Source organism: Bremerella sp. JC817, assembly GCF_040718835.1.
Lineage (GTDB): Bacteria > Planctomycetota > Planctomycetia > Pirellulales > Pirellulaceae > Bremerella.
Genome location: NZ_JBFEFG010000268.1, coordinates 173014 through 288356, shown reverse-complemented (window position 1 = coordinate 288356; position 115343 = coordinate 173014). Strand labels below are relative to the sequence as shown.

The 115343-nt window shown below is 55.8% G+C and carries 92 protein-coding genes and 6 tRNA genes (2 of these 98 only partly in view); 53 read left to right on the top strand and 45 right to left on the bottom strand.

All coding sequences use genetic code 11. The features are described 5' to 3' along the window. The 4 genes in view from astD to AB1L30_RS12615 are tightly spaced (at most 48 nt apart) and all read right to left on the bottom strand, a layout consistent with a single transcriptional unit that may run on beyond the window. Positions 1-1185, bottom strand: the 5' portion of a protein-coding gene (gene astD / locus AB1L30_RS12630; RefSeq protein WP_367013781.1) for a succinylglutamate-semialdehyde dehydrogenase. It extends 228 nt beyond the left edge of the window; 1185 of the gene's 1413 nt are visible here — the first part of the coding sequence; the start codon lies at positions 1183-1185; the stop codon falls past the left edge of the window. A 13-nt stretch (positions 1186-1198) separates the two neighbouring features. Further along, the gene (locus AB1L30_RS12625) at positions 1199-2233 is read right to left on the bottom strand and encodes an arginine N-succinyltransferase (protein ID WP_367013780.1); all 1035 of its coding nucleotides are present in this window, start codon (positions 2231-2233) and stop codon (positions 1199-1201) included. Positions 2234-2259: 26 nt separating this feature from the next. Beyond that, a complete protein-coding gene (locus tag AB1L30_RS12620) occupies positions 2260-3666 on the bottom strand; it encodes an aminotransferase class III-fold pyridoxal phosphate-dependent enzyme (protein ID WP_367013779.1) in 1407 nt (468 codons plus the stop codon). 48 nt (positions 3667-3714) lie between these two features. After that, the gene (locus AB1L30_RS12615; RefSeq protein ID WP_367013778.1) at positions 3715-4944 is read right to left on the bottom strand and encodes a hydrolase; all 1230 of its coding nucleotides are present in this window, start codon (positions 4942-4944) and stop codon (positions 3715-3717) included. Between the two features lie 132 nt (positions 4945-5076). Between AB1L30_RS12615 and AB1L30_RS12610 the strand changes: the two genes are divergently transcribed. Then, a complete protein-coding gene (locus tag AB1L30_RS12610) occupies positions 5077-6720 on the top strand; it encodes a Glu/Leu/Phe/Val dehydrogenase dimerization domain-containing protein (RefSeq protein ID WP_367013777.1) in 1644 nt (547 codons plus the stop codon). An 11-nt stretch (positions 6721-6731) separates the two neighbouring features. Here AB1L30_RS12610 and AB1L30_RS12605 read toward each other — a convergent pair whose 3' ends face one another. The 7 genes from AB1L30_RS12605 to AB1L30_RS12575 form a co-directional block, all read right to left on the bottom strand. Further along, positions 6732-7535 (bottom strand): DUF1338 domain-containing protein, encoded by an 804-nt coding sequence (locus AB1L30_RS12605; protein WP_367013775.1) that lies wholly within the window; start codon positions 7533-7535, stop codon positions 6732-6734. A gap of 327 nt (positions 7536-7862) precedes the next feature. Continuing rightward, positions 7863-8828, bottom strand: coding sequence for a CsgG/HfaB family protein (locus AB1L30_RS12600; protein ID WP_367013774.1), 966 nt, complete (start codon positions 8826-8828; stop codon positions 7863-7865). 6 nt (positions 8829-8834) lie between these two features. Then, complete coding sequence (locus tag AB1L30_RS12595) at positions 8835-9875, bottom strand: hypothetical protein (protein ID WP_367013773.1); 1041 nt, start codon at positions 9873-9875, stop codon at positions 8835-8837. 6 nt (positions 9876-9881) lie between these two features. After that, positions 9882-13697: a hypothetical protein gene (locus AB1L30_RS12590; RefSeq protein ID WP_367013772.1), complete on the bottom strand. Its 3816-nt coding sequence runs from the start codon at positions 13695-13697 to the stop codon at positions 9882-9884. 273 nt (positions 13698-13970) lie between these two features. Then, positions 13971-14948, bottom strand: coding sequence for a DUF1559 domain-containing protein (locus AB1L30_RS12585; RefSeq protein WP_367013771.1), 978 nt, complete (start codon positions 14946-14948; stop codon positions 13971-13973). A 289-nt stretch (positions 14949-15237) separates the two neighbouring features. After that, positions 15238-15651: a carboxypeptidase-like regulatory domain-containing protein gene (locus AB1L30_RS12580; protein ID WP_367013770.1), complete on the bottom strand. Its 414-nt coding sequence runs from the start codon at positions 15649-15651 to the stop codon at positions 15238-15240. A 256-nt stretch (positions 15652-15907) separates the two neighbouring features. Further along, positions 15908-17104: a XylR family transcriptional regulator gene (locus AB1L30_RS12575; RefSeq protein ID WP_367013769.1), complete on the bottom strand. Its 1197-nt coding sequence runs from the start codon at positions 17102-17104 to the stop codon at positions 15908-15910. Positions 17105-17452: 348 nt separating this feature from the next. On the opposite strand from AB1L30_RS12575, the gene AB1L30_RS12570 reads away from it, so the two are divergent. From AB1L30_RS12570 to AB1L30_RS12555, 4 genes are all read left to right on the top strand, one after another. Beyond that, the gene (locus tag AB1L30_RS12570) at positions 17453-18754 is read left to right on the top strand and encodes a carcinine hydrolase/isopenicillin-N N-acyltransferase family protein (RefSeq protein ID WP_367013767.1); all 1302 of its coding nucleotides are present in this window, start codon (positions 17453-17455) and stop codon (positions 18752-18754) included. Positions 18755-18812: 58 nt separating this feature from the next. Further along, a complete protein-coding gene (locus tag AB1L30_RS12565) occupies positions 18813-19625 on the top strand; it encodes a BPL-N domain-containing protein (RefSeq protein WP_367013766.1) in 813 nt (270 codons plus the stop codon). A gap of 71 nt (positions 19626-19696) precedes the next feature. Further along, positions 19697-20401: a hypothetical protein gene (locus AB1L30_RS12560; RefSeq protein ID WP_367013765.1), complete on the top strand. Its 705-nt coding sequence runs from the start codon at positions 19697-19699 to the stop codon at positions 20399-20401. 237 nt (positions 20402-20638) lie between these two features. Continuing rightward, on the top strand, positions 20639-21718 hold the full coding sequence (locus AB1L30_RS12555; RefSeq protein ID WP_367013764.1) for a sialate O-acetylesterase: 1080 nt from the start codon (positions 20639-20641) through the stop codon (positions 21716-21718). A 256-nt stretch (positions 21719-21974) separates the two neighbouring features. Here the strand turns inward: AB1L30_RS12555 and AB1L30_RS12550 are convergent. After that, positions 21975-22048: transfer RNA gene (locus AB1L30_RS12550), tRNA-Arg, on the bottom strand. 191 nt (positions 22049-22239) lie between these two features. Between AB1L30_RS12550 and AB1L30_RS12545 the strand changes: the two genes are divergently transcribed. From AB1L30_RS12545 to AB1L30_RS12515, 7 genes are all read left to right on the top strand, one after another. Continuing rightward, positions 22240-22716, top strand: coding sequence for a 6-carboxytetrahydropterin synthase (locus AB1L30_RS12545; RefSeq protein ID WP_367013763.1), 477 nt, complete (start codon positions 22240-22242; stop codon positions 22714-22716). 137 nt (positions 22717-22853) lie between these two features. Further along, positions 22854-23399 carry a GNAT family N-acetyltransferase gene (locus tag AB1L30_RS12540; RefSeq protein WP_367013762.1) on the top strand — a complete coding sequence of 182 codons (546 nt, stop codon included), beginning with the start codon at positions 22854-22856 and terminating at the stop codon, positions 23397-23399. A 173-nt stretch (positions 23400-23572) separates the two neighbouring features. Then, positions 23573-24769: a pitrilysin family protein gene (locus tag AB1L30_RS12535; RefSeq protein ID WP_367013761.1), complete on the top strand. Its 1197-nt coding sequence runs from the start codon at positions 23573-23575 to the stop codon at positions 24767-24769. Further along, a complete protein-coding gene (locus AB1L30_RS12530; RefSeq protein WP_367013760.1) occupies positions 24744-25979 on the top strand; it encodes a pitrilysin family protein in 1236 nt (411 codons plus the stop codon). Before AB1L30_RS12535 ends, AB1L30_RS12530 begins: the two co-directional genes overlap by 26 nt. Positions 25980-26106: 127 nt before the next feature. Then, positions 26107-26433, top strand: a complete 327-nt coding sequence (locus AB1L30_RS12525) for a hypothetical protein (RefSeq protein WP_367013759.1) — start codon at positions 26107-26109, stop codon at positions 26431-26433. Positions 26434-26512: 79 nt separating this feature from the next. Then, positions 26513-26971 carry a nucleoside-diphosphate kinase gene (ndk, locus tag AB1L30_RS12520; RefSeq protein WP_345085209.1) on the top strand — a complete coding sequence of 153 codons (459 nt, stop codon included), beginning with the start codon at positions 26513-26515 and terminating at the stop codon, positions 26969-26971. 266 nt (positions 26972-27237) lie between these two features. Next, positions 27238-27471, top strand: a complete 234-nt coding sequence (locus AB1L30_RS12515; RefSeq protein WP_367013758.1) for a hypothetical protein — start codon at positions 27238-27240, stop codon at positions 27469-27471. Between the two features lie 15 nt (positions 27472-27486). Here AB1L30_RS12515 and AB1L30_RS12510 read toward each other — a convergent pair whose 3' ends face one another. The 3 genes from AB1L30_RS12510 to AB1L30_RS12500 all read right to left on the bottom strand — a co-directional run bounded on the left by AB1L30_RS12510 (position 27487) and on the right by AB1L30_RS12500 (position 32259). After that, a complete protein-coding gene (locus AB1L30_RS12510; RefSeq protein ID WP_367013757.1) occupies positions 27487-28881 on the bottom strand; it encodes a DUF1501 domain-containing protein in 1395 nt (464 codons plus the stop codon). Between the two features lie 18 nt (positions 28882-28899). Next, the gene (locus AB1L30_RS12505; protein ID WP_367013756.1) at positions 28900-31896 is read right to left on the bottom strand and encodes a DUF1553 domain-containing protein; all 2997 of its coding nucleotides are present in this window, start codon (positions 31894-31896) and stop codon (positions 28900-28902) included. Between the two features lie 174 nt (positions 31897-32070). After that, positions 32071-32259 carry a hypothetical protein gene (locus AB1L30_RS12500; protein ID WP_345085221.1) on the bottom strand — a complete coding sequence of 63 codons (189 nt, stop codon included), beginning with the start codon at positions 32257-32259 and terminating at the stop codon, positions 32071-32073. Between the two features lie 213 nt (positions 32260-32472). On the opposite strand from AB1L30_RS12500, the gene AB1L30_RS12495 reads away from it, so the two are divergent. After that, positions 32473-33555 (top strand): peptidase, encoded by a 1083-nt coding sequence (locus AB1L30_RS12495; RefSeq protein ID WP_367013755.1) that lies wholly within the window; start codon positions 32473-32475, stop codon positions 33553-33555. 48 nt (positions 33556-33603) lie between these two features. On the opposite strand, the gene AB1L30_RS12490 is transcribed toward AB1L30_RS12495, so the two are convergent. From AB1L30_RS12490 to AB1L30_RS12475, 4 genes are all read right to left on the bottom strand, one after another. Continuing rightward, positions 33604-35742 (bottom strand): hypothetical protein, encoded by a 2139-nt coding sequence (locus tag AB1L30_RS12490; protein WP_367013754.1) that lies wholly within the window; start codon positions 35740-35742, stop codon positions 33604-33606. A gap of 102 nt (positions 35743-35844) precedes the next feature. Continuing rightward, a complete protein-coding gene (locus tag AB1L30_RS12485; RefSeq protein ID WP_367013753.1) occupies positions 35845-36213 on the bottom strand; it encodes a DUF2304 domain-containing protein in 369 nt (122 codons plus the stop codon). Beyond that, complete coding sequence (locus AB1L30_RS12480; RefSeq protein WP_367013752.1) at positions 36210-36923, bottom strand: glycosyltransferase family 2 protein; 714 nt, start codon at positions 36921-36923, stop codon at positions 36210-36212. Before AB1L30_RS12480 ends, AB1L30_RS12485 begins: the two co-directional genes overlap by 4 nt. 237 nt (positions 36924-37160) lie before the next feature. Continuing rightward, a complete protein-coding gene (locus AB1L30_RS12475) occupies positions 37161-38693 on the bottom strand; it encodes a PQQ-binding-like beta-propeller repeat protein (protein ID WP_367013751.1) in 1533 nt (510 codons plus the stop codon). Positions 38694-38905: 212 nt separating this feature from the next. Here AB1L30_RS12475 and AB1L30_RS12470 point away from each other — a divergent pair, with 212 nt between their 5' ends. The 4 genes from AB1L30_RS12470 to AB1L30_RS12455 are packed head-to-tail and all read left to right on the top strand — an operon-like array spanning position 38906 to position 42672. Beyond that, the gene (locus AB1L30_RS12470) at positions 38906-39814 is read left to right on the top strand and encodes a zinc ABC transporter substrate-binding protein (RefSeq protein WP_367013750.1); all 909 of its coding nucleotides are present in this window, start codon (positions 38906-38908) and stop codon (positions 39812-39814) included. 33 nt (positions 39815-39847) lie between these two features. Then, positions 39848-40324: a hypothetical protein gene (locus tag AB1L30_RS12465; protein ID WP_367013748.1), complete on the top strand. Its 477-nt coding sequence runs from the start codon at positions 39848-39850 to the stop codon at positions 40322-40324. A 3-nt stretch (positions 40325-40327) separates the two neighbouring features. After that, entirely contained in the window at positions 40328-41128 is an 801-nt protein-coding gene (locus tag AB1L30_RS12460) for a metal ABC transporter ATP-binding protein (protein ID WP_367013747.1), read from the top strand. Further along, positions 41128-42672, top strand: a complete 1545-nt coding sequence (locus AB1L30_RS12455; protein ID WP_367013746.1) for an iron chelate uptake ABC transporter family permease subunit — start codon at positions 41128-41130, stop codon at positions 42670-42672. The genes AB1L30_RS12460 and AB1L30_RS12455 overlap by 1 nt, the downstream gene beginning before the upstream one ends. Here the strand turns inward: AB1L30_RS12455 and AB1L30_RS12450 are convergent. The 3 genes from AB1L30_RS12450 to AB1L30_RS12440 all read right to left on the bottom strand — a co-directional run bounded on the left by AB1L30_RS12450 (position 42667) and on the right by AB1L30_RS12440 (position 46569). Further along, on the bottom strand, positions 42667-43359 hold the full coding sequence (locus AB1L30_RS12450) for an ankyrin repeat domain-containing protein (protein WP_367013745.1): 693 nt from the start codon (positions 43357-43359) through the stop codon (positions 42667-42669). The genes AB1L30_RS12455 and AB1L30_RS12450 overlap by 6 nt on opposite strands. 302 nt (positions 43360-43661) lie before the next feature. Further along, positions 43662-44969 carry a sulfatase gene (locus AB1L30_RS12445; RefSeq protein WP_367013744.1) on the bottom strand — a complete coding sequence of 436 codons (1308 nt, stop codon included), beginning with the start codon at positions 44967-44969 and terminating at the stop codon, positions 43662-43664. A gap of 43 nt (positions 44970-45012) precedes the next feature. Continuing rightward, the gene (locus AB1L30_RS12440; protein WP_367013743.1) at positions 45013-46569 is read right to left on the bottom strand and encodes a sulfatase; all 1557 of its coding nucleotides are present in this window, start codon (positions 46567-46569) and stop codon (positions 45013-45015) included. Positions 46570-46920: 351 nt separating this feature from the next. On the opposite strand from AB1L30_RS12440, the gene AB1L30_RS12435 reads away from it, so the two are divergent. Continuing rightward, positions 46921-47295, top strand: coding sequence for a hypothetical protein (locus tag AB1L30_RS12435; RefSeq protein WP_367013742.1), 375 nt, complete (start codon positions 46921-46923; stop codon positions 47293-47295). A gap of 176 nt (positions 47296-47471) precedes the next feature. Next, the gene (locus AB1L30_RS12430) at positions 47472-47933 is read left to right on the top strand and encodes a hypothetical protein (RefSeq protein WP_367013741.1); all 462 of its coding nucleotides are present in this window, start codon (positions 47472-47474) and stop codon (positions 47931-47933) included. 1 nt (position 47934) lies between these two features. Here AB1L30_RS12430 and AB1L30_RS12425 read toward each other — a convergent pair whose 3' ends face one another. Then, the gene (locus AB1L30_RS12425) at positions 47935-49239 is read right to left on the bottom strand and encodes an APC family permease (RefSeq protein ID WP_367013740.1); all 1305 of its coding nucleotides are present in this window, start codon (positions 49237-49239) and stop codon (positions 47935-47937) included. Positions 49240-49263: 24 nt separating this feature from the next. After that, complete coding sequence (locus tag AB1L30_RS12420; protein ID WP_367013739.1) at positions 49264-50031, bottom strand: AraC family transcriptional regulator; 768 nt, start codon at positions 50029-50031, stop codon at positions 49264-49266. 192 nt (positions 50032-50223) lie between these two features. Between AB1L30_RS12420 and AB1L30_RS12415 the strand changes: the two genes are divergently transcribed. From AB1L30_RS12415 to modB, 5 genes are all read left to right on the top strand, one after another. Beyond that, positions 50224-51600, top strand: a complete 1377-nt coding sequence (locus AB1L30_RS12415; RefSeq protein ID WP_367013738.1) for a DUF1501 domain-containing protein — start codon at positions 50224-50226, stop codon at positions 51598-51600. A gap of 21 nt (positions 51601-51621) precedes the next feature. Next, positions 51622-54135 carry a DUF1553 domain-containing protein gene (locus tag AB1L30_RS12410; protein WP_367013737.1) on the top strand — a complete coding sequence of 838 codons (2514 nt, stop codon included), beginning with the start codon at positions 51622-51624 and terminating at the stop codon, positions 54133-54135. Positions 54136-54140: 5 nt separating this feature from the next. After that, a complete protein-coding gene (locus AB1L30_RS12405; protein WP_367013736.1) occupies positions 54141-56945 on the top strand; it encodes a c-type cytochrome domain-containing protein in 2805 nt (934 codons plus the stop codon). A gap of 75 nt (positions 56946-57020) precedes the next feature. Continuing rightward, complete coding sequence (gene modA, locus AB1L30_RS12400) at positions 57021-57827, top strand: molybdate ABC transporter substrate-binding protein (protein WP_367013735.1); 807 nt, start codon at positions 57021-57023, stop codon at positions 57825-57827. 3 nt (positions 57828-57830) lie between these two features. Further along, positions 57831-58526 carry a molybdate ABC transporter permease subunit gene (modB, locus tag AB1L30_RS12395; RefSeq protein WP_367013734.1) on the top strand — a complete coding sequence of 232 codons (696 nt, stop codon included), beginning with the start codon at positions 57831-57833 and terminating at the stop codon, positions 58524-58526. 65 nt (positions 58527-58591) lie between these two features. On the opposite strand, the gene AB1L30_RS12390 is transcribed toward modB, so the two are convergent. After that, entirely contained in the window at positions 58592-60898 is a 2307-nt protein-coding gene (locus tag AB1L30_RS12390) for a sugar-binding domain-containing protein (RefSeq protein WP_367013733.1), read from the bottom strand. Between the two features lie 458 nt (positions 60899-61356). On the opposite strand from AB1L30_RS12390, the gene AB1L30_RS12385 reads away from it, so the two are divergent. The 6 genes from AB1L30_RS12385 (at position 61357) to AB1L30_RS12360 (ending at position 62574) form a co-directional block, all read left to right on the top strand. Continuing rightward, positions 61357-61428, top strand: a tRNA-Phe gene (locus AB1L30_RS12385). Between the two features lie 46 nt (positions 61429-61474). Next, positions 61475-61547 (top strand) — tRNA-Glu (locus tag AB1L30_RS12380). 9 nt (positions 61548-61556) lie between these two features. Further along, positions 61557-61642: transfer RNA gene (locus AB1L30_RS12375), tRNA-Ser, on the top strand. Between the two features lie 10 nt (positions 61643-61652). Next, positions 61653-61726, top strand: a tRNA-Leu gene (locus AB1L30_RS12370). Between the two features lie 134 nt (positions 61727-61860). Next, positions 61861-62427 (top strand): DUF5565 family protein, encoded by a 567-nt coding sequence (locus tag AB1L30_RS12365; RefSeq protein ID WP_367013732.1) that lies wholly within the window; start codon positions 61861-61863, stop codon positions 62425-62427. A 60-nt stretch (positions 62428-62487) separates the two neighbouring features. Further along, positions 62488-62574 (top strand) — tRNA-Ser (locus AB1L30_RS12360). Between the two features lie 246 nt (positions 62575-62820). Here the strand turns inward: AB1L30_RS12360 and AB1L30_RS12355 are convergent. Together AB1L30_RS12355 and AB1L30_RS12350 are read right to left on the bottom strand one after the other, a co-directional pair. Then, complete coding sequence (locus AB1L30_RS12355; protein ID WP_367013731.1) at positions 62821-64332, bottom strand: copper oxidase; 1512 nt, start codon at positions 64330-64332, stop codon at positions 62821-62823. Between the two features lie 28 nt (positions 64333-64360). Then, the gene (locus tag AB1L30_RS12350; protein ID WP_367013730.1) at positions 64361-65782 is read right to left on the bottom strand and encodes a TolC family protein; all 1422 of its coding nucleotides are present in this window, start codon (positions 65780-65782) and stop codon (positions 64361-64363) included. A gap of 434 nt (positions 65783-66216) precedes the next feature. On the opposite strand from AB1L30_RS12350, the gene AB1L30_RS12345 reads away from it, so the two are divergent. The 4 genes from AB1L30_RS12345 (at position 66217) to AB1L30_RS12330 (ending at position 70968) form a co-directional block, all read left to right on the top strand. Beyond that, complete coding sequence (locus AB1L30_RS12345) at positions 66217-67260, top strand: M57 family metalloprotease (protein WP_367013729.1); 1044 nt, start codon at positions 66217-66219, stop codon at positions 67258-67260. A 253-nt stretch (positions 67261-67513) separates the two neighbouring features. Further along, positions 67514-69007 (top strand): sulfatase, encoded by a 1494-nt coding sequence (locus AB1L30_RS12340; RefSeq protein WP_367013728.1) that lies wholly within the window; start codon positions 67514-67516, stop codon positions 69005-69007. Between the two features lie 55 nt (positions 69008-69062). After that, positions 69063-69713: a hypothetical protein gene (locus AB1L30_RS12335; RefSeq protein WP_367013727.1), complete on the top strand. Its 651-nt coding sequence runs from the start codon at positions 69063-69065 to the stop codon at positions 69711-69713. Between the two features lie 115 nt (positions 69714-69828). Then, entirely contained in the window at positions 69829-70968 is a 1140-nt protein-coding gene (locus AB1L30_RS12330; protein WP_367013726.1) for a pyruvate kinase, read from the top strand. On the opposite strand, the gene pstB is transcribed toward AB1L30_RS12330, so the two are convergent. From pstB to pstS, 4 genes are all read right to left on the bottom strand, one after another. After that, positions 70965-71759 (bottom strand): phosphate ABC transporter ATP-binding protein PstB, encoded by a 795-nt coding sequence (gene pstB, locus AB1L30_RS12325; protein WP_367013725.1) that lies wholly within the window; start codon positions 71757-71759, stop codon positions 70965-70967. The two genes, AB1L30_RS12330 and pstB, sit on opposite strands and share 4 nt — an antisense overlap. A gap of 29 nt (positions 71760-71788) precedes the next feature. After that, positions 71789-72721 (bottom strand): phosphate ABC transporter permease PstA, encoded by a 933-nt coding sequence (gene pstA / locus AB1L30_RS12320; RefSeq protein WP_367013724.1) that lies wholly within the window; start codon positions 72719-72721, stop codon positions 71789-71791. Then, positions 72721-73752 carry a phosphate ABC transporter permease subunit PstC gene (pstC, locus tag AB1L30_RS12315; RefSeq protein WP_367013723.1) on the bottom strand — a complete coding sequence of 344 codons (1032 nt, stop codon included), beginning with the start codon at positions 73750-73752 and terminating at the stop codon, positions 72721-72723. Before pstC ends, pstA begins: the two co-directional genes overlap by 1 nt. Positions 73753-73826: 74 nt before the next feature. Continuing rightward, entirely contained in the window at positions 73827-74882 is a 1056-nt protein-coding gene (gene pstS / locus AB1L30_RS12310) for a phosphate ABC transporter substrate-binding protein PstS (RefSeq protein WP_367013722.1), read from the bottom strand. 514 nt (positions 74883-75396) lie between these two features. Here pstS and AB1L30_RS12305 point away from each other — a divergent pair. The 3 genes from AB1L30_RS12305 to AB1L30_RS12295 are packed head-to-tail and all read left to right on the top strand — an operon-like array spanning position 75397 to position 77527. Then, positions 75397-76491 (top strand): NAD(P)-dependent oxidoreductase, encoded by a 1095-nt coding sequence (locus AB1L30_RS12305; RefSeq protein ID WP_367013721.1) that lies wholly within the window; start codon positions 75397-75399, stop codon positions 76489-76491. A gap of 4 nt (positions 76492-76495) precedes the next feature. Further along, the gene (locus AB1L30_RS12300) at positions 76496-77149 is read left to right on the top strand and encodes a vitamin K epoxide reductase family protein (protein ID WP_367013720.1); all 654 of its coding nucleotides are present in this window, start codon (positions 76496-76498) and stop codon (positions 77147-77149) included. A 3-nt stretch (positions 77150-77152) separates the two neighbouring features. After that, entirely contained in the window at positions 77153-77527 is a 375-nt protein-coding gene (locus tag AB1L30_RS12295) for a hypothetical protein (protein ID WP_367013719.1), read from the top strand. 105 nt (positions 77528-77632) lie between these two features. Here the strand turns inward: AB1L30_RS12295 and AB1L30_RS12290 are convergent, their stop codons facing one another. Continuing rightward, the gene (locus AB1L30_RS12290) at positions 77633-77839 is read right to left on the bottom strand and encodes a hypothetical protein (protein ID WP_367013718.1); all 207 of its coding nucleotides are present in this window, start codon (positions 77837-77839) and stop codon (positions 77633-77635) included. A gap of 181 nt (positions 77840-78020) precedes the next feature. On the opposite strand from AB1L30_RS12290, the gene AB1L30_RS12285 reads away from it, so the two are divergent. Next, entirely contained in the window at positions 78021-78533 is a 513-nt protein-coding gene (locus tag AB1L30_RS12285; RefSeq protein WP_367013717.1) for a general stress protein, read from the top strand. Between the two features lie 87 nt (positions 78534-78620). Here the strand turns inward: AB1L30_RS12285 and odhB are convergent, their stop codons facing one another. Next, entirely contained in the window at positions 78621-79847 is a 1227-nt protein-coding gene (gene odhB / locus AB1L30_RS12280) for a 2-oxoglutarate dehydrogenase complex dihydrolipoyllysine-residue succinyltransferase (RefSeq protein WP_367013716.1), read from the bottom strand. An 18-nt stretch (positions 79848-79865) separates the two neighbouring features. Further along, on the bottom strand, positions 79866-82721 hold the full coding sequence (locus tag AB1L30_RS12275; protein ID WP_367013715.1) for a 2-oxoglutarate dehydrogenase E1 component: 2856 nt from the start codon (positions 82719-82721) through the stop codon (positions 79866-79868). Positions 82722-83627: 906 nt separating this feature from the next. Here AB1L30_RS12275 and AB1L30_RS12270 point away from each other — a divergent pair. After that, positions 83628-84638 (top strand): LacI family DNA-binding transcriptional regulator, encoded by a 1011-nt coding sequence (locus AB1L30_RS12270; RefSeq protein WP_367013714.1) that lies wholly within the window; start codon positions 83628-83630, stop codon positions 84636-84638. Between the two features lie 55 nt (positions 84639-84693). Here the strand turns inward: AB1L30_RS12270 and AB1L30_RS12265 are convergent, their stop codons facing one another. The 8 genes from AB1L30_RS12265 to AB1L30_RS12230 all read right to left on the bottom strand — a co-directional run bounded on the left by AB1L30_RS12265 (position 84694) and on the right by AB1L30_RS12230 (position 92700). Beyond that, positions 84694-85122 carry a GNAT family N-acetyltransferase gene (locus AB1L30_RS12265; RefSeq protein WP_367013713.1) on the bottom strand — a complete coding sequence of 143 codons (429 nt, stop codon included), beginning with the start codon at positions 85120-85122 and terminating at the stop codon, positions 84694-84696. A 134-nt stretch (positions 85123-85256) separates the two neighbouring features. Further along, positions 85257-86891 carry an FAD-dependent oxidoreductase gene (locus AB1L30_RS12260; RefSeq protein WP_367013712.1) on the bottom strand — a complete coding sequence of 545 codons (1635 nt, stop codon included), beginning with the start codon at positions 86889-86891 and terminating at the stop codon, positions 85257-85259. A gap of 84 nt (positions 86892-86975) precedes the next feature. After that, positions 86976-88046, bottom strand: coding sequence for a DsrE family protein (locus AB1L30_RS12255; protein WP_367013711.1), 1071 nt, complete (start codon positions 88044-88046; stop codon positions 86976-86978). Next, positions 88016-89200, bottom strand: a complete 1185-nt coding sequence (locus tag AB1L30_RS12250) for an FAD/NAD(P)-binding oxidoreductase (RefSeq protein ID WP_367013710.1) — start codon at positions 89198-89200, stop codon at positions 88016-88018. Before AB1L30_RS12250 ends, AB1L30_RS12255 begins: the two co-directional genes overlap by 31 nt. 9 nt (positions 89201-89209) lie before the next feature. Beyond that, a complete protein-coding gene (locus tag AB1L30_RS12245) occupies positions 89210-89968 on the bottom strand; it encodes a DUF1641 domain-containing protein (protein ID WP_367013709.1) in 759 nt (252 codons plus the stop codon). Positions 89969-90013: 45 nt separating this feature from the next. Beyond that, positions 90014-91432, bottom strand: a complete 1419-nt coding sequence (locus AB1L30_RS12240) for a rhodanese-like domain-containing protein (protein WP_367013708.1) — start codon at positions 91430-91432, stop codon at positions 90014-90016. Positions 91433-91449: 17 nt separating this feature from the next. Next, positions 91450-92265, bottom strand: coding sequence for a sulfite exporter TauE/SafE family protein (locus tag AB1L30_RS12235; RefSeq protein WP_367013707.1), 816 nt, complete (start codon positions 92263-92265; stop codon positions 91450-91452). A 102-nt stretch (positions 92266-92367) separates the two neighbouring features. After that, positions 92368-92700 (bottom strand): metalloregulator ArsR/SmtB family transcription factor, encoded by a 333-nt coding sequence (locus AB1L30_RS12230; protein WP_367013706.1) that lies wholly within the window; start codon positions 92698-92700, stop codon positions 92368-92370. 500 nt (positions 92701-93200) lie between these two features. Here AB1L30_RS12230 and AB1L30_RS12225 point away from each other — a divergent pair, with 500 nt between their 5' ends. From AB1L30_RS12225 to AB1L30_RS12210, 4 genes are all read left to right on the top strand, one after another. Beyond that, complete coding sequence (locus AB1L30_RS12225; protein ID WP_367013705.1) at positions 93201-93977, top strand: metallophosphoesterase; 777 nt, start codon at positions 93201-93203, stop codon at positions 93975-93977. Between the two features lie 303 nt (positions 93978-94280). After that, positions 94281-94778 carry a response regulator gene (locus tag AB1L30_RS12220; protein ID WP_367013704.1) on the top strand — a complete coding sequence of 166 codons (498 nt, stop codon included), beginning with the start codon at positions 94281-94283 and terminating at the stop codon, positions 94776-94778. A 144-nt stretch (positions 94779-94922) separates the two neighbouring features. After that, complete coding sequence (locus AB1L30_RS12215) at positions 94923-96386, top strand: hypothetical protein (RefSeq protein ID WP_367013703.1); 1464 nt, start codon at positions 94923-94925, stop codon at positions 96384-96386. 604 nt (positions 96387-96990) lie between these two features. Next, the gene (locus tag AB1L30_RS12210; RefSeq protein ID WP_367013702.1) at positions 96991-97125 is read left to right on the top strand and encodes a hypothetical protein; all 135 of its coding nucleotides are present in this window, start codon (positions 96991-96993) and stop codon (positions 97123-97125) included. Between the two features lie 164 nt (positions 97126-97289). On the opposite strand, the gene AB1L30_RS12205 is transcribed toward AB1L30_RS12210, so the two are convergent. Beyond that, complete coding sequence (locus tag AB1L30_RS12205) at positions 97290-100805, bottom strand: response regulator (RefSeq protein WP_367013701.1); 3516 nt, start codon at positions 100803-100805, stop codon at positions 97290-97292. 226 nt (positions 100806-101031) lie between these two features. Between AB1L30_RS12205 and AB1L30_RS12200 the strand changes: the two genes are divergently transcribed. The 3 genes from AB1L30_RS12200 (at position 101032) to AB1L30_RS12190 (ending at position 104360) form a co-directional block, all read left to right on the top strand. After that, the gene (locus tag AB1L30_RS12200; protein WP_367013700.1) at positions 101032-102471 is read left to right on the top strand and encodes a sigma-54 dependent transcriptional regulator; all 1440 of its coding nucleotides are present in this window, start codon (positions 101032-101034) and stop codon (positions 102469-102471) included. A gap of 420 nt (positions 102472-102891) precedes the next feature. Further along, positions 102892-103845 (top strand): DUF1559 domain-containing protein, encoded by a 954-nt coding sequence (locus AB1L30_RS12195; RefSeq protein ID WP_367013699.1) that lies wholly within the window; start codon positions 102892-102894, stop codon positions 103843-103845. Between the two features lie 47 nt (positions 103846-103892). Then, positions 103893-104360: a carboxypeptidase-like regulatory domain-containing protein gene (locus AB1L30_RS12190; RefSeq protein ID WP_367013698.1), complete on the top strand. Its 468-nt coding sequence runs from the start codon at positions 103893-103895 to the stop codon at positions 104358-104360. Position 104361: 1 nt separating this feature from the next. On the opposite strand, the gene AB1L30_RS12185 is transcribed toward AB1L30_RS12190, so the two are convergent. Both AB1L30_RS12185 and AB1L30_RS12180 read right to left on the bottom strand, forming a co-directional pair. Beyond that, entirely contained in the window at positions 104362-105138 is a 777-nt protein-coding gene (locus AB1L30_RS12185) for a cyanophycinase (protein WP_367013697.1), read from the bottom strand. Positions 105139-105177: 39 nt separating this feature from the next. Then, on the bottom strand, positions 105178-106170 hold the full coding sequence (locus AB1L30_RS12180) for an aldo/keto reductase (protein WP_367013696.1): 993 nt from the start codon (positions 106168-106170) through the stop codon (positions 105178-105180). 327 nt (positions 106171-106497) lie between these two features. Here AB1L30_RS12180 and AB1L30_RS12175 point away from each other — a divergent pair, with 327 nt between their 5' ends. The 7 genes from AB1L30_RS12175 to AB1L30_RS12145 form a co-directional block, all read left to right on the top strand. After that, complete coding sequence (locus tag AB1L30_RS12175; RefSeq protein ID WP_367013695.1) at positions 106498-107952, top strand: HAMP domain-containing sensor histidine kinase; 1455 nt, start codon at positions 106498-106500, stop codon at positions 107950-107952. Then, positions 107953-109332 carry a sigma-54 dependent transcriptional regulator gene (locus AB1L30_RS12170; RefSeq protein WP_367013694.1) on the top strand — a complete coding sequence of 460 codons (1380 nt, stop codon included), beginning with the start codon at positions 107953-107955 and terminating at the stop codon, positions 109330-109332. 444 nt (positions 109333-109776) lie between these two features. Then, positions 109777-110691, top strand: a complete 915-nt coding sequence (locus AB1L30_RS12165) for a MoxR family ATPase (protein WP_367014096.1) — start codon at positions 109777-109779, stop codon at positions 110689-110691. 104 nt (positions 110692-110795) lie between these two features. Next, on the top strand, positions 110796-111671 hold the full coding sequence (locus tag AB1L30_RS12160) for a DUF58 domain-containing protein (RefSeq protein ID WP_367013693.1): 876 nt from the start codon (positions 110796-110798) through the stop codon (positions 111669-111671). Then, on the top strand, positions 111668-112669 hold the full coding sequence (locus AB1L30_RS12155) for a hypothetical protein (protein ID WP_367013692.1): 1002 nt from the start codon (positions 111668-111670) through the stop codon (positions 112667-112669). The genes AB1L30_RS12160 and AB1L30_RS12155 overlap by 4 nt, the downstream gene beginning before the upstream one ends. Continuing rightward, positions 112669-113748 carry a VWA domain-containing protein gene (locus AB1L30_RS12150; protein WP_367013691.1) on the top strand — a complete coding sequence of 360 codons (1080 nt, stop codon included), beginning with the start codon at positions 112669-112671 and terminating at the stop codon, positions 113746-113748. The genes AB1L30_RS12155 and AB1L30_RS12150 overlap by 1 nt, the downstream gene beginning before the upstream one ends. Positions 113749-113756: 8 nt before the next feature. Further along, a protein-coding gene (locus tag AB1L30_RS12145) for a VWA domain-containing protein (protein ID WP_367013690.1) crosses the window boundary here: on the top strand, positions 113757-115343 show its 5' portion. It continues 441 nt past the right edge of the window; the window shows 1587 of its 2028 coding nt (coding positions 1-1587); it begins with the start codon at positions 113757-113759; its stop codon lies off the right edge, out of view.

The window sequence follows — 115343 nt, the reverse complement described above, 5'->3', positions numbered from 1 at the left end:
ATCGTTCGCTTCGGCGATTGCCTCTTCCAGATCAGCCACGCGAATGACCTGCAAGAGCGGACCGAAGATCTCGTCGTCGGTTCGTTGCGAGCAGTTTGTCACGTCGATGATTCCAGGACTGACATAAGCACGTCCCAAGGAGAGCTGTTCGGCGGAGAGCAGCGATATTGCTCCGGCCGCAACCAATCGCGATTGTTCTTCCAGAAGATGATCGACCGCTTCGGCATGAATCAGCGGCCCCATGAACGGCTCGGGATCGTCGGACGGTCGACCGACGACGACCTTGCGTGTTTCCTGAACAAGCCGTTCCAAAAACGTATTGCTCGCGCCGGTTACGATGAGTCGCCGCACACAGGTACAGCGTTGGCCCGAAGTAAGATACGCCGACTTGATTACCTGTTCAATTGCCAGATCGACGTTGCTTGGTTGATGAACGACCAACGGATTATTGCCGCCGAGTTCCAAGGCGAGCAGGACTTCCAACCGTTGGGCCAAGGCCTCGCGCAGCTTGCCGCCGGTCGGGCGACTTCCCGTGAAGAACAATCCGCGAAGCTCTGGCCGTCGCAAGATCGCTTGACCGGTCGAGACGCCTCCTTGGACAAGATTCAGCACGCCTGGCGGCAGCCCGGCAGACTCCCACAGCTTAACGGTTTCCTCAGCAACCAGCGGTGTCAATTCGCTCGGTTTGAAGACAACGGTGTTGCCTGCGAGTAGTGCAGGCATGATCTGTCCGTTTGCGATATGAGCGGGGAAGTTGAAAGGGCCGAAGACCGAAACGACTCCCAATGGTCGATAGGCGACTTTGCCACGGAGCGCAGCCGTGGAAACATCGGACTGGTCGCGGCGGTGGGCTAAGGCGTCGATCGTCAGTTCGCACTTCGCAGCAACCGCTTTGGCTTCGGTCAATGCATCCCAGCGAGGTTTACCGACTTCGTCCGAGATGACTCTGGCTAACGTTTCGCTTTGTTCGGTCACCAGCTTGGCGAATCGACGGAGATATTCTGCGCGCTGTTCGACAGCAAGTGCGGCCCATGCTTGGGAAGCGTTGGTTGCCGATTCAAAAGCGGCCCTAACATCTTCTTCGCTTGCCGTTGCCGCTTCCCACAGGTTGGCGCCGGTTGCTGGATTGAAGCTTTTGAGCTTAGGGCCGGTGCCGTCGATCCACTGTCCGTTGATGTACAACATGGAACCGTTCCTCCTACGTTGGTGCCGTCGATGCAGACTTCAAAGGTGCAAACCGAACTTGGGCACCAACTTCGATGTTCAAGTCTTTGGCGATCGATTTGACAATGCAAATTCCTTCGTCCAGTTCGGCAACCAGTCCGCCACTGACCTGAAACGGTACAGTCGTCGTTGCCACCAGCATCGGGATACCACTGGGTGGTGAATTCTCGATGGCGGTCACCGGCAACACTTTGCTTTCCCGCACGATGCGGATTTGATCGCGGACGCAGTGCAGTACCGGCCCTGCCTCGAAGATGTCGACCTGATCTTCGTAATGAAACCCTTCGCTTTCCAGCAGACGCCGTGCAGGCACTGTGTTGGTATGCACTTCGGCAACGGCGGCCTGGGCTTCCGGGGACAACAAGTCGAGATAGACCGGATGGCGTGGAATCAGTTCCTCGATGAAATCTTTGTTGATCAAGCTGAGCATGTCGGCATTCGGAAAATCGATACCAAAGAAATGGGCGCCAAGAGCTTCCCAGAAGGGACTGTTCCCCTCTTGATCAACGACGCCACGCATCTCGGCGATGACTTCATGCTCGAACAATTTCGGATACTGGGCCAGAAAGAGGAATCGCGACAATGATAAGACTCGTCCATTACCACCACCCCGAAACTCAGGATGCAGAAACAAGCTGCCAATTTCCGTTGGACCGTCGTGATTCTTGAGCAGATGCAGCACGCGATGTTCATGACGGCTGCCAAGTGTTTTTGACTCTTGAATCTCGGTCGCCAGACGAAACGCGTAGAACGGTTTGAATCCGCCCACCTTCGAGACGATACCACAGGTCCCAACTACTTTCGCCAGCGAGACATCTTCCATGACGAACAGATAGAGCTGTCCTTGCGGGTCGGCGTCATTTAAGTCGGCGAAGGCTTTGCTGCTTTGGCGGACCCGTTTGGCGAGCAACGCACGATCCTTCGGCAGGGTCGTCAGGCCATACAACGTATGCTGTGCCAGCTCGTATAGCTGGTCGACATCGCGTTCTTCAACCGGTCGAATGAGCATGGTTCCTCCATCACAAACGCAGGCCGTTAGCTTGTTTCGCTTTCCAAAGGTAGCGAAACCATCACTTCTTCCACAATGTCACAAACCGCATCGATCTCTGCGTTGGTTAACGACAGAAACGGTGGCAGGAATCGGATGCGCGACGGGCCCGCCCCCGCAACGAAGGCGATCACGCCAGCCTCATACAGTGCGTGCAAGACACGCTTGGCAGCTTCGGCGGATCCGTCCATCGGCGTGAACGCGATCATCCCCCCGATCCCGAAGGGGCCGGACAGTTTGCCGGGAGCCTTCTGTTCGATCCCTTCGAAGCGAGCAACGAATCGGCCATGAATCTCCGCGATTCGTCCTTCGTCGCCATAGAAGTTTCCGTTGGCCAGTTGCTGAACCACCCAGCGGCCAGCCGCGATTGCCGTTGTTGACGATGTGAATGTCTGGCTTAACAAACCGGGTTTCGGGTTCAGCTCCGCGCGAAACAGCGTCGCGCAGATCTGCGACATTTTGCCAATGGTCACCACGTCGGCATAGGCATCGAGCTGTAGCATCTGGAAAGCAAACGGAGCGTAAGTTCGCCCAAACGTTTGAATCTCGTCAAAGAAGATCGGCACGCCGTGAGCCTTCAGCAGATCGCACAGTGCGACAAAGTATTCACGCGGCGCGCTGTAGTATCCCCCTTCTCCCTGCACGAGTTCCATAATGAAACCACAGTGAGCATCCGGATAGCGCTGCAGATAAGTCTCGACCCGCTTCAGCGTTGCCTTGGTGCTATGTTCCGGATGGGCTGCGTCGAAGAACGGCACATAGTCAACGGACACCGTGTCAGGCTGTCCGACGCGGTTTTTCGGTCGGTCGGTGACCTGACCGAGAAGATGAGAACGTCCGGCGAACGCGTTATCAAACGCCAAGATTCGTGTCGAACCCGTTCGGTGCTGAAATAACACCTTGAACGCATTCTCGTTCGCCATGGCACCGCTGCTCGATAAGAAGCAGTGATCGAGGGACGCACCCTGACGATTGGCAAGCGTGACCAGGTCGCGTGTCAACTGCAGCGACTCTTCATTCTGCTGCAAGTTGCCCTGCATCACGGTATCGGCGAGCATCGCCGGGACGAGCTGCGCCATCAATTGGGGATGGGCATGCCCCATCGCATGCACACCGATCCCGGTAATCATGTCGTACTTCACGCTCCCATCGGTCAGCTCAACTAAGGCACCCCGCCCTGCTCCCGTTGCGAGATAGGGAAAGAATAGCCCATTGCCGCGGAGCGCTGCGAATTCATCCAGCGACTTTTGAAACGAGTCGGCGAGTTCCGGCAGCGGCCCGCGCGGAGCGAGTTCCGCCGAATGCTCTTCGAGCGCGGCTTGCAGCAATCGGGTTGCTTCCGCGACACGGGGATCCGAGAGAAGCCTTTGCGCTATCAACGGTTGAGAATCCATCGGGGCCTCCTTCGTGCATGATGAGGGTCTACTTCTATTCTACGCCGCCTACTGCAGATCGGCTTGTCGAAACCTTTCAGCCATGGTGACCAGCGTCAAAAACGTAAGCTGCGAACGCTCGACCAGACTGTCTCGCAGCATGTACTCTTGGGGTGAATGAATGTTGCCACCCCGAACCCCCATCGTATCGACATTGGGCACACCCAGGGCCGCCAGACGGTTGCCATCGCAGACCCCTCCGGTCGACTCCCAGGCCAAGTTCAAGCCAAGTGTCTTGCCACAAGCTTGAACAGTCCGCAAGAATTCTTCCTGCTCCGTTGTCATTGGTTTGGGTGGGGCGAAGAACCCGCCATGCAATGCCAGCGTGATTCCCTCGTCTGGGGAGCGGATCAGCCGGTCGAGCTCCTCGGCAAATTGCCGTTCCACTTCCACCGTCGGGTAACGAATGTTGAAGCGAACAACCGCCGTGTCTGGGACGACGTTGCTGGGGCCACCTCCGTCGATCTTCGCCACATTGATCGTCGTTTCAGGCCAATGTCCGTTAAGGTCGTGCAGCGTTTGTGCCAGCCTGGCTGCGGCAATAATCGCGTTGCGGCCTTTCGAGAACTCGCGGCCTGCGTGGGCAGACTGACCACGCACGACGATCTCGAAATTGCCGGAACCTTTACGTACTCCAACCAGATGTCCATTGGGCAGCGAAGGTTCGAACAACAATCCAAAATCAGCGCCGACTGCATACTGCCGGAACAGCTCCGCCGATCCTGGCGAGCCGATTTCCTCGTCACAGTTCAGCACCACGCGCCAGCCCAAATGGTTGTTGCCGCTGGTAGCCACATACCGCTCGAACGCTCTCAACGCGGTTAGCAAAACGATGACACCTCCCTTGGCGTCGGCAACGCCTGGGCCGTGTATCTGGTCAGCTTCCACAGTGACCCTTTGAAAAAACGAATCGGCCGGATAGACGGTATCCAGATGAATCGCAAGGATCGCCTGGTGTGGCGAAGTTGCGCGGCAGATGCCGATCAACCCTGGCGCAAGAAGCTGTTCTTGCAGGTCGCCATGGGCATCGACCATGGTCCGGGGCGAAACGTTCTGGGTATGAACCTCTTCACAAATTTCGGCTAATTCTTCAAGAACGACTTCGATTATCTGAGATAGCCCGTTCAGGTTATGGGTGCCAGAATTGATAGCAGCCCATGTGACCAGTTTCGACTCCATGGCTGGCTGCTGATTTTGCAGCCAGGACAAAATGGGTTGAACTTCCGATTCCAGTGCCATGGCGATCCTGCCGAAAAGACTTTGATAGAGATTAGTCGCGCCGCAAGACATTGTATGCCATAGAATGCTTTCGGACGTATTTCGATTTCAACCTGTCGCCCGACACCTCATCCATTCGGACCGGAGCCAGCAATGTCGGAAATTCGCGTTCTCGTTGTCGAAGACAATCCGATGCAGGCCAAGCTTATTGAAGAGCTTTTGGCCAGCGCCGGCGAGACCAAATTCCATACCCATACCGTTGATCGGCTCGAGACCGGTCTGAACTTTCTCGATGCCAATAAGGTCGAAGTCGTTCTGCTCGACCTCACGCTGCCTGACAGTGAAGGTTTAGCAACCTTTCTGCGGATGAATCACGCCGCCAATGGTATTCCTGTCGTCGTTCTGACTGGAAACGACGACGTTTCTATGGCCGCAAAAGCCGTGGAAGCAGGAGCCCAGGACTACCTGATCAAAGGCAAGATCGACGGCAATCGGCTGGCCCGTTCCCTCCGTCTGGCAGTGAAACGAACCCATGCCGAGCAGCAAGAGTGGAACTCGCCGATGCTGCATCTGGCCCAGCAGCAGTTTTTGAAGGCGGCTCAGATCATGAGCCTCGACGAAAACCTACGCGAACGGTTGCTCTTCCCGCAACGAACTCTGGTGGTCACGCTTCCTTTTCGGAAAGACAACTACACCCATGTCGAAACCGTTTTCGGCTATCGGGTGCAGCACCTGTTGACCATGGGGCCGACTAAGGGTGGTATTCGGTATCACGAAGATGTCGGACTCGGCGAAGTGTCCGCGCTTGCGATGTGGATGAGCTGGAAATGTGCCTTGATGCGTCTTCCTTTTGGCGGCGCGAAAGGGGGCGTGCGAATCGACCCGACCGATTTGACCGGGCACGAACTGCAACGACTGACACGCCGATATACGATGGAAATCATCGAAATGATCGGCCCGGAAAAGGACATTCCGGCTCCCGATATGGGAACCAACGAACAGGTCATGGCCTGGTTGATGGACACTTACAGCCAGCAGATGGGTTATTCCGTTCCAACGATTGTGACCGGCAAGCCGGTGGCGCTGGGGGGATCGCTCGGTCGTCGTGAAGCGACTGGCCGTGGGCTCGTCTACGTCGTCGAAGAAGCCGCCAAGGTCATGGGCTTATCGATGCAAGGGGCGACTGCGGTCGTCCAAGGGTTTGGTAACGTCGGTAGTAACACGGCTCGGCTGCTAGAAGAGCTGGGAGTGAAGGTGGTCGGCGTCAGTGATGTCTCGACCGGGCTTTACAACCCGAAGGGACTTTCGGTCACGGATCTTCTGAAATACGCGGAAGAGAACCGCGTGCTGAAAGGCTACCCACACGCCGATGAAGTCACCAACCACGAGCTGTTAGAGCTGAAGTGCGATATCCTCGCGCCATGTGCTCTGCAGAATCAGATCACCGAGCATAATGCCGAGCGGCTGCAGTGCAAGATGGTGGCGGAAGGTGCGAACGGGCCTACGACGCTCGAAGCGGACGAAATCCTGAAAGAACGTGGCATCTTCGTGGTGCCGGACGTTCTGGGGAACGCCGGTGGTGTGACCGTTTCGTACTTCGAATGGGTCCAAGGAACCCAAAACTACATGTGGACCTTGGACGAGATTAACTCGCGGCTGAAGAAGATTCTGGTCGATGCCTTCCAGCGGACACTTTCCCGCAGCGAAGGCCAGAACGTCGACTTCCGTACCGCGGCGTTGATCGAAGGGATCGAACGAGTCGCCGAAGCGAAGCTCAAGCGTGGTCTGTTCCCATAAACGGAACAGGCCTATTGCTGAAGCTTCTTGTCGGTGCTCTCGAAGATCTTGTCAGCACTCTTGGTGACGAAGCCTTCAAATAATTCTCCGCTCGGCATGGGATAACGCCGGGCGAACTCGTAATAGCAGCCAGGCACCTGGTGCGTGCCATCTTGGAACGGTACGTCCACTTTGGACGCCACCGTCGATGACTGCTCGAGGTAAACCTCTGGCGAACCTTTGATCGCCCCACCTGCTGTGTTCAATGCGAAGCCTTCGGCGACAAGCAGGTCGTTAAGCTGTTCTAGCGAGTCAATCGTCTTCAGTTTGTTCACAAAGATCGTGAAGTGATTCGCACAGAAACCGTGCGCGGCCATCCACGACGCGTACTCGCTCTTATCACTGAGGGCCTGGTAGTCAGCGTAGCTAACTTCCCACAGTCGACCTGCGGTGCACAGCGGACTGGGAAGATTAGCAGGGATCTGATCGAGCAGCTTGTCAATCGTCTCGCGAACGTCGGTCGGAAACTCGTCCAGCAGCAATTCACTGATAAAGATCTTCGGCAGGCCGGGGTCGGCGTGCTGATAGTGCTTGGCGAAGAGCTTCTTTTCCTCGAAGTGATACTCGCCACCTTCCTGGTAGCCCGCTTCCAGAAAAGGAACAGCTAGTTGGTCGACGCCAATTCGTGGGTCCTGGAACGTACGGAAGGCGACGTGATCGTTCTCGATCGACTCGCCACGGGCCGTCAGAAGCTGATGAATTCGATCGGCCTGGGGATTGATTTCGCGATACTGATCCCAAAGCTGACCGAGGAGCGATTCAATTTGCATGAACATGGGGAATCTCGACTTACGGTGCCAATAATCTGAATTCTACGGCGAGCCCTACGACAAGCCAACGCACGTCAGGCCAAATCAGATTTCATCATCCTTGTTGGCGGTGTGTTCAAGATACCACTTCCCGTAGGATCCGTTCGAGCAATTTCCTAAACAGGCCAATCGGTGTCTCTGGCAGTCAAAACTGGGAGAAGCAACAATCGCGTGACGTAATCCTCCCAAAAAACAGCGGGGAAAAATCCTAGCGCATAAAAACAGGCACCACCCTAGAAGGGAGGCACCTGCATGCAAGGTGATTTGAACACCAGCGTATCAAAAACGGCCTTCTTACTTTTCGGCGGCTTCGTTCTTTGCTTTGATCGCCTTCGGAATCAGACGCTGGGCGATCGCATCGGTCGCCGCCTGCAGGGCCGCTTTGCCTGCGATTTGTTCGTTTAAGTCGATGGCAACCGTCGTCTGGCGATCGATGGCCAATACCTTACCGGTTTTGGCATCCAAGGCCTTGATCTCAACACGGGCCTTCACTGGTGCCAGATTGCCCACGCGGGAGGTGAATTCGCTGAAGCCTTCTCCCACGAACACGATTTCGGCCGTCTTCGCCTCGGACGATTTGGCCTCGACCACTTCGCAGCCAATACCCTTCAGCAGGAACGAAAGCTCCGTTTCACAGGCGGGATCGACCGAAGGACGACCGACGTGATGTTCGGTGATGGTCACCTTGGCAATGGGCAGCGTGGCTTCGCCCAGTTCCTTCTTGATCGAAGCGATACGATCGGTAGGTTCGACCGGGGGTGGAACCAGGTCTGCGGCGTTCTTTTCGATTTCCTTCACGATACTCGCGGCGAGTTCCTCTGCGATTGCATCAATTTCGCCATCGACGTCACCTTTGGCACTGCAACCAGCAACACGACTCGTTTCACTGCTGATGATCTTCGCCACCAGCACCAGCTTGTTGCCAGCCTGAATGACACTGCCACTAATAATCAGCTTGGCACCAGTCAGCTGACCGACCTGAACAGCTTCCGCTGGATTGACCACTCCGGAAACGGTTAGCTCTTGTTCCTGCAAAAGCTTATGCATGTCTTCGCGATCGACCAGGTACATGGTTGGGTCGGTCACCAGCGAGGCGAAGACCAGATCTGAGACCTGAGTCCCAAGCCCTTCGACATCCGCGCCTCGTTCATGAAACGGGAAGATGGCTGCCGGGTAAACGGCGTCTTCGGCCTGGATGGTGGTCGCCGAAATTGAAAGTCCGAGGACCAACGTGAGGCCCAATACTAAATTGCGGATCATCAGCTATTACTCCGAGGAATTAGGGAGATGTTCGGGGGAAAGTTCTTCCAGAATGCTTGCGAACAGGAATCGCGCCGTAGGGGCCGACTCCCAGGTAGTTTCTAAATCGATACAGCAGATCGTGCAGCTCCCGCCACTTTCAAAACTCGCTTGCCACCAACACCAATCGCTGGCATCTTCGACAACTTCGAGCTTTAACGCTCCTCGAACCGAGGTCAGCTCGAGTCCGCCCGGCTGATTCTCGTTGGCATCTACGCGATCGAACTCAGGGTCGAAGCGTTTATCGAGCTGCGATATCACCTGACGGTTTTGAAACGTGATTTTGCTTAATCGAGTGACGTCTTGAGGGGTCGGGTAATCGAGGGTCCCATCACTGGGGGCCAGCACCACGATTTGAACGCCTCGCGCGGCCAACGTTAGCATGCTGCCGACGAGGGCTCGTTGTTTCTTCAGTGAGACGCCATGGCCAACGATCAGGATGCCGCTTTCCAGGTTATCAAGGGTATTCGCATTGGTGATTCGGTTGAAAGGAATCTCGTCCGATTCGAACCGCTTGGCCGTCTTTCCTTCGGGATCGAACAGTTGAATGTCGAGCGACTTGAGCCACTCACGCCGGGCAACGTACGGATCTTTTGGAAACAGGTAAACGGCCTGCTTGGAACTCGTCAGTTCGTTACCGGCAGCATCAACAATCACCGCCGTAATTTCGGATTCCAGAATGGTGCGATTGCGAACCTGAGGCAGACTGACAGTCAACTCGATGGTCGAGGTCTCCCCTGCGTTCAGTTCCAGAGCCTCTTCGATTCGTGTCACCGTCCGCGAGCCAATCGCGTACTGCCAAAGAACCCGTCCGGCAAATGCCTTGGTTGCGTGGAATTGAAAACGAAGCGGGGCCGTTGTTTCGGCAAAGTGAGATTGAACGCCAACCGGTTTGACGGAAACAGAGCCTGGAGCATCGTCCGCCGCGAGCAGCGAGGAGTTCGGAATCGTTGCTAGAACGATCGCCGCGATCACGTAAGGATGTCCGAGCAATTTGTACCAATTCATGCTCTTTTACTCCTTGGGTTCCGGAGTTGTCTTGGAGGCTTTCAAAACAGACCTCAATGAAACCAGTTCGATAGAACGTTGTTCGGGCATGATGGCTATTTCCTGTCCATCAGGCCGGAAGAGGAATCGGGTTGAAGGGGTGTAGTTCCCAAGATCGGCAGCCTTCTTACCATTTGCCAAATCCCAAAGTTCGACCTTGTTGGCCTGCTGAAATTCGCCCCCCACGTGAGAACTCACGATATATTTCAACGACCAACGACCATCGGGCGAGACCGCTAAGGATCGACCAATGACCGTCTCTTGCAGCACCTTCGTCGGCCCCCATTGGAAGCTCCAGGTGATCAAAGAGTTGGCGTCGTTGGGAACCATTCCGACGAGTTCGCCGCCAGGCAACACTCCAGCAACGGAGTAAAGCGACTCGATACTGCTTTCCTGAGTTCCATTCTCGACCGAGTAAAGCCGTGGTTCATCGTTCCGTGTGCTGGTTAGTACATACTTTCCGTCGGGTGTGAATTCGACACGATCGAGACCCATATTGGAAGTTTGGAACTTTGCTCGCTCTGTACCGTCGGCGACATTCCAAATGAGGCCAACGCGATCGCGATTGATCGCCGCTACCCGGTCCCCTTGCCACGAAAATGCGATTCCGATGACTTCGTTCGACAGTCCGTCTAGCTCGGCAATCGGCTTCAAGTCATTTGTCTGCCACAAGACGATACGACCGTCGCGATTTCCAGCAGCAAAATATTCGCCGTCGCGACTGAACGCTACTTGCACCATTCCCTGTGGGTCGTCAAATACATTGGCCTCAAGCTGCTTGGTCTGAGCATTCCACAGCTGGACGGAATTCGTTCCCCTGTCTCGCGCAGTGAGTATCCATTTACTGTCGGGAGAATAGGCCAGCGATCGAATTCCGAATCGATCCTCCGTAAGCTTCTTATAGGAGTCGACGGGAAGCTGGGGATAGTTCGGCGACTTCGACGGTGTCGAAGCTTCGACGGTGCCACGCAGCGCATTCGTCAACGAGACCCCAGAGCCATCGAAAAGCACTTGAAGCGTCCCTGACGGGCCCTCGATTTCGTTTGCCTGAACAACAGGACCATACCGGTTGGTCATCAACAGGTTATTCAGTTGTAGCGAGCCCCGAACGAAGCGAACGGGAGGAGACTTGGGTGATATCCCCCAATGGTTTTGATAAAGCCATGGTACTTCGCCGAACGATTCCAGCGATTCATCCTCAAGGTTTCCACGCTGCCACTCCATGCCGATCACATGCACGTCACCGGTGCGGGGTTCTATGAGCACCTCTCCCTCTTTCACATCGGCGATTACCGTAGAGACGTCGAAATCTGGATAGCCAATTCGTTGCAGTCCGAGTTGCCGGTACGTTGGCGGAAGAGGTCGCACGGCAAAGGTAGCACCCTGGTACATATCTTTGGTGGTTCGATTGCCGCCGACACCGTTGGTGTAGCGTGGTCCTGTACTGACGGTCAGCTTTTCAGGATCGACCACCAGGGGATACAAGTTCACCTCATAGACCTGGCAATTCCTGGTAATCAGGACGGCCCCTTTGCCATCTTCGGAATGCAGCCAGCGAGAACCAGCGACACCGAAGGCGATATCGGTATCCGTAGGCGAGACATCCATTGTCTTGTTGTTGACGATACGCTTGGCTTCGTGAAAAACATTGACATGATGCTTTCCGTTTGGATCGAAATGAACATCGGCGATCCAGCTTCGGCCCGCGTATCCGGCAACGATGGCTTTGCCAGGGGCATATGGAGCCAGCGTAATCTCGGGCTGGATATAGAGATTGCTTGCTGCGATCTCGTCTCGAGCTATCAACGGAAGGCCAGTTTCGTCCGTAATCGGAGAAGCCTCTGCCGTAAGCGGATCGATCACCCAGATTTGGCATTTCTGATTGTGCACACTGAAGCCGACCCAGATATAGCGACCATCGTATCGCATCGACTGCAGGTAAGGATTTGGAGGGCAAGTGATGACTTCCTGCAATGGCTTGCCGGGCATTGCCAACAAGAAACTGCCTCCTGTGAAAAGAATGTCGCCACCGTCGGGAAGTGGGCATGCCTCTGAGATGTTTCTCAATTCTCGTTGGGTACCATTCAGCGTGACGTACGTCTCTTCAAGTTTCCGGAATGAGAGCTTCGATTCGGCGTTGGTATCGGTATGCGTCTTGTGCTCTCGCTTATCGCCCGGCCCAGAAATCGCAACCAGCATCGAGTTCGCCTGAAGCTTTAAGTGTGCATTCGCTTTGGGAGCCTCCTTCAACCGCGTGAGAATATTCCGGCCTTCCCAGCTCTTCAGGATATCTTTCGTGTATCCCCGATGTAGAACCGCTTCCATCAGCGCCCGAAGGTCTGGTTCGTCTTGATGTTCCAGGATGAACTTGGCGCGTTCGATGTACTGGTGCGTCGGAGGCATTCCGGCGATGGCGAAATTCAGCATCCAGGAACATCCGCGCCACTGTTTTGCGGCCGCATATCTCTGGACAAGTTGGCGTGCCAGCAGACGCCTTCGATTCTCGAACGCGAACTGTTCCCCGACGAATTGTTCTAATTCTGGCGTTCCATCATGCAGGAAGGCATACGCTGAAAAGGGCCTTCTTGACCGAAAGTAGTCCCACAGCGGAGCAAGGTCTTGAAGCTCCGCACGGTTGGCGAAGGTTTCGATGTGATCCCAATGACGCTGTAAAACTGGAGAAGCCGCTTTTTGGGCCGACAGGCTTCTCGGGTCCAAATCTAGCGCCAAGGCGCCTGCAATTTGCGGAAGGATTTCAATCAGTTTCAAGTGTACGTGTTGCTGGTCGGGATCTATTAGCAAACTCGCCTCGAAGAGACTCGATGCTTCCGGAAGGTTCCCTAGTCGAAGAAACTGCTCCGCTTGCTGGTTCAACAGTGCGACCTCTTCCGCGGTGTCGACCTTGATCGCGGCAATCCCTTGTGACTCTGCCAGGCGGGTGGCGATGCCGCGCAGAAACGACGGCACTTCGGATGGTGGCAGCGTTTGCTCAATCGCTTCGAGTTGCTTGGAACCTTGTTCGACACGGACCGAGACCTGGACGGTGCGGTCGCTCCCCTTCCCTTCGTTCCGAAACGTTCCCAGCAAATAGATCGGCAGGCGTCGGCGAATTGAGTTTTGATCGGCCGATACCTTCAGCTCGTTAGAGATCGCCTGGGCTTCTTCCAGTTCGACGACCACGGCGTTGGGCGAATCGAGAACGATCTGTTCCAGCAACTTGGCATACGTTGCCTTTAAATGGTCGTGCTCGTAGGTCAGATCATCGCTGACAAACGGTGGGATGGCGAATATGAGTTGTAGATCTTGCCGCGACTTGTCGATTCCCTGGGTAGCCAGCATGGTGAGTAACTCGGCATCGGCCGTTGGATCGGTACCGATCGGCATCTGGCTTGACACGAGCCGAAGGCCAAATTTGGTTTCTGAAACGACCAGATCGAAGAATTGCTGGTTTCCTTCGGTATGCGTCTTCAGGATGATCAGGACATCAGCGTTCAGCGACTGCCCCACCGAGACTCGCTGCTCGGCGGCAGTGGCCGAAAAGATCGATTGCAGTTCACGTTCGGCAACGACTTTTTGAATTTCATTTCGTTCTACCCAGCGACTATCCGGGAGCGAGAGCAAGTTGGCCTCGACAAGACCTCCGGCGGGAGTCTCGCCTACTTCAATCAAAGCGCAACGTGGCGGTTCCGATGGAAGTGTCGGCTCCTGAGCGTCCAGAGACGCTGAGACCAGGGCGAACCATAGCATTCCAGCAAGTGAGAAGGTGAATCGCAAACGTCGCATAGTGCATTTTCTGGGCTAACACAATCAAGCCCTTTGATTTTTTGAGATCGCTTTCATCGATCCGAACAGGGATAGCAGTCCCATGGCCACCACGAAGACCCTCATCGGGGGTGTTCTGCGATGTTACCACAGGACGGGGAAAAGGTGTGCGATTTATTGGCCCAAATCCACAGAAACTTCACGGGTCGAATCCAAGAAATAAAAAAAGCGAGGTCCATGAATCGTTCACGGACCTCGCTAAGGGCAAAGGTACTTCCTTTTTAGTCAGGCGACTTAGAGTTCGCCGATGACCTGGCCGTCGTCTTTCGAGGCGATTCGATTGACCGACACGCCATCCATGTTTTCGGTGAAGAAGCGAACGCTGGCGTCGCTCAGGACGAACTGAGCACCGCCAGGATGGTGCGAGCCGAAACCGTACTGATTCGTACCATTGATCTTGTATTCGGCGCTCTGTGCTCCGCTGCTTGTGACACCACGCAATGTCTGGTGCGTCGCGACATTGCTGGAAGCACCGCCGGTTGTGACGCCAATCCAGACGGCGCCCAAGTACTTGATCAAGTCGTCTGATGAGTTACGGGTCCCATTCTGACCGAATGGCACTTCACCGATCATGACGGTGTTGGTCGTGCCGTCGGTGACGTCCCGGAACTTGGTGGCACTATTCGGCGAGAACATCCCGTTGCCGCCGTTGATGCAGCTTCCGGAGTAGTAGCCACAGTCATCATCAGGATAGTTGTACTGCGTGTTCAAGTCGCCGAAGACACCTTTATACGTCGACAGTCCGTGCGATGGTTCCGAGTCGGAATTCTTGAACTCTGGGTTCACGTCGCCGCCAGGTGTGCTGGGGCAACGATAGGTCGAGATCAGTCCCTGCGAGTATTCCAGAATCGCAGGGTCGTCAGACGCGAACTGATTCATAACGTTCAGTGCCTCGTAGCGATTGTTCTGCTCGATCTGTGGCAGAATCATCGCCCCCCATCCCCAGCCCGGCCCCGAGAACGTCGAGTAGCTGTAACTTCGACGGTAGAAGCCCGCCGGAAAACAACCGTAGGTGTCGTGATAGTTGTGCATCGCCAACCCCATCTGCTTGAGGTTGTTCTGACACTGCGATCGACGTGCTGCTTCGCGTGCCTGCTGCACGGCTGGCAAAAGCAGCGCGATCAAGATGCCGATGATGGCGATCACCACCAGCAGTTCGACTAACGTGAAACCGGCTCGTTTCGCCTTCGAGGCGAGTTGTCGTTTACCCATTACGTGTCCCTTATTGGCCGCCGCGATGTCATGGATGAAAACAGGTTTTGGGGGCATGATGTGGGAAGGGGATTCGCGATTCGGCTTCTTTAAACGTTAAGAAAAATAGCAGTTCCGATATAAGGGAAGTTTGCGCAAATGAATTACCTCTTTTGCGAGCTCTTCCCGTTACGCCTGGTCTTCTAAATAAAAATACGCGACCATGGCCACACGATTGCGAGGGGGGCGCCTCACGATCCAGGCCAAGGTCGCGTAGGGTGGTTCAGCTGGCGAATGAGCGTTTTGTTGACTACGGTTCAGCTAGTGAGTTATCGTCGAGGTAGTCGCCACGCTTCGGCTTGCTTTTCAGATTGAACTCGAAATGGTTTTCCGCCCCTTCGCTCACTGTCACGACGGCCACGCCGTTCTCAGCGTACAGTGGCGAGATGCTTACCGCCTTGCCGGAGGAAGTCTTGGTGTCACTGGTCGAGACAATCTTCACCAGGAAGTCACCAGTCGCAACACCGGCACCTTGGTCTCCAGTATTCAACTCGAACTCGCCGTTGGCATTGGTGGTACCGAAAGCTCGCGGGCCGGTTTCCGAGTGAAAAACAACATTCGCGTTCTCGATCGGATTGCCATCGAGTTGCACGACCCCTTTCGCAGGTCGCATGTCGTACGAAGGTGTTTCAGAGCAGCCAGTGAGACTACCCACGATCAGCATCAAAAGAATTCCGGATACAGTTACAACTGCGAAGTGGTGCTTTGCCATGGGTCAACCGAAGAAGGAACAATTTGCTGGCGTCTGATTGCGATATCGTTTTGTGAACGACGGCACTGACAACCATAGAACCGATGGCAGAGTCGCCCTAGGGACCTTCGCGCAAAATGATTAACGGATTTTGCAACAACGCGTGTAGGACAGCTCCACGCCCCGCAAAGCTTGACACAAGAAGGCTCTGCAGGCTGGTTCGCACACCCTAACTAGCGTTATCCAGCAGGTCTTGCGGATGGTTACGGCGGAACTCGCCCGGGGTCATCCCGGTCATCCGTTTAAAGAACCGCAACATCGCGTTTTCGCAACTGAAACCAGCCTGTTGGCTGATTTCGGCTAAGGTTTGTCCGGTCTGTCGAAGATGAGCTTTCAACACATTCAACCGGGTCATCCGAATCTCTTCCGCAGGCGATCGCTTAAGCACTTTACGGAAGCGTTCTTCGAGCGAACGACGTGAAACATCGAGATGCCGTGTCAGATCGGAAACGGTAATCGCAATGTCACTGTTGCGTTGAATGAATTGAACCGCCTGACGAACGAGGGCGTCGCTGGCGAAGACGGTATTGGTTGAGGCCTTTTCAACGATCCCTTCCGGTGCGATCAATATCGGCTCGTCGCTGGGATCGCCTCCGCCGATGATGCGCTGCAGTTCTTTGGCCGCTTCGTAGCCGACCTGTTCGACGCGTTGTTCGATGTACGAAATCGGAATTGGCGAAAGCTTGGAAACGAGTGGATCGTCTTCCACCGCGAGAATTGCGACGTCGTTTGGAACGTTAATTCCCTCGGCACCGCAGGTCAGAATGATCTCGCGGGCCTGGATCGTATTCCATGCCACGATGCCAACGGGCTTCGGCAGCGAACGGACCCATTCGACCAGGCGTGGCCGCTGGAAGTCGAAGTCAGGCTGAGGTGCAGCTGGATCGGGCGCGAACTGATAGGTTCGGCAGCCAGCGTCTTCCGCCGCTTTGACCACTTCCGGCAAGACCTGATCCTGATAGCTGTAGCACAGAGGTGGACCGATATAGCCAATGTTCTCGAAGCCACGCTGCACGAAGAACTCGCCCGCGATCTTTCCACCGCCGGAAGGATCTGCAATCACTTTTGGAAAGCGACGGCTGTGCACGCCATGCCACGAAACATTGATCGTCGGCAACTGATGCTGAGCGATCGATTGGCGAAGCGATTCATTCGAGATTCGCGAAATGACTCCATGACCTCGCCAGTCATCTGGCAGCGCTGGGGGAGCCCCGATGCCACGGGGATGCATCCAAAAATCCCAGTTTCCATGCTCCAAGGCAAAGCGAGCAATGCCATCGAGAATGGATCGACTCCAGTGACTCTCGTTGAGAATCAATAGAGCAATGCGGAGTCGGTCGGGATAAGCCGGAATGCGCTGGATCATCAATGAGCCGCCTTCAAGCTGTGGGGAGGTGGGGTTCGTCTTCTTAGCAAAACTAATTGCTCGTTCTGTCTGAGTCGAACATGAAATGCAATTCGCGGGCCAACTTTAGTTCTCGAGGATACCACGCGCTGCCATAAAAGAGTGAATCGGTCAATTCGGTGTGTTTCTTCGGGCAAGCCGCAAAAATCGAATATTGGTATGCGCAGAAGAACATTGTTCCACCTCCGGATCTTGGGCATATTTCCTGATACGAAAGCAGACTGTGCCCATAAATCAGGCACAAGTTGATTCTTTTTTGTCAGAGAACTGAACCATTTACGCGGTTCTACGCCAAAACAAGGAGTGTCAATGAAGCCCCAATTTCTGCGAAAAGCCTACCCCTCGATGTGGCTTCTATTCGCGGTGGCTTTGCTCGCCGCCGATGCGAAGGCCTGCACGACCGCAGTGATCAGCGGCAAGGTGACTGCCGACGGTCGACCTCTGCTATGGAAGAATCGCGACACGAGCACTGGTCTTCATAATGAAGTCGCAGTGATCACCGGTGGCAAGTACAAAGCGGTCGCCGTGGTGAACGCCGGACAACGATCGACCGTTTGGATGGGTGTCAACGAAGCAGGCTTCTGCATCGAGAACTCGCTCAGCCGCGACCTCGCCATCAAAGAAGACACCTCTGGCCCAGGCAACGGCTCGCTGATGCGAATGGCCCTGCAAACGTGTGCCACCGTCGATGACTTCCGACGCTTGTTGGAAGAGACCAACGTCTCGGGACGATCCACAATTGCGAACTTCGGCGTGATCGATGCCCATGGCGGTGCCGTTCTCTTCGAGACTGGTCCAAAGACGTACAAGTTGTTCAATGCGAACGATCCCGTGGTGACTCCGGATGGCTATGTTGTCCGATCGAATTTCTCGACCACTGCTCAGCAATTGGAAGCGAATCCGACTCGGAAAGAACTCGACAAGATCTACTCAGCCGAGCGTTACCTGAGGGCTCGCGACATCCTGGATTTGTGTGCATCCGACAAGATCGATCTGCAAGAAGTGGTTCGCCAATGCTGTCGTGATATGAGTGACGATTCAGGCAAAGCGTATGCAGGCACCATCAATGGTCCCACTGGCGAAATGCCGGAATCGATCGCCACAACAAGTACTATCAGTCGCACGACCACCGTTTCGGCTGTGGTATTTCACGGAGTCAAGCCGGGCGAAAGTCCCAAGCTGACGACCATGTGGACCATGCTGGGTGACCCGAAGTTTTCGATCGCCGTTCCTGTCTTCCCAATTGGTCACGTCGCCGATCCATTGGAAGACGAAAAGGGTGGCGAAATCGGCGAGATCGCGATTTCACTTCGCGACTGGCGTTTGACGCCTGATCGAGATGGTGTCTTCACGAGTGGCCTGGCTGGCATGTGGAGAGACATGTGGAGCACCGAAGACCATCTGATTTCGGTCACGCTCGAAGCAAAAGAACGTTGGGCCAAAGAAGGGATCAAAGTGGCCGATGTGAAAGTGCTGCAAACCAAAGCAGCCGAGCATGCCATGAAGGCGATGCAGCAGGAACTGATCGACGAGAAGAACGCAGCCTTGCAGCTCACCGCGCCTGCTCCTCCAGAATTCGGCACGCCACTAGCAACTTCGGCGACAAACTAAGCTGTCGGCTGTCGGTAGTCACACCTCCAATCCACGTTCGTAACCTCCGAGAATCGATATGAAGGCTTTACAACCTCTCACTCCAACTCGTTCGTTCGTCCAACGCCTTGTCGGCGGTCTCCTGCTGACGCTGCTTGCCGCATTGCCGGCATTGGCCGAGACCAACTCCGGCGGTGCCTCCCCTTCCCTGGTTCGTGTTGCGATCTACGATCATAGTGGCGGGTCGGCTACGGGGCCGAAGAACTTGCAGGCGTTCCTCGTTCCCAAGAATGGTTTTGAATCGAAGGTCGTCACGCCGCAGCAGATTCGCGATGGCATACTGGATGATTTCGACGTGCTCATCATGCCGGGCGGATCGGGCAGCGCACAGTCAAAGAACCTGGAAGACAAAGGACGCGAGATCGTTCGCCAGTATGTCGACAACGGCGGCGGTTACGTCGGCATTTGTGCTGGCTCTTACCTCGCTTCTTCCCACTACAGTTGGTCACTCGGTCTAATCAACGCCAAGGTTTGGGACCGTTCGCACTGGGATCGAGGGACTGGCACCGTTTCGCTGGAACTATCGCCGACCGGAAGCGAATTACTGAAGGCGGACAAGGAGTCGCTGCCATGCTATTACGGCCAAGGGCCTTTGCTGGTGCCGAATGACGACCCATCGCTGCCAGGCTACGAAGTGCTGGCCACGTACGGTTCGGAGATCGCGGAGAAAGGTGCTCCTGAAGGAGCTATGACCGGAACGCACGCGATTGTCCGGTCGATGTTTGGTGCTGGCCGAGTGATCTGCTACAGCCCTCACCCCGAAAAGACCGGTGGTCCCAACTCGATCATGGCCGAAGGGGTTCGCTGGGCAGGCAGCGGCAAAGCCAAATAGTCTTCGGCATTGATAGATCGCGAACGGTAAACAGACCTAGGACGACGGTTCCGGTAGATAGGATTTCGAGCTTGATTTTTCCCCAATCAGAAGCGCTACGTCTGCTCGATCGGATCGCCGACCTGATCTTGCCATGTCCTCCTGCGGAAGCGGTGGAACATCTCTATCCTTGGGATGCTGAGATCTTGTTTCCATCCGCTGGGACGCAGATCACCTTAGTTGGCTACGGTAGCCTGATGAATCGCAAGTCAGCGTTGCGAACGTTCTCGACCGAGACGGTTCGCGATGCCCGACCTGCCGTCGTGCTGGGCGCCCGTCGAATCTACGAATACGTGATGAGTCCTCAAGGGCGTCGCGTTTACGGCCCCAGCAAATGCCAGTACAGCTTCGGCGTCCTGAACGCTCGCCCGAGCGAACATATCGAAGACTGGTTCAATGGAATGGCCTTTTCACTTCGCATGGAAGACATGCAAAAGCTGGTGAGCCGCGAGTACGCGTACGACCTGGTTCCCGCCTGGTCGATTCCCTGGGATGAACTGGACGCGGCGCCTCGGTTGACCTACTTTCTCTCTTGCCGGCAGGCAAGCTTCGACGGCCGCAAGACCATCGACCCAGAAATGTTGCCGCATCCAACATACCACGCCCTCTGCGAAGAAGGCTGCCGAGAAATCTCTCCTGGATTCCTCGAAGCATTCCGCTCGAGCACCTGGGTCCGCAACGCCCGCTACAGCGAATCTCGTGAGCTGATGGAGAGCAACGGACAGGCCCGCAACTAGTCGACTGGAGCGAATAATCGCTCGAAGCTTTTGCATGCGTCCATTCTTTGGGCCGCAGTTGCCTTCCAGGCTCCGCTCACTCAGGGGGCACTCCCTCGGAAAGCGCGTGATTCTACGTTTTTTTCGTCGAGTTTAGCGATCTGCTTCGGTATGTTGAGAGCAGGCAGCTTGGACCTGTTCGCGGTTCGGCCTGCCTCCCTCTTGCCTCTTCTCAACCAACCCACCTGGAGCCGTCGTATGATCCCTTTCATCCGAACTCGTCTCGCTTACTGCATTGCGCCTCTGTTCTTCGTGGTGCTGTGTGCATCCTCGCCTGCCCAGGAGGGGCAGCGTTCGCCATCGGAAACTAGTGCCCAAGGTGTGGATGAGACGAGGCCGGTTCAGGTTTACATCTTGCTCGGTCAATCGAATATGGTCGGAGCCGGGAAAATTGGACCGGCTGAGACGGACGGCACGCTGGAACACGCGGTGAAGCAAAAGGGAAAATACCCCTATCTTATCGACGAGAAAGGGAACTGGAGCGAGCGGAATGACGTTCGCAATGTGCGAGTCATGGGGAGTGGCACTAAGCCCATGAAGCAATTAAATAACGAATGGATGACGGTGAAAGGACGTACCATTGGTCCGGAACTTGGCATCGGCCATATCCTGGGCGATGCGACGGATGCCCCGGTTTTGATTCTGAAGAGCTGCATCGGCAACCGTTCGCTCGGTTGGGACTTGTTGCCACCAGGCAGCGAATGCTACGAGTTCGAGGACAAGGGAAAGACCTGGACCTACGCAGGCTACAAGCAATCGCCCATGCGCTGGGAGAAAGGTACCCAGCCGCAGCCAATCACCTGGTACGCAGGCATGCAGTACGACGGTGACATCGCCAACGCCAAGCAAGTCTTATCTGAACTCGAAAAGTACTACCCTGGCGCAACCAGCTACGAAATCGCGGGGTTCTTTTTTTGGCAAGGAGACAAAGATCGCTATGACGCAGGTCTCGCCAGTCATTACGAAGCGAATCTCGTGCGATTCATTCAGCAGCTTCGCCAAGATTTCAAAGCACCTAACGCCAAGTTCGTCTGTGCGACACTCGGCCAAACCGCACAAGGAGCCACCGGAAACGAGGGTCTGATCCTGAATGCTCAACTCGCAGTCGACGGACGAAGCAGCAAATACCCTGAGTTCCAGGGGAACGTGGCTACTGTCTACACGCACCCCATCAGCCACGGCGGCGCATCGAACGGCCACTACGGAGGCAACGCGGAGACGTACATGGACGTCGGCGAAGCCATGGGTAAAGCAATGGTGGAACTGAATCGCCGGTGAGGTGGGCATTTGGCAGAACGGAAGAAGGCCTAGGTGGACGAATCGTCCGGATTCACCTCTGCCTCACGAAGAACATCGCTCTGAGATCAGTTTCCGGGCAATTCAAATTCGTGAACGTCCCCTGATGGAAATGGAACTCTCAGGGGCCGAAACCTGCGGACCATTCTTATCCCGCAACTAACTTGATGGCTCACAGAAACCAGACGAAATAGCTAGGCCCCTGATAAATTGACCTAAGTCATTACAGCAAAAAAAGTATCCCCGGCGGGGTTCGAACCTGCAACCTTCGGCTTCGGAGGCCGACACTCTATCCAATTGAGCTACGGGGACTTGGGTTTGTTCAATATTAGGGGGCAGGTCTGGCGGTTGTCAACGAGCGGGGGGATGGAAGTTAAAAACTGGTAAGGAGTACGGTCAAATCTTCCGGTTCGGTACGAATTCGTGGGAGATCGCTTGTACTTTTGCGGCGAAGCCGAAACAATCGTGCGTGCCAGGGTTTAACGATGGAGTTGGAGTTCGCGATGATTATTCGCAAAGAGTACAAGTTTTACGCCGCTCACCGGAATGAAGAGCTGCAGGACAAATGCCGTAACCTGCACGGGCATCGCTACGGAATTGTCTGCCATTTCGAGGTGCAGCGGACTGGTTCGTACTCGACGCTGTTCTCGGACTTCGACGACAAGATCGGCCCGTTTCTCAAAGAGCACTACGACCACGGGATGCTGATCAACGTCCACGATCCGCTGTATGCCACCCTGAAGCAGCATATGGAAGTTCACGGCGAGGAGTTCAAACTGCGTGAATTCCAAGGGCCAACCTCGGTCGAGAACCTGGCTTACCAGCTGTTTACGGATATCACCGAGATGGGTTTTGAACTGGTCCGGCTGGATGTCCAGGAAACCGATACCTCGGTGATTACCTACGATCGCGAAGATTGGGCCCGGGATCAAAAAGCCCAGGTATTTTCGAGCGTTCCGACCGCTGATACCGCCCACTAGGACTGCTGGCACGCGAAAATGTTCGTCGCTTTTTGCTCAAAAAAGAGCTAAGATAGAACTTCGAGAGCGTACTTTTTCGCGCGTGACTTCTCCTGGAAATAGAGCCAGTGGCGCTTACTTACTTCAAAAGATTCCGCATGGAGATCTCACTGCAAGATCTCCCCGAAGAACCGCCGTTACCGGTCGGATATCGGCTGGTGCCATGGTCGGCCGAGATTCTCAAGCGGCACGCAGAGGTGAAGTTCCAGAGCTTTCGATTCGAGGTCGATGCCAACGTCTTTCCCTGTCTGGGGGATGCGGAAGGCTGCTTCCGCCTGATGCGCGAGATTTCGATGCGGGATGGCTTTCTGCCAGCGGCAACCTGGATGGTAGAGTTTGACGATCCGCAAATGGGTGACTGGCGACCCGTCGCCACCATTCAAGGTGTCCGAGATCGTGAAGGAAATGGTTCGATTCAGAATCTGGGGGTGATCCCTGGATTTCGTGGGATGGGAATCGGTGCGGTGCTGCTACTACGTGCACTCCACGGTTTCCGCGACCACGAGATGCCCAAGGCTTCCCTGGAAGTCACTTCGCAGAACCTGGGTGCAATTCGGCTCTATCAGCGGCTTGGTTTTCGGATCGCCTCCACTGTCTATAAAGCGGTGGAAATGGGCGCCGTCCAAACCACCACCCAGGCCTAACCAGTCAGACTGGGTCTTGTAGGGAAATGTTCCGGCCGTTTTAATCGGGGATTGGCCCATCGAGGTAACTCCTTCCGAACACCCTTGCAACAGCGGGAAGCGACGGCAAAAACGTGCGTTCGACCATCTACTCCGAGAGCTTCGACAACGGATTGACCCTCCTCGCGGAGTCCATGCCCTGGCTGCAATCGGCAGCATTTTCGATTGCTATTCCGGCAGGCGTACAGCGAGAAGAAGAGTCAAATCGAGGCGTTGCCAATCTGCTGTGCGACTGGATGCAGCGCGGCTGCGGACAATTTGATAGCCGGCAGTTCGTCGAAGCGCTCGATAACCTGGGCGTTGCTCGCGGCGGCGGCGTTTCCAGCAGTCACTTGAACTTCAGTGGGGCCCTTCTCGCTGGCAATTTGAGGCCAACGCTGGGTCTCTATGCCGACTTAATCTTGCGGCCTCATTTTCTGGCGGACGAATTTGAAGACGCCAAACAGGTGTGCTTCCAAGAGCTGCGAGCCTTGGAAGATGACCTGCACCAACAAGCAATGCTCAGCTTGCGTCGGCAGATGTATGCCGACCCTTGGGGTTGGCACCCGACCGGAACGTTGGCCTCGGTCGAGTCGCTGACAGAATCAGGCGCGAAGTCCTACTTCGATACCTGGATCCGCCCAAACGAGACCATCATTTCCGTCGCCGGTAACTTCGACTGGAACCAGCTTCGCGACGAGATCGCCGCCCTGTTTGGCAACTGGAAGTCGAGCCCTGGCCAGAAGAACTTCTTGGGGTCGAAGCTCCCTGAATATGTCCATATTCCGTTTGAATCGAGCCAGACGCATGTCGGCCTGGGCTTTGAAGGGATTCCCGTTTCGAGCCCGGACTTTTACCAGGCACGTGCCGCGATTGGCATCATGAGCGACGGGATGAGCTCGCGGTTGTTCAGCGAAGTTCGCGAGAAGCGTGGGCTGTGCTATACGGTTTATGCCTCATGCAATTCACTCAAGACGCAAGGTGCCGTTCTGGCGTACGCCGGGACCAGCACCGAACGGGCTCAAGAGACGCTCGACGTGATGATCGAGCAATTCAACGATCTGCCGAAGGGCGTTCGTCAGGATGAACTGACGCGACTGAAGGCACGATTCAAGAGCGGGATCGTCATGCAGCAGGAATCGAGTTCCTCGCGGGCATCGTCGCTGGCGGCCGATTGGTACCATCTCGGACGAATCCGCAAGATGGACGAATTGGAAGCGATCGTCGACGGCATTACGGTCGAAACGATCAATGCCTATGTCGCGGCAAACCCGCCGAAGAATTATCGGGTAACGACCATCGGTGCAAAGAGATTGGAGGTTCCGAGTGGAATTTCGTCAAGCGACGCTTGATAACGGCTTGGAGATTGTCGCCGAAGTCAATCCGAATGCCTATTCGCTGGCCACGGCGTTTTTCGTGAAGACCGGTTCGCGCGATGAATCGGACGAAGTCGCTGGCGTGAGCCACTTCCTCGAACACATGGTGTTCAAAGGAACCGCGCGTCGATCGGCGGAAGACGTCAACCGCGAACTCGACGAGTTGGGCGCTCAATCGAACGCGTTCACTAGCGAAGAGCAAACGGTCTATTACGCCGTCGTCCTTCCCGAATTGCAAAACCAGATCGTCGATTTGCTGGCCGACATCATGCGGCCCACTCTGCGGCAAGAGGATTTCGACACCGAGAAGAAGGTGATCCTCGAAGAGATCATGAAGTACGACGATCAACCGCCCTACGGTGGTCATGAAAAGAGCATGGCTGCCTGGTTTGGTTCGCATCCACTCGGCAACAGCGTGCTCGGAACGCAAGAGTCGGTCGGCGCGCTCAGCCAGCAGCAGATGATGTCGTACTTCGAGCAGCGTTACAGCCCAACCAACATGACGCTGGTCGCTACCGGAAACGTCGACTTCGATGCCCTGATCGAACAAGCCAATCAGCTTTGCGGCGACTGGAAGAGGTACGACGTCAGCCGGAACACGGTCCGACCTGTCGGTCAGTCGAACTTCCAGTTCGTCACCAAAGAGACCTCGATCCAGCAGTACATTATCCAGTTGGCCGAATCGCCTGGCTCGGAAGATCCCAATCGCTACGCGGCTCGTCTGCTGGCGACGATCATGGGAGATGACGTCGGCAGCCGATTCTTCTGGGAACTGGTCGACCCAGGCCTGGCTGAATTCGCCGCGATGGAATCGTACGAGTTCCAGGGCTGTGGCGTGATGATGAACTACGTCTGCTGTGCTCCTCAGGATGCGCAGCGGGTTCTCGACGTCGTGCAGCATGAAGTTGAAAAGCTGATGACCGGTGGCGTCACTCAGAAAGAACTCGATCAGGCCAAGAACAAGGTCTGTTCGCACGTGGTTCTCCGGAGCGAACGGCCATCCAGCCGGTTGTTTTCCGTTGGCTCCAGCTGGACCCAGCGGAAGAGCCTGAAAACGGTCAAAGAGACCGTCGAGGCTTATCAGAACGTGCAGCTGGACGACATCGGTCAGTTGCTCGAAATGTACGACCTGCGAAAGACATCGACGACCGCTGTCGGTCCACTTTCGTCGCTACAGCTTCCCTAGCCGCACCAGCCGATCGAACGGATCGGCTGAAATCGGCTCCTCAACGTGATTTGCGTGCTGGCACTGCCAGCAGTCGGTCGAATAAGACCGTTAGTACGAAGCAAATCTCGGAACGGAGTACGGTATCGTGTCGCGTGCAATCAACTTGACGGTCGCCTTTCTGCTGGTGGGTTCGATCCTGGTCCCAGCCCCAGCCCAGGCTGGTTGGAATGGCGTGATGCGATTTTTCGGTGAGTTTTGGAGCGACGGCTACCACTCGAAGGGTGATGCCTGGAATCGCCCGACCCACCACGAACAGCGGCTTTCGACCTACCAGCCTTACTATCCGGTTCAGGTCGTGCCCAACGAAGTGATCGAGATCCCAACGCCCACCCCGGCACTGCCCAAACAGGCATTTTACGGCGTTGGTTCGCCGACCTTGGCTCGGCCAATCTCTGGTGAAGTTCCCCGGTAGTTGCGGCACTCCTGGTTGAGGACGTTGCGCGAATTCGCTAGAATCCGCCTTCTCACTACTGTCCCTGGAGTTTGAAGCAATGCAACGTACGCTGGTTCTGTTGAAGCCTGACTGTGTCGAACGACGTCTGATTGGTCGCATCATCGGCCGTTTCGAGGACAAGGGCCTCAACATTGTGGCGATGAAGCTGATCCGCATTACCCCGGATCTCGCCAAGCAGCACTACGCCGAACACGTCAGCAAGCCATTCTATCCTGGCCTGGAAGCCTTCATCACCGCCGCCCCAGTGGTCGCCATGGTGCTGGAAGGTCTCGAAGCCATTCAGGTTGTTCGCGACATGCTGGGTGCCACCAGTGGTTTGAAGGCTGCCGCCGGTACGATCCGTGGCGACTTCAGCAGCAGCCGCCAGATGAACCTGGTTCACGCTTCGGACGGCCCCGACGCCGCCTCGCGTGAAATCGATCTCTACTTCCAGGCTGAAGAAGTCCTGGACTACGCTCCTGTTCTGACCCCTTGGATGCGAGCCGACGACGAGTAATCGCGATCGCCAGCAGTACCGTTTTTCGGTCTGCTCGAAGCCAATATCAAAGGAACCGCTCATCCAGCGGTTCCTTTTTCATGCGCCGATACAATCGCTATAGACGGCGCGATCGGTGTCGCTTTACGGCAAAATGACCGTACCACGAATGCTTCTGCCAGCGACGCGTGCCGGCTCGTTGAACGTTTTCTATATAGAGGCAGCCGAAATGGAACTTCGGTAGAAACCCTGGTCCAGGGCAAGGGCTGCCGTAAAGGGTTCAGAAGATGAGAGACAACCGACACCTAGCCCCGACCGAATCGAAGCGATACTACGCACCTGTGTTGTCGATGCTGCTTTTCATTCCGATGCTGCTGCTGACCATGGTCGTGAATCCGTTTGCGTCGAGCAACAAAGCGTATGAAGGCATTTTCTTCATTGCTGTCCTTGCCGTCTACTTCTTGACCTTTGGCGTGGCTTATTTGCTCGAAGTCTGGGTTGGCAATCGTAACAACGTCTAAAGACTAGTCGCCAGGCTAAGTCAGAATCGGTTTCACGACATGACCATGAACATCGGTCAGCCGGAAGGCGCGTCCCTGATGCCGGAAGGTTAGCCTCTCGTGATCGATCCCCATTACATGCATGATCGTCGCTTGAAGGTCGTGGATGTGAACCGGATTCTCGGTGATGTTAAACCCATAGTCGTCGGTAGCGCCTAGCGTCATGCCTCCCTTGATGCCACCGCCAGCCATCCAGACGGTGAAGCAGCGTCCATGATGATCGCGGCCGAAGTTGTTCGCCCCGAGCTTGCCTTGGCAGTAGTTCGTGCGGCCGAACTCGCCCCCCCAGATCACGAGCGTCTCATCCAGCATACCCCGCTGTTTCAAGTCTTGAATGAGCGCCGCGGCAGGTTGATCTGTTTCTTTACACTGTTTGCGAATCGCCCCTGGCAAGCCGCCATGGTGATCCCACTCTTGGTGATAAAGCTGAATGAATCGCACGTTCTGCTCGGCCAGACGCCGGGCTAGTAGGCAGTTCGCCGCGAAGGTGCCCGGGTTACTCGCATCGGGACCGTACATGTCTAAAACATGCTGCGGTTCCGATGTCAGATTGGTGACCTCGGGAATCGAGGCCTGCATCCGGAATGCCAGTTCGTACTGACGGATTCGTGTGTCAACGATCGAATCGGAGGGCTGCAGCCGATGAAGTTGGTCGAGACTCGCCAGCGCCTTCTCACGACTCGTTCGGTCGATTCCGTTGGGACTGTTCAAGTAGAGAACCGGATCGCCGCCGCTCCGAAACTGAACTCCCTGATGGTGAGACGGCAGGAAGCCATTGCCCCAGAGCCTCGCTGCGAGTGGCTGTCCCCCCTTCTCTTTCGTCACCAACACGACGAAGCCCGGCAGATTCTCGTTCTCGCTTCCCAGCCCATAGCTGAGCCAAGAGCCAATACAGGGCCGGCCAGGAATCTGCGAACCGGTTTGTATGTAGGTAACGCCCGGCCCGTGATTGATCGCTTCGGTATGGACCGAGCGAATAATACTGATATCGTCGACCACCTTAGCCGTATGCGGCATCAATTCACTGATGCTCGCGCCCGATTGGCCATGCTGAGCAAATTTGAACGGTGAACCTGCCAACGGAATGCTCGACTGGTTGCCGCTCATCCCGGTCAAGCGCTGTTCGCCGCGAATCGAATCAGGCAACTGCTCGCCATGCTTCTGGTTCAGCAGCGGCTTGTGATCGAACAGATCGAGCTGCGATGGCCCACCGGCTTGAAACAGAAAGATGACCCGTTTCGCCTTGGGCGTGTGGTGGAGCTGCGACAGGATACCTTCCGAGGCAGCCGCGTCCTGGGACAGCATTTGGCCCAGAGCGAGTCCACCGAAGCCCCACGCACTCGATTGCAGCAGTTGTCGACGTGTAATCATTGCGATTCGAGGTCCTTCCTAGCGACGCGTCACGCAGCCATCGAAGTTCATCACCATGTTGGCCACCACCGTGAGGGCCGCTAACGTCGTTGGATCGAGCTTCTCAGGCACCTTCGCTTCTCCCGCCCCCAATAGCTGACCGATCTGATCGGGATGGGCGGCGAAGTGTTCTTGTTGTTCTTGGAATAATTGCGTCAGGATCGCCATCTCTTCAGTAGTCGCGTTCCGGCTGGTCAGCAGGCGAAAGACCTTTTGAATCTGAACTTCACTCGCTTCTGATTCACTCGATTGCAGCACTGAAGCCGCCAACATCTTGGCTGCCTCGACATATTGCGGTCCATTGAGCAGTACCAAGGCTTGAAGCGGCGACGACGTTCGTTCTCGCTTCAACTGACAGACGTCTCGCTTGGAGGCGTCGAAGGTCATCATCGCTGGCGCCGGACTGGTCCGCTGCCAAAAGGTATAGAGCGAACGACGATAGAGCCCGTTACCATGATCGTGCCCGACCGGCTTGAACGAGCTTGATACTTCATACGGCTTGGCTGGGGCTCCACCGATTTGTTCGACCAGCAGGCCACTCGTCGCCAGCGCGTTGTCCCGAACCATTTCAGCCGACATGCGGAACTTGCTTCCGCGAGCCAGCAAACGATTCTCGGGATCTCGCTGGAGCTTGTCAGCCGAAGCCGTCGACGCCTGTTGATAGGTTGCGCTCGTCACGATCTGCCGCAGCAGTCGTTTGACATCCCAACCATGCTCGATGAAATCGGCGGCCAGCCAATCGAGCAGTTGCGGATATGTCGGCGGGCTGCCTTGGCTGCCGAAGTCTTCCGGCGTCCGCACCAGACCATCCCCCATCAGCAATTGCCAGTAGCGATTCACCGCAACTCGCGCCGTGAGTGGGTTCTCTCGATCCACAATCCATTGAGCCAGGCCCAATCGATTCGTTGGCCATTGCTCGTTGAAAGGTGGCAAAGCGGATGGCGTCATCGGACTCACCGGATCGGCCGGGGCATCGTACGATCCGCGAGCCAATAAGAACGTTGGCCGAGGCTCGTCGAGCTCGCGCATGACCATGATTTCTTTGGCTTGATCGTATGCCTTGTTCCGGGCCTGACGAGCATCAGCCAGTTGCTGCTGCAGACCAAGCGAGACTTCGTCAAGCTTCCAGGCAACATACTCGGAAACGGCTTCCGGACTGGGACGATCGTCTTGAAGCACGGACACTTCCGCAGGCGTTAAGCACTTGTCGTACAGGGCGAACTCATCGACTTCTCCCTGTTTGAAGCCCCGGTCGCGGAACCGTTCGCCAATCGCGATATGATCGTGGCCGCCGCCGGTGATCTGCTTGGTCAACTGATCGCGGACGACATCGACTTCAACGGGAACACCTTCGACGTAAATCTTCAGGCCGCTCGCCTTGCTCGAGCCATCGTACGTGACGACGACTTGCTGCCAGGTATTCAGCGGAAACTCTTGCTTGGCCTGAATACTGATCGCGTTGCCAGGCCAGAAGTGAATGAGGGACCATTTCAGCTTCGCATCTTCCAGCAGCAGTTCGTACCCGCGACTGGCGGCATCGGTCCATGCCCGCGAACGATGAAAGATCACGGCCCGGTCTTTCCGATCCGGCGTCTTCATCCAGAGTGAAACCGAGAATGGCTGGTGGCGTTGAAAATTTCCCTGCGACAGATTCACTGCGTCGTCACCGGTCAGACGAATACCTTGGCCTTGCTTGCCGATGATGGCCGAGTTGTTTCCCACGTTCCCTTCGTCGAACGTCAGCGTTTCGATGGCGTGCGGCCTCGCAACATCGAAATTCGTTCGCATCGGTGCGGACTTAAGATGATCGGCAAGCGCCGTTTCGAGATCGCGCACCTGCTGATCGAGATGTTCGAGATTCGCTGTCTGCTTCTCGTCGGTCAGCAGCATGGTTGGCGTTGGAATCGCAGGCGTGAAGTACGAATACAGCCCTGCTTCGTCGATGCTATTGAAGAACGCGAACATCTGATAGTACTCGCGCTGGCTGAGCGGGTCGTACTTATGGTCGTGACAACGGCAGCATTCCATGGTCAGCCCAAGGAAGGCAGTCGCCACCGTCTGACTACGATCCGCGACGTATTCAACGCGGAATTCTTCCGGGATACTTCCCCCTTCGACCTTTTGGGGATGAAGCCGACAGAAGGTCGTCGCGAGAATCGTCTCTTTCGTCGCGTCCGGAAGGAGGTCGCCTGCGATTTGCTGGGTGATGAATTGATCGTAAGGCATGTTCGCGTTCAACGATCGAATCACCCAGTCGCGCCACGGCCAAACGAAGCGTTCGCGATCGACCTGGTAGCCGTACGTATCGCTATAGCGAGCCGCGTCGAGCCACTCGGCCGCCAGCCGTTCTCCAAAGCGAGGCGAAGCGAGCAGCCGATCAACCGTGGCGCCGTAGTTCGCTTCGCTGGGGTCGGCCTCGAACTGATCAAGTTCTTCTAGCGTGGGAGGCAAGCCATTCAGATCGAACGTCAACCGTCGCAACTGTCGCCAAGGCTCGGCCGCCGGATTCGGCTGTAGGCCTTCCTTCTTTAACCGGGCCAGGACGAACTTGTCGATTTCGTTGCGGGACCAGTTGTCGTCGGCAATTTCGGGAACGGCGGGTTTCTCGATGCGTTTAAAGGCCCAGTGCTGATCGTACTTGGCTCCCTGAGCAATCCAGCGGCGCAAGAGTTCAATCTCGTCGGCCGAGAGCTTCAGGTTGGAATCGACGGGCGGCATCCGCTCCGAAACATCTTCGGCCGTCATACGAAGGAACGCTTCGCTGTTCTCCGGCTCACCAGGGACAATCGCGTAGTCGTGGGCAGCGTCTTCAACATCCAGCCTCAGGTCCGCAGCGCGGCCTTCGGCATCAGGGCCATGACAGTGGAAGCAGCGGTCCGACAAGATGGGACGAATCTGAGTCGCAAAGTCGACTTCATCTTCCGCATACGCAAAGGTTGGCAGCATCGCTGATAACCCGACCAGTGCGATCAGCATCCAGGCTCGAGGAAGGCAAGAGAACATGGTTGGCCGAAGGTTGAGTTCGAGATAGTAGCGCCAATTCAGCAATTGGCAGATCGGGCAGGAATATCCAGCCTAGCAGTCTCGAAGCTGCACTTCAAGCAAGAATCGGGCGCAGCAGGAAGAGCTACTGCGCTTCGTCGATAGAAATTAGAACTGTTTAGCGGCCAGAATGACCACACCGAACAGGCCAGCGCCACCCACCAGCAATAGGCCGAGTGTGCCAAAGAAGATACCGATGGCGTTGTCAGGTCGCTGCTTGTCAGCTACCCACCATGCCCCGGGAAATCCGCCGGCAAAGGCGATCATCGAAAGTAGAAGGAGCAACAAATCTTGCATGACGAGGTTTCCTGGATTCCCGATTGAGGAGTTTAGGATAATTGGGAAGGTAGTGCAGTGCAATCATTGTGCACGTAACTGTTTGGGAGAAAGTAGTTGCCCGAGGAGCAAATTGGGCGTAGAACAAGCAATATCGTCACTTCCTGCCCAAAAAGGGCCGCGTCCTGGCTACCCTGCCGACGGTTCTCTTCCCCCTCTAATGAAGTCTACGTCATGCCTAACCGCCGCGAAGCGATCTTGGCAGGAACCTCTCTTGCCCTGACCGCAGCAACCGGAATGTTCTCGGCCCCAGCCGTTCGAGCCTCGGATAAATCAGGCTCGAAGATGGTCATCGGACCCGATGGATACGAGTTCGAAATTCAACACAACTGGCCCCAACTACCCGATAAGCACCATTGGCAAACCACCCATAATGTGGCAGTCGACAGCCAACAGAACCTGTACGTGATCCACGAAGGTCGCGAGAACCTGAAAGATCATCCTTCGATCTTCGTCTTCGACAATCAGGGAAAGTTCATTCGGGCATTCGGCGAACAATTCCAAGGGGGCGGTCACGGCATTGAAGTTCGCAAAGAGGGGAACGAAGAGTTCCTCTACGTGTGTGCTTACCAGCAGGTGAAGTCGTTCGCCAAACTGACGCTCGCCGGCGAAACGGTCTGGCAGAAGTACGCCCCGATGGAATCGGGCATCTATGCCGAAGGGGAAGCGAAAGATCCGAAGAAGGTATGGGGACGCGATCGCTTCATGCCGACGAACTTCGCCTTTCTCGACAACGGCGACTTCTACCTGGCCGACGGATACGGCTCGTTCTTTGTCCATCACTACGACAAAGATGGCAACTGGAAGTCGAAGTTCGGCGGTCCTGGCGACGGCAAAGGAACCTTCGCCACGCCCCACGGCATCTGGATCGACAAACGCGATGCGGAGAATCCAAAGACGGTGGTCTGCGATCGCGCTCACCATACCCTTCAGGTGTTTGCGGCCGATGGCAGCTATGAAAAGACCGTCAGCGGTTTCGGTCTGCCTGCCAATCTCGATACGTGGAACGACTGGATGATCGTGCCGGAACTTCAGGCGCGACTTTCGATCATCGACAAAGACTACAACGTTCTCGCACAGCTTGGTGCCGACGTCGATCGCATCAAGGCAGACGGCAAAATTCGTAACCAGCCGGATAACTGGCTGGAAGGCAAGTTCGTCCACCCGCACGATGCCTGCTTCGGCCCTGAAGGCGATATCTTCGTCGCGGAATGGGTCGCCACGGGCCGCGTCAGTAAGCTAAAGCGTTTGACCTAGGCTCTGCTGAAGTTAGTAAGACCATCGATCGTGACACAATCAGCCCGGTTATCGACTCGCCGTCGTGACCGGGCTTTTTCGTGTCAGACGAATGGGTTGCTGCTTCTGCACGACGGCAAGCTGCTGCTGGAGTCTTTCCCGCGTGGCGGAATCGTTGTTCGAGGCCTCCAGGATTAGCGACTGCAGGATTGAATTGGCCTCGTCAAAGCGGCCCAGCTGACTCAACGCCATCGCTTCGACTTCGCGAAGTTCCCGTTGATGCTGCGGGAACTGCTTCTGAAGATTCAAGCTTGATGTCAGGGCGACTTCTGGCTGACGAAGTTCATCGCTGGGTGCGGCGGCCTGGATTCGGATCAGTTGGTACGCAGCCGCCACGTCGTCATGGTCCTTGCGGACACTCGATTCCAAATAAGGAACCGCTTCATCGTATCGGCCTGCCGCGGCCAGTAGCATTCCGTAATCCCGAGCAACCTGAAACATCGACTTGTCGGCCTCGACCGCGTGCCTCCATCGCTGGAAAGCCAAGTCGACATTGCCTGATTTACGGTGGGCATCACCGGCCAAGGCATACCAGTGTGACACGTCGGGGCGAAGCTGGATCGCCAGATCGAATTGAACGGCGGCGTCCGCAGGCCGTCCCACCATGTCGAGCAGGGCTCCATAGCTGGTATGCAGCTCGGCTTGCTGACGATCGCGGACTTGTTGCCGATAGGGACTGAGCTTTTCTGACTGTGTGGTCGCGGAGTCGATTGCGACTTGAAACTGCCGCAAGGCCAGGTCCGCAGCTCCTTCGTAGACATACAACTCGGCAAGGTCGGCCTCGAGCGGGAAGGTTTCGTAGCCATGCTGTTGGCACCAAGCGATCGACTGCTTCAGAAGTGCTTCCGCCTCGGCCGACCGTCCTTCGGCGCGAAGATAGTTCACCAGATTGTGGTTCGCTCGCAGATTCATCGGCCGCGATTCGACGACAGAAGTCCACAAGGCGATCTCATCTCGGTAGTCGAGATTCCGCTGGAGGGTTCGCAGACCGAGCCCCAGGGAAAGACCGACCGTCAGTAGAAGCACCAAGCTATGCTGGCGCGCGATGGACTCCGAAGCTTTCCACCAAGCAATGGCGTAGCACATTCCAACCGCAGCCAGCGTGCTCAGGCAAGCGAGTGGGAGGTACATTCGATGCTCGAAGGCAACATCGATGATCGGCACGACGCTCGATGTCGGCGCCAGAATCAAGAAGAACAAGAATGCGACAAGTCCGAGTGGGTTACCACGCCACAAATACCACAGCGAACCACCTAGTAGTGTCACCACTGCCAGCGTTGATGGAAGGTATTCCCAAATGCTACTCGCCACCGGCCAGTCGTAGTCAAAGGTCAAATAGTCAGGCCAGACCGCTAACCGCAAGTAATGCAAAATGACGCCTGATTGCGTCCACAAATAAAGCCACGGCGACGCGGTCTCGTATGTTCCCAAGACGCCTGCCTGGCCGGAAGAATCTTTCAGCAGAATCGGAATCACCTTCACCAGCAGCAGCACGGCCGGGCTCATCATCACCGCGTAGACCCAACCGCGGTTCCGGAACAGATTCCGCCACCTATCAGACAGAATGATTCGATCAAACAGCACCGCCGCAACCGGAGCGGTCACCATCACTTCTTTCGCCCCCATTCCCAGCCAGCACGAAAAGATGCCTGCCAGATACCAGGGCCAGCTTCGGCCGGCCATGCGACCACGAACCAGGCAGTAAAGCACCAGCAAGTAGAACATCGCCATCAACGATTCATGCCGCTGAATGATGTACGTCACGGCCATCGTCCCTAGGGGATGCAGTCCCCAAAGAATTGCTGCGATGAAGCCTACCAGGTTCGGGTCGAGGCCCGTCGGGCTATGTTCGTTCAGCAGCAAAACGCTTCGACGAACCAGTCCGAATAGCACAACGACCGAGACCAGGTGAATGGCCAAGTTCACGATATGGAACGGCAGTGGATGCTTGCCGAATGTCGCGACGTTGAGCGCCAACGTCAGTCGAGTAACTGGCCGGGTCGAAATCGCCGTCATCGAACGCAGCGCCGCGGGCACATCGCCAAGCGATTGGTTCTCAACAATGTGGGGGTGATCGTCGAAAACGAACCCACCTGAGAACGAGGTCAGGTAGGCAACAACAACCGCGACGATCAGGATTGACCGCAAGATCGTGGGGCGCTGCAGAAGTGTTTCTACCCAATCCGATCCACCCGCGGAGCGTGACGTATGGGATGCCTGCGGAAGACCCTGTTTATTCTTCGCCACGAACTAGCTTTCCGGATTCACATTTCCCGACGGGGTCGAGCCAGGGCGTTTCGCTTCTTGGATCGTCAAGTAGCGAGCCAGATCGGTAAGCTGCCGCTGCAGTCGGAGGTACCGCGAATAGAAGTAGAACGTCGTTGCGATGAAGGCAAGCGTGACCAAATAGATCAATGCATCGGCACCACGACCGACGCCGATCGAGTTCGCGAATCTCGTGACCATCTCTGGGAAGCTGATACCAACGGCCGCTGCGGACCAGATCGCAAGCCGCGTCAACGTTGCCCAGGTCAAGCGTCGCTGACGCCATGCCTGGACGATTTCAAGCAATAAGATGGCCGCGATGACCAGCAAAGCGCCCCATTGGAACAAGATCATCGAACCATCCTCCCCAGCAGAAATTGCGCGGCGACCTTCACTGCTGCCGAGTTACGCTGTCCTTTTTCCAGAACGGCGTCGTTGTAATGAATCGTGACCGGGACTTCTTCAAATCGAAGGCCGTGGTATTGGATCTGATCCAAGATCTCGGAAGCGTGAGCCATCCGGTTCTGGGTGATGCGAATCTGTGTGGCTGCCTGGCGAGACAGCGCTCGCAGACCATTGTGCGTGTCGGTCACTTTGATTTGCGAACAGACGCGGGTGAACAGCACACCCATTTTCAAAATCGCCCAACGACTGGCAGGCATGTTAACGGCTGCCTTGCCAAGAAAACGTGACCCAAGGGCAATATCGGCCCGACCTGCGAGGATCGGTTCCATCAGCCGCTCGAGGTCATGGACATCGTGCTGACCGTCGGCGTCGAAGGTAATAATGATCTCGGCACCTTGCTGCACCGCCAGATCAATTCCGGTTTGCAGGGCTGCACCTTGACCTAGATTGATCGGGTGACGCAGGGCCCAGACCGGCAACGTCTCGAGACGTTCATACGTTCGATCACTCGAACCGTCGTCGACGACCACGATGTTTTGGAAGTGACCGCTGAGGCCTTGAATGGTCCGGCCGATCCGTTCCGCCTCGTTATAGGCAGGCACAACCACCCAAACATTCGGTTGGTGGTTGGACGGGTGCTGAGCGGCCGCTGGCTGCATGAGGGTTTCTCAGGAATCGGTGCTGACGAAGGGATCGGCGTCGACGACTGGCGACACGAACTACCCTGCTCGCAGCGAGGCATCATGGTGAGATTCCTTATTTTCCCTCCCTCCTTTCGAGTGACGATGAAGGCACTATGAAGAACGCGTGAAACCGACTCGGGAAGATGTAAAGAAAAAGGGCCACTCCTGTGAGCGGCCCTTCATCGTTGCTTCATATTTGACGGTCAGCGTCGGTTATTTTGCCTGCTCGATGCAGTACAAATGCTTATCGCCTCGGATGAAGATTTGCGAACCGATCAACGCTGGCGACGCGTCGATCCCTTCATCCAACTGGTTGGTGGCCAGCACTTTGAACTCTGGTCCGCCGTCCAGGACAACAGTCGTGCCATCGCGATCGCAAACGTAGACCTTGCCGTCGGCACCCACCAGCGACGAGTAAAGGGTCGAGGCTTCCGGCAAACGCTCTGGACCGTAAATCGTTTCGCCTGTCTTGGCGTCGAGGCAATAGATCACGCCGTCGCGCGACTTGGTCACGTAAAGACGATCGTTCAGCAGTGTGGCGGAAGCAATGTAGGGACCAACGTCCGAACGGCTCCAGGCAATCGCATCGTCGCTCTTGCTAACGTCGCCCTTCGCATCGAGGTTGATCGAGTAAACCGCGTAGCCTCGGTAGCCGGTCATGCAGATTGCTTTGCCATCGTAAATGATCGGGGTGGCAATTGGATTGGCGGCCTGACCGCTGCATTCCCAAAGGAGGCTGCCCGTTTTCACGTCGTAGCTACGAACCATCGGCGAGCCGTTCAAGATGACCTGGGTGGTTCCCTGGAATTCGGTCACGATTGGCGTCGACCAGGTCGTGGGTTCGTCGCGAGGCACCTTCCACAGTTCTTCGCCGGTGTTGGCATTCAATGCCATCACGTACGAGTCCCCTTCGTGATCCCAGGGAACGATCAGGGTGTCTTCGTACAAGGCAGGCGTGCTGCCTTCGCCGAACGCATTACGTGTTTGCTGCTTGCCAAGATCCTTTTTCCACTTGAGGTTGCCGTCCAGGTCATAGCAGTACACTCCACGCGAACCGAAGAACGCGATCAACAGCTTGCCATTGGTCACCGCCGATCCGGAAGCGAACGTGTTGGTATTGTGACCCGATTCGTGAGGCACCGCTTGTATGGCGACCTGCGACCACAGTTTCTCGCCGGTCTTCTTGTCGAAACAGATCACGGTGAAATCAAAGGGAGTCGTTGGGGCTTCACCGCGGCCGAAACCGCCGCGTCCGCCGCCGGGGCCACCACGACCAGGACCGCCTTGGCCCGGGCCACGAGGACCACGGGGACGAGCTTCCCCTTCAGGACGCTGCGGGCCGCCTGGTGCTCCGGGGCGATCGCCGGGACCGAGCCGCGGAGGTGCGTCAGGGGGATTCAACGGGCGCAGTGGTTCACGATCGCCAGCCGGAGGCCCCATCGGACCGTCTTCCATCGGCTTGGCATCCTCGGCCCCTTCCACAGGGACGGCGGTCAGCAGGAAGAGTTTGTCCCCCCAGATCACTGGAGAAGCGCTCCCTTTGCCAGGAACTTCCACTTTCCAGACAATGTTCTTTTCTTCGCTCCATTCGACCGGTGGCTTGGCCACCATGGAGCTGCCGTCATAGTTTGGGCCTCGCCAGTTTGCCCAATTGCCGTCGTCGCTGTCAGCAGCCCAAATTGACGATGCACCACTGGTCACGAGGGTGAGGGCCGCGAATGCGGCGAGGGCAAAGGAACTTCTCATGACGCTTCTCTCGCTGATTGAGGGGGAACAATGCGTGATGTCAGCACTACTGCAATTTAAAACCCGCGACAGGCCGCATTGTTTCGGTTTCCAATGCCTTACTTTTTGCAACCTATCGATTTAGGGGGGAATGATTTCACCTTGTTTTCGGATTATCTTTGATCTATGATGGTTTTGGGTTCTCAAAAACGTCCATTTGGGGATGCAAATCCATGCTGATTCGACTAACTGCCCTCGCAATTCTGGCTGTTATGCTAATGCCATCCCTAGGATGGGCCGCGGAAGATTCAGCGCGACGGCCGGTGATTGTTTGTTCGACGACCCAAATCGCCGACTTCGCGCGACAAGTGGTTGGCGATCGGATGGAAGTTCATTCGGTCTTAGCAGCCGGGCAGGATCCCCATCTCTACGAAAAGAAGCCTGGCGACGCCCAGTTGGTCTCGACAGCCGATCTGTGCCTGGAAAATGGCTGGCATTTGGAAGGCAACGACTGGATGCGGAAGCTGGCCGAGCAGACGGGCCGCCCGTTGGTAACGTGCGTGGAAGGATGTAATCCGCTGGAAGTCCCTGGCGTCGATCAGGCGATGGATGACCCACACGCATGGTTCTCTTGCACGAACGCAGCGACGTATGTCCGCAATATTCGCGACGCAGTCATCGAGCTCGATCCTGAACACGCCGATGAATATCGTAGCCGGGCCGCGTTGTATCTCGATCAACTACGGGCGCTGAACAACTGGATCGTTCGCGAGATCAGCAAAATCCCGGTTGAAGAACGTGTCCTGGTCACCAGCCACGATGCGTTCAATTATTTCTGCCAGGCTTATGGTCTCACGCCAGCCACGCCTGTCGGTTGGTCGACCGGCAATGAAGTCGGAGCAGGCATCTCACCGCAGCGACGCCACGATACAATCGAATCGATTCGAGAGCATGGCGTGAAAGCGATCTTCGTGGAAACCTCGGTCAATCCAACCATGGTACGGCAGATCGCCCGCGAGGCAGGCGTGCGAATCGGAGGCGAACTTTACTCCGATTCGATGGGCGCCCCAGGAACTGCCGGGGAAACGTATCTCGGCATGATGCGAGAAAATGTCATCACCATTGTGGAAGCTTTAAAGTAACCCGATCATTCCATGCGAATCGTCATCGCCATCTTGAGTGCCGCCATCGTGCTTTTATCGACGTGGCTCTATCAACAGACGCTTGCAGAAAACCAGGCGCCCAGCGAACAGCCATTGCAGACGATCGTTAACCAAGAATATCGCCTCCGCATTTCAGCAACCTTCGACGCCGGCGTCGATCCTTTCGCCGAAGAACTGGCGAAAGCTGCCTCGCTTAAAGTGACTTATCAGGGCGAGGAATTGCTGGTCGGCAACCAGCCAATTCCCGCTGGCGAAGTCACCGAAGCAGAGATCGATTTAGAACTCCCCACCGGCCGCAACGAGTTTCTGATTGAGATGAGCCCTTCCGATTCCGCGGCGCTCGTTCCTCGCGCTGTCCATGTGCAGCTTTTTAAGGGCGACGGTCAGCAGCCTTTGCAGACAGAAACACTCTGGGCGCCGCCGACCGATAGTTTGGTCGTCGGGACAGTTGGCTTTGAAGTAAAACCATCGGCATCGAACGAACAATAAGGCATGTTTTCCAGCGAACCAACACCGACGCCACTCGATCCGACGGTCCCAGCGATTGAAGTCGAGCATTTGACGGTCAGCTACGGCTCGGTCCCGGCCTTGCTTGATGTGTCGTTTGCGATTCCGTCCGGTCAGCTCGTAGGCATCATTGGTCCCAACGGTTCTGGCAAGTCGACGTTGATGAAGGCAATCCTTGGCTTTCTGCGTCCAGACGTCGGAACGATTCGAATCTTCGGAACGCCGGTCGAACGAACACGCAAACTGGTCGCCTATGTCCCGCAGCGCGGCAGTGTCGACTGGGATTTCCCGGTGACCGTAGAAGATGTCGCCATGATGGGCCGCTACGGGAACATTCCCTGGTGGCAATGGGGACCGTCGAAAGAAGATCGCGAGATCGTCGACGAGGCTCTTTCGATTGTTCGCATGGCCGATCTGCGGAAACGACAAATTGGCGAACTCTCGGGCGGACAGCAGCAGCGTGTCTTCATGGCTCGCGCGCTGGCTCAAGGAGCCAAGGTCGTCTTGCTCGACGAGCCGTTCGCTGGGGTCGATGCTGCCACCGAGCGAGCCATCCTGAATGTCTTGGAAAATGCCAAACAGTCAGGCAGAACGCTGGTGGTGGTCCATCACGACCTGGCCACCGCCGCCGAATTCTTTGACGCGATTATCTTGCTGAAGCAGCGATTGTTCGCCTATGGCACGCCCCTTCAGATATTGCAGCCGGAACTATTGAGCGAAGTCTACGATGGCAATGTGCGTGCGTTTGAACATCTACGAAATGTCTTGCGAGAGAAGGCGAAGTAGTGGACACGTTGCACCAACTATTCATCGAGCCGTTTGTCGGCAATAGCTACTTGCTACGGGCGATCGTGGCAGGATGCCTGGTTGCTGTTTCGTCTGGCGTGATTGGTTGCTTGATCATCTTGCGCCGGATGGCCTTTCTGGGTGATGCGATCTCGCACTCGATGTTGGCCGGCGTCACGGCAGGCTACCTGTTCATGAAGGTGGTCTACGGGCAAGAGGCGCACTTTGCCGCGATGATCCTGGGGGCTCTGTTGGCAGGCTTCACGACCGTGGTGCTGGTGAACTTTGTGTCTCGGGTCTCTCGAATCAAAGAGGACACCGCGATCGGCATCATGTACACCGGCATCTTCGCGTTTGGCGGAGCGCTGGCGAGCATGTTCTCGCACTACATCCATCTCGATTTGTTTCATTTCGTGATGGGGGACGTGCTGGCGGTCGACTCCGAACGCTTGTGGATGATGGCCGGGGTCACGGCGATCGTTCTTTTCACCACCATTTTGTGGTACCGCCAATTGCTGCTCACGGCCTTCGATCCGATTATGGCCGCTTCAATTGGTCTGCCGGTACTGCTTATTCATGTTTTGATGACGACATGCACTTCGCTGGTCGTTGTCAGCGCGGTGCAGATTGTTGGGGTGATCCTGGTGGTTGGCTTGCTGATCACTCCAGCCGCCACCGCGTATTTGCTCACCAACCGATTGAGTCACATGATGGGGCTGGCCGCGCTGTTTGGAATCTCGAGCGTGGTTTGCGGAGTCTATCTGTCGGTATGGCTGAATGTAGCGACGAGTCCTCCGATCGTGCTTTTCAGTACAGCACAGTTTATTGTGGTACTGGTCTTTTCGCCGAAGTTTGGTCTGCTGCCGACCTGGTTCCGACGCCGCGCGGCGATTCCGCATACCTTGGCCGAAGACATCCTCGGCTGCATGCGGCGCGATCCTAACGCAACAACTTCGCTGGCGACAATCATTGCCAACGTGCCGACCGATGGTCAAAGCTTGCGGAAGTCGATGGACCGCATGATTGCCCAGAAGTGGATCGAAGCGACCGACAACGATGAATATCGACTTTCCGAGGCAGGCGAAATCGAAGCTCGACGATTAATGCGTGCCCATCGGATTTGGGAAGCCTACCTCCAGCGGCTGGGGATGCCGCACGACGAGATTCACGAGCGTGCCCATTTACTGGAGCATGTGCATGACGAAGCAGCAGTCGATTATCTGGATGACCGCTTGGGGCACCCAATTACCGACCCCCATGGACAAGAGATTCCCGAGGACTTCGTACACCTGGTCCCAGGCGAAGAGGTCCATGCCAGTCTACTTCGCATCGGTCACCTGGCGGAGGTTACCCACATTAAAGGCGACTTACCTTTCTCGCTATCGATCGGTGATCAGCTACGGGCTGGTCCCCGAACCGATAACGAACAGACCTGGACATTCCTCGTCAATGGAAAACAGGAGATCGGTCTCGACCACGACCAGGCCGACTCAATCACGGTTCGCTTGATCGAAACGCCACTACCTGGCGAATCGGCTTCATGATTCGCCGAATCCGAACAGGAACTTGTTGAGCGTTCCTGATTTCTTATTTGCTCTGACCCGTTGGTTCTGTATGAACTTGTTGGCGCGTTCGACCGCGATCAGATAATCGCGAACCTCGGGCTGATGATACGAAACAGCGAACTGCAGGGCGCGCAGTCCGTTGATCGATTCGATGCGAAAGTCGGCCCCGCCTGCGATCAGTACCTTTGCGACATCGACAAAGCCTTTGCGGGCGGCCCAGTGCAGTGCGGTGGTGCCATCAGGATCTTGTAGATTCGGATTGGCTCCTTTATCGAGAAGCCACTGAACGATCTTCGGGCTGTTCTCGCGCGAAGCGTAAAACAGGGGTGTTTGTACGGTTTTGTTCGCGCGAATCTCCATCGATGCGCCGTTCTCGATCAATTCTCTTCCTGCATATAGCTTTCCGTAGAACGATGCGATATGGAGTGGCGTATGCCCCGATTCTTCTTCTTGCACATCGAGGTCCGCCCCCTGCTCTGCCATGGCGGTGATCACTTCGCCATCATTACGACGCGCGGCGACAAAGATACCTAGCTTCAATCGTTCTTCCAGAGTTTGATCCGGGATGAAGAAGTGCTCGCGGCACTTCAAGCACATCACCTCGTGCCCGCGCGCTTTCTCAGGGACAACGCCATAGGTTCGACATAAAGGGCAACGGTACTGCATCGCTCTCGGCCCTATGCGGAGGAAGAGGTCAGGTGCCTTGCCGTGCCCCACCTCGTCGTAATCTGCATTCTAAATGCTGAAAGTCTGGCCTGTCCGAATCCGCCTAATTCGAACGCGTTGGATCGCTGACTGCTGATTTTTGTGAAGTCGCTGGCACGAAGGTAGCTTTTCCATCACGGTTCTTCAGAACACTGCAAACTCTTCACGCCAGCTTCAAGAACGAAAAAGCCCCATCGACGAGGTTCGCCGACGGGGCCTATACGAGAACGAATGCACAAAGCTGTGCAAATGGATGGCAGTCGTTAGGTCTTTGGATTCCACCAGGCATCCAGTTCCTTCTGAAGCTTTTCCGCGATCTCCGGATGATCGGCAATCACGTTCTTTTCTTCTTCCGGGTCGCTAGCAACATGGAATAAAGCTGGCTTCATTGGGCCATACTCCCCTTCTTCCTGCCCGGTCGGCACGATCAACTTCCACTCTCCATCGATGACCCAGCGGTAATAGAGCCCTAATTCCGGGTGATGATAGTTCGGTATGTCGTGCGCATAAATCTCGCCGAAGATCGCTTTACGCGAAGTCACCTCAGCCGGATCCAGCAGGTTGACGCCAGGGAAATCGTAGTCGGTTTCGATTCCGACGGCATCCAGGATGGTCGGCACCACGTCAATGCTGCTTGCCAGATCGGACTTATCGGTGCGCGGCTTCACGTGCCCTGGCCAACGAATCATGATCGGCGTTCGCGTCCCGCCATCGTAGACAGAACGCTTCCCACGAGGTCCGCCGACTGCGCCGCCACCTTCATCGGAACGCTGAATCCAGCCGTTATCGCACAGGTAGATCACAATCGTGTTGTCGGCGACCTTCTTCTTATCGAGATGGTCGAGCACGACGCCGCAGGTTTCGTCCCACCAATCGCACATCGCGTAGTACTTGGCGACGTTGATCGAGCGTCCTTCGGCGGTGTACTTCTTCAAAATGCGTTCCGGCGGATTGTGTGGCAAGTGCGGCATCATGGGGGCGTACCACAAGAAGAATGGCTTGTCTGCCTCGACACTCTTGTCGATGAAATCGATTACCGGCTGCATTGTCTTGCGACCAATCGTCAAGCCAATGTCGCCGTGACGGCCACCCTTTTTGACATCGCCATGCGACATGCCTTCTGTAAAGCCTCCACTCGAGTTGTGACCTTCCCACCACTTGCCCGACTGAAAGCTCACGTAGCCATGCTTCCCCAGGATCTCGGCCAGACGAGGGTTCTTCATGAATCGCTCCACCAGCACCTGACGGCCTTCGTTGGTCCGCTTGTTCTCGCGCGGGTCGTTGCCGACAATCCCGTTTTGGTGCGGATACTGGCCGGTGAATAAACTCGCCAGCGAGGGTCGGCAGAGCGAAGTCGGCACGTAGCCGCGTTCGTACACCAACGATCCTTCCGCCAGTCGATCGATGTTCGGGGTCTGGATCGCTTCGTGACCGAGGAACGAGTAATCGTCCCAACGCTGATCGTCGGACAACAAGATGACCACATTCGGTTTATCCGCGGCACGTAATGGCGAGGCAAATGCCATCGCCGCCAGGGCAACACCCAAGCTCAAAATAAGCAGCTTCTGCATGAATCGCTCCGCAAAGAATTAGGTGGGAAGGTCTCGATGAGGATTACTGATTTGCGTCTTTTTCACGCAAAACGTTCTCTGGGAATTCGGCGCTCGTACTACCGGATTCGCGACGCAGATTTGCCCCGGTTCCACGTTTGGCACCAAACGGAACGACCATCGCACCACGTGCTTTCAACTCTTCGTTGATCGTGTTTCGCATGTTACGCACCGTGCTTTGCAATCCAGGTTCGTTAATCAGGTTGTGCATTTCGTGTGGGTCGTTCTCGAGATCGTATAGTTCGTCCGTGTCCCAAATACCGTGATATTGAATGAACTTGTATCGATCGCCACGTAACGCAAACATGGTCGGCGTGTGTGGGAAGTTCCATTCCCAGTAATACTCATAGAGCAAGTGCTTGCGCCAGTCCTTCGGATCCATCTTGCCACTGGCAATCGGCAGAAAGCTTTGGCCGTCCATCTGCTCGGGCGTTTCCATGCCTGCCATGTCGAGAATGGTTGGGCCGATGTCAATATTCGCCACGACAGCGTCGACCGTACTGCCTTCTTTCAACATGCCAGGGGCTTCGATCACGAGAGGGACTCGCATCGACTCTTCATAAGCGTTTCGTTTGTCGATCAGCCCGTGCTCGCCGAACAGGAAGCCATTGTCCCCCATCAGCATCACCACGGTGTTGTCGTCCAGATCGTGATCCTTCAGGTATTGGCGAACTCGACCAACGCTATCGTCGACCGCATTCATACAGCGGCAGTAGTCGCGGTAGTATTCTTTGATGTTCAGCGAAGAGTGATACGGGAAATCGACCCCGTGCCAACTATTGCGTTGGTTCTTCACCCACATCGGCTTGCCTTCGTAGTTTTCGTCGGTATCCGGCTGCGAGGCTGGCGGCTGAATATCGACGTCCGAGTAGAGGTCTTTATGACGTTCCGCCGGAATAAACTGCGCGTGTACCGCTTTGTGCGACAAGTACAGAAAGAACGGCTCTTCGTGATTCAATGTGTCGAGCCAGTCGATTGCATAGTCGGTTAACTCGTCGGTGATGTATCCCTTCTGCGGCACTGAATTGCCGTTAACGTTCAAGGTCCACTTCGGACCAGGCGGTAAGTAATTGCCCTGGCCACGGAAGCTTACCCATTGATCGAACCCAGGTCGCGGCGCGTCGGTCCCGCCACCCATGTGCCACTTTCCGAAGAAGCCGGTTTTATAACCGAGCTTTTGCAGGTATTGCGGAAAGAAGATCGTATCGCTCAGGTCGGTATGGTTGTTGTCGACCACCCGATGATTGTGCATGTACTGGCCAGTTAAGATCGACGCTCGGCTCGGTGAGCATAACGAAGTGGTCACGAACGCGTTGGTAAAGTTCGCTCCCTTCGCGGCCATCGCATCGAACTGCGGCGTCTTCAGAAAAGGGTGCCCCATGAATCCCATCGCGTCGAACCGCATGTCGTCGATCAGAATGAAGACAACGTTTGGCTTCTTGGCCGTTTCGGCAGACACCGCTGTAGTGGCAACCAAGGAGACGAAAAGTGAGAGTAGACAATACTTCACGCACGAAAGCCAAACTGAAGCGGACTGCGGGCGGGGAGAGTCACAATGCATGGTGGGACCTTTGAGGCTGTGGCAGCAGCGAGGCTGGTCGTCGAGTTTATAAGAAGTTTCGACAAGAAGCGGAAATCCGCTCTTGGCGCATTGTGATCCATGGAGGATGGGCAGTCAATTCCCGTAACGACGCCACTAGTGTGCCTGAACAGCGCATTATGGCAAGCACTTGCGGAAACCGCCCGATCGAAAGTGCCGCATCAAGTCAATGTTAAGGTCGGTGATGGTCTCTGTTCGGCAACGTTCGGTTTCGCCGCCCGTCTATCCATTGACGAGAATGGGGCCCGCTCCTATTCTTCACGAAGAGGCATGACGCGTGCCTTTTGTTGCTCTGCTTTTGGAATAGCCTCGATGAATCGTTGCTCACGATTTATCAAAACCGTGTTGATGCTGGCGTTGCTGGTGAACGCGAACGCGCCGCTGGTTCATGCTGCCGTGGATACCTCACTGGCCGCAACTTCTCCGAGCGTTATTCACGCTCCAGGCGATTCCCACCACGACCGAGTTATTCAGATCTTCGGCACGGTGCTACCTGATTCCGGTATCCGCGGCGATATCGAGAACTCTGGCCAGAAGTTGCTCAGCGATATTCGCTCGCACATTAGCAGATGTCTTCCGTTCGGTTTCGAGTTAGCCATCGCAATTGCGTGTTGGGATTCGTATCCGATTCAAGTCGTTGCGTGCGACGCGTCGCTGCTTTCTCATAAGACCCGCTGGCAGATTTAACGTTGGCCTCTTCAGCCTAGCCAACGTTCTCTTGCATTCTGCTTCATTCTTTATTGACGGCCGACCAGGCACTGCCTGAGCCTTCGCGCCGATTTTGGGTTATTAATATGAGCATCACGACACCAAAACCTTCGACGGATCCTGCTGGCACGGCAAAACCTACGAAGCTGGACCATGTGAAGTCACTCGTCGCCTCTGGTGAGTTTGCCAAGGCGTTAAGCCTCGTTCAGATTCCTGGCACAGACTTTCTACTAAAAAATGCCAAGGGGGTTTGCCTGTTGCGATTGGGAAAGTTTGACGCGGCCGTTCCTTTGTATCGCGAGATCGTCTTCAACGCAGGCTGCGTTTGGGTGCGGCCCGAGGTACCGACCTTTTATAAGGTGAACTTCGCCACCGCCCTGATTCTTTCCGGTAACATCGACGGAGGTTCCAATATTTTGGCCCAGTCGATGGACGAGAATAACGAAGCAGCGCTCCGCCTGCAGGCGTGCGTGCAGCGCTGGCGACGAAGTTATCCACTCTGGAAAAAGATCGTCTGGGCGGTCGGCCTTGGCCCGGCGAATAACGCACCGTTGACGCTCGATTTCGAGCCAGGTGTGTTCGAAGATAGCGTCGTTTATCCTCTCTCGCGAACGTAGGTCAGTCATTCGTACGGGTTCGTGAAGAAACTGATCGCGCGACTTGATGCCAAACTAGTCCCGCGATCAGCACACCGATGCCCACCAGCCAAACGTCTCGCTGTACCCAGAACGATAGCGAGAGACACGCGACAAATCCCAAGACTGGGACAAATCGTGGATAAAGGCGTTCTTCCGGTTTCATTGCCAACGCACAAGCATTCGTGATCGTGTAGTACACCAAAACGGTGAACGCACTGAACGACCACGCCAGCTTCACGCTTCCCAATAAGACAATTGTGCCGATGATCAACGCCACGAGAACCGTCGCTGGACCAGGCACACCGCTGTTCGCTTGAACCCGGGCAAGGAACGGCGGAAAGTCGTGACGCCTGCCCATTGCCAGGGCGACACGCGAGAGACCGAGGAGCAGGTTGAGCAGCACGCCTAACATCGCCGTGATCGCACCAATAGCCACAAGGGTCGAAATCCCAGGGACTTTATACTCACGAGCGATCGACTCCAACGGTGCGGCGCCCGATTGGGTGAACTCGGCAAACTGGCCAGCACCGACCGTTTGAACTCCGACGAGCGCGACCAGAAAATAGATCACCATCGACACCGCCAGTGTGACGATAACGGCAATGGGGATCGTCCTTCGCGGCTCCTTCACTTCTTCGCCCAGCGTGGCGATTCGGCCATATCCGGTGTAGGCCACAAACATCAACCCTGTGGCTTGCGCGAAGGCGACCCAGCTGAAGTCTTGCGGAACGATTCCTTGCACGTTGAATACTGCTTGCGGCTTCGCCAGCATGCCAACAACCACGAACCCACCCAGCGCGACCAAAGTCATTCCCACAATGACGGCGTTAATTTGCGAAGACCTCTTAATTCCCCCTAAGACAACCACCGTTAAAAGAACGACAGCAACCATCGCCACGGGGACGAGCATCTTGTCTGACGCAATTCCAAGCCAAGGAAGCAGATACCCGGCGAAGCCCAAAGCTGCAGTCGCTGCGGAAGCCGACTTCGCCCACAGAAACATCCATCCCGCCAGGAACCCCAAGCGAGGCGTCAGCCAGTGGTAACCATATTCGTAAGTCCCGCCGCTTACGGGATGGCTCGCGGCGAGTTGAGCGCTGCTCAAACCATTGCAGATGGCGACCAGTGCCGCTACCACGATCGCCCAGACAACACTGGTTCCAGCAACCCCAGCACCGATTCCGATACTGACGAAAACGCCAGTTCCCAGAATGGAGCCGAGCCCAGTGATCACCGCTCCAGGGATGCCAAGTTCACGGCGTAGCTCAGTTGAAGGGTGCGACATGCAGTGGGGTACAACCAGCAAAGTTCACGATGGAAATGGCGGGGAAAGACCCAGCGAATCAGAAAGGTCCGCAGGCGAGTCCTGGTATCTTACCCGGTACTCAGTCGGTGAGATCCCCAGGTGCTTCCGGAACTGTTTGGTGAAGTAACTGTGGTCGTAGAACCCACACGATGTGGCAATTTGGGCGACGGATGCTCCAGAGGCGAGCAATTCATGACAGGCCGCATGTAGACGAACGCGCAGAATATACTGCTGCGGCGTCATGTGATAGGTGGCCTTGAACCGACGATCGAACTGGCTGATCGACAAATGAACCATCTGAGCCAGTTCGTCAACGCGGATCGCATGTTCGTAGTTCCGCAGCACGAAACTAACGACCTGTTCGAACTCGTTGAACAGTCGCGCGACCGATCGAGCCTTTTCCAGATCGCGCATGACTCCGGCCAAACCAACCACGTTGCCAGCGGCCGAGAGCAAGGGAATCTTCGTCGAGACAAACCATTTCAACTCACCAGGTTCGCCTGGAACGAGCCAAATTTGATTCGGCAGCGACTGATTGGCATCCATCACCTGGCGATCTTCCGCCATGTACCGTTCGGCCAAATATCGCGGATGAATATCCAGATCGGTCTTCCCGAGAAGTTGCTGCTCGGACTCGTAACCGCGCATTCGCCACAGGTTTTCATTGGCGGCGACGAAACGTCCTTCCGTGTCTTTAACGTAAAGATAGACGTCGGGAAGGTATTCAAATAAGCCTGCTAGGGCAAGTTCTCCACCGATGCGTTCAGTCATGCTCAATCATCCAAGGCGACGGGTCATGCGCACATAATACCATACATTGCGGAAAAATCCCTAGCCGTTTACGTATCGGGCACACTAGATTGAATGCGCGGTCGCCAGCGTACCCCATATGTATGGCGAATCCTGCCTTCCTTCATCCAATCTTCAACTCTCCTTCGGCGCCCAGCCTTCAAAGAGCACGCCATGTTTACTTTTCAGGGCCGTGGCAAATCGGTCACCTGCGACGGAGCCACGCGCCGCGACTTTCTGCAAGTAGGTAGTCTCGGCGCCCTCGGCCTGAGCTTGCCTCATCTGTTCGCAGCCAAAGCTCAGGGAGCCGTCCGTCCCAACCACGACGATCGCAACTGCATCATGATCTTTAACCTGGGTGCCCCCAGTCAGTTGGATCTGTGGGATATGAAACCTGATGCTCCGGCTGAAGTGCGTGGACCGTTCAAGCCAATTGCCACGAACAACCCAGACCTGCAGATCTCAGAGATCTTGCCGCACCACGCCAAGATCGCCGATAAGTTCTCGCTGGTTCGTTCGGTCCATCACACGGGTGCTGCAGTACACGATGCGGGTTGGCAGATGATGCAAACCGGCAGACTCTTTTCCGGAGGCGTGAACACGCCCCATATTGGCTCGGTCGTCAGCTTCGAGCGCGGTCGCAAGACCGATCTGCCAGCGTTCGCGGTGCTGCCTCAGTTGATGGGACGTGGCGGTGGCAATATGCCCAACGGCCAGGCGGGCGGTTTTCTGGGCAAGGCGCATGATCCGTTCTCGTTGAATGCCGATCCATCGCAAGCCAACTTCAAAGTTCCTGACCTGCTACCACCGGTCGAAATTGATACGAGTCGCCTGGAGCGTCGTCGGCGTATTCGCGATCTCGTCGATCAGGCCGCATCGAATTTCGAGGCCAGCGAGTCGGCTGATCTGCTGGGAAGCAATTTCGAGGCGGCGTTCCGCTTGATGACGAGCCCGAAGGCTCGCGAAGCGTTCGACCTCTCGAAAGAGCCGACCAAGGTTCGCGAACGTTACGGCATGAACCGCTTTGGTCAGTGCTGTTTGCTTTCGCGTCGTTTGATCGAGAATGGTGTCCGATTCGTCACCATCAACACGTTCCTGACCGTGTTTGATGAAATCACCTGGGATATTCACGGATCGAAGCCATTCACTTCGATCAGCGGCATGAAAGATATCGTCGCGCCTCTTTACGACCAGGGCTATTCCGCGCTGATCGAAGACCTGGACCAGCGTGGGCTACTCGATTCGACATTGGTTTGTAATCTCGCCGAATTTGGTCGAACGCCTCGCGTGAATCCAGCCGGAGGACGCGACCACTGGCCACAGTGCTTTACCTGCGGGTTCGCTGGGGGTGGCGTCCAGGGTGGACGTATCGTTGGCGCCAGCGATCCGATAGGTGCTGTCCCCGCGGATCGCCCTGTGCAGCCTGCCGACGTTGCCGCGACAATTTTTCATAGCCTTGGCTTCGACATGGAAAAGACACTGCCAGGCCCCGGCGGGCGTCCTTTCCCAATCGTCGACTCCGGTCACATGCCGATTCACGAACTGTTTTAGTCTCCAAGAATTACCAGCCCCATGCGCACTTGTTTGAACTTCCTGCTTCTCCTTCTGCTGCATCTTGCCGTGATCGGTGGCGGATCGGCACTGGCCGACGAATCTCAATGGACCGTCTTGCCGCAAACAATCCATCTCGACGGACCAAGGGCCCAGCAGCGAATCATCCTGCAGCGTTCTTCGGGTGACGAACTTTTTGGGGAGATTCAAAACAAGGTCGCTTGGCGTATCGAAGGGGATCAAGTTGTAAGAGCCGAAGCGGGCATTCTGCGTCCCGTGAAGAATGGAAATGCAAAGATCGTCGCGGAAGTCGACGGAAAAACAGTGTCCGCTGAGGTGACCGTTACGAACCAGGATGCCGCGTCGACCGTGCAGTTTCGGCACGATGTGCTGCCCATCTTTGCGAAACGAGACTGCAACTCCGGTGGCTGTCATGGCGCTTTGGCGGGTAAAGGAGGCTTCCGCCTTTCGCTGCGAGGGTACGACTCAGAGTCCGATTACTTCAATATCGTCAAGCAAGATCAAGGACGCCGCGTTGAACTTTCGGCGCCTCAGGTAAGCTTACTGCTTACCAAACCGACCACCGCCGTTCCGCACAAAGGAGGTTTGAAACTTCCGGCCGAGAGCGAAGACTTTCAGATTCTGGCCGATTGGATTGCTCACGGTGCGGCGCCCCCCACTACCACCGATGCCCGGGTAGAACGAATTGAAGTGTTTCCGGCAGCTTCCATTCAAACTGTCGGGCAACGCCAAACGTTGGGCGTTACGGCCTACTACAGCGATGGGACCTCACGCGACGTAACTCCCTGGGTGAAGTGGTCTAGCACCAACGATGCCGTCGCCCAGGTCGACGAAGATGGTCACGCCACCATCATGGGACCGGGTGAAGGTGCGATTGTCGCCTGGTTTGCGAGTAAACTGGCGATTGCCCGGACGACTGTCCCGTACACGCACTCGGCATCCGAAGAAGAGATCGCCCAGGCCGACCAACGGTCGCCTCGCAACTTCATCGATGAGCAAATCGACAGCCAACTGAAAAGACTCAACCTGGTCGCCTCGCCTGCCTGTAGCGATGCGGAGTTCTTGCGTCGCTCTTATATAGACACCATTGGACGCCTGCCGACACCGGACGAGGCCCGAGCCTTCCTGGCGAACACCAAGCCAGAAAAGCGGGACGAAGTGATCGAAACGCTGCTCGCCAGTCCCGAGTTTGTCGACTATTGGTCGTACAAATGGTCCGACGTGCTAATGCTCAATGGCACGCTGCTTCGCCCCCAAGCTCTGAAAACGTATTACCAGTGGATCCATTCCCACGTCGAAAAGAACACGCCCTGGGATCAGATGGTGCGCGAGATTGTCACCGCAACCGGCGAGAGCACCGAGAACGGCGCGACGAACTTCTTCGCGTTGAATCAAACGCCTGAAGAAATGACCGAGAACGCTTCGCAGGCCTTCATGAGCTTGTCGATCGGGTGTGCCAAGTGCCATAACCATCCGCTCGAAAAATGGACGAACGATCAGTACTACGCCATGGCCAACATCTTTTCGCGCGTCAAAGCGAAAGGCTGGGGTGGCGAGGGACGCAACGGCGATGGTTCGCGAACGCTGTACGTCGCCACGTCAGGCGAACTGGTGCAGCCACGCACCGGCAAGCCGCAAGCCCCGACACCTCTGGATGGCACGCCGATCGAGTTCGACAGTCCAGACGATCGCCGCGAGCCGTTCGCCAATTGGCTGACTTCGCCCGAGAATCCGTACTTCGCCAAGGCGATCACCAATCGTGTGTGGGCTAACTTCTTTGGCGTCGGCCTGGTCGAACAAGTCGACGATCTGCGGGTATCGAATCCGCCTAGCAACGGTGCCTTGTTCGACGCCGCCACTAAGTATGTCGTTGACAACAAATTCGATTTGAAGTCGCTGATGCGGGCCATCCTGCAGTCGAACGCCTATCAGCGGTCCAGCAACGCGTTGGCTGGCAACGATGCGGAAACGCGTTTCTACAGTCGCTATTACCCGCGCCGCATGATGGCCGAAGTGCTCCACGATGCCGTGGTTCAGGTAACCGGTGTTCCGTCGAAGTTCGACACCGTAGCGTTCCCTGGAAACGACAAACAGAAGACCGACTTCTACCCTGACGGAACCAAAGCGATTCAGCTTTACGACTCGGCGGTCGAGAACTACTTCCTCAGCACGTTTGGCCGAAACCCTCGTAACATCGTCTGCGAATGCGAACGATCGGCCGAACCAACCATGGTTCAAGTTCTCCACATTTCCAATGGCGACACGATCAACGACAAGCTAAAGAACCCTGCTAGTCGCGCGGAGTCGCTTTGGCGTTTGCGACGTGAAGGACTTTCCGACGAGGCGTTGATCGACGAGATCTACCTGAGCTGCTTCTCGCGATTTCCTTCTGCGGAAAAGCGGCGCGCCCTGGTTGGGATGCTTCCGCCAGTCGATTCCCCTGACGAACGTGCGACGATCGAGGACCTGTTTTGGGGTCTGATGAGCAGCCGCGAATTCCTCTTCAATCACTAGTCGCCATGAACACCACCCACCTCATCGCTGCCAGCCTGATCGTTGCTTTGTTTCATGCTTCGTGGAGCGTGGCAGCAGAGCCCCCAACCTACACGCACGACATCCAACCACTAATGCGGAAGTACTGCGTTGGATGCCACAACGATGCCGAACCCGAAGGTGACCTGTCGCTCCAGACATACGCGTCGCTGCAAGTGAACACTTCCGAAGGGCCGCTAACCAAGTCGACCGATCCCAATGCAAGCCGTTTGATGGCAGTCCTGAAAGGAACGGCCGAGCCCAAGATGCCGCCCGAGGACGAACCGGCGCCAACCGCTGAAGAGGTCGCGTTGATCGGCAAATGGATCGAAGCGGGAATGCCTCGCGGCGACAAGCCTAGCAGTATGGGAATCGATGTCGCTCCGATTGCTTCGCACAACGATGTTCGCCCGATCCTGGCGTTAGCATTTGCCCCTGATGGGAAAACTCTTGCAGTGGGACGCTATGGCCAGGTCCAGTTATTCGCTGTCGACAACCGTGGCGAGTTCGATCTAGCGAGCCCGATGATGGAGTTGTCGGATGTGCCTGGTAAAGTGACCGCGATTCACTTTCGAGGCGATGGCAAGCGGCTGGCGGTGGCGTCTGGCATCACTGGGCTGACTGGCATTGTTTCCATTTACTCGGTGGAAGATGGTAGCAAAGTTCGATCGCTCGAAGGGCATCGTGACATGCTATACGACGCCGAGTACTCTCCCGACGGGAAGTTGCTGGCCACATGTGGCTACGACCGAAACATCGTTCTGTGGGATGCCGAGTCCGGAGAGCAGCTGCATGAGCTCACTGGCCACAACGGCGCCGTTTACGATGTCGGCTTCAGTCCTGACAGCAAGTTCCTCGTTTCTGGCAGCGCCGATGATACCTGCAAGGTTTGGCGGGTCGCCGATGCGGTTCGTCTCGATACGTTGCCGCAGCCACTCAAAGAAGTCTACTGTTGTGCGTTTACGCCTGACGGCAAGTCAATCGTCGCTGGTGGGGCTGACAACAACCTTCGCGTCTGGCAGTTTGTCGCGACGGATGGCCCAAAGATCAACCCAATGACCCAGGCCCGCTTCGCTCACGAAGGCCCTGTGCAGCGGCTTCAGTTCAGCGGCGATGGCCAACAGCTTTGGACGATCGGCAATGATCTGACCGTGAAACTATGGCGAACGCGCGACTATACCGAGCTGAAAGCATGGAACAACCAGCCTGAGTTCGCCATGGCCAGCGACACCTTGGCATCGCACCGCACGTTGTATCTCGGCCGAATGGATGGCCAGATCGATCGCCTTTCTTGGTCGCCGGAAGACTTGGCGAGCGAATCGCATCAGGCACCGTCCATCAAGCCGCTACCGATCACCGATAGCAAGACGAACGAAATAGCCGAGGCCGAAGGGAACGATCAGCCTGACAAAGCTCAAACGGTCGCGTTTCCTGCAAAGATCACCGGCTCCATCCATAACGAAGCCGCCGGGCCTGACGTCGATTTCTATCGCTTCACGGCGAAGGCTGGGCAGACGTGGGTCTTAGAAACCAACGCGGCCCGGATGAAGAGCCCGCTCGACTCGCACATTTCGGTCTGTCATCTCGACGGAACGCCAGTCGAACGGGTGAAACTGCAAGCCGTGCGTGATTCGTACTTCACTTTTCGCGGTAAAGACGATTCGATCTCGGATGACTTCCGAATCTTCAATTGGGAAGAGATGAACCTCAATCAATATCTCTACTGCAGCGGTGAGGTCGTTCGATTGTGGCTACACCCGCGCGGTCCAGATAGCGGTTTCCGGGTTTATCCTGGTGAAGGTAAGCGTTGGGGCTATTTTGATACGACTCCCCTTGCCCACGCACTAGGAGAGCCCTGCTACGTTGTCGAGCCAATCGCACCGGGCGAGACCGTCGTTCCGAATGGCTTGCCGGTGTTCACGCTTTATTACGAGAACGATGACGAATCGCGACGCACGATGGGAGATGACTCGCGACTCTTCTTCACGGTCCCAACTGACGGTGACTACTTGGTGAAGGTTCGCGATGTGCGAGGATTCGAGGGGGCTGACTTCCGCTACGAACTGTTGGCCCGCGCCGCGAAGCCTGACTTTCAAGTCAATCTGCAGACCAAGGATTTGAACATCGCTTCCGGCGGCGCACGAGAATTTGTCGTGAAGTGCAACCGCCTCGATCAGTTCGACGGCGAGATCTCGGTGACCATCGAAGGACTCCCCAACGGCTTTCAGGCGACCTCGCCCTTGACCATCGAACCAGGCCAGATCGAGGCGATTGGCCTGGTTCAAGTAAACAGCGATGCCAAGACGTTGACGGAAGATCAACTCAAACAGATCAAAGTCACGGCCACCGCGACCATCGACGGTCAGCCGATTTCGCACGAGGTGGGCGGGTTCAAGAAGATCGAGATTCGCGATAAGAGTAATCTGACCATCCGAATGGAAGCGACCGATGGGGGGGCCACGCCGTTATCTTCGGAGTCAGGCAAACCGCTTGAATTTGCGATCCATCCAGGCGAGACGATCATGTTGAAGGTGATTGCCGAGCGACCAGAGGCGAAGGGTCACGTGAACTTCGGAAACGTCGGCGCTGGTCGAAACCTTCCTTTCGCGGTGAACGTCGCAAACCTCGGACTTAACGGTCTGATGATCATGGAAGGCAGCACCGAGCGAAACATCTTCATCACCGCTCACGAGGCCGCCGAGCCGACCTCGCGGCTGTTTCACCTGCAAACCGGTACCGATGGCGGGCACGCAACGGCACCGGTTCTGCTGCACGTCTTGCCGAAACCGTAGTTGATCGCGGGCAACACCTTTAAGTAGGGCTGGCATTCAGCCTACAATGTTCGGAGCTTCTGGGAGTTTCCGAACATGTCGCGCGTCGTATCTTGCCTCTGCCTGCTTTGGTGCGGGAGTCTGCTGCTGCCCATCGCTGGCTGCGGCCCTGGCTCTTCGTCTGAGCAGTCCACAACCGTCGTCATTCTCGGCGCGGCAAGTACGAAAGATGCCCTCCAAGAGATGGCCGATGCCGCTCAACAAGTGTTGGGTGAAGACATTCAAATCGAAATCAGCACCGGGCCATCGCACGCGTTGGCTCAGCAGATTCTTTCGGGAGCGCCGGCCGATATCTACATTTCGGCGAATCAGAAATGGGCCGATGAACTCGTCGCCGCAGGCCTGACCGAAGATTCGACTGCCTGGCTGGCGAACGCGTTGGTATTGATCGTTCCGAAAAGTTCGTCGCAGAAGGTCACCACGCTGGAAGACCTCACCAACGACTCGGTTCAGCGTGTCGCAATCGCAGGCCAGAACGTACCTGCCGGGATCTACGCCCAACAAGCCCTTGCCTATCACAAGCTGTGGGAACCTCTTGATGCGGCAGGAAAGATCGTTCGCGGCCATGATGTTCGCAGCACGCTGGCTTACGCCCAGCGGGGCGAAGTCGACGCAGCGGTGGTCTATTCGACCGATGCTCGACTGACCGATCAAGTCACTGTGGTCGCCCAGTTCGATCCAGCCTCGCACGATCAGATTGTCTATCCGTTGGTGCGGGTGCAGACGCCAGAGCCATCCGAAGCTGCTGATCGCGTTTACGCCTTTCTACAAAGCGAACGGGCCCAGACTATCGCCAAGAAGTATGGTTTCGTCCCGCTGACTTCCTCCGAGAAGGGAGAGTAGCGAGTGGACTCTGACCAAATATCGGCCGTGCTTCTCAGCCTGCGAGTCTCGCTCGTGGGGGTAGTACTAGGACTTCCACCAGGCCTTTTATGCGGTTGGCTGCTGGCTCGAAAGAACTTCTGGGGAAAGACCGTGCTGGAAACGGCGATCAATCTGCCACTGGTGCTGCCACCGGTAGTCACCGGTTACTTGCTTCTGGTGGCATTTGGCCGCAACGGCTGGCTGGGGGCACTGCTACAGTCGGTCTTTGGGATCTCGATCATCTTCGACTGGAAAGGGGCGGCGGTCGCGGCGGCCGTCGTTGCGTTTCCGCTGATGGTGCGTTCGATTCGGCTGGGTATCTCGTCGGTTGATCCTACGCTTGAAATGGCGGCTCAAACGCTTGGCGCTGGGTCGTGGGATGTCTTCTGGAACGTGACGATCCCGCTCGCTCGGTCTGGGATCATCGCTGGTTGCATCCTGGCATTTGCCCGAGGGTTTGGCGAGTTCGGTGCGACTATCATGATCTCCGGGAACATCCCTGGCAAAACGCAGACGGTTCCTCTTTATGTCTACGATCAAATGGAAACACCCGGCGGTGTCGAGAATGCGACGAGCGTGATCGTTGTTTCCATCTTAATCGCGGCCATCGCCCTTCTGATCAGCGAGACGCTCGAGAAGCGATCGCGCATCGGTCCCAAGCAAGACTCAGACGGATAAAAAAAGACCCCGACCTGGCACAAGGGCCAAGCCAGGGTTCACGCAGTTTGGATTGCAACCGAGACTTACTTGGTCAGACCGGTGTGGATCTCGTTCAGTTCCTTGGCAGGGATCTTGATCACCTTACGGTCGTAAGTCATCAGGCCGTTGATTTCGCTTTCGACGTCGGTCGTTTGCGTGTAGACGGCACCAGCGATCCCCTTCTCCTTCAGCTTGCGAAGGATATCGATCGACTCCTGGTAACGAGCCTGATATTCCTTCACCGTTCGCGGCAGTCCACCGTAGCCCCAGTTGGCCTGGGTCTTCTTCCAGAGATGGGCTTCAACCGGCCAGCCGTGACCGCCGAACTCGCCGACGACCTTCACCTTGCTGTCGAGACGCTTCTGCTCGAACGGGAACGATGGGTGTGGGTAACTGTGCTGGTCCGCGACATGGCCGACGTCCCAGTAGTTACCACCGCTGGCGATGTTCACCAGGCGGCTTGGATCTCGCTTCAAGATCCACTCGCCACTCGACACCGTTCGATGCTGCCCCCAGGCTTCGTTGTAAGGAACCCAGACAACAATGCTGGGGTGATTCTCAAGCGAGTCGACCATCTCTTCGAACTCGGCCAGGTACTGGTCGTGTGCGGCATCAGGCCACTGGGCATCTTCCGGATTTGGTCGCATCCGCGTCCATGGTGGGCTTTCGCCACCGCTCACCTGATCTTGCCAGACCAGCATGCCGAGGCGATCGCAATGATAGTAATAGCGACGTGGTTCGACCTTGATATGCTTCCGGATCATGTTGAACCCGGCTGCCTGAAGGTACTCGATGTCGTACAACATCGCTTCATCGGAAGGAGGCGTTAGCAGACCATCTGGCCACCAACCTTGATCAAGCGGTCCCCAGTGGAAGATCGGCTTGCCGTTGAGAGTAAACCGCAGGTGACCATCTTCGTCCTTCATCGTGCCGACGCTACGAATACCAGCATAGGTACCGATCGAATCGATCACCTTGTCGCCTGCCTGATCGAGGACCTCGACTTGAATGTTGTACAAGTGAGGCGAATCTGGCGACCAAAGCTTGGCGTTGGCGACTTCAACCGAGATCGGATCGCCATTCGACTTCGCTTCGGCAACCTGCTTGTCACCATCGAAGATGGTCGCTTTGACCGTGACTTTGGCGTCGGCCTGACCTGACAGGGTTGGATCGATCGTGATATTGCCCGTCTTAGGATCGGTTGCGATCGTCACGTCCGAGATGTACGTGGCTGGAACTTGCTCGGCCCAGACGGTCTGCCAGATACCCGACACTGGCGTGTACCAGATGCCGCCTGGGTGCAAGGTTTGCTTACCACGAAGTTGCCATCCACCGGTTTTATCTTCGACGCGGACCACCAGTTGGTTGTCGCCTGGCTTGGCGGCGTCGGTCACATCAATCGTAAACGGAGTGCTTCCGCCCACGTGGCCACCAACTTCGGTTCCGTTCAGAAAGACGCGGCACGCATAGTCCACCGCTTCAAAGTTCAACAGGGTGCGCTGGCCATCGACTGGCTTCAAGTCAACCGATCGTTCATACCATAGCGCGCTGGTTGGCTGCAGGTTCCGCTGAACGCCAGAAAGCTTCGACTCCAGACCGAATGGCACCAGGATCTTGCCTTCCCACTGTTGCGGAATGGTGTCGACCTTTTCCGAAGTGATCGCGTAGTTCCACTTGCCGTTCAGATTCTGCCAGTTCTCGCGCGTCATCTGCGGACGAGGATATTCCTGCCACACGCTTTCAGGCGACAACTGTTCGCCCCAAGTGGTGATCAGGTCCGAAATGTAAGGCTTCTCGGGCAGGCGAGCCGCTGGCAACTGCGGAACGTTCTTTCCGTCGACGATATGCACGTCGATGTACTGCCCACCGGCATCTTGATAGGTATGCACGGCCAGAACGTTCTTACCCGCCTGCAACGCGGCGCGGCCTTCGGCCGTCATCGGGACGACTTTGTATTGGTCGGTCCACTTGTCGAACGTCGCGATTTGCTTGCCGTTCAAGTAGACTTCCGTTTCGTCGTCGTGATGAATCAACAGCGACGCGTTTTCAGGGATCGAGTCGAATTCGACTTCACGGCGAATCCAAATGTTCTTGCCGTCCCACTCTGTCCCCACGCGAGCGTTGGGCGTCCCAGCGGTACCGAAGCCACCGTAGCCTTCTTTCCAGCTACTGTCGTCAAAACCTGGCTTGAACCAATCATCGGCTGGCTTGGCAAACGAGTAGCGCCAAGGACCGTCGATCGCATGCGGATCGGCTTCTTCTGCCGAAGCGAATGCCGTGAGTGTGGTGAATAGTAAAAACGCAGCCAGCCATGGCGTGCTTCGCTCTAAGAATCGTCGTGGGGTCATCATGTATCTCCGTATTTGGGGCAGGAGCAGCGAGTTAACCCTTTCATTTTGCCACACCTCGCAAGATTCGCTTATGAGGTGCTGCGTAGACTTATTGAGATATGTTGCGAACTCCGACGCCTGAGTTGGCCAGCAATTAGCCCGAACAAGGGAGAAAACCCGATGAAAAACCTGGTTTCACCGCGAACCAAGGGGCATCAGCCCCGTCTAGGTTGGTTGTGCCCGTCAATTGCCATGTTGGCAACCTAAACCGGGGTATTGGAAAGGAACGATTCCCATGTCGCGTCGCCACTTCAATCTGTTGTTAAGTTCACTCGAACTCTCTCTGCGCGCTGAATCTGAATTCCTTTCCTTTTCCAGCGAAGCCATAGCGACCTGACGCTCGAAGCCCACAGTAAGATCTGTAGCGGCCCGGCGTCATCAACGACCGGGCCTTTTTTGTGCCCGGAACGAAACGATCTGGACTGATAGCTTAGACGGTAAAGCGGCGGTTTGAAGAACCGTAGACGAGGATTCGAGCGCCTCTCGGTCCACTTGCTGCGCGTCGTTCGCGGCGTGATGGTATTCGCCAGGAAAATTGGCCCGTTCGACTTCGGGTGAGGTCATCGGTCTTTCAAGCCGAGCAGGTTGGGTTCGACTCCCACACGGGTCACTTCATTTCGGAAGCCATCCGGCTGGATGAGGAAACTGTCTTGAAAACAGGGGACGGCTAAACGTCGTTTGGGGGTTCGAGTCCCTCGGCTTCCGCTCAAAACATGGCTCGGTAGGCAACTGGCAGACCACCTTGACTCAGAATCAGGGATGCTGTGGGTTCGAATCCCACTCGAGCTACTCTCTTGCCCGTGTTGGCTCAGTGGCAATTGGTTGACCGCTCGAATTTAAACTTCGGGGTCGTTGCGGGTTCGAGTCCCGCCTGGGCCACTATTTTGAAACGCAACTTTCCTTTAACCATCATCGACATTCCCATGCAAAAGATTCCGAGCCTCTTCCAACGCGACTACGAAGGAAACCGTCAAGTCATCAACCAGGTGGTCGACGGCTGCCAGTGGGTTTTGCTGGGCGAAGGTATCGCCACGGAAAAGATCGATGGAACCTGCTGCATGATTCGCGAAGGGGAACTGTTTCGTCGGCACGACCGAAAGCAAGGTAAGCCTGCCCCCAGTGGTTGGATCGCAGCGGAACCTGCGCCTGACCCCGTAACCGGCCACTGGCCTGGATGGATGAAGGTTACCGACACGCCAGCCGATCGCTGGCACCGCGAGGCATTCGACGCCAATCGATCGCTGCCAGACGGAACCTACGAGTTGGTAGGTCCCAAGATCCAAGGCAATGCGTACCAGCTTACTCAGCACGAATTGCGTTCGCACGAGAGTGCCACGCAGTATCCGCTATTCCCGCGGTCGTTTGATGCCATTCGCGAGGCGCTGCAGGAAATGTCGATCGAAGGAATCGTCTGGCATCATCCCGATGGCCGCATGTGCAAGATCAAGCGAAGAGACTTTGGCCTTCCTTGGCCAGATTCCGATTGTTGAACTGAGAATAACGAGATTAGATCCGGCGAACATCATTTAAGCGTTCGTCGGATCTTTGATGGAAGGTAGCCAAATACGGTTTGTTGGGCCGGTTTGCTAAACCGTGCGACGCATGACGTCATGTGGGTTCGAATCCCATGCCTTCCGCTTCTACGAAGTCAGAGAAACTTCGCCATGGTAAGCCAATTGGCGAAATCGTCGCTTTCGTATCGAACGGACCGCCTGGATGATCGTCTACCTTCAATTTGAGGAACGGGTCAGCAAGCGTCAGAGGCATTTGCTCGGACATGTATCCGCTTCAAGGATGGGAGCACGACACATGTCACCTACCAGAATGCCTGCCGCGTGGCACATCTTGGTGCGGGGTAACGTCCGAACCGTTGTTCGCGGAGATCACTTCTCCATCGACATTGCTGGGGCCTTTTGATACGTCGATGGCGTGCCGAATCGCTGCACAATCTCTTCAAAGATTGCTCCCTTGGGTACGTCATCGGTATCCATCACGCGCGAGTAGAGGTCATCTGGCAAGACGCGTAGTGTTGTCATCAGGCCATGAACCGACTGAGGCCACGTCGCCCGCATTCCTTGGACCTCGCGTCGATTCCAGATTGCCTGCATAAATTCCTCGGACATCTTCATCCCTTGCATGCCTTGCGGGTAGCCAGGCGTGTCGAAACCTCGAGGATGCTTCATTTCGACGGCGGGACGCTGGTCCAGGTTCGTCAGGTAAGCGTCGACCGATTGCCCTGGTCGAATTCTTGGTCCCACCTGCTCGACCATGTGATTCATCATGTGATGAACCATGTGGCAGTGAAACATCCAGTCCCCTGGGTTGTTAGCGATGAACTCGAAGACGCTGGCCTGGGCCACCGCGATTAGCTCGGTATTCCTGGGGATCCAGGCCGATTTTGGAGTGCGTGCCCCTTCGCGTCCTGTTAACCAGAACGTGTGTCCATGCATATGGATTGGATGGTGCTGCATTGGCGAGAAGTCCATGATCCGCACACGGACACGTTCGCCATGCTTCACCACGAGCGGCGTTGTGTAGGGACCACTTCGTCCGTTGATCGTATGCCAGTTCCAATCCATCGCCCAAGAGTTGCTGATGGTTTGATTCGGTTCAATATGAAAGTTCTGGAAGATCAGTCCAAAGTCTCGATCGACCGGAGGATCGAATACCTTCTTGGGATGGACGATAAACCAGCCAACCATCCCAAATGCTTCCTGCATGGCCACGTGCGAATGGTAGAAGAAAGTTCCCTCTTCATGGATATCGAACTCATAGACATGGCTCTTGCCAGGCATGATCGGGTTCTGCGTCAGGGTCATCGAACCATCTTGCTGTACGGGGCACTCGAAGCCATGCCAATGTACCGTCGTCGGTTCTGGTAGCTCGTTGTGTACAACAACCCGTACGCGATCCCCCTGAACAACTTCGATTGTCGGGCCAGGGGTCGAACCGTTATAGCCCCAGACATCCATGACATAGCCAGGCAGGAATTCACGCCGAACGCTTTGCGCGACCAGTTCGAATTCTTTCACCCCGTCTTTCATCTTGTACGGCAACTTCTCCAGGTCGGGCGCCAAGAAAGGGACAGGCCCCTCCGCGGCACTCCGGAAACCAGGTACCAGCTTGCCCAAATAGAAGTCGCCGTCCGGGTCGTTCCCGCGACTCGGCTTGAAGCGCGAAAAGCCATCGTATTCATCGTGAACTTCAGTTCGCTTCGATTCCGAAGTTAACCGACCTGAATCGGCGCTGGTTGGCAACGGACCTGCCTGGGGAGCGGCTGCGGCATTGGGGTCCACACTCTCTTGAGCGACTAGTGCCTTACCGGCAGCCAGCGATGCGGCAGCTGCCATCCCCGTTTTCAGGAAGTGGCGACGTGGTGAGGATTCACGATCCATGGTCGGGTTCATCCTTTTACGAAGTGGCTTACCGTGGTTTGGGAGTAGCGTCGATGTGTCCGGTTGGCGTCGGGCTTGATGCCGCATTTAGTCCGCCATGCAGCAGGAAGCCATTCAGCATGATCTCGCTCGTCCGACGCTGGAGCAAATGGTCGATGTACTCGATCCGGCGCTGCGTGTAGTTTTCATAAGCCATCAACACAGCTGGCCATGCCACTCGGTCTTCTTTGTAACTTTGGAGTGAGTTCGCATAAGCTTGTTTAAGCTCGGGCAATACCAACTCTTCGTACGTCAGCACATGCTGGGCAGCACTCAGATAGGCTTCGTATTGCTGAGCCAGTCGCATTTTCAGATCCATCTCGGTGCGTCGGATCTCTTTTTGTTGACGAACGTAGTCGGCTTGTGCCTGGCGAATGGTACCCTGGTTTCGATCGAAGATCGGAAGCTCCATTCGAACGCTCATCGCTCCCGTGGTGTCTTGAGATTCAAAGTTCCGGCCGACACCGCCAGCGACGATAATGTCGGGAACCCACTCGACACTTTCTCGATTGAGCGTAATTTGGTCTTCTCGCAACTTGGAATGCGCCGCGAGGATCTCTGGACTTTGGCTCAAAATTCGTTCACTTGAAAGATCGAAGTCGATCAGATCACTCCCTGATTCCAGATTGCCTTCCAGGGGAAGCTGGGCCAACTCGACACCAACGAGAGAACCGAGTTGTAAGAACTCGCGACGGATCCTGTTCTCGGCCTGCAGTACCGCGAGTTGCTGCCGCCGCAGCTGGGCATTTGCACGATGTAGATCTACCTGGTTCGCTTGTCCAGCATTGAACATTTCGCGTGTGGTGGTGAGATGATCTTCTGACGTCTTGAGTAGCTCACGTTGTAGATCCAGAATCCTTTGAGCAGCAAGGGTCTTGAAGTAGTGCACGCGGACATCGTTGCAAACGCGATATTGCTGCGCGACGGCAAGGTGCTCGGCCACTTTGGCACGTTGCAGGTACTTGTCACGACTGATTTGCAGTTTATGGCCGGTCACGAATCGTTGCTCAATCTCGCCACCTTGCCACTCGCCTGCTGTTCCTTCGACCCCGATGTTTTCGGCCACGTAGGCCAACATCGGGTTCGGATAAAGTCCGGCTTGTTGGGCCTTGGCCAGTTGACCAGTGATTTGATACTGAGCCTGCAAAATGGTCGGATTGTTTCGAGAAGCAAGTTCGAGCAGACCTGCCAGGGAGTGCTGGCTAGGCGCAACGTCGGCATGCATATCCAGAGCATTCCACCGGACGCCTGGAGCTGCCGTAGCTAATCCGACGTCAGGCGGCGAGGTAAGAAGCTCTGCAATCTCTTTCCGTGCTTCCGGTTGATGGTTCTGCGCGTGGACGCATTCGAACTGCATCCCGTGGAAGGCGACAATACAAATCGCGACGGTTGCGAGTCTATACGGAGACATGGCCAGTATTACCGTTGGGCTTTGGATCCAAGAAAGCATTACGATTAATTTCGCCAGAAGGGGCCGCTCCCATCCAACTTGACTCGGCAACGGCAGGCTCGGCTAAGGGATGTCTGCGAAACTATTCGGCCTGCGCAAATGGGGAAGCGATGCCAAGCAGATAGCAGCATTGCTATCATCCAGTGATCGGTCATCCCGTGTCCTTCGCAACCCCAATCCAAAACTACGATGCGCGATCGCTCTTCTAGCGCAGCATTCGCTGCTTGAAATTGTTTGAGACAGATGAACCTCAATTCGAGACGATGTATGGATGGGCGTTTGCCGAGGGTCGTTCTATGATCGTCCAGAGATGGTTTGCCGGTCGAAGCGTTCTGCGTGTTTGACCTCAAGATTCACTTCTCGACGATCTCAGCATGGATGCGGAAATGAAAAAGATGACTCATCGTAAAATGCTATCGCACGTCACTCCGCAGGTTTCTCTGCTCGAATCGCGTCTCTGTTTGTCGAGCACTGGCTGGGATGGAATAGGCCAAGGGGAAGCTTCGCTGACCTATTACGTGGGTGAGGTGCCTACCGATTTCGGCCTGACTCAAACCGAAGTCGAAGCAGCGATTGCCGACGCGATGGCGACCTGGAGCGAAGTGATCAGCGTCACGTTCACGCAGATCTTCGAGTCCGGGCAACTCGATTCGATCGACATCTCGTTCGAGGACATCGATGGTTCTGGTGGGACGCTTGCTCAAGCCTATTTCCCAAACGATGTGAATCCTGCCAAGATCGCTGGCGACATCATGGTCGATATTTCTGAGAACTGGGAAGTGGGTAACAGCCTTGGTGCGGCTGCCTACGATCTGGTTTACGTGATGGTGCACGAGCTTGGCCATTCGGTCGGCCTGGAACATTCCGATTCGCCCGGCTCGGTTCTTTACCCTAGCGTCTCTGCGAATCAGGAGTTCACGGCCCTAACCGAAGAGGACGTCGACGGGGCCCTCGCGCTGTATGCTCCTGCCGAAGAAGATACCACGACCAGTGCTGATCCGACCGATGAAGTTCCGGATGACACTTCGACCGACACGGAAGAAGACGACCCGGCCGACGTCCCTGACGAAGACGAGCCGACCGACGACACTCCATCCGATGAAGATCCGACTGAGGATCCAACCGACCCAACGGATGACACGCCTTCCGATGATGACGATGACTCAGAGGATGTACCCAGCGACGATCAACCGGATGACGAGCCGAACGATAACGATGAGGACGACGAAGAAGATACCGAAGAACCTCCAGCCGCTGACTTGCCTCCTTCGCATCATCCGCGCGGCCATTGGTCACGTTCACCTTTCCAAGGCCCGCGTCATGGATTCCAGAGTGGTCATGGCCAACCTCGCGGAAGTTCGCAGCATGGATCAGGCGACGTTACTTCTCAACGCACCGAAGTCGCCGTGAACATGGGTTCGCGTCGAACTCATCGATAGCAGACTCGAGCGACATGTCGGCGTGCGGTCGTCGTTGTTCCGCACGCCTTCGATTCTTCAGCAGGGAACCTGCAGGACCATTGTGTCTGGCCTCTTTCGTGCGGATTCTTCCGCCTAAAATCGACCTGAATCGCCTCTCCCGACTGGAAACGCTGGTCGATTTCACGCAAATTAGTGGGTAGCGACCTCTCCCAGAAGAAGGCCGCGACACCGCCCCCCTGCACTGCTTCCCCCTTTCCGAGGACCCTTCGCAATGACGTATTGGCGAACGCTTCTTGTGGCTGCGCTTTTGGTAGTCGCTTCGAATTCTCTGGCCGTGGCGGCCGACGCTCCGAAACAGCCCAATATCTTGTTCGTGCTTTGCGATGACTTGCGACCTGACGCGGTCGGCTGCCTCGGCAGCGAGCATGTCAAAACGCCTAATATCGACCGCCTGGCGAAAGAAGGGGTGAAGTTCCAGAATTCGTTCTGCACCACTTCCCTTTGCTCGCCAAGCCGCGCATCGATTCTGACCGGGCTGTATGCGCATGCCCATGGGGTGACCAACAACTTCACCGAGTTCCCCACCGAGATGGCGACGTTCCCCAAGCGTTTGCAAGATGCCGGGTACGAGACAGCCTACATCGGCAAGTATCACATGGGTGAAGACAACGACGAACCACGTGCCGGTTTCGATTGGTTTGTCACTCACAAAGGACAGGGCAAGTACTTCGATACTTCGTTCAATATCAACGGTCAGGGATCCCGCGTGGTCCCTGGTTATTACACGCATGTCGTGACCGACATGGCGCTTGATTGGTTGCAGAAAGATCATGGTGGTAAGCCTTGGTGCATGATGATCGGGCAGAAAGCTCCGCACAGTTTCTACTTTCCTGAACCGAAATACGAACACGCCTTCGATGACGTGAAGGTCGAATATCCGAAAACCGCATTTCAGCTCGATGACAAGCCGAAATGGATCAAAGAGCGACTCTATACCTGGCATGGCATCTATGGGCCGCTATTCGATTGGCGGAAGGACTTTCCGGATGACAGCCCGGAAGGTGTCAAAGCGTTCGAGGACATGGTTCACGCTTACTGGGGTACGATCCTCAGTGTCGACGACAGCATGGGCAAGCTTTATGCCTGGCTCGAAAAGACCGGGCAGCTCGACAACACGATCATTGTCTTCATGGGCGATAATGGGCTGCTGGAAGGGGAAGACGGAATGGTCGACAAACGCACCGCCCACGAGATGAGCCTGCGTGTGCCGTTGATCGTGCGTTACCCGAAGCTGGGGCAAGGCAAAACGGTCGAACAGCAAGTGCTGACGGTTGATATAGCTCCGACTTTGATCGAACTGGCAGGTGCCAAACCGATTGAAAAGATCCATGGCGACTCGTGGGCCAAGCTGGCCAACGGCGAAAGCGACGACTGGCGAACCTCGTGGATTTACTACTACAACTACGAGAAGCAGTTCCCTTACACGCCAAATGTCCGCGCTTTGCGTACCGATCGGTACAAATATATTCGCTACCCGCACGGCGACGGCTCGCCCGATCGCCACATGGCGGAACTCTACGATTTGAAGGCCGATCCCGGCGAAACGATCAACCTGGTACAGAAGCCAGAGCATGCCGATCTGGTCGCGAAGCTTCGTGACGAGTTAGCAAAGGAAATGGCGAATGTTGGTCTCACACCGAACACCGACAAGATGCCAATCGATCAGGGGATCGGCAAAGAACTGCCGGACGAAAAGATTCGCTAGTCTTCATTGGATTGGCAACCGAAGTCTGGGCTGACTTCCTCTCAAGAGAAATTGAATGAAACGACTGATCCTGGCACTTGCGTTAACGATGCTCTCGGCCACCCACAGTATGGCCGAGCAATGGAAATCCTCGGATGGGGTCATCGTTTGCGAGATGCCAGATTCAGAACGTTTCGTCGAGGTTCAGCCAGATCCGCCGGCGAAAGTCTTCTGGCTTTCGCCGGATGAAACCTTGAAGCTGGGGATTATCGAGTCCCCTGCTCCGATCGAACGCAAGATCATCCAGTCGGCCTTGGAACAAGGTCTGGCCGAAGACCTGGGAGGGGAAATCCTGGACTCCACGGTCGTCGAAAAGAACGGCCATCAGGTTTTCCTGATTAGCGCCGCTGGGGGTGCCCTTGGCGACGACGCGATCCTTTCGCAAGCGATCGTCAAGGTGGGTGGCAAGTTCTATAAGCTGATGGTCTTTGGCATCGGCAAGGATCCTCGCCAAGATCCTGACGCCCAGGCCTTTCTCAATTCCCTCGAGATCATTCCCCCCTATGTCGAGCCGACCGGCTCGCCGGAAACCGTAATGCCTTCGCTCAATGAGCTTTCCGGGAAGATCGGGGCCTATAGCTTGATTGCGTTGGTAGTTGGCATAATCATTCTTTACAGCCGGAAGAAATCGAAGCCGAACACGGAAGAGCATAATCCGGTAGAATAACCGTACCGCCCAGCGGTAGGTCCAATCTGGCTGTGAACGCCCCACTGGGTTGCGCAAGGAGGTTTATCCAAACGTGGTCGATCCAATTCCCCTGACACCAACGACGAATACTGCGATGTTGAAACGCACCAAACTGGTTGCGACCATCGGTCCGAGCTGCTCTGGCGCCGGCCCACTCTCGCAATTGGTCCTCGTTGGAGCCGACTCGTTTGTGATCGATCTGGGACAAGAAAATCCCACGGTCTGGAGCGAGTGGCACGAGTCGGTTCGTGAAGTGGAAGGGATGATGCAGCTGCCAATCACGCTGTTGGCGTCGATTCCCGTTACTGGCGAAGAACCACCGGCGGAGCAGCCCATCAACAAAGATCAGTTGAACTGGATCGCAGCGAACGAGGTCGACTACGTCATGATCTCGGTACCGCTCGGAACGTTGAACATCAACCAGGCCCGCAAGGCACTTCACGAAGCCGGAAGTCACGCGGCAGTTCTCGCCCGCCTCGACGACGCGTCGAACTATCGTGACATCGACAGCATTATTCAAGCTGCCGATGGTGTCATTGTGACCTCTGCCGGCTTGTCCGATATGGAAACCTGGTCGAATCCGGTAATGCAAAAGATGGTTGCCCGGCAGTGTCAGATTGGCGCCAAGCCTTGCCTGGTCGGTCGCGGCGTTCTGGAAACAATGCGTCAAGCTGCGGAACCCACGGACAGCGAAGTGTTCGACATCGCGAACATTGTCTTCGACCACGCTGATGCGATTCTGCTGGGTGACGAGACTGCATCAGGCAACTTTCCTGCCGAGGCAGTCGAAGTAGCCTCGAAAACGGTGATCGCAACCGAAAGCCTGATGGAAATCACCGATCGACCCATCAAGGTTGGTTTCGGTCAGCCACCCAACACGGCAGCGTTGGCGTACTCGATACGTCACATCTTGAAGATGCAAGAGATCGCGGCCGTGGTGGTCTATTCACATTCCAGCATCACGGCACGTTTGATCGCCAAGAACTGGATCGATTGTCCGATCCTGGCACTTTCAGACGATCCCACCACCGTTCGTCAGATGAACGTCTATCATGGGGTGGTCGCCCGACAGATGAAGTCTCCGGGTTCAACTGCGGAGATGCTGTCGACCACGACATCGATCGCAAAACAGATTGACTTGGTTGAGCCTGGCGATCGAGTGATTGTCGTTTCCGAGTTGCCGATCCAATCGACCGACAACGCGAACGCTTTCGTGATTGAAACGATCCGTTAGCTGAACTCGCCGCGGATATACTGCCGCGTGTATTCCTGCTGAGGATCTTCAAACAGACGCTTCGTTTCGTTCTGCTCGACCAGGTAACCGGTTCGGCCACCCTGAGTCGTATCGACGTAAAGAAACGCCGTCTGATCGGCAACACGCTGAGCTTGTTGCATGTTGTGCGTGACGATGGCGATAGTGTACTTCTGCTTGAGCTCGGTCATCAGCTCTTCGATCTTACGCGTCGCGATCGGATCGAGAGCCGAACATGGCTCGTCCATCAACAGCACTTCAGGTTCGACAGCAATCGCGCGGGCAATGCACAAACGCTGTTGCTGACCACCCGACAGCGAGAGACCGCTCTGCTTGAGCTTGTCTTTCACTTCGTCCCATAGGGCGGCACCACGGAGGGCTCGTTCGACCACTTCGTCGTAGTCGCCACGGTACCCGTTGATCCGCAAACCGTAGGTAATATTTTTGTAAATGCTCATCGCGAATGGGTTGGGCTGCTGGAAGACCATCCCGATGTGGCGACGAACGGCGACCGGATCAATCTGAGGGGCGTAGATGTTCTGCCCACGGAAGTGGACATGCCCTTCGAAGCGGAAGCCACGGATCAGGTCGTTCATCCGGTTCAAGCAACGCAGCACGGTGCTTTTACCACAACCCGATGGACCAATGAACGCGGTTACCTGACCTTGCTTGATCGGGATTCGCGTATCGCGCACGGCTTTGAAGTTGCCGTAATAGAGCTCTTTGACATCGCAGTCGATTACGGTGTCAGCCGAATCTTCGTTCGCGATCATGTGCAGCTAGATTTCCTATGTAGGTTTGCTTAGCGCTGAGGCCCGTTCTTGGAGGAAAGTGACTTCCCGACCAGGTTCGTGACCAGAACGACCAACACTAACACCAACGAGGCCGACCAGGCCATTTCACGTTGGTTGTCAACGAAGGAAGAAGAGAAGTTGTAAATCAGAACCGCCATCGAAGCGGTGGGCTGATTCAACTGCCCTGGTTCTACGTCGTTCCACCTCGAGATCAGCCAAAAGTTGCTGAACAAGGCGGTAAACAGCAAGGGAGCCGTCTCACCGGCAGCGCGAGCTACTGCCAGCATAACCCCGGTTAGTATTCCGGGCAATGCGGTGGGTAATGTGACATACCACAATGTCTGGGTCTGGGTGGCGCCCATACCGATTGAAGCTTCTTTCATGCGGCTGGGGACCATTCGGATTGCTTCTTCTGCCGTCAGCATCACGACCGGTAGCATCAGGATCGACAATGCTACCCCCCCGGCATAAGCCGAAAACTTCCCCGTAAGCAGCACAACCGCACCATAGGCGAATACACCCGCCAGAATGGAGGGGAAACCGCTCAAAACCTTCGCGCAAAATCGCACTACGGAAGAGGTCCGACTGTTTTTGCCTAATTCCGAAAGGAACACGGCCGCCATGATGCCAAACGGGACGCTGATCAGCGCCGCGATCCCCACCATCAGGATCGTTCCCAGAAGGGCGTTGCCGAAGCCACCCCCATCTTCAAACGCGGTCGGTGGAAGCGTGTAGAAGTTCTCGAGCGTCAGCTTCGAGCCCCCCTTCACAAACAGCATGATGACCACCGAGAACAGAGGCACGAGGGCCATGAAGGTCATGATCGTGGCAACGGCACTGAGCATGATACTCAGCAGCGTTCGCGGCTTACGAAGCGAGCGTTCCAAGCGGCTAATATCCGTTTCGGTCAGCACAGGGCGTTCTGATTGAGGCGAAGCCATTAGCGCATCCCTTTCAGCCCGGCGGTGGCTCTTTGCAGGATCAATGCGCCGATGATGTTCACCACCAGGGTGATCGCCATCAGTACCATACCGGCGTACATCAGCACGCCGACTTTCATCTCGTCGCTTCCCGCTTCCTGGAAGTTATTGGCCAGCAAGGCAGCCAACGTATTCGCCGGAGAGAAGAGCGAGACGCTAATTGTATTCATATTGCCGACCAGCATCGCCAAGGCCATCGTTTCGCCCAAGGCGCGACCGAAGGCCAGCACGATACCGCCGAAGATACCGCCAGAAGCGGTTGGCAAAATCACCGAGAGAATCGTCTCCCAACGAGTCGCCCCAAGACCATACGACGCCTCACGCAGTTTCGGTGGCACCGCGACTAGTGCGTCGCGGCTGATGGCCGAGATGGTCGGCAGAATCATAATCGCCAACACGAACGCGGCTGGCAGCATGCCCGGACCTTGGAAACGCGTTCCAAACAGCGGGAACCACCCCATGTTGTCGTGCAGCCAAACGCACGAACTCCGCATCAGCGGAATCACGACGAAGATCCCCCACAGGCCATAGACCACGCTAGGAATTGCAGCGAGAAGCTCCACCAGATTCTTCAGGGCTGACTCTGCCATCGATGGCATTTTGCCCCAGAAGCGATGGAACTGAACACCGAAGAGCTTTAAGACTCGGAACACAAAGTTCCCGAGGTAGCCTTCGCTGAGAAAGACCGCGACAGCGATTCCAAAGACGGAACCGATCAACAAGGCCAGCAGCGAGCTGTAGAGCGTGCCCCAAATCTCGGGGAGGATGCCAAATTCGCCCGTGTTCGGATCCCATTCTTTTCCGGAGAGGAAGCCAGGTCCGTACTCCAGCACGGCCGGTTTCGCTTTCCAACTGATCTCGATGACGATATACGCCATCACTGCGATCGTCAGCCAGGCAAAGCTAAAGCAAAGCCCGCGGAACAACCGGTCGATGCCAATCTCCAATTTGGTTGGAGGGCGGGAGATCGGCGACTTGGTTTGGTGATCCATAAACTTGCAGCAACTGGGTATTAAAAATGGACCGGGCCTGGTAGCCATTAGCCACCAAGCCCGGAGCAAGTTGCTTATTTGGCCGAGATGTTATCCAGGGCCGCGGTCACCTTCGAGGTAACTTCTTCCGGCAATGGAATGTATCCCAGCGATTCACTTTGCTTCTGACCGTCGGTCAGGCAGTACTTGATCATGCTCTTGAAGACTTCCATCTTCTTGGCATCTGGATAGGTCTTGTAAGCGATGATCCAGGTGTAGGTCACGATCGGCCACGAGTTGTCCCCTTCTGGGTCTGGCAGAAACGCGATCAGGCTTTCTGGCATTTCAACACCAGCCAGAGCGGCCTGAGCCGTTTCGATGGTTGGCTTCACGAACTTGCCAGCCTTGTTCTCGAGGCTTGCCATCGTCAGGTCGGCCTTCTTGGCGTAACCATATTCGATGTAACCGAGCGAACCTGGCGTCTGCTTCAGCGAGGTGGTGACCCCTTCGTTACCCTTGCTCTTGGTGCCAACTGGCCAGTTCGGGGCCTTGTTGATACCAACGTCGCTCTTGAAAGCCTCGCTGATGGCACTCATGTGCTGCGTGAAGTTGAAGGTCGTACCGCTCGAGTCAGCACGAACCACCAGGTTGATTTCCTGGTCTGGCAGCGAAACCCCTTCGTTCGAGGCGGCGATCTTGGGATCGTTCCACTTGGTGATCTTACCAAGGAAGATGTCGGCGTAAGCTTCGCGGCTCAGCTTCAGTTCGTCGACCCCTTCCAGGTTGTATGCCAGAACGATGGCACCAGCGGTCATTGGCAGCAACTGCACGCCACGTTCGACCTTGGCCATTTCTTCTTCTTTCATCGCGGCATCGCTGGCACCGAAGTCGACAGTGCCGTCGATCACAGCACTCACACCCGAACCGCTACCAACCGATTGGTAATCGATCTGGCAGTTGTTGGCGTTGGAGTATTCTTTGAACCACGACATGTACAAAGGAGCTGGGAAGCTGGCCCCGGCGCCCTGCAGCTTAACCAGTTCGCCACCGCCTGCAGCCGGCTTCGATTCGCCGCTACCGCAGCCGACGGTTGCTACCAGCATGGCAGCCAGAGCGACATAGGAGCCCAGGATGGATGGAGTGTTTTGCATGCTTGATTGAGTCCCCACAAATGGTTGAACACAGGATGTTTTTCAAGTTCGCATCGGACAGGTACCAATCCTTGCAATTCACCCCTGAGAGAGGGGAATCTTAAGGCTCAGCTCCCCAGCATACGGCACTATATACGAAGGATTCTGGTCCTCAGAAAATCGCTCGCGAAACCGTAAAAATGCTGTTCTGCCACAAAATCTAAGGGGTACCTGGACCTATCACAACCCGCTGGGGCGAATGCACGCAGAATCTTAACATTCGTCTTAACATTTGGGCCAGGATGGGGCCTTCGTCTGCAGCGAATTGCCTTGTTATGGCTGGTTTCTGCGGCAATCCCCCGTAAATCTACTGGGGATGTATGTGAATAAAATTTTCACCTTCTTCACGGACGAGCCAGTGGTGAGGACCAGATCTTAACCCAAGCATGGAACGAGCCCCATAAGGGCTTGGCATTGAACTTGCACTTTTCAGTCAGCCGAAGCGATTTCCTCTGAAATGAAAGGAGCCTTTGGTATGGAACCGGAAATCAACCAGCCCCCAGTCGTATTGGTTACGGGGAGCGGCGGACTGATCGGGTCGCGTGTTTGTCCTCGCTTGCAGGAACGTTACACAGTGGTCGGAATCGATCTGCATCCTCCTGAAGAGCCTAATGAGCATCTCGACGACTGGTATCGAGTCGATTTGACGGAACAAGACAGTGTTTCCCAGGCCATTGCTCAGGTCAAAGCCGACTACGGAGACCGGCTAGCCAGTGTGATTCACTTGGCCGCCTACTATGATTTTTCCGGCGATCCGAGCCCTCTTTACGACGAACTTACCGTCAATGGGACAAGGCGTTTGATCGACGAACTGCAGACGATGCATGTCGAGCAGTTTCAATTTTCCAGCAGCCTGTTGGTGATGGAGTCTGTGGGAGTTGGTCAACGTCTTACTGAACGTTCGCCGACCAACGCGGAGTGGGCTTACCCAGAGTCGAAGCTGAAGACCGAACGCGTATTGCAGGAAGAACGGGGCGATATTCCAGTTCTCGTCCTCCGAATTGCCGGAGTTTACGACGAACAAGGACACTCGCTTCCCGTTTCTCATCAGATTCAGCGGATCTACGAGAAGCAAATGGAAAGCTACTTCTTCCCCGGCAACGAAAAGTGTGGGCAATCCTTTGTCCACCTCGATGACCTGGCGGAGTGTATTGTCTCTGCAGTCGATCGAAGAAATCAGTTGCCGCCTTGGAAGACATTGCTGATTGGCGAAGAAGATGTGATGAGCTACGCCGAACTGCAGGAAGCGATTGGTCGGAACTTGCATGGGCAGGAATGGCCAACGATCCGCATCCCTGCCTTTGTGGCGAAAGCAGGCGCCTGGGTCAAACTACGCATGGCTTCTTCCAAGGAAGATGAGCCGTTCATCAAACCTTGGATGGTTGATCTGGCCGACCAGAACTATCCCATTGACACCACGGAGGCGCAACAATGCCTCGGATGGGCGCCACAGCACACGCTTCGCAAAACGCTGCCAACCATTCTGGATTGGTTGAAGTCGGATCCAACTGCGTTTTATGCAACCAATAAGCTTGGCGAACTCGAACCCGCCGAAGGTGCCAAGGGTTGATACGATGAATCGACCTGCGAAAGTCGAACGGCCTGATCGAATGACCGAACATGCCCCGGTGGCGCCTTGGGCTCACAATCCCTCAGCATGGTCGCAGCGAGTGCCCGTTTGTCTGTTAGCGTTCGCTGCCACATTGATCGCTTCGCATCTCGCCGCGTTCCAATGGGGACTGATCTCGTTCGTTTGGGATCCGTTATTTGGCAATCAGAGCGCGATGGTGATCGGCTCTGACATTGCCAAAAAAATGGATCGTTGGGTCGGCGTTCCTGATGCGGCCTTGGGAGCTCTCGCATATCTGGGGGACGCGATCTTCGGATTGGCCGGTTCCACGCGGCGCTGGTACGAGCGCCCCTGGATCGTGGTGTTGTTCGGGATTGATGTGATTCCGCTGGGAATCGTCAGTGTCATCCTCGTACTGCTGCAGACGTTTGTTTTGGGACACTGGTGCTTCTTGTGCCTGATTACGGCCGCGATCTCGCTGGCCTTGGTCTATCTTGCTTACGACGAGGTTTACACCTCCCTGCTCTACCTTTGGAAGGTTTGGAAGGCTTCCGGTAGCTTCACCGTCACTTGGAAAGCACTGTGCGGCTATCCATCCGAAGTAGCAGAAAAGATCGCGCTGGAGATGGTCAATCTTCCAGAGAAGAAAGAAAGCTAAATCATGTGGGCACGTGTTGCAGAATTCATGCTGGGTTGCTGGCTCCTCTGTTCTCCTTTCATTTTCCCGGAAGAACATCGGGGAGCGGTGCCTGCACTGGTCGACTTTTCTTTGGGTGGCATGGTGATGACATTTGCTCTGTTGTCTTACTGGCGACCAACCAGGTTCGCGCACATTGGCACATTGTTTCTCTCGCTGGCCATAATCTTGCTAGCTCGGATCATGCTGGCTCCTGAAATTCCCCCTTCGGGGCAAAATTTCATGATGATCGGGTTGTTACTGTTGATGTTTTCCATGGTTCCCAACAAGGCGTTCGATGCCCCAGAAGCATGGCAGCGCTGGCTATCCGAATCGAGCGGTGAACGACCCACGATCTGATCGCTCAGCGACCAAACCTTGCTGCTCAGTTCTATGGGGCGCATAAAAAAAGCCATCACGAGGGATGGCTTTGCCCGAGGGCATAAGTCGCTAGCGGACAGCGATTTAGCGGCTGACAATTGCCTGCAACACCGTAGTGAAGTCGACCGTGTTCAGCAGCAAACCAAGCTGCTTCACTTCGGCCAGCTTTTGGCGGCGGGCACGTTCTTCTGGGGTCCAATTTTGGCGAATCGCACGGCAAGCTTCCTGAAGCGAAGCCTGGGTCGCGGTTTCGGTCTTAGCAGGGATCGCTTCACAGATGGCAGCACTCATGGGACTCAACTCCATTTAAGGTTGTTTGTTTAGGATGCCTGACTGAATGCAAGTGCCGTACCAAACGCTTCAAAACAAATAAACCATTCTCGGGGGGCACGTCCTTTGCGGGCCTATTCCCACAAAAAGAAATGGGCGGGCCGCAAGTTCGCTCTAGAATTGAAACAGGAGGATCTTCGATATGTCGAATCAATGCGTAGTCGCAATCTACGACGATTTCACGGCCGCCCAAGAGGCCGTCCATAAGCTCGATCAGAGCAAGTTTCCGTCAGAGCAGGTCTCGCTGGTGGCAAATAGCGTCCATCAAGATCTCCCGACGACCGAAAACCTGCAGTATGGCGACGAATCAGAACGCGATGCGGTAATGGGAGCAGGCGTGGGGGGGTTGGTTGGCTTCTTCATGGCTGCCCCGCTATTAACGATTCCAGGCTTCGGCCTGATGCTGATCGCCGGCCCATTGGCGGTAGGAATCACGGGGGCGATTGTGGGCGGCCTTCTTGGGTCGATGATGGGCTGGGGCGTGCACGAAGACCATGTAGCTGAGTACGAAGACGCGGTCCGACAGGGATCGTTCCTGGTGGTCGCCAACGGCGATCCCTTCGACGTCGACTATGCGAAACAGATCCTCGATGAAACGCCAGCCAAGTCGGTGACTTTGCACGCTCGAGACAGCGCCGATAGTGTGGAACCGTAAACGAAACATCCACGTTCGAGCGCACGAAAAGAGCCAGGGCGAATTCGACCTGGCCCTTTGTGTTTTTCTGATTGGATCGCGAGCCAATTAGGCTTCGATCAGCATTCGCGAAGGTTCTTCGATCGCTTCCTTGATGCGTTTCAGGAAGGTCACGGCTTCACGACCGTCGACAATCCGGTGATCGTAGGTCAACGCCAGGTACATCATCGGACGAATCACGACCTGACCGTTGACGGCCACTGGACGTTCTTCAATCGCGTGCATACCAAGCACACCACTTTGCGGTGGGTTAACAATCGGGGTCGACAGCATCGAACCGTAAACGCCACCGTTGCTGATGGTGAAAGTACCACCGGCAAGATCTTCAGGCTTCAACTGGCTGTTTTTGGCACGGCCAGCGAATTCCTGGATGGCCTGTTCGATTTCAGCGAAGCTCATGCGTTCCGCAAACTTCAGTACCGGAACGACGAGGCCCTTACCGGAACCGACGGCGATACCAATGTGGAAGTAATTGCGATAAACGATGTTCGTTTCGTCACGAATTTCGGCGTTCAATTCCGGATGCGCCTTCAGGGCGTCGATCAACGCCTTGGTGAAGAACGACATGAAGCCAAGCTTCACGCCATAACGCTTCTGGAACGATTCGCCGTGACGCTTACGAAGGTCCATCACGTACGACATATCGACCTGATTGAAGGTCGTCAGCAAGGCAGCCTTCTGCTGGGCTTCGACCAGCTTGGAAGCAATGCGTCGACGAATCAGGCTCATCGGAACGACTTCTTCCATTTCCGATTCGCTACGCGTTTCGCTGCCACCGGTAGGACGGCTGGCGATCGACTGGACGTACTTTTCGACGTCTTCGCGACGAACCGTCTTGCCGCTTGGTGCGACATCGGAAGCCGACAAACCGTGCTTCAGCAGTTCACGACGACCCGATGGCGTAGCCTGGATGTCGCCGGAACCAGCAGCAGGAGCCGGGGCAGCAGGTGCTGCGGCAGCCTTTGGTTCTTCGGCCTTCTTCTTTTTGTCGTTCTTTTCTGCTTTTGCAGCCTTGGCGGCTGGCTTGGCTTTACCGCCTCCCTCTTCAAACAGGGCAATCACCTCGCCAACCGAGACGATTTCTCCCTCTTGCTTCAGGATCTTCTGCAGGGTGCAATTTGCAGGGGCGGCCAAGTCCATGGAAGCCTTGTCGGTTTCCAACTCAACGACGTCTTCGTCTTCTTGGACGTCGTCCCCCTCGCTCTTCAGCCACTTCAGGATTTGCACTTCCTGAATCGACTCGCCCGATTCGGGCACTTTCAATTCGATGGTCATCTTCCGCAGCTGTCCTTTCTAGGTGTCGTTAAAGGCTCGTTCGAGTAGTTGTTGCTGCTCGTACTCGTGAGCCGCTTTGGATCCGGTTGCCGGGCTGGAAGATGTCTCCCGGGCGATGACGGAAAGAGGGAATCGCTCGAACATACGATGCCCGTAACGTAATTTCCAATAAGGCCAGACGCCCATATTGTCGGGTTCTTCCTGGACCCAATACAGCGGAACGCCGTCCTGGTATTGATCGAGAACGGCTTGAACCGTTTGATTCTTGAGCGGATATGGCTGCTCGACACGAATGATCGCCACATCGTGACGATGGTGCTCTTCGCGGTAATGAGCCAGGTCGTAATAGACCTTGCCGCTGCACATGATTACGCGAGAAGTCGTTTCCGGGTTCTCACGCGTATCTTTGATGATTCGCTCGAACTTGTTGGTCGCCAGTTCTTCCAGCGACGAAACCGCAGCCGGATGTCGCAAGAGGCTCTTCGGCGTGAACAGAATGAGCGGCTTCTTCCACGAACGCTTCATCTGGCGACGCAGCACATGGAAGTACTGAGCCGGCGTCGTTGGAATGGCGACCTGAATGTTGTCTTCCGCAGCCAACCACAGGAATCGTTCAAGTCGGGCACTGGAGTGTTCCGGACCCTGACCTTCGTAACCATGTGGAAGCAACAGAACCAGACCACTCAGTCGACGCCACTTGTCTTCCGCACTTGCCATGAACTGGTCGATGATGACCTGGGCGGCATTGCTGAAGTCGCCGAACTGAGCTTCCCAAGCGACCAAGGCATTGGGGTAGTCCAAGCTATAGCCATAATCGAAGCCCAACACACCAGCTTCGCTGAGCGGGCTGTTGACGATTTCGACTGGGGCCTGCTTGGTCGACAGGTTCGAGAAGATGCTGTGCTCTTGCCCGTTGTTGATGTCGTGCAGCACCGAATGACGCTGGTTGAACGTACCACGCTGGCAGTCCTGACCAGACAGCCGGACGCGATGCCCTTCCATCGACAGCGTTGCGAAAGCCAAAGCTTCGGCAGCGGCCCAGTCGAGCAAACGCTCGCCGTTGGCCATTTCCTTACGCTGATCGGCAATACGCGTCAGCTTGCGATTGCGGTGGAAATCTTCCGGCACCGTCGCCAGCATTCGCAGGATTTCCCCGGAACGCTCGACTGAAATCCGCGTTTCTGGACATTCGTCTGCGGGATCGTGATCCGGGTCAGCATCGTCCGAAGATGGCTCCAGACCGCCGTCGAACTCTTCCCAGACCCCTTCAGGACGACGAAGCGAACGCTCTTTCATCTCTTGAGCGATGTCGTATTCGCCTTTCAGGAATTCCTGATAGTCGTCCGTCATCTTGTTGGCTTCTTCGACCGTGATCCGCTTCTGATTGATCAGGCGTTCCAGGTAGCTGTCGCGAATGGGCGGCTGCTTGTCGATCGCCTTGTACATCAGTGGCTGGGTGAAGCTTGGTTCGTCCGCTTCGTTGTGGCCCAATCGGCGGTAGCAGACCAGGTCGATAATCACGTCACGCTGGAAGGTTTCGCGGAAGTCCATCGCCATCGAGACCACATCCGCCACGGCTTCAGGATCGTCGCCATTGACGTGGAAGATCGGAATCTGCAGCATCCGGGCAATGTCGGTGCAATAGCGGGTACTTCGCGAGTCATCAACCGACGTGGTGAAACCAATCTGGTTATTCACAATCACGTGGACCGTTCCGCCAACCTTATAGCCATCTAATTGGCTCAGGTTCAACGTTTCCTGCACGATCCCTTCGCCAATGAACGCGGCGTCGCCATGGATCAGAACAGCCATCCCCTTGCGGCGGTTCATATCGCCGGTGCGGTCCTGCTTGGCTCGCAAACGGCCCAACACCACGGTATTGATGAACTCGAGGTGGCTCGGGTTGAACGACAACGACAAGTGGACTTCGTTTCCGGACGAAGTCATTTTGTCGACGCTATTGCCCAAGTGGTATTTCACGTCGCCACCACCAATGAACTGGTGGAAGTCAACATCGTTGAACTGGGCGAAGAGTTCGCGTGGTGGCTGACCGATGATGTTGGTCAGCACATTCAAGCGGCCACGGTGAGGCATCCCGAGCACGACTTCGCGAACGTGATTCGACGCGGCCCGATCAATCAGAAGATCGAGCATCGGAATCAGCATTTCCGAGCCAAACAACGAGAACGTCTTGGCACCGACATACTTTTTACGAACGAATTCCTCGAAGACGGTCGCTTCAGTCAGTCGTTGCAGGATCTGCTTCTGAACCCCGTTCGAAAGCTCTTTAATGTGCGACTGCCGTTCAATGCGATCAATAATCCACTGCTGGACTTCCAATTCATCGATGTGGGTGAACTGGTAACCGATATGGCTGCAGTAGAGATCCTCGAGTCGTTTGACCAGGTCGCGAAGCGGAATCTGTTCGATCTGGTCGCCGTTAGTGTAATAGACCCGTTCGTCGAGATCGGACCGGGACAACCCGAACGATTCGAGCGACAGCGGGGTGCGGACCTGCTTGTTAAGCTTCAGCGGGTCGAGCTTGGCGTTGTAGTGCCCACGAGAGCGGTAGGCATGGACAAGTTGATCGGAGCGGTACTGCGTCTTCTGGAGCTTGACGTTGCCAGTCGTTCCACCAACCGGTCCACTGTCGCCACCACCCGACTCGCGGAAGATGCTGCGAGGTTGGAACGAAGGACCCTTCGATCCGAGCTCGCTGGCAGCGATCCCGTTTTCGGCGGCTTGCCGATCGAAGTAGTCGCGCCAGTTTTCGGGAACGTCGTTGCGATCGTCCAGGTATTTTTGCAGGAGCTGTTCGACGTAGCTGGCGTTATAACAGGCTAAGTCGAGCTCTTCCGCTGGTTCGGCACTCATCTGCCTCGGAGAACTTTCTGAGATCATTTTCGTCGCGATGCCTCTTTACCTACTAGTTTTACGCGTTTTCGTCGCGGAGCAAAGGGATGTCGGGGGTTGCAAACCGTGACCTTACAAAGATTTCCCACATTTCGAAAAATCGAATGCCATGGAAACGAACCAAACCTGTTCCTGCCTGGGTCGGGACATGCGAACGTACACTCGGATCGAGTTGAGAGGTCCTGCCAGAAAGTGCCATGGAGGGATTCATCTTGGGGTTACCCCGCATCCTTGTTCGGGGAGCCTTACCACTAATTGATGAAGGTTGGACCTAATTAAGTTTCGAGAATGAGAAATCCATCAATTAGGATTTCTGCCGCAATAAAAACGCATTAGCGTACAACGCGCCAACCTAATCGTCTATTTCAATTCTGCCGGGTGAATCGATTTTGCTCAAAATGGTTAATCAACCGGTCATAATTGCAACACCGGCTGGCAGGCCATGGCAGCGCCCCACCATAATTGGCTGGGTCTCGACCCAGGCGTCGGGCGGAACGATCGAAGGAGGGCCGGGTTGAAACAACCTTGGCTAAAGGAAGGTTTGCTGAACTGGTGAGAATTTTAACGCTGCTTTCCCAGAGTCAACTTGCCTTCGCTTGCGTAGCCCTTTCCTCACAACACACCAGCCTTCTGCGACCACAGATATACTGGTCTTATCTGTCGCGCAGCCAGCTGCGGGAGCATCGACATCGAAAAGCAATCAACATGTCAGGCCTTTTTGTAGCTTTTCCTTGCTGATATTGAAGATTTTGGATAAGAATGGGCCAAAACTTCAGACAACCCCACGATACCCTTCGAAGAACCACCGACCGGTAAGCAACAACAGAAAGAACAATGGCGAAAAAGGCTGGCCGAACTGCAGTCCGCATGAAAGACGTCGCTGAAATGGCTGGCGTATCGCGAATGGCTGCCTCTGCGGTATTGATGGGAACCGGGAACGGACGTATTCGCGTTTCAGAAGAAACAGCCGAAGCGATCCGCAAAGCGGCTAAAGAACTTGGCTATCGTCCAAACATTGCTGCCCAGCAATTGGCGGGCAAAAAGAGCAATGTCTTGGCCGTGGTTGTCCGGGAGACCCGGAACTTCTTGACCCAAAAAGTCATTGCCGAACTGCAAAGTCAGGCCGAAGGGCATGGCTTGCGTTTGCTGACCGCAGGCTCGTACCCTGCCCTGGACGGCTTAGAACGCCTGGTCCAAGACCTGGATGCCGGTTGGGTCGATGGGGTGATGTACCTGGCCCATGAAAATGACGACCAGTGGGATGACGTTCAGAAGCTGCTTGGCGGACGCCAGAATGTGCTTTCTGTGCTGGAAGACGTGGGCGGCAGCGATGTTTGCCGCGTGATCAGCGACGTCCGAACCGGGGCCTTCGAGACGATCGAACACCTCGTATCTTCAGGCCGCAAGAAGGTTACGCTGCTAACAGAACAACGCGAAACTTTGTCGATTCTCGACCGAATTCAAGCCTACCGCGATGCCTTGGCTGAGCACAACATGGAGCTCACCGAGGAGCAAATCGTGGTGGACACCAAGGGCTGGCTGGTCAACGATCCGACCACGTACCCGCGCTTCGACGAGATTGTCGAACGCCTGGTAAAGAAGGTTGGCGGCGACGTGATTCTGTGCGATACAGACTTCAATGCGGTGGCTGTCTGCCGCTCGCTTCGCCGGCTGAATATTTCGGTTCCGGACGATGTCGCGGTGGTCGGCTGGCACGACCTGCAGTTCTCTTCCCTGCTCGATCCCCCCCTCACCACCGTTGCTCATGATTTGCCGGGATTATTGAAGGCGGCTATCAGCGTGATCCAGTCCGAAAAGGCCGACATGCCCTCGGAACTGCTGATCCCGACGAAGCTTAGAATTCGTCACACTTCTTAACAACAATTTGCGGTTCATTTGGACACTTGGTCGACACAGTCAGCCAAGTCAACCGTCATTCGCGAAGCAGTAGAAAATAGGGACCCGATTCTCCGGTCCCTGTTTCGATTTTTGTCCATCCGAGCGCGCGATAGAACGCTAGTGCTCGACGATTGCTGACCTCGCATTTCAGCTTCCAGGGTAAGGGAAGCCAGGCTTCGAGCGACTCCAGCAGGCGGGTTCCGATTCCTTGCCGTTGCCAATCCCCCGCGACCAGCAGGTAATGGATAAAGGAATCAGGCTCCCAGATCGTCACGATTCCTACAATCGCTCCATCCGCAGCTTGAGCCACGAAGATCTTCTCCCCTTCGGTGGCCTGACCGAAGTCTGTTACGTGTCCCGTTTCGGGCGGCGGAAAGGTCGCGCCGAACATGACATCTTCAAACAGCCGTTGAAGCTGAATATTGTCGTTCGGATCGGCCGGGCGTATTTGAACCATATCCATCTAAGAGCGACCTAACGCATATGGGTTCACCCAATGGTTCAGATTACGAGAGTATTGCTTCCGACAACGATTTCTCACTGAGAATCGGAGCTCCTATACACGGCTTCCGATTTGTTAGGCAATGCAAACGCGGACTAGGTAAATTCGATCGCCCAGCGGCGATAGCCTCCGCTCACGTTGACCGCGTCGATCCCGTTTTGAAGCAGAATGCGTGTCGCCAGGTAGCCCCGCTGTCCCACGGCACAGTAAGCGGCCACCTTTTGCCCATCGGGAATCTCGGCCAGATGCTCACGCAGGAGCTCGACCGGGATGTTCTTGGCACCCGGAATGGCTCCTTGCGAGAACTCACCGGTCGTCCGGACGTCGATCAGCATCAGATCGGAACGGCCAGCCAGCTGGTCTGCGTGGATAATCGGCTGATCTCCCCGAACGACGCCTGAGGCAATGAAGCCCGCCATGTTGACCGGATCCTTTGCATGGCCATACTGCGGGGCGTAGCAAAGTTCTGCTTCTTCCAGATCGAAAACGGAGAGATGTGCCTGCATGGCCATGGCGATCACATCGATCCGCTTATCGACGCCGCTGGTTCCGACCGCTTGGGCTCCTAAGATCTTGCCACTGTCGGGCGCGAACAGCAGTTTGAAGAACATCCCCTGGGCACCGGGAAAGTATCCGGCGTGATCGGTCGGGTGCAGGTAGATCTTTTCGTACGTGATGTTTTTGCTTCGCAGAACCTTCTCGCTAAGGCCGGTCATGGCCGCCGTTTTGCCGAACACACCGACGACGGCGGTTCCCTGGGTTCCACGGTAGGTCGATTCGCGGCCGAAGATGTGATCGCTGGCGATGCGTCCCTGCCGATTGGCAGGCCCGGCCAACGGAATTTGCGTCGGATCGCCTGTCGTCGAGCAGATGGTCTGGACGACGTCGCCTACTGCGTAGATATCGGGGTCGTTGGTTTGCATATTGCTGCTGACCAGAATTCCCCCGCGCGGCCCACATTCGATGCCTGCATCGGCTGCCAGTTTACTGTCAGGGCGAACACCGATGCACACAACGCCGAAGTCCGCTTCGACCTTTGACCCATCGTTCAGCGTCACCAGGAGCGACTTGCCTGTCGAATCGAACTCTTTCGCGGAACTTCCCAACTTCAGCTCGACACCTTCCTGCTTTAGGTGCTTCTCTAGCGGAAGGACCATCTCACGGTCCCAGGGGGGCAGAATCTGGTCGGCCAGCTCGACCAGAGTGACCTGCAGGCCGCGACGAGCCAGGTTTTCGGCAACTTCGATACCGATGAAGCCGGCACCGACAATCACCGCTCGCTTCGCCCCCGAGGTTGCCAACTCGCGCATGCGGTCGGCGTCGTTTAGATCACGCAGTGCAACGACCTTATCGCTTTGAATCCCTGGAATTGGTGGCCGGAACGGGGAAGCGCCCGTGGCAATGACCAGCTTGTCGTACGATTCGTCGTACTCTGTCCCTGCGTTCAAGTCACGAACAGTCACCTTCTTGACCGTACGATCGATCTTGATCGCTTCCGAGCGAACACGAACGTCGAGGCGATGCCGCTGCCGCAGCATGTCGATCGGCGCGACGAGCAACTTCTCGCGTTTCTCGATCTCGCCGCCAACGTAGTAAGGCAATCCGCAATTGGCGAAGGAAGGATAGTCCCCTTTTTCCAGGACGACAATCTCTGCACTCTCTCCTAAACGCCGAGCTCGAGCAGCCGCCGAGGCACCGCCGGCGACTCCACCGATGATGACGATTTTCATGATGTCTCCCCTTTCCATCCTGCGTGGTAACCTGATGGCTTTCTGCCTATGATATCGACGCAAAAGGCGCCGATAAACGACTCCTTATTGGGAAAGTGGAACGTACGCATAGCCATCCGATTGCAAGTTGATACTGGCAGTGAATGCGGACACCGCCGTATCGACAAACATGACGACTTGCTCACCAGATTTGCCTTTGCCGGCGAGCGATTGTCCACAGACGAACATCGCGACGCCTTCTTCGTGCAAGGCCCGCAGTAATGGAAGGTTTGGATTCTGCTTGGTTTGAAACTGCGCGGCATAGGCCTCGTCATTAAGCACCGCCAAGGTTGCCTCGCCATGAAATACCAGCGCAATACTAGCAGTCGCTGGTTCCTTGCCCGCCCCTGCCATGATGTTCACGTATCGAGCGACTTTCTCGATCGCAGGGTAAACCTTTGCCGGATCGCCTCCCGAGGTAATATCAACCAGCACCTTGCTACCGGAACGTGGTTGATGCGCCGCCGTAGGAAGTGGCACGACCCCGCCATGCCCTTCAATTTTCGGGAAGAGCATCTCGCTTGGCTTGGCATCGACCGCATCAGAGTTCGGAACAGGATGCGAACGTTGTGCTTCGTCAAATCCCTTAGCGACGAATCCAGAAACGACTTCCGCATGGGCTTGGATTAACTTGGCGACCTTGGGATCATTTGAGGTCTCGGTGACCTTCACCCCCTTCTCTGTCTGCTCGACTTTCATTTCAATCTTGTCGGCATGGCGAAACAGCTCTGCAAAGAGCGGATCGCGATTACGAATCGGTTCGTTTTTCTCCACCCGTTCCTTCATCCAGTGAACATGCTCCTGGATTTTGGGAACGACATTTGGATCGTCCGATTCGGTCACCGTCGATACGCCGTTGGGAAGTTTCGTAACTGTACGACGAATCTTGACGTGATTCTCCAGAAGGTAATGGAACACCTCCCGATCTTCGCGGAAACGTGCGTCTCCCCCGCCCCCTCTTCCCCTTCCCATCTGGGCGGAGACAACCGTGGGCGTGATGAACATCATCATTACCAACATCGACAAAATAGGGCGACTCATGGCGATCTCCTTACCCGATTGAAAATGGTTCAGTTGGAAGTCAACTAAGCGCGACCTTTCAGCATGCCGTACCAATACAGAGCAGGCAGCCCGAACTTCTTCAGCATCAGCATGCTGAACCGTTCTTTCCCTTGATCGAATGGAAACGTTTCAGCTGGTTTGCCGCTATAGTCGAACTCAGCCAGGATCAGCGAATCGTATCCGGTCACCACTGGGCACGACGTATAGCCGTCGTAGCGACCGGTGAGCGGCTGACTGGCCATCTCGGCCAGCAGATTCTTCACCAACACCGGGGCTTGCTTCCGAATGGCCGCCCCGGTCTTTGATGTTGGCAGGCTCGAAGCATCACCGAGCGAAAAGACATTCGCGAAGCGGATATGCTGCAGCGAGTGCTTATCGACATCGACCCAGCCTGCTTCGCTGGCCAGGGGGCTATTCGCAACGAAGTCAGGGGCACTCATCGGCGGCGTGACGTGGATCATGTCGTACTGGATGACCATCTCTTCGTTGGTATCCATGTGCTGGTAGATGGCTTCTTTCGACTTTGCCCGAACTTCGACCAGGTTGTGAAGAAAGCGTGTATCCACACCCTTTCTAGCGGCGACTTTCTCGAGCTCTTTGCGATATTCATCCACGGCGAAAAGGCGTGGCCCGGCCGCGGTAAAGATGACGTTGATGCGATCTCGCACGCCTGCCTGACGAAAGTAGTCTTCCGCCAGGTAGCAGATCTTTTGCGGCGCGCCGCCACACTTCACTGCCCCGGCAGGCTGCGTGAATAGAGCGGTACCTTCTTTGAGCGTCTGAATGAACTTCCAAGTACTTCCAACCGTCTGGATCGAATAGTTACTACAGACACCGTCGTGACCGACAGCCTCTTTCAAGCCTTTGATCTTGTCCCAGTTGATTTGAATTCCGGGACAAACAACGAGGTATTCGTACGCAATCGTTTCGCCGTTACGTGTCGTCAGTTGTTTCTCGGCCGGGGAGAAGTTCGCCACGGCATCTTGAATCCACTTCACACCCCGCGGCATCACATCGACTTCGTTTCGAGCCGAATCTCCAGGCTTGAAGATTCCACCACCCACAAGCGTCCAGAGTGGCTGATAATAATGCTTTTCCGAGGGTTCGATCACCGCGATGTCGAGTGAAGGATCTGCCTTCCGCAAGCGAGCGGCGACCGTGATCCCAGCCGTTCCACCGCCCACGATAAGAATTTGATGATGACTCATGGTATTCGCCTAGACTTTGTTGGATGGATTCGAGGGGGAATTGGGATGCCGTTCTTCCAGCAGCGAGCCGAAACACTTGGCGAACTGGACCGCGAAGGCGAGTGCTCGTTGCGTGCTCGGATCTTGCGAAGCTCCGAGCAGCCCGAACAAGCCGAGTCGCTTGGGAACCGGATGTTCGCAGCTTCCTTGTCGGCAACTTGAAAGCGCACTGCCTGCCAGGCTGACTGTTTCGACAGAGAACTCGCTCAGCACATCCGATTTCAACAGGTAACCGAGCCGGTCCAGTTCTTCGCGTCGGATCTGACCGCCCAAGTAAAGAGCCGCCTGAATACCGTTGCGAAGACTCTGTTCAAGATTGATGCCTTGCTTTTTGAGGTCAGCGGCCCACTCGTCGAAGACATCGGTCGCAATTGCCACCAGGTTCGGCAGCTCGTCACTCATCTCCGCTGCCTTTTCCAGCTGCGGCAGATGATCGACCAGGGTACTCAGTGCCTGGATGTTCTGAGGCTCAGTTGCCTTCTTGAACAACGCCAGCAATTGTCCGGCACGGGCCTGAAGATCGATTCCGTCTTCCTTCGCTTTTTGGGCCATCTCGTCAAACACATCGGTCGCGATCGCGATGAGATTTGGGATCTCACCGGCGACCTCGAGCATTTGATCGAGCTGCTCCGCCTTGTCGAGCAAGCGATGCAACATCGCCTGCGTCTGCGGATCGTTCAATCGATCGGTGATCGACATCGAACGCTCGCTGGTTTCAACTTCGCTCATGGGTCTACTCATTTACAACTTGGGAAGCGCGGCCGCCTCGGGACATTAGTTCGACGAAACAGCATCGGCGGTCACTGTCGGCAAAGACGCCCCGTTCCAGGCCAAGATGCCACCTTCCAGATTGATTGCGTTTTTAATTCCAGCCGCTTGAAGCACACTGACAGCAATCGCCGAGCGAGCACCGCTGCGGCAGTTCACCACCACGGGGCGATCGCTGTTGATCGAAGAGATCGTCTCCGGCAGTCGGCCCAGAAAGTGATGGCTGGCGGCGGCAATATGACCTGCATTCCATTCTTCAAGCGAACGAACGTCGATCAGTTCGACCGCTTCCTCCGAAAGAAGTTTCGAGAGCTTGACGGCATCGACTGTTTGGTACGCTTCGGTCATCGCCGTTGAAAGATCTTCACGCTGGAAATAGCCGCGAATGTCTTCGACGCCAATCTGCAGCAGAAGCTTGTTTGCCTGATCGACCTCGTCAGGCGTTCCGATCAAATAAACCGGACCGCTGTAGTCGACCAACCAGCCTCCCCAGGCGCCGAGCATCTTGAGTGGTATGTTGATCGAGCCTGGCACGTGGGCTTCGCCAAAGGCGGCCGACGCGGAAAGATCGAGCAGCGTGCCTTGCTCCAATGCGGCCGACAAATAGGTTGCTGGAAGCGTATCGAGAGGCTCGACGCCTTCCAGGACGCGCGGGCCTTCTTTGTTGACCCGCTTCATCTCTTTGAAGTAGGGCGGAACTTCAGGTTGATCGGCCAGCACGTAGTCGACGAATGATGCTTCGTCGCTGAACTGCAGGCCCGGGTTAAACAGCTTTTCATAGCCAACGGTGGACGAAGGAATCGCACCGAGTCCTTTGCCACAAGCGCTGCCAGCTCCGTGGGCAGGCCACACTTGAAGGTAGTCAGGCAACTGCTCGAAGCATTCGAGCGATGCGAACAACTCGACTGCCCCTGCCTTGGCGGTTTCAGCGAGACCGGCAGCTTTCTCCAGCAGGTCAGGTCGGCCGACGGCGTTCACGAACACAAAGTCGCCGGTGAAGATCCCCATCGGCTGGTTGGCTCCGCTTCCCTGATCGGTGAGCAGAAGCGAAATGCTTTCCGGCGTGTGGCCTGGGGTGTGCAGCACGTCGAAGCGAATGTTGCCGATCAAGAAGTGATCGCCGCTATGCAACAGTTGGTGATCGTAGGAGGCGGCGTATTCGTACTTCCACTCTGCCGGGCCTTCATCCGACAGATAGAGTTTCGCACCAATCCGTTCGGCCAACTCACGAGCACCAGAAACGTAGTCAGCGTGAATGTGGGTCTCGGTGACGGCCGTGATTTCGAGTCCTTCCCTCTTAGCGGTCTCGATATATTGCTGCACGTCACGTCCAGGATCGACCACGATCGCCACTTTCGCCCGTTGACACCCGACCAGGTAAGACGCGTGGGCGAGCGTCTTGTCGTAAAAGTATTTGAGTAACATGGCTACGGTCCTTGCGTTTATAGAAGGGTTGATTTCACGATCACGAACAGCGCGACGAGGATCACTGCCGTCGCGAACACTTTTTGCAGCGTCGCCCCATTGAGGCGTTTACTGAGCAAACCTCCCAGCCACATGCCGAGAAACCCGCCCACTAGGAATTCCAACGTCAACATCACCGGGAAGTCCTTGCCACTGATGAAGTGCGAAAAAGCTCCACTGGCGCTGATCAGAACAATTACAAAGAGCGACGTCGCGATCGCGCGATGGATGTGCATCCCGCTGAAGAGCACCAGCGCCGGGACAATCACAAATCCACCGCCGACGCCAAACAGTCCCGACAGCACGCCGGTCGCCAAACCGATCAGCAATAGCAAGCGGGCACAGCGCGAGGTAAGGATCAACTCGCCGCTTTCAGTGCGTTGGCAGGCCGAACGATCGGCATCCGGTTCGCAAGCGGGTTTCGGTCCGGCGGATGGCTTCGCTTTCTGCCACATGCGGTAGGCCACGACAAACATCAGAAAGGCGAACAGCGTCAGCAGGACGTCGCCCGGGAGTTTTTTGGAGAGATACGATCCGATGGGGGCACCTAGCATGCCGGCGATGGCGAAGAAGAGCCCAGTCCGGAGTTCGACTTCATTTCGTAGCAATCGAGGCAATGCCCCTGAGATCGCTGTGCCACCAACCGCGGCCAGCGAGATGCCAACGGCTTCGCTGGGGTGAACTCCTAAGCCGTAAACCAGCAGCGGGACCGCAAAGATGCCACCTCCTCCGCCGGTCAAGCCGAGGGCGAACCCCACAATGCATCCGAACAAAATTGCCAGGGCCATGGTCATGGCGTCGCCTTCATCCAATACGTTTCTGACAATTCACGCCGATTTCCCTTATCACCTCGACATATCTCCAGGTGGCGATACGTTAGGCCAAAAAAAGGGAGCTTATTCCAGTCGATACTTTGCCCCGCACGGAAGGAATCGCCCTTCGATGCAGGCCATTAGTTGCTGAAGGTGTGGTTCGGCGACCTGGTAGTAGACGAATCGACCTTCGCGTTCACTCTTGAGGAAGCCACACCGCTGCAGCAGACGCAAATGCTCCGACGCCACGTTGTCCGGGACATCGCAGTGCTGAGCCATTTCCCCCACGGTATACCTTCCCCGGAGCAGCAACTGCACGATCCGCAATCGCACGGGATGGGCCAGCGTACGGAGGCATTCGGCCGCTTCGGCGAAGTCCTCGACACTTCCAGGTGGTTTGGGTGGATTCTTGCTCATGACTTGTCTTACTGCTTGGTATTGTGTTCCTATGATCTTTTTATATCGCGACCTCCCGAGATGTCAACTTGTATTATTTCGCGCTGCTGGGAGGTTATCGCACGCCCCTGCCCTTACCGACCAATTCAGAGCAAACAACGGCAGAGAGACAACCCAAAAGGTCGACTGGCATCGTTTTCGGATTTCGGTTAGCCGAACTTTCTGCGAGCATCCAGCGGGCTTCATGAAAATTCGCCATGGCTGGGGAACGGCCTCGGTTGGGCGCTTGCAGCACTTCTCGCGTGTTAGAATCGAGCGAATACCATCCCGTTTGCAACCTGATATCCCCTTCCTGACGAGCGTTATAGGATCTGCGCGATGCCCACCGAACTGTCTGTCAACGAAACGAATCGTCGTACGTTCCTGCAAAGTGGCGCGGTCGTGTTGGCCGCGATGGGGCTGTCCCTTCGCGAGTCGTTGGCTGCCGATGCCTCGATTTCGCCGATGCCTCGATTTCGCCGATGCTGCGGTTCGGACTGCTCACCGATATTCACTATGCCGAAAAAGACGCCGCCGGAGATCGCTTCTACCAAGAGTCGCTTGGCAAAGTGAACGAAGCGGTCGACTACTTTAACCAGCAGAACCTGCCGCTGGCGATCGAGTTGGGCGATCTAATTGACTCCGCCGACTCGCTGGAGAAGGAAGTCGGGCACCTTCGGAAGATCGAGGACGCTTATGCTCGATTCCAGGGAGAGCGTCACTACGTACTCGGCAACCACTGCGTACACACGCTGAAGAAGGAAGAATTTCTACAGCATACCGGCATGAAAGCTCCTCATCAGTCGTTTGATGTGGGGCAGTTTCACTTTGTAATTCTCGATGCCTGTTATACGAGCGACGGGAAATCGTACGGCCGAGGGAAATTCGTCTGGACCGATACTAATATCCCAGATTCGCAGCAGAAGTGGCTGGCTGAAGATCTCGCGAAGACCAACAAGCCAACCCTTGTGTTCGTTCATCAACGACTCGATCTCGATGCCCCCAACCACTACGCGATTGGGCAATCGGCCGCTATTCGCAAGATTCTCGTAGATAGCAAGAAGGTCCAGGCCGTCTTCAGCGGGCACAGCCACGCCAACTTCCATACGTCTCTACAAGGAATCCATTACACCGTGATCCGCGCTGTCGTCACCGGTAGCGGTCAGTCCAACAATGGCTATGCCCTGGTGAACCTATTTGAAGATGGATCGTTGAAGATCGAAGGGAAACGCGAACAAGCGGCATATTCTCTCACCTAACGATTCGCTTCGTCCGTCGATTGAGGTCACTCAAAGTCGATGAAGTTCGACCATCTTTTGGCTGATTGCCCACTTTTGCCATGGGACATGCTAGGGTTTTAATAGGTCTGTGGGTTGCCGCATTGTCTTGTTCACAGGATTCTTTAATTTGCTACCTCTCGAGCTGACCCCCATATTTTTCTCGTTCGAGTCGAGAGCGGTGTCTTTCGTTTCGTGCTTGAACCCATGCCAGAAGAGACGTCTTCGTCCAGTCCATCACACGGCGTCATTCTTTTAGCCAATTGAATTCTTCAAGGGTAAACCATGTTCGCCGCCAATCGCACGATCCTGCATGTGGACGACTCGGCTTTGATTCGCGAGATGGTCGCCGATCACTTCACGCAGTTGGGCTACAACGTGATTTCGATTGCTGATCCGTCGGAAGTGATGACGGCCCTGTTGGTCAACAATTGCCAGGTGGTGATCTCTGATATTCAAATGGAACCTGTCGATGGCCTGACACTGCTGCAGCAGATCAAGAAAGATGATGGCGGCGTTTCGGTGATCATGCTCTCGGGGCTGATTGGTACTAACACCATTCTGCGATCGATGCGATGGGGTGCCGAGGCATGCATCTTTAAGCCATTGAACGATTTCACTCGTTTAGAACGTGCCGTCGAAGCGGTCTTCAAGAAGCACGAAGAGTGGTGGATGTCGTTGCAGGAAGCTCACGTGAAGAATCGTTCCACCGCGCCAGGTAACGATATGTCGGCCTCCGCCACCAATCAAGTGCTGATGCCCAACGCGGCGGTCGACGCCTGACCTCGCATCGCTTATTGCGGAAATTGACAAGTCTTTTGCAAATTGCGCCATCGCCCCTACTCTACTGGGGGCACTAGACTAGAGGCAAGCTCCATCGGTGAGCTGCCATCTGGCTCTTTCTTGGTCTGCTGACCAAAGGTTGAAATGGACGCGTCATTTTTTCGTTTGCTGTTGATCGGTACCGTTTGCCTTGGCTTGTCTGAGTTTACATTCGCCAACGATTCGATCATCAGGATCGACTTTGGTTCATCGCAGCGTCTAAGCGAAGCTCCCTGGAATAACATCGACCAGCCCGGAGCCAGCGGAATGGTACTGACCAACGCGCTCGATCAAACGGGAAAGGCGACGTCGCTATCGGTTCGCCAACTCGACCCGTGGGCGGGCTTCAATCTTTCAGGCACTTCCAACCACGCGTCCCTGCCTGCTTCAGCGAGTACCGATTCGTTCTACCTCGAACAGGGCGTCGATCCGGCAGCAACACTACGTCTGGAAGGTTTGTCGCCAGGCCACCGCTATCGCATCACCATCGATGCTTCGCGGATGGGTGGCACCGAAATGCGAAGCGGGAAATACACGGTCAACAACCACACTAATAGCCTAGACGCGAAGAACAACCAAGGTCGTCCCCTCATGTTCTCGGATGTCGTTGCCGATGGGAAAGGCTTCATAACGATTGATATCCAATGTGCCGCCGGTTCGCAGTACGCTTATCTTGGCGCGATGCAAGTCGAGGGCCATTTCGCCGCGGCGGAAGCGAACCGTTTGGCAGCCGACTCATTGGATGGACCACCGCTGGTGAATGCCATGGCTTGGGGCATCGCTAACGGAGCGACTGGCGAGATGCTCTGGAGCAAGAATCCAGACCAGGTTCGAGCGATGGCCAGCACAACCAAGATGATGACCGCGCTGATTGTTTTCGAGCTTTGCCAGGAAAAGCCAGAACGCCTGAAAGAAGTGGTTTCGATCTCAAAGCGCGCCGATGACATGCCCGGCTCGACGGCTGCCGTAAAAGTTGGTGAGAAGGTCGTGGCGCACGATCTTTTGTTCGGACTATTACTGCCGTCCGGAAACGACGCCGCGATCGCCTTGGCGGAACACTTCGGCCGCTATCTTCCTGACGACAATGGAAGCATACGGAATGGCTCGGCCGCTGCATGCTACGACCGCTTCGTGGACCATATGAATGCTAAGGCTGCCGAGTTGGGAATGAAAGATACGATTTATCTCGCCCCGCATGGTAATAGCGGCAATCGCAGCACCATTCGCGATCTCACCAAGCTGGCGATGTTTGTTCTCCTAAAGCCTGCGTTACACGAATACTTCAACACCCAGCATCACTCCGCTGAGATCGTCCAGCCAAGTGGCTCGAAACGAATTCACTACTGGAAGAACACAAACGAATTACTCGACATCGAAGGCTTCGATGGGCTGAAGACCGGCACGACAACGATGGCGGGGGCCTGCCTGGTCGCTACCGGCGTACGCAACGGAGACCGCCTGGTAGTGGTCATCCTGGGATCGAAGCGCGACTCGCGCTTTCTCGACACCCGTAATCTCTTTCGCTGGGGCTGGACCCAACGCGCGGCGATCACCCGCAGCGGCCAATAGCATGATCGTCAGCAGCACCAGCGGGATCGGGATCATCGCCATGGCTTATATCTCCGCGATCCAATGGAGATCGAAGTAGGTAAATGCCAGGGCCTGTTGTTGCCGTAAGTCGGCCAATGTCTAAACCGTCTGTATGGGGGTTCCGACCAGCTCAATACTGGCTCGGCGATATTGGATTTGACGACCTTTAAACAACGATTTCTCAGGAAGAATGCATCGAGACTTCCAGGCCAAATGCCTTCTGCCACGGTCAGCCAGGTGGGTTGCCGATGAATGGGTGGGTAATTTTCCAGTCCACTGGTCGATTCATTAGACCGGTACCTGTGACAGAGTTGGGGATAAACCCGCGATGGCATTGAAATCGCCGCCAGCATTACGTTCCGATTCGGCAGTTTGCAGCGGCGGTTCCCACCTGAAGTAGTTAGTTCTTGCGGGTAGATGCAGCTCGACCCGCAATTTTTCGAGCCGTTCAACAATCTGGCACGCAGCCTGCATTTAGTTAGTTCAACAACGAGGAGCCCCAATCTGGTCACGCACGTTTGACCCAACTCCTCGCCATCATCACCGGAGAGTCTCGACTCTCCAACTTTCTGGGAGACGTACCATGAAGAAGTTTTTGACAATGCTGTTGCTCTTTGGCTTGTTCACCTCGAGCTCGGTCGTTTCCGGCTCGCATGTTCACTTCGGCCGATTGGCATTTCTGAAGCATCAGTCACCTTCGTACCACCAGTCTCGCTAACGTCTTCCCAGGGAATTGGCTGCTGGCAGCCCTCCAACTGCCAGTAGCCGATTCCCCTGAAGAACGACGCACAACGACGCAGGCTCGCACCGGGAAGTTCAGCACAACTTCCCACGTGCGAGCCTGTTTTCGTGCGCAGAGGTCAATATTTCAACGACTCGCATTTAGTCCGCCGCGCGTTTGAGATCATCGAAATTGGCGTTATCGATCTGGGCTAACAATAACTGGGCAGCACCTAGCAAGTCTTCGGTCCCCTGGAGTGCTTGTTCGAGTCGCCCCGCTTCGGCATCATCTTCTAGCTCGGAAGCCATTTCACCGACCATGTGGCTGAACGCGGACAACATGCCTGCCAGCTTGTGAGCTTCTTCCCGAATGGCACCGGTATCGCTCGCTTCCGCAGCAATCGCGAGTCGTTCCAATCGTTCCGGAAGACGCTGCTTCAACGTCTCTCGCATCTGTTGGAATAGATCTTCATCTTCGCCACAGGCCCCCAACAAAATCGAAGCGGTGATCAGGTTCGACATCGTTTCAGGCGGTGGGGCGGCATCGTCTTTTTCGGGGACCAGGCCTTGAATCGTTTTCAGTAGATGCTTCGAGTCAATCGGCTTCGAGATGTATTCGTCCATCCCTGCCTCCAGACACTTCCGACGGTCCTCGGCCCGGGAACGCGCGGTCAGCGCGATCACTGGTAAATGTTCACCACGTGGCTCTTCATGTTCGCGGAGCATTTTGACAACCTGCAGGCCGTCCAGTTCCGGCATGTGCACATCCAGAAGCATGACATCAAATCCACCACGAATCGCCATATCAAGCGCCTCGCGGCCCGTCGACGCCATCCGCACGTTATGTCCGTGCGTTGTTAGAAGGCGTTCAATCATCGCGGAATTGAACTCATTATCTTCCGCCACCAGAATATTTCGTCTCGTTTGCATGGGGTTAATCGTCTTACCTGGCCTCGATCGTTGATCGGCGGAAGCAAGATCGCAGGTTCCCTTGCGGCTGACGGCTTTGACGATTGTTTCAAGCAGTTCTTCCTGCTGCACAGGCTTTAACAGACGGGCATCGATCCCAAGTTCCCGCGACCTTGCCAGATCGCCAGGTCGATCACCAGAAGTCAGCATCACAATCCTTGTCGCCGCCATCGGCGTCCATTCTCGAATTCGCGAAGCAAGCGAGAGACCATCCGTCTCCGGCATTCGCGCGTCGAGCAACACCAGTTCGTATGGATGCTCGCTGTTAACCGCTTCCCACAGCGCATCACTGGCGCTGCCCGCGTCCTCGACACAGTCCGCCTCCATCTTCCACCGACGCAGTGTCGATTCCAGAATCCGTCTGTTGGTCGCGTTATCGTCCACCACCAAAACTCTCAGACCCGCGAGGTCCGCGTCGGGACTTCCTGATTCGGCTTCGTCCTTATTTGTTTGCAAACCAAAGTCAGCGGTAAAGGAGAACTTGCTCCCCTGGCCTGGTTCACTTTCCACAGCAATGGTACCCCCCATCAATTCAACCAGACTTGCTGCGATCGAAAGCCCTAGTCCGGTTCCGCCATACTTGCGTGTCGTCGAGGTGTCTTCCTGCTGGAACGCTTCAAAGATCCGCGATTGCATCGACTTGGGAATACCGATCCCAGTATCGTTCACCACAAACTTAAGGGTGCAAGGCTTGTCGCCTTCTGCTTCCTTCACTTGGCAGATCGATACAATCACTTCTCCGGTTGGCGTAAACTTGATGGCGTTACCAATCAGGTTCAAAAGAACCTGACGCAGTCGAACTGGATCTCCGATCAGCTTCTCTGGCGTCTCTGGCTCGATTTCGCAGATCAGCTCGATCCCCTTCTGGTGGGCACGTGCCGCCAAGGCCCGAAGCGTATCGCCCACCATTGTACGGAGTGAAAACGGTGCTTGTTCCAGTTCCAGCTTGCCTGCTTCAATCTTCGAGAAATCGAGCAGGTCGTTGATAATCCCCAACAGGTTATCCCCGGCCGACTTGACCGTCTTCAAGCATTGCCGCTGCTCGCCACGCAGCTCCGTATCGAGCACCAGTTCGGTCATTCCCAGAATCGCGTTCATCGGAGTGCGGATCTCGTGACTGACGTTCGCCAGGAACTCATCCTTGGCGAGATTCGCATGTTCCGCGACCTCTTTCGCCTGGCGGATTTCTTCTTCCAGACGCTTACGCTCGGAAATGTCTTCAATCACCAAAATCGCGTGCAATGGCTTGCCATGGGCATCGCGTTGCGCCGAAATAAATACATGCACCCAAGCCGTCGAGCCATCTTTGCAGACTAAACGTTTTTCTTCCGAATAGCTGTCGAGCATGCCATCGATCAGCGCGCGAAACTTCTCGAGCGAGGCCCCCTTCTCGCGTTGATGCGTGATCTCAAACAATGAGAGATGGAGCAATTCTTCGCGACTATAACCAATCATGTCGCAGAACTTCTCATTCACCCGGAGAAAGCGAGCCTCTGGACTACTATGCGCCATACCAACGGCAGCATTCTCGAACGTGCCGCGGAATCGTTCTTCGCTATCACGCAATTGATTCTCGGACGATTTCCGGTTTGTGATATCTTCCGACAGTCCCGCGATGCGATTCACCACCCCCATATGATCTGTCAAAGGAAACGACCGCCGACGAATCCATCGAACGCTGCCATCGGGACGGATAATGCGAAACTCGGTCGCTGGGAAGTGGCCTTCCTTGAGCTGGGCCTTGCTGCGCAAAACAATGTCGCGATCTTCTGGATGGACAAATTCAATTTGTTCCTGCGGATTCTCATAGAAGCTCTCGCACGAGCGTCCCCACACTTGTTCGTAGCCAGGGCTCACGTAGATCAGCTTGGTTTTATCCGGATCCATGATCCAGAAGATCTCGCGAATGTTCTCTGCCATCTGGCGGAATTGTTGTTCCATCTCCCAGCGGAAGTCGGAGATCCGATCCGCCATGCGATTGAAACCTTCAGCCAGGCGGCCTAGTTCATCAGACGAGGACACAGGTACTCGGTAATCGAGTTTATCTTGCCGAAGCGCTTCGACGGCACGATCGAGCTCGTTGATTGGCCGGGTCACGCGGTAGGTCAGCTGGATGAGTACCAGCGCCGAGAGCGTTAACGCCACCAGTGTCACGCCAGCGACGACCAGACCGCTGTGCCGGGCATCTCGCCTGGCAATGATCCCTTCCTGCTGCATGAAGTTCACGTTGACCTCCCGAAAATAACGACAGTCTTCTTTCGTCAACGTTAACGCAGGATGGACAACGTTGACGTAATCGTCGAACGCTTCGTGGCTGAATTCTTCCCCCAACAACGCGTCACTCACCTGACGAAACTGCTCGACATGAACACGAGCCAATTTGAAGTTGTGATGATCCTGTTCCGACTCAAGAAGTGGTTCTAAATCGACGCAGGCCTGATCGAAAGCCTCTCGATCGGCCTTCAGCTTGGCATGGGCCTCTTCGGTTTGGCCATTTAACGCCATCAAGATCGCTTCGTCTTCTTCTTCGAGAAGGGTGATCATCTCGACAGCGATGTCGATCGTTTGCTGGTGCGTATTAAGCGTATCGCCCATACGTGCTCCCATCTGTTCGATGGTGACAATGCTCCAGGCCCCGGCGCTGCCAATGGCGGCCAATAGAAGAAACCCGGCCACCAGAAAATGAGTGCGAAGATGGCGAAAATTCATGAAGTGTCCTTTGGTCGGTCGCAAGCTCTCTCCATCCCTTTCTGTCAGCACGCATTTAGTGCGTCCGGCCTCGATAATTTCGGAACCACTTATCTTATGCGAGTGGCATGCCGACAGAAATAATTCTCTCTACGGCTTGCCGTTAGAACCGGAACTCCGTTAGAAAGAGAGGCTGACAGGGACGACGTGTCCTGCTTCTTTCGCATCGTAGCAAACTGGCTGGTAGATGGCATCTGTTCTGGTTATCGACGACGATCCGGATCTTGTTCTTAAGCAGGTGCATTCCATCCTCAAGGGTATGGATATTCTGGTCGAGTCGGCCACGACCGGCGCAGCAGGTGTTCAAATGGTTTCGGAATTGAAGCCGGAAGTTGTCCTGCTGGACCTGCGTTTGCCAGACGCCTCGGGACTGGATGTCTATCAAGAGATTCGCCAGATTGATGCCCGAATTCCGGTCCTCTTTATCACGACCGCCAAAGGGGCAGATACCGCGATCGAAGCGATGAAACAGGGAGCCTATGACTACCTGTTCAAGCCGGTCGAACTGCGTCAACTGGAACGAGTCGTGCATGAAGCCCTCGAGGTTTCGCAGCGTATGCGCGAGCCAACGGTCGTAGCCGAGACGCTGCCAGAAGAGGACATCCAGGGTGCAATCATCGGTTCGTGCCCAGCGATGCTCGAAGTCTACAAGGCGATTGGCCGGGTTTCAGGTCAGGACGTTCCAGTGCTGATTACCGGAGAGAGCGGCACTGGGAAAGAGATGGTCGCAAGGGCCATCTATCAACATAGCAACCGGGGCAACGCGCCTTTTCTGGCTCTCAACTGTGCCGCAATTCCTGAAAACCTGCTTGAAAGTGAGCTCTTTGGTCACGAGAAGGGAGCCTTCACCGGGGCCGATCGTCGCCGCATTGGCAAGTTCGAGCAATGCAACGGCGGCACGCTGTTTCTCGATGAAGTGGGCGATATGCCGCTGGCATTACAGGCCAAGCTGCTGCGGGTGATTCAAGAACAATCGTTCGAGCGCATCGGTGGCAACGAGTCAATTCAAACCGATGTCCGGTTGATTGCCGCCACACATCGCGACCTGAAAACCTGGTCGGAAGAAGGCAAATTCCGGGCCGATCTTTATTACCGTCTCAGTGTTTTTGCTGTGCACCTCCCTTCCCTGCGGGAACGGGGAGACGATTTGCGAATGCTGGTTCAGCATTGCCTCCGTCGTTTCAGCCGCGAGTTGGGGCGGAACGTGAAGGACGTTTCCCCAGATACGCTCGAACTTCTGCAGAATTATGCCTGGCCAGGGAACATTCGCGAGCTGCAAAACGTTTTGAAACAGGCACTGTTACGGGCCACCGGCGACGTTCTTTTGCCTGCCTTTTTGCCCGACCTGATCGAAGGAAGCACAGAATCACCTGTCGAAACCGACGGTTCTCCGAACCCAGAACTGGAACGTTTGGTCCAGGAACTGCTTGAATCCAACTCGACCGACATTTATTCCGTCGTTCATGGACATGTCGATCGAATGCTGCTGAAAAAGGTCCTTGAGTTCACCGGAGGCAGCCAACACAAGGCGGCCAGGGTACTTGGGATCGCCCGGCAGACCCTTCGCGTTAAGCTAAAAGATCTGGGAATCAGCGTTACCTTAAACGTCGAAAACGAAGACGACTAACGCGGGTAGCACCCAAAAAGTGCTTTCCTTTGGGAAACGGATTTACCTGTCTGGCAATTTTCTTTTCCAGTTGGAAGCCTGATTACGATGTCTCACGGCGCACAATGGGCGTCGTTTCTTGATCGTACTCCACCGGCAGTTCACCCGACGATTGCCGGCGTTTCTGGCGTAAACGCCCATTTCCGAAGTTTGGGGCGTGTCCGTTTCAGAAACAAAACGGTCCGCGTAGCACAAGCGTCCTTGGATGGATCGGCTTATTCTACATCGGTCGTATCACCCCCATGCGACGTAGCCCCAGACGATCTCTTTTCCGATATTACGCTTCCTGGTTTGATTGCTCAGGCCACCGAAGCATTTCTTTCATTGTCGATCTTCGAGGGTAGCCTGATGCAAGAGAACAACTGTTCAACATCGATTCGTATGCGTTCCGCATTTACTTTGGTCGAGTTGCTGGTGGTCATCGCGATTATCGGCGTATTGATCGCGCTTCTGTTACCAGCGGTACAACAAGCTCGCGAAGCAGCGCGGCGTTCGCAGTGTCGTAACAATCTAAAGCAGATGGGGCTAGCGCTACATAACTATCACGACGTCTTCCACGGTATGCCCCCATCGACGGTCCGTGCTCCTTACACTGAATCTTCCGGCTGGTTCGGCAAGCCTGGCTGGGGTTGGGGCGCCTTGATCTTGCCTTACGTCGAGCAGCCTGCCTTGCACGAACAACTAGGGGTTACCTCGAACCGTTTGACGAACTACGCGACGATTACCAACATGATCGAATTAACGCAGACCTCGCTGCCAGTCTACCTTTGCCCTTCTTCGCCAGCGCCGGAACTGAATGCCGAGTTCAAAAAGAATGCCTTCGCGACCGAAGATGTCCCGGCGACCTCGAACTACAAAGGGGTCTTTGGTTCGTTTAACGAAGGGGCGACCAGTGGGGGGCCGTCCGATTGTCCCAGCGGTTGGTATCGCGGATACTGCTTCGGAGCGGAAACCGGAATCTTTGGTGGCGGAAGTCATACAAGATTCCGCGACATCACCGACGGCACCTCCAACACATTAGCCATTGGCGAAGTGACCTATGGCGATCTTGGGGATGGAATCGACCGAATGGCGGCTGTCTGGGTGGGGATGTACGACGGATCAGGCTACAGCGGAAATGATCAAGTCGTTCGTGTCACTCAGGAATCACTCGCAAACACGACGGCTCGTCGCATCAACGGTACTTTCCGAAACGCCTACAGCTCGCACCATCCCGGCGGTGCCCAATTTGTATTTGCCGATGGCTCGGTCCATTTTCTGCCGGAAACGATGGATGGCGCCACCATGGAAAACCTCGCCGATCGCGCCGACGGTAACACGATTGGACAGTACTAGTCGTTACCTTCGTTTTGACTTTCATCATCCTTCAGTGGCCAACGATCATGCGCGTTCCAGATTCCGCCAACTCCCGGCAACTTGCCAAGTACTATTCGCTTTCGCTCTTGTTGTTGCTGCTGGGCACGATCGGCTGTCAACGTTCAGCTGCTGATATCGGTTGGGTCAGTGGCACCGTGACCCTCGACGGTGAGCCCGTTAGCCAGGCAATGGTGACCTTCACTCCTCAAACCGGTGGACGCGAATCGTTCGGCGTCACCGACAAGTCAGGCGTCTACAAGCTGCGTTATTCATCCCAAGAGATGGGAGCCAAGATTGGGGGCCACGAGGTGCGTATCTGCCCCGTCGGTGTCGAGCCTCGGCAGCCGCTCACAAAACAGCAGCCTGCCGAAGATGGTCTTCCGGGTCATTACTACGGAAACGACTTTCTTGTGCAACAAGTGGCCGCCGGGCATAACACCATTGACCTGAACCTCAGCTCGACTCCACCAGCCAAGCCGACCGAGAAACGATGAACTATTCCGCCGCCGAAATGGTAAACGACTTCCCAGCTGAGAAAGTCTGAATGTCGAGCGGACGCTTGGTGCCGGTGCCAAGTACCAGCGTGACAAATGAATCGCCGAGGACCCGACACTCGTTGCCGTGCACTTCGATCGCCGTCGCCTCGTCGATTCCGATACCAACGAGCCCAGGATGATCTTGCACAGCGTAAAGCAATCGGTTCATACGATTTCGGGCCAGGAAGTGTTGGTCGATGATCGCCCCCGGCAGCAGATCGAACCCCACACCCATCACTGGAACTGGCTTACTATGCGCGATCATTGTTTGACATTGAATCGCCGCCCCCGCAGACGTTCCACCGACGACACCTCCCCGTGCGAGCAATGCCTTCAGTTCACGTTCGACGGCGGTGCCTGCGTACACGTTGGAAAGCCTTGTTTGCGAACCACCGCCGATCCAGACGCCACTTGCCTCTTTCAGTTCTGCGACGAACTCTTCCGTATCCGCCACCTTGCGATCGGTCGTGTGCAGGACTTTCACACTGACGGCACCTCGTCCTTTCCAACGGGAGACAAGACGCTCTTCGGGATCGGGCTTTTCCGAGGCTGTCGGAATGACCACGATCTTCGCCGTATTTCCTCCCGCCAGTTCCATAAAACGATCGACGATCGTGGAAGGCAACCCTCCGCCGCCAACGATGATCAGGGCACCTTTCGGCGGATTGGAGAACGTCGCCTCGTCTCCGAAGCCAGAAGTAATCAACAGACCAGCGATCATCCATGCTGAGAGCATTCGCACGATCATTTACGGTACCTCTTGCGGACAGTGTGCTTAGGCGTTGACCAGTTTCATGAGACTTTCGACGTAGCGTGTCCCTGAGAACGCCGACTGTGGGGCGACCTCCTCGATTTGTTTCAATTGCTCGTCGGTCAGATCAATCTGCAGCGCCACCAGATTTTGCTCCAGGTATTTGACCTTCTTCGTTCCGAATACCGGGATCACGTGGTCGGCCTGCTTCATCACCCAGGCCAGTGCGAATTGAGCGGAAGTGAAGCCACTTTCGGAGGCGATCATCTCAATCTGCCGAACCACCTCCAGATTCTTGTCGAAGTTGTCGCCTTGGAATCGTGGTGAGTGACGACGATAGTCATCTGCTTCCAGGTCCTCGAAACGTTTCAGACTGCCTGTCAAGAATCCACGCCCCAAGGGGCTGTACGCCACGAAGGTAATTCCCAGCTTGCCGCACGCATCCATGACGCCGTCATCGACCGCGTCACGACTCCAGATCGAGAACTCGGTTTGCACCGCCGAGATCGGATGAACGGTTACTGCCCGTTGAATAGTTGCGACTGATGCTTCGGACAACCCGAGATAACGGACCTTACCCGCTTCGACCAGTTCCTTCATCGCGCCGACTGTGTCTTCGATCGGCACATTCTGATCGACGCGATGCTGATAGTAGAGATCGATCGTGTCGATCCCCAGTCGCTTCAGCGAAGCGTCACAGCATTGGCGGACGTAATCGGGATGGCCATTGATTCCTCGCTTCTGAGGATCGTTGGGATCGCGAACGATGCCGAACTTGGTCGCAATGAACGCTGACTCGCGCCGATCTCGGATTGCCTCCCCGATCAACATTTCGTTAGTGTGGGGGCCGTACATGTCGGCCGTATCAAGAAAGTTCAGTCCGGCATCGAGGGCTGCGTGAATGGTGGCGATTGACTGCGCGTCGTCGCGGACTCCGTAGAGGTCGCTCATGCCCATGCAGCCAAGTGCGGCTGCCGAGACGAGACAACCATCGGGACCTAACTTTTTGTATCGCATCTGCCGCTACCTTTTCCTGATCGCATTTCGTTTCCAGGCTTCACATTGACTTTGCTAAGGCTGGAAACCGAAGTCGAGAATTGTTGTCACGGTACACGATAGCGGTTCGGGCCCTGGCAACCTTACTTTTCCAAGCCGGTTTTATGCCTTTCCGAGTCATCCTGACGCACAATAGCCAACTCCAAGCTATCTTTGCAGGTTCTTTACGTCTAACCCCACAGTGGTGGCATCCTCCCTTGGATCGTCGGACTTGGCAAGTTACAACGATGAGAATCGCTTTCCCGCTTAGCAGAATCTAGTTGCACCAACCGCACATCTGTTGGACTCATGAAACTAACCGCGAAAATTGTCGGCATCTTTCTTCTGGGTATCGTGCTGCTGACGACCCTATATGGGTATCTCACGGTTCAAAGCGAATACCAACAGTTTAAAGAAACCAAACTTCAAAACGCTGCATCGCTCGGAAACGAAGTTCGCGAAACGCTGGTCGTGGCCTGGAAGAACGGCGGGCATCAAGGTGCCATTCAATTGGTATCGAGTTTTGCCAGCCGTCATCAACAAATGACCATTCGCTGGGTCGCCCCAGGCAGCTCGCAGCAGACCGAAACGACACCGCCGCCATCGGAAGAGTTAAAACGAGCCACTCCCGAAGCAATGGTGTCGATGACAACACGCGATGCGACCGGCAAAGAACACTATCAGATCTACTACCCGATCGATGTCGAAAAAGATCGAGCGGGTTACGTCGAATTTACCGTCCCACTGGACGACGTCGCCGAATACACCCGTATGACCACGTACCGCACCATGTTAATCATCGGGGCGATGCTCGTATGTGGCGCGGTCGTTTCGCTGCTGGGTATCCGCCTGGTCGGCCGTCGCCTCGAGAAGCTGGTCGACAAGACGCGCCGCATCAGCAGCGGGCAGTTCGACGAACCGGTCGAGATTAGCGGTAATGATGAGATCGCCCAGCTAGGTTCCGCCCTGAATCAAATGAGCGACCAGCTCAACCAGCAGCAACAAGAGATCCGCGCAGAGTCGGCCGCACGTCTCGCCGCAACGGAACAGCTACGGCACGCGGATCGTTTGAAAACGGTCGGTCGCCTCGCTTCAGGTATGGCGCATGAACTCGGTACGCCACTGAATGTTGTTTCAGGGCGTGCAGGATTGATCGCTTCCGGGCGACTAAGCGACGAAGAAGTTCGCGACAGCGCTGTAATCATCAAGTCGGAAGCGGATCGCATGGCGGCGATCATTCGGCAACTTCTCGACTTCGCCCGCCGCCGCGAACCGCAGCGATTGCCAATTAACCTGGAAGACGTCGTTCAGAATGCGGTCAGCCTATTGCAACCGCTTGCCAAACAGCGTCAGGTCGAATTAGTCGTCACGGAAACCGTTCCCAACAAAGCCGCTGTGGACTCCGGCCAGATCCAACAGGTTCTTACCAACCTGATCGTCAATGCGATCCATGCCAGTCCCGCGGAATCGCAGGTTCGCATAAGCCTGACAACTGTCTCGGCATTGCCACCTCATTCAGAGAGCCTTGATCCGCTGCCATTTGCTTGCATCACGGTCGAAGACGACGGCACCGGCATCTCGGAAGAAGACATGCCACATCTGTTCGATCCGTTCTTCACGACGAAAGAAGTTGGTGAAGGAACCGGGCTGGGGCTGTCGGTTTCGTACGGAATTGTCGAAGATCATAGTGGCTGGATCGATGTTGCCAGCCAGGTCGGCCGAGGAAGCCGATTCTCCGTCTTTCTTCCCCAACAGGTGGCGTAAATGGACTCCAATTCGCAAGGCCGCATTCTGATCGTCGACGACGAGGCGAACATGTGCCAGTTGTTAGAAGTCGATCTTCGCTTGCGGGGCTACCAACCCACCTGGCGAACATCGGCGGAGGAAGCGTTGGAGCTGGTCAAGTCAGAAGATTTCGACGTTGTGCTGACCGACCTGAGAATGCGCGGACTCAGTGGGACAGAGCTTTGCGAACGGATTGCCGCCAACCGGCCTGATATTCCGGTAATCGTAATGACCGCGTTCGGCAGCCTCGAAACGGCCGTCGCCGCGATTCGCGCTGGCGCGTATGACTTTGTAACTAAGCCGATTGAGATGGAGATCCTTGCGATCACACTACAGCGTGCGGTGACGCATCGCCAGCTTCAAGAGAAAATCAAGGTCCTCAGCGAAGGAACCGAATCTACGGCCCACTTCGAATCGATGATCGGTAGCAGCCCTGCCATGACACGGTTGTACGACCAGATCTCGCGAATTGCGACGACCGAAACCGCCGTCCTGGTTTGCGGTGAAAGCGGAACCGGTAAAGAGCTGGTTGCCAAATCGATCCATCAACGAAGCCGTCGCAGCCAGGGACCATTCGTCCCGGTGAACTGCGCTGCGCTTCCTGAAGCTTTGCTCGAAAGCGAATTGTTCGGTCACGCCAAAGGTGCCTTCACCGACGCCAAGGCTCAACGACGCGGGCTCTTTCTACAAGCGGAAAAAGGGACGCTGTTCCTCGACGAAATTGGCGAGTTGCCTTTGGCCATGCAGCCAAAACTGTTGCGAGCGTTGGAAGAAGGACGCGTCCGTCCGGTGGGTGGCGATCAAGAAGTCCCGTTCGATGTCCGAATCGTTACGGCGACTAACCGCGACTTGCTCACGGAAGTCGAAGAAGGACGCTTTCGCGAAGATCTCTTCTATCGCATCAATGTGATTCAGCTCGATCTTCCTCCCTTGAGGGCACGTGGGACTGATACTTTGATGCTGGCTCAAAGGTTTGTCGAGCAATCGGCGAAAAGATCGCAGCGAAACGTCACAGGCATCTCGGAACCTGCAGCCGAACGCTTGCTGAACTACTCTTGGCCTGGCAACGTCCGCGAACTGCGGAACATCATGGAGCGGGCCGTCGCATTAACACCATTCGACAAGATCGCCGTCGATGACCTTCCTGAGAAGATTCGCGACTACCGCAGTTCGCAGGTCTTCATCGGAGGGGACGACCCGAGCGAACTGGTCCCCATGCAAGAGGTCGAGCGGCGTTACGTCCTGCATGTGCTGCAGGCCGCCGATAATAACAAATCGGTTGCCGCTCAGATCCTCGGTCTCGATCGAAAGACCCTCTATCGAAAATTGAAACAATATGGCGTGAGCGACTCGGACTAGTCCTTCGCCCTGTGCGCGTTTTCAGATCGTACGCTTCAGGGAAGATCCGTCACTCGGGTCTTCCCTTTTCTTTTGCGATTGCAGCACTCGCTTACCCGGCACTCCGCTGCCTTCTTATCGCCAAATCGCCGTGGCACATTGACCCGGTGGGGCATTATGCCCCGCGCGGTTCGCTCGATTTCGCGTAAACCCCTGTGAAACAGGCACTTTTCGCCTCTGGCACGACACTTGCCTTTAGGTCTGGCACGAGTGGTGACGAGCCACATGACGTTATCCGTCGACGTCCGATACCGGCCGGCGACAAGCATTCATCAACGGCTAAACAACAGAACAAGGAACGATCTAGTGGCAACCGATACCAAGCACGCAGTTCACGATCGCATCAACGAACTGACTGAGGAAATCAAGATTCGAAGTGCGCCCTTTTGTCGCCTGCTCGACGAGATGGGACGCGTCATCGTCGGCCAGAAGCAGCTTCTGCATCGCATGCAGGTCGGCTTGCTCACCAATGGTCACTTGCTGATTGAAGGCGTCCCAGGGTTGGCCAAGACGACTGCGGTTGCTTGCCTGGCGAAGGGAATTCAAACCGGCTTCCAGCGAATTCAGTTCACGCCTGACCTCCTTCCGGCGGACTTGATCGGAACGCAGATCTATCGCCCGCAAGATCAGAAGTTCGCCATTCAGAAAGGTCCGATCTTCTCGAACCTGATCCTGGCGGACGAAATCAACCGTGCTCCGGCCAAGGTTCAAAGTGCCTTGTTGGAAGCAATGCAGGAACGCCAGGTGACCATTGGTCATACGACCTATCAACTGGACGACCCATTCCTGGTGATGGCAACCCAGAACCCAATCGAACAGGAAGGGACGTATCCGCTGCCGGAAGCTCAGATGGACCGCTTCATGCTGAAGGTGATGGTGGGGCATCCGAGCCGTGACGAAGAGATTCAAATTCTCGATCGTATGTCGCGGACGAAGACATCGATGGAAGTGAATCCAGCGCTGACGCCAGAAGAGATCATACGGGCCCGTGATCTGGTCGACGAGATCTACGTCGATGGGAAGGTTCGCGATTACATCGTCGACCTGGTCATGGCAACCCGCGAACCCGCTTCGTTCCACCTGCCAATTGCGGACTTGATCCAGTACGGGGTTTCGCCTCGTGCGACGATCAACCTCACCTTGGCCGCCAAGGCGAACGCTTTCTTGCATGGACGTGGATACGTGGTGCCAGGCGATGTGAAAGAGATTGCACTCGATGTGCTGCGTCATCGCGTCATTATCACTTACGAAGCCGAGGCCGAGGAAAAGACGTCGGACGACATTGTCCGCTCGATCCTCGATCACGTCCCGGTTCCTTAATCGAGCATCATTCCCCCCCGCGTTTGGCCGACCGGCCTCGGCTCGGCCAAACGCGTCTCCTTAAAAACCACCCAGGCACCCGGTTTCACAAGAGATTCCCAACCATGATCCCTCGCGAAGTCTTACAGAAGATTCGCCGCATTCAGATTCGGACGTCGCACCTGGCGGACAATCTTTTGGCGGGTCAGTATCACTCGGCCTTCAAAGGTCGCGGGGTCGAATTTGAAGAAGTTCGTCCCTATCGAATTGGCGACGACGTCCGCGCGATCGATTGGAACGTGACGGCCCGCTCTGGCGAACCGTTCGTCAAGCTATTCCGTGAAGAACGTCAGTTGACCGTCACGCTTTTGGTGGACCTGAGTGCCTCGCAAGGGCTCGGAACGCATTGGCAAACCAAGCGCGAACTGATCGCCGAACTCGGAGCGACGATTGCTTATTCCGCGATGAAGAACAACGACAAGATCGCCTTGACCCTCTTTACCGACGGCATCGAGAAGGCGATTCCTCCCCGTAGCGGATCGCGGCATGTGCTGCGGGTCATTCGCGAACTCCTTTACTGTCAGCCCATGGGACATGGTACCGACATCACAACCGCCCTTGAGCACCTCAATCGCACGGCCAAGCGTCGCTCGGTCGCGTTCCTGGTAAGTGACTTTCAAGACCGTGGCTATGAAAAGGCCCTCAAAGTTGCCAGGCGGAAGCATGATGTGATCCCGATCGTCGTGACCGATCAACGCGAGTTCGAGCTGCCCGATGTCGGACTGCTTGAACTAGTCGACTCGGAAACGGGCGAAATCGCGATGATCGATACCTCCAGCCGCAGGCAGCGACGCCTGTACGCGGAACGAGCTCGAGAAATCGCCACCACACGCGATCAGTTGTTCAAACGGCTTCGCATGGACCCGATCTACGTGAGCACTGGCGACGACTTTGTTGACCCACTACGCAAGTTTTTCCACCAAAGGGAGTGCCGTCGATGAGAACTCATTTCAGGAACACGACCTCCATGGCCTTGGCGATGCTCGCCCTAGTGGGAGTCGCGGGGAATCTGCTCGCAGCGCCCACCAGCGATGCAATCTCCCGCAGCGCCAAGCAAGGGCCCGTCGATGTTACGGTGACCTTGGCCAAGTCGAACGCCCAGATCGCGGAACCGGTCGAGCTGACGGTTTCGGTCAAAGCCCCGAACAATGTTGCCATCACGCTTCCACAAGAACAGAAGGCACTTGGCACGCTAAATGTACTTAAGTCGAGTGACGTCTCGGACGTTCCGACCGCCCATGGTCGCCAGTGGGAACGAACCTACCAGATCGAAAGTCTGGTGCCCGGAGAACACACGGTTCCGCCCATTTCGATCGTCTATACCGATAGGCGTGAACCGGCCGCCACAACCGAGACGCTGGAAACACCTGAGATCGCGTTGAATGTTGTTAGCGTTCTGGAAGGCGAGCCCGATCCACTTCAGTTTCGCGACGTGAAGGATGTGGTGAGCATGGCTCCAGAGCAGACCGATTCGCTGGCATGGGTTGGCTGGTCGGTCGGAAGTGCCGCCACGCTGGTTTGTGCTGCCGTCGCTCTGCTGGTCTGGCCAGGTCGAACGCGTCAGCTCACGCCGAAGCAGTGGGCATTGAAACAACTTCAGCAGCTTCGCGATAGCGAAGTGATGTCGGAAGGTGATACCGAGCAGTTTTATGTTCGCCTGACCGACATCGTCCGCCAATACATCGAACGCCAGTTTGCGATTGCCGCACCGATACTCACCACTGACGAGTTTCTGGCCGAGGCAACGCAGCATCCGTCCCTTCAGGAAGAGCAACGAGCCTCGCTTCGCGTCTTCCTGTCGCTGGCCGACCTGGTCAAGTTCGCCCAGTTCCAGCCATCGGCCGAAGACGCGGGACTGGCCATCGACAAAGCAACTGACTTCATCCAACAGTCCGCAAACCAAGCCGACGCAGCAACAACGAATAAGGAGACAAACTAATGTTCCAAGCAGCATCTGCCTGGTATTTGTTATTGCTTCTGCTGGTCCCCTTGCTGGTCTGGCGGATGATTGCTGGGCGTCGCCGCACTGCGGTCGCGTTCAGCTCCACGGGCTGGCTCCATGGTCTCACTCCGACCTGGAAACAGCGTCTTGCCTGGGTTCCCTCTGCAATGCGTGTCGCGGCGATTATCCTCTTGATCGTCTCTTTGGCACGCTTGCAGGAGGGACGCAAGCAAACGGTTGCCGACAGCGAAGGGATCGCCATCGAGATGGTCGTGGATCGTTCCGGAAGCATGCAGGCCATGGACTTTGAAGTCGACGGTCAGCCCGTCGATCGACTGACCGCCGTGAAGGATGTCGCCCAGAAGTTTATCTCTGGCGGCGACGAACTCGACGGCCGCAGTAACGACCTGGTTGGCCTGGTCACCTTCGCCCGCTACGCCGATGGCATCGCACCGCCGACGCTTGATCATCCTTACACGATCGGACAGCTCGATCGCACCAAGATTGCCACCGACCGCAACGAAGATGGCACCGCGATTGGCGATGCCATTGGCCTGGCTGTCGAAAAGCTCGCTGCCCTGGGCGAAAGCGATCAACGCAAGATGAAGAGCAAAGTCGTCATCTTGCTGACCGACGGCGAGAACAACGCCGGTGATATCGATCCCGTAATGGCGGCCGAGTTGGCTTCGACCATGGACATCAAGGTTTACACGATCGGTGTCGGTACCAAGGGGCGTGCCCCGGTGCCGGTTGTCGATCCGTTCACCGGACAGCAAACCTTCCAGTGGGCCCAAGTCAACATCGACGAAGACACGCTGAAGAAAGTGGCGGAAGCAACCGGCGGCCAGTACTACCGAGCTACCGATACCGCTTCGCTGGAAAAGATCTATGCCGAGATCGACCAGCTTGAAAAGACTCGCGTCGAAGACAAGCACTTCGTCGACTATCGCGAACTGGCCATTGAACCGATAAACGCTGGCTGGGCCACCGTGCCGCCGCTGGTTCTGATCGCCTTCTGGCTGCTGGTCGGCCAAATCGTGTTGAGCAATACCGTCTACCGCAAGATTACCGAGTGAGTGAACGAATGGATATTCAATTTGGCAACTTGACGAGCCTCAACTGGCTGTGGATCGTGGCGATCGTGGTCGGTGTGATGATGATGGCGATGGTCGCTCGCCGCCGAGCCTTGGCTCGCTTCGCGACCTCTAACCTGATTCCCCTGTTCGCTCCCAAGGGAGGAGCAGTTCGACATATCGTGAAGTTCTTCTTGTTAACTGGTGCCCTGGTTGCCATGGTCCTTGCCTTAGTGGATATCCGCTGGGGCAAGACCTGGCGCGAGGTGCCGCAGCGAGGGATCGAAGTGATGTTCGTCTTGGACGTGTCACGTTCGATGCTCGCCGAGGACGCTACGCCAAACCGTCTGGAGCGAGCCAAACAGCAGATCACCGACATGATGGACGCCATGCCTGGCGACCGAGTCGGCCTGGTAGCTTTCGCTGGCGACGCTCGACAGATGGTTCCTTTGACCAGCCATCACTACGACTTCAAGAAGACCCTGAGCGAAGTTGGCCCGATGGACGTGAAGCGAGGCGGTTCACGTCTGGGGGACGCCCTTCAGTTGGCGGCCGATGGTTTCCTGGATCAAAACGGCGACCACAAGGCGATCGTCGTTTTCACCGATGGTGAAGATCAGGAAAGCGATCCGGTGGGCGTGGCCAAGCAGCTTCACGCCGACCACGGTATCCGCGTCTTCACCGTCGGTTTAGGAGACATGGACCATGGTGCCCGGATCCCGGACGCCAAGGCGCGTGGCTTCGGCTACATGGAATATCAAGGTCAGCAGGTTTGGTCGAAGATGGACGGGGCCACGCTGAAGCAAGTCGCTTTGGCAACTGACGGCGCTTACATTCCAGCCGGAACCAAGCAGGTCGATATGGGCAACATCTATCACAGTTACGTGCAGCAGGTGGAAGCCCAGGACTTCGAGACCGCACGCATCAACAGCTACGTCCCTCGTTACCAATGGTTTGTCGGCTTGTCGCTGCTGCTGTTGTTGACCGATACGTTGCTTTCCACTGTCTCGCCTAAACGAGTTCCCTCGAACGTCGCCGATAGCGATCCAACGATTACTACTGAGAGTGGACCGATGAAACGCTTCCCAGGCCATCGCTCAATTCCAACCGCCGCGGCATGCGTGGCACTGCTTTTGCTTTCACCAATGGCGGTCCAGGCCTCGGAAGTCTCTTCCCTTGTCGAGCAAGGCAACCAGGCACTTCACTCGGGAGATCTCGAAACCGCAATGAGCAGCTACCAGGCCGCCGCTGAGCAAAAGCCGGACTCGCCACAGCTGCTCTACAACCAAGCTGTCGCTCAGTATCGAGCTGGTCAGATGGCGCAGGCCCGCGAGTTGTTCACCCAAACGATTGCTTCCGGCAACCCTGAATTGGCCGCCAAGGCAAGCTACAACCTCGGCAACTGCGACTACTCCGAAGCGGTTCAGCTCGCTCAATCCGACAAAGATGCCGCGATCCAGCGATTGAATTCGGCCGTTTCCCACTACCGCAGTGCCCTGGCCAACAACACCGCCGACACCGATGCCCGAGCCAATGCTCAGCTGGCGACGATGCTGATCGACCAACTCCAACAACAACAGGATCAACAACAACAGGAT

Excerpts from the sequence above, each read along its gene's own strand:
- AB1L30_RS12340 (WP_367013728.1), top strand. The coding sequence starts at position 67,514 with ATGACGTATTGGCGAACGCTTCTTGTGGCTGCGCTTTTGGTAGTCGCT.
- AB1L30_RS12460 (WP_367013747.1), top strand. The coding sequence starts at position 40,328 with ATGTTTTCCAGCGAACCAACACCGACGCCACTCGATCCGACGGTCCCA.
- AB1L30_RS12170 (WP_367013694.1), top strand. The coding sequence starts at position 107,953 with ATGGACTCCAATTCGCAAGGCCGCATTCTGATCGTCGACGACGAGGCG.
- AB1L30_RS12505 (WP_367013756.1), bottom strand. The coding sequence starts at position 31,896 with ATGCTGATCGCACTGGTCGGGTTATCAGCGATGCTGCCAACCTTTGCG.
- AB1L30_RS12225 (WP_367013705.1), top strand. The coding sequence starts at position 93,201 with ATGCTGCGGTTCGGACTGCTCACCGATATTCACTATGCCGAAAAAGAC.
- AB1L30_RS12180 (WP_367013696.1), bottom strand. The coding sequence starts at position 106,170 with ATGCGATACAAAAAGTTAGGTCCCGATGGTTGTCTCGTCTCGGCAGCC.
- AB1L30_RS12290 (WP_367013718.1), bottom strand. The coding sequence starts at position 77,839 with ATGAGTGCTGCCATCTGTGAAGCGATCCCTGCTAAGACCGAAACCGCG.
- AB1L30_RS12565 (WP_367013766.1), top strand. The coding sequence starts at position 18,813 with ATGAAGGCTTTACAACCTCTCACTCCAACTCGTTCGTTCGTCCAACGC.
- AB1L30_RS12305 (WP_367013721.1), top strand. The coding sequence starts at position 75,397 with ATGGAACCGGAAATCAACCAGCCCCCAGTCGTATTGGTTACGGGGAGC.
- AB1L30_RS12235 (WP_367013707.1), bottom strand. The coding sequence starts at position 92,265 with ATGACCATGGCCCTGGCAATTTTGTTCGGATGCATTGTGGGGTTCGCC.
- AB1L30_RS12515 (WP_367013758.1), top strand. The coding sequence starts at position 27,238 with ATGAGAGACAACCGACACCTAGCCCCGACCGAATCGAAGCGATACTAC.
- AB1L30_RS12410 (WP_367013737.1), top strand. The coding sequence starts at position 51,622 with ATGCGCACTTGTTTGAACTTCCTGCTTCTCCTTCTGCTGCATCTTGCC.
- AB1L30_RS12445 (WP_367013744.1), bottom strand. The coding sequence starts at position 44,969 with ATGCAGAAGCTGCTTATTTTGAGCTTGGGTGTTGCCCTGGCGGCGATG.
- AB1L30_RS12160 (WP_367013693.1), top strand. The coding sequence starts at position 110,796 with ATGATCCCTCGCGAAGTCTTACAGAAGATTCGCCGCATTCAGATTCGG.
- AB1L30_RS12330 (WP_367013726.1), top strand. The coding sequence starts at position 69,829 with ATGTTGAAACGCACCAAACTGGTTGCGACCATCGGTCCGAGCTGCTCT.
- AB1L30_RS12435 (WP_367013742.1), top strand. The coding sequence starts at position 46,921 with ATGAATCGTTGCTCACGATTTATCAAAACCGTGTTGATGCTGGCGTTG.
- AB1L30_RS12440 (WP_367013743.1), bottom strand. The coding sequence starts at position 46,569 with ATGCATTGTGACTCTCCCCGCCCGCAGTCCGCTTCAGTTTGGCTTTCG.
- AB1L30_RS12275 (WP_367013715.1), bottom strand. The coding sequence starts at position 82,721 with ATGAGTGCCGAACCAGCGGAAGAGCTCGACTTAGCCTGTTATAACGCC.
- AB1L30_RS12240 (WP_367013708.1), bottom strand. The coding sequence starts at position 91,432 with ATGTTACTCAAATACTTTTACGACAAGACGCTCGCCCACGCGTCTTAC.
- AB1L30_RS12625 (WP_367013780.1), bottom strand. The coding sequence starts at position 2,233 with ATGCTCATTCGACCGGTTGAAGAACGCGATGTCGACCAGCTATACGAG.
- AB1L30_RS12605 (WP_367013775.1), bottom strand. The coding sequence starts at position 7,535 with ATGTTCATGCAAATTGAATCGCTCCTCGGTCAGCTTTGGGATCAGTAT.
- AB1L30_RS12540 (WP_367013762.1), top strand. The coding sequence starts at position 22,854 with ATGGAGATCTCACTGCAAGATCTCCCCGAAGAACCGCCGTTACCGGTC.
- AB1L30_RS12175 (WP_367013695.1), top strand. The coding sequence starts at position 106,498 with ATGAAACTAACCGCGAAAATTGTCGGCATCTTTCTTCTGGGTATCGTG.
- AB1L30_RS12590 (WP_367013772.1), bottom strand. The coding sequence starts at position 13,697 with ATGCGACGTTTGCGATTCACCTTCTCACTTGCTGGAATGCTATGGTTC.
- AB1L30_RS12350 (WP_367013730.1), bottom strand. The coding sequence starts at position 65,782 with ATGTCTCCGTATAGACTCGCAACCGTCGCGATTTGTATTGTCGCCTTC.
- AB1L30_RS12545 (WP_367013763.1), top strand. The coding sequence starts at position 22,240 with ATGATTATTCGCAAAGAGTACAAGTTTTACGCCGCTCACCGGAATGAA.
- modA (WP_367013735.1), top strand. The coding sequence starts at position 57,021 with ATGTCGCGCGTCGTATCTTGCCTCTGCCTGCTTTGGTGCGGGAGTCTG.
- AB1L30_RS12250 (WP_367013710.1), bottom strand. The coding sequence starts at position 89,200 with ATGAGTCATCATCAAATTCTTATCGTGGGCGGTGGAACGGCTGGGATC.
- AB1L30_RS12155 (WP_367013692.1), top strand. The coding sequence starts at position 111,668 with ATGAGAACTCATTTCAGGAACACGACCTCCATGGCCTTGGCGATGCTC.
- AB1L30_RS12265 (WP_367013713.1), bottom strand. The coding sequence starts at position 85,122 with ATGGATATGGTTCAAATACGCCCGGCCGATCCGAACGACAATATTCAG.
- AB1L30_RS12270 (WP_367013714.1), top strand. The coding sequence starts at position 83,628 with ATGAAAGACGTCGCTGAAATGGCTGGCGTATCGCGAATGGCTGCCTCT.
- AB1L30_RS12230 (WP_367013706.1), bottom strand. The coding sequence starts at position 92,700 with ATGAGCAAGAATCCACCCAAACCACCTGGAAGTGTCGAGGACTTCGCC.
- pstC (WP_367013723.1), bottom strand. The coding sequence starts at position 73,752 with ATGGATCACCAAACCAAGTCGCCGATCTCCCGCCCTCCAACCAAATTG.
- AB1L30_RS12470 (WP_367013750.1), top strand. The coding sequence starts at position 38,906 with ATGCTGATTCGACTAACTGCCCTCGCAATTCTGGCTGTTATGCTAATG.
- odhB (WP_367013716.1), bottom strand. The coding sequence starts at position 79,847 with ATGACCATCGAATTGAAAGTGCCCGAATCGGGCGAGTCGATTCAGGAA.
- AB1L30_RS12205 (WP_367013701.1), bottom strand. The coding sequence starts at position 100,805 with ATGAATTTTCGCCATCTTCGCACTCATTTTCTGGTGGCCGGGTTTCTT.
- AB1L30_RS12500 (WP_345085221.1), bottom strand. The coding sequence starts at position 32,259 with ATGCAAGATTTGTTGCTCCTTCTACTTTCGATGATCGCCTTTGCCGGC.
- AB1L30_RS12580 (WP_367013770.1), bottom strand. The coding sequence starts at position 15,651 with ATGCTGATCGTGGGTAGTCTCACTGGCTGCTCTGAAACACCTTCGTAC.
- AB1L30_RS12150 (WP_367013691.1), top strand. The coding sequence starts at position 112,669 with ATGTTCCAAGCAGCATCTGCCTGGTATTTGTTATTGCTTCTGCTGGTC.
- AB1L30_RS12260 (WP_367013712.1), bottom strand. The coding sequence starts at position 86,891 with ATGAAAATCGTCATCATCGGTGGAGTCGCCGGCGGTGCCTCGGCGGCT.
- AB1L30_RS12615 (WP_367013778.1), bottom strand. The coding sequence starts at position 4,944 with ATGGCACTGGAATCGGAAGTTCAACCCATTTTGTCCTGGCTGCAAAAT.
- AB1L30_RS12420 (WP_367013739.1), bottom strand. The coding sequence starts at position 50,031 with ATGACTGAACGCATCGGTGGAGAACTTGCCCTAGCAGGCTTATTTGAA.
- AB1L30_RS12210 (WP_367013702.1), top strand. The coding sequence starts at position 96,991 with ATGAAGAAGTTTTTGACAATGCTGTTGCTCTTTGGCTTGTTCACCTCG.
- AB1L30_RS12335 (WP_367013727.1), top strand. The coding sequence starts at position 69,063 with ATGAAACGACTGATCCTGGCACTTGCGTTAACGATGCTCTCGGCCACC.
- AB1L30_RS12495 (WP_367013755.1), top strand. The coding sequence starts at position 32,473 with ATGCCTAACCGCCGCGAAGCGATCTTGGCAGGAACCTCTCTTGCCCTG.
- AB1L30_RS12480 (WP_367013752.1), bottom strand. The coding sequence starts at position 36,923 with ATGCAGCCAGCGGCCGCTCAGCACCCGTCCAACCACCAACCGAATGTT.
- AB1L30_RS12195 (WP_367013699.1), top strand. The coding sequence starts at position 102,892 with ATGCGTTCCGCATTTACTTTGGTCGAGTTGCTGGTGGTCATCGCGATT.
- AB1L30_RS12535 (WP_367013761.1), top strand. The coding sequence starts at position 23,573 with ATGCCCTGGCTGCAATCGGCAGCATTTTCGATTGCTATTCCGGCAGGC.
- AB1L30_RS12595 (WP_367013773.1), bottom strand. The coding sequence starts at position 9,875 with ATGAATTGGTACAAATTGCTCGGACATCCTTACGTGATCGCGGCGATC.
- AB1L30_RS12415 (WP_367013738.1), top strand. The coding sequence starts at position 50,224 with ATGTTTACTTTTCAGGGCCGTGGCAAATCGGTCACCTGCGACGGAGCC.
- AB1L30_RS12600 (WP_367013774.1), bottom strand. The coding sequence starts at position 8,828 with ATGATCCGCAATTTAGTATTGGGCCTCACGTTGGTCCTCGGACTTTCA.
- pstA (WP_367013724.1), bottom strand. The coding sequence starts at position 72,721 with ATGGCTTCGCCTCAATCAGAACGCCCTGTGCTGACCGAAACGGATATT.
- pstS (WP_367013722.1), bottom strand. The coding sequence starts at position 74,882 with ATGCAAAACACTCCATCCATCCTGGGCTCCTATGTCGCTCTGGCTGCC.
- AB1L30_RS12285 (WP_367013717.1), top strand. The coding sequence starts at position 78,021 with ATGTCGAATCAATGCGTAGTCGCAATCTACGACGATTTCACGGCCGCC.
- pstB (WP_367013725.1), bottom strand. The coding sequence starts at position 71,759 with ATGATCGCGAACGAAGATTCGGCTGACACCGTAATCGACTGCGATGTC.
- AB1L30_RS12245 (WP_367013709.1), bottom strand. The coding sequence starts at position 89,968 with ATGAGCGAAGTTGAAACCAGCGAGCGTTCGATGTCGATCACCGATCGA.
- AB1L30_RS12575 (WP_367013769.1), bottom strand. The coding sequence starts at position 17,104 with ATGATCCAGCGCATTCCGGCTTATCCCGACCGACTCCGCATTGCTCTA.
- AB1L30_RS12475 (WP_367013751.1), bottom strand. The coding sequence starts at position 38,693 with ATGAGAAGTTCCTTTGCCCTCGCCGCATTCGCGGCCCTCACCCTCGTG.
- AB1L30_RS12585 (WP_367013771.1), bottom strand. The coding sequence starts at position 14,948 with ATGGGTAAACGACAACTCGCCTCGAAGGCGAAACGAGCCGGTTTCACG.
- AB1L30_RS12555 (WP_367013764.1), top strand. The coding sequence starts at position 20,639 with ATGATCCCTTTCATCCGAACTCGTCTCGCTTACTGCATTGCGCCTCTG.
- ndk (WP_345085209.1), top strand. The coding sequence starts at position 26,513 with ATGCAACGTACGCTGGTTCTGTTGAAGCCTGACTGTGTCGAACGACGT.
- AB1L30_RS12510 (WP_367013757.1), bottom strand. The coding sequence starts at position 28,881 with ATGATTACACGTCGACAACTGCTGCAATCGAGTGCGTGGGGCTTCGGT.
- AB1L30_RS12610 (WP_367013777.1), top strand. The coding sequence starts at position 5,077 with ATGTCGGAAATTCGCGTTCTCGTTGTCGAAGACAATCCGATGCAGGCC.
- AB1L30_RS12200 (WP_367013700.1), top strand. The coding sequence starts at position 101,032 with ATGGCATCTGTTCTGGTTATCGACGACGATCCGGATCTTGTTCTTAAG.
- AB1L30_RS12485 (WP_367013753.1), bottom strand. The coding sequence starts at position 36,213 with ATGATCTTGTTCCAATGGGGCGCTTTGCTGGTCATCGCGGCCATCTTA.
- AB1L30_RS12365 (WP_367013732.1), top strand. The coding sequence starts at position 61,861 with ATGCAAAAGATTCCGAGCCTCTTCCAACGCGACTACGAAGGAAACCGT.
- AB1L30_RS12165 (WP_367014096.1), top strand. The coding sequence starts at position 109,777 with ATGGGACGCGTCATCGTCGGCCAGAAGCAGCTTCTGCATCGCATGCAG.
- AB1L30_RS12425 (WP_367013740.1), bottom strand. The coding sequence starts at position 49,239 with ATGTCGCACCCTTCAACTGAGCTACGCCGTGAACTTGGCATCCCTGGA.
- AB1L30_RS12215 (WP_367013703.1), top strand. The coding sequence starts at position 94,923 with ATGGACGCGTCATTTTTTCGTTTGCTGTTGATCGGTACCGTTTGCCTT.
- AB1L30_RS12190 (WP_367013698.1), top strand. The coding sequence starts at position 103,893 with ATGCGCGTTCCAGATTCCGCCAACTCCCGGCAACTTGCCAAGTACTAT.
- AB1L30_RS12345 (WP_367013729.1), top strand. The coding sequence starts at position 66,217 with ATGACTCATCGTAAAATGCTATCGCACGTCACTCCGCAGGTTTCTCTG.
- AB1L30_RS12620 (WP_367013779.1), bottom strand. The coding sequence starts at position 3,666 with ATGGATTCTCAACCGTTGATAGCGCAAAGGCTTCTCTCGGATCCCCGT.
- AB1L30_RS12570 (WP_367013767.1), top strand. The coding sequence starts at position 17,453 with ATGAAGCCCCAATTTCTGCGAAAAGCCTACCCCTCGATGTGGCTTCTA.
- AB1L30_RS12390 (WP_367013733.1), bottom strand. The coding sequence starts at position 60,898 with ATGATGACCCCACGACGATTCTTAGAGCGAAGCACGCCATGGCTGGCT.
- AB1L30_RS12185 (WP_367013697.1), bottom strand. The coding sequence starts at position 105,138 with ATGCTCTCAGCATGGATGATCGCTGGTCTGTTGATTACTTCTGGCTTC.
- AB1L30_RS12220 (WP_367013704.1), top strand. The coding sequence starts at position 94,281 with ATGTTCGCCGCCAATCGCACGATCCTGCATGTGGACGACTCGGCTTTG.
- AB1L30_RS12295 (WP_367013719.1), top strand. The coding sequence starts at position 77,153 with ATGTGGGCACGTGTTGCAGAATTCATGCTGGGTTGCTGGCTCCTCTGT.
- AB1L30_RS12300 (WP_367013720.1), top strand. The coding sequence starts at position 76,496 with ATGAATCGACCTGCGAAAGTCGAACGGCCTGATCGAATGACCGAACAT.
- AB1L30_RS12355 (WP_367013731.1), bottom strand. The coding sequence starts at position 64,332 with ATGGATCGTGAATCCTCACCACGTCGCCACTTCCTGAAAACGGGGATG.
- AB1L30_RS12450 (WP_367013745.1), bottom strand. The coding sequence starts at position 43,359 with ATGCAGTACCGTTGCCCTTTATGTCGAACCTATGGCGTTGTCCCTGAG.
- AB1L30_RS12405 (WP_367013736.1), top strand. The coding sequence starts at position 54,141 with ATGAACACCACCCACCTCATCGCTGCCAGCCTGATCGTTGCTTTGTTT.